Raw genomic sequence first — 115343 nt, forward strand, 5'->3', positions numbered from 1 at the left:
CACCTATTTTAATGTCTTCGCTCAAGGCATCCCAAGGATGTTTCTCCAATTGCTTAAGACCCAATTGGATTCTTGATTTGTTTTCATCAAAATCCAAGATAACAACATTCAATTTCTGATCTAGTTCAACAACCTCGTTCGGGTGGTTGATCCTACTCCATGAAAGGTCGGTAATATGTACAAGTCCATCAACACCTCCAAGGTCGATAAAGACACCGTAAGAAGTAATGTTCTTAACAACACCTTCAAGTACTTGACCTTTTTCAAGTTGACTGATGATTTCTTTTTTCTGTTCTTCAATATCAGCCTCGATAAGAGCTTTATGTGAAACAACAACGTTCTTGAATTCATGGTTGATCTTAACAACTTTGAATTCCATTGTTTTATTTACATACTGATCGTAATCCCTGATTGGCTTAACATCGATTTGAGAACCTGGTAAGAAAGCTTCGATTCCGAATACATCGACGATCATACCTCCTTTAGTTCTACATTTTACGAAACCACTAACGATTTCTTCCTTATCGTGAGCCGCATTGACCCTATCCCAGGCCATAATGGTTCTGGCCTTTCTGTGCGAAAGTACCAATTGACCACTTTTATCTTCACGGATATCGATCAATACCTCTACCTTATCCCCTACTTTCAAGTCTGGGTTATAACGAAATTCGTTCAAGGAGATAACGCCTTCTGATTTAGCGTTGATATCGATAATAGCTTCCCTATCGGTCAAGTACACTACGGTACCTTCAACAACCTCTTCATCTGCTGTATCGACAAAATTTTCGGCAACCAATGTTTCAAACTCTTGAAGTTTAGAGTCTTCTACACGTTCAATGCCTTGTTCGTACTTTTCCCAATCAAAGTTTTCTAAAAACTCTTTAGGGTCCTGTACAGGTGTTTCCACCTTTGTTTCTTGAGTAGCTTCAGTAGTTTCTTCTACTGGATTTGTTGCTTTTTCTTCAGCCATTTGCTGATTTAAATTTGTATTCCGTAGTGCCACAAGAGTTAAACAATTACTACAGAAGATGTTATATGAATTTTTGTTTTCTACCTCTTTCCTCTCGATTCTTTGTAAAAAAGGTGTGCAAAACTACGATTTTATTATGTATTAACAAACAATCAGAGCCCTTGGATTAGTGAAAATGGAGTATTTCATCCATTTTTTTCTAAAATATGGCATTAATTCTTATATTGTCCCTATAAATATTAACCGTAATTAAATTACAACTATGAGCGTTAAAGCAAAATATCAGCCAGTTTTAGATCTTGGCGAAGAATTATCCATCAAGGACGGAAACGTTACTGAAGAGAATGGCGTATTGAAAATTAAGGGCACGGCCAATACTCAATATGAAAAAAACCTTCTTTGGGATAAGATAAAGGAAATAGGAGGACAATCACCTTCTGATTTAAAAGCCAATATCACTGTTGCCGATGAATCCGTATTTCACAGACACACGGTCAAAAGTGGTGAATCTTTAAGTAAGATCGCAAAGCAATATTATGGCGACCCAATGAAATACAAACAAATATTCGAAGCAAACACCGGTATCTTAAAAAATCCGGATGTAATTCATCCTGATCAAGTATTGGTTATTCCAAACTTATAAGGCTAAGGTAACATATATTAAAAAAGACGTTCTAATGAACGTCTTTTTTTTGTTTGTTGATTACGCGATTCGCAAAATCCAAAACCCTAGAGAATTGGTCTTCTAACCCCATGTCACTATTATCGAACTCAATGGCATCATCCGCTTTTTTCAAGGGTGATATTTCCCGATGGGAATCAATATAATCCCTATGTTCCACATTCTTCAGGACCTCGCTGTACTTTACTTCCTCTCCCTTATCCAATAACTCCTTGTACCTTCGCGTGGCTCTTTTTTCAGGGGAAGCCGTCATAAAGATCTTTAGTTCGGCATCAGGAAAAACAACCGTACCGATATCCCTACCATCCATAACTATGCCTTTCTCCAATCCCATTCTTTGTTGTATGGCCACCAATTTTTCACGCACCTCCTCAACAGTCGCTACCTGGCTTACCAATCTTGAGACTTCCATAGTCCTGATTTCACGCTCAACATTCTCATCATTCAAGAACAATTCGGCAAAACCTAGGGTTTCATTATAAACAAAACGCAGGTCAATATTGTCCAAGGCAGCAATCAAGCCCTCCAAATCATTGGAAGTTTCACTAATAAAACCATTACGCATGGCATAAAGCGTTACACCCCTATACATGGCACCTGTGTCCACATAAATATAATTTAGGGCCTTAGCCAATTGCTTTGCAATAGTACTTTTACCCGTTGATGAATATCCATCGATCGCAATGGTGATTTTTTCCATACCTTAAAAATAAACAGAAAATCGGAAGCCTTAAAACATTAAAGCTTTTTTGCGTTTTTTACTTTTTGTTTTGTAATGGCCAGGTCTATAACCTCACTCATGTCAGTAACATAATGGAAGGTAAGTCCTTTTAGATAATCCTCTTTTATTTCCAAGATATCCTTTCTATTATCCTCACACAGGATGATCTCTTTGATCCTTGCCCTTTTTGCAGCTAAGATTTTTTCCTTGATACCCCCGACCGGAAGCACTTTTCCTCGTAAAGTAATCTCTCCCGTCATCGCCAAGCTTTTCTTTACCTTTCTTTGGGTAAACAAGGAAACCAAAGAAGTCAACATGGTTACACCCGCACTTGGACCATCTTTGGGCGTCGCCCCTTCAGGTACGTGAATATGCACATTGTATTTTGCGAAAACCGCAGGATCTATACCGAAATTTTCGGCGTTCGATTTTATATATTCCATCGCAATGGTGGCCGATTCCTTCATAACCTTACCTAAATTCCCGGTAATGTTCATCATCCCCTTCCCTTTTGATAAGATAGACTCTATGAAAAGAATATCCCCTCCTACACTGGTCCATGCGAGTCCTGTTACCACTCCCGCTACATCATTGTTCTCGTACTTATCCCTTTCGAGACGGGCTGGCCCCAATATTTTCTCAACATCATCATTACTGATCTTAATATTGTATTCTTCCTCTATGGCAATTGATTTAGCAGCATAACGCACCATTTTGGCAATCTGTTTTTCCAGTGAACGCACACCCGATTCCCTTGTATACCCCTCTACGATTTTCTCCAATTGGGGTTTTCCTATTTTCAGGTCTTTCGCAGTTAATCCATGCTCTTTTAACTGTTTCGGCAACAAATGCCTTTTCGCGATCTCTACCTTTTCCTCTATCGTATACCCGGTAACATTGATGATCTCCATACGATCCCTTAAGGCAGGTTGTATGGTAGACAAGGTATTGGCCGTAGCTATGAACATAACCTTGGATAGATCATACCCCATTTCAAGGAAATTATCATGAAACGCACTGTTTTGTTCTGGATCCAATACTTCTAGCATCGCCGAAGAGGGATCCCCTTGATGGCTGCTGGCCAGTTTATCGATTTCATCAAGGATAAACACCGGATTCGATGTTCCTGCTTTTTTGATACTCTGTATTATCCTACCTGGCATGGCACCGATATAGGTTTTACGGTGACCCCGAATCTCGGCCTCATCGCGTAATCCACCCAACGACATACGAACATATTCCCTACCCAAAGCTTCGGCAACGGACTTGCCCAAAGAAGTTTTACCCACCCCTGGAGGACCGTACAAACAAAGTATGGGCGATTTCATATCGTTACGCAATTTAAGGACTGCCAAATACTCGATAATCCTTTTCTTTACGTCCTCGAGACCATAATGATCACGGTCCAATATTTTCTGGGCCCTTTTTAAATCGAATTTATCCTCAGAAAACTCATTCCATGGCAACTCAATAAACAGATCTAAATAATTTCTTTGGATGGAATATTCCGCCACTTGTGGATTCATTCGCTGTAATTTCGCCAATTCTTTCTCAAAATGATCAGCCACCTTGGCATTCCATTTCTTATCCTTGGCCTTTTCACGCATTTCACTTATTTCCTCATCATAGGAAACCCCTCCCAATTCTTCTTGGATGGTCTTCATTTGCTGATGTAGGAAATACTCCCTTTGCTGTTGGTCCATATCGCTCCTTACCTTGGATTGGATAACATTCTTCAATTCCAATTTCTGAAGCTCTATGTTCATATATTTCAATGTGGCCAATGCCCGATCCTTCAGGTTCCCGATTTCCAACAACTCCTGTTTTTCTTTTACATCAAGGTTTAAGTTCGAAGAAACGAAATTGATCAAGAACGAATTACTCTGAATATTCTTAATGGCAAAGGAGGCCTCACTCGGAATATTAGGGTTGTCCTTTATGATTTTCAAGGCCAATTCCTTAACAGATTCAATAATGGCCAAAAATTCTTGACCGTCCTTATCTGGACGTTCCTCCAACGTTTCCCTAACCGTGGCCGTAATATAAGGCTCCTCGGTAAGTACTTCTGCAAGTTCGAACCGTTTTTTACCTTGTATAATAACCGTGGTATTCCCATCTGGCATTTGAAGCACCCTTAAAATACGGGCAACCGTACCAAGAGTGTGAATATCATTGATACCGGGATTCTCGGTTTGCTCATCTTTCTGTGCCACGACCCCGATTACCTTTGAACCGTTGTTGGCATCCTTTATCAATTTGATTGATTTATCCCTACCTGCGGTAATCGGAATCACCACCCCAGGAAACAAAACCGTATTTCGTAAAGGCAAGATAGGTAGGGTTTCCGGTAAACCTTCATTGTTCATTTCCTCTTCATCCTCAGGGGTCAATAACGGTATTAATTCGGCATCTTGGTCAATACCTTGCAAGGACATATTGTCAAAATTTAAAAAATTAGAATCTCCCATATTATATTTTCGGCCATTCTGTCATATATTCAACAGTAATAGGCATTTTTTGGTGTTTAAAAAAAATCTTATTTCGTCCAAAGCCATTGTTTTTAGGCTACAGCACGTTTCATTACTACCCTTAATGGGCAATTCCTGTGCCAACAGCCTTAAATATTTTCTTTAAACTGTAACATTGGGTAATTTAGGTCATCTTTAAAACAAATCGATCACTTTTTTGAGCCAAGTAAAAGAACATACTGATGATTTGATTCCATTGTGCCTAAAGGGAAACCAAAATGCGCAAATGGAAATTTACAATCGCTATTACAAAGCCATGTACAACACATCGGTGCGTATTGTAAAAGACAGTGCCGAAGCTGAAGATGTAATGCAAGAATCGTTTTTAAGCGCGTTTACGAAACTGCATACATTCAAAGGTGAAGTAACCTTTGGTTCTTGGTTAAAACGGATTGTCATCAACAACAGTATTTATCACTATCGAAAAAACCAAAAGAAAAATGAGGTTGCGTTAGATGATATATTGTACAAGGTCGAAGATAATGATGGAGTTGCTTCGGATCATGTGTTTACCGGACAGAAGGCTCAAAAAGTGATGGAAACCATGAAACGACTGAAAGATAATTACAGAATTTCTTTGACCTTATATTTAATAGAAGGGTATGATTATGAAGAAATAAGTGAAATAATGAATATAAGTTACGCCAATTGCCGAACAACGATTTCAAGGGCAAAGGAAAGTTTACGAAAAAAAATGATAAATGAGAATTAGATGGAAGACGATAAATTAAAAGAACTGTTCAAAGGTCTGGAAGGTACTTTCGACACCGAGGAACCCCAATATGGACATCGGGAACGGTTCCTTAAAAAACTGGAACATTCCGAGAAGACAATCACCCTTAACAATAAGAAGAAGAATTGGTGGAGAACCTTATCGATTGCCGCTTCAGTGGCCGTGCTTTGCCTTATCGCAATAGGCATATATTCAACAAAACCTTCTTTGGATGAACAAGTTGCGCAGATATCACCCGAAGTAAGTAATACCCATGTTTATTTTGCAAGCCTTATAGAAGACCAGATAAAACAACTTGAAAATGAAAGTTCCCCTGAAACGCAAAGGATTATCAGTGACACCATGGAACAATTGAAAAAGCTGGAAGCCAATTACAAACAATTGGAAACCGACCTGATCAATGGTGGTAATGACAAACTGATTCTAAGTGCAATGATAACCAACTTTCAAACACGGATAGACCTCCTGCAAGATGTCATCAATCAAATTGAAACAATTAAGAACTTAAAAAATCAGAACAATGCGAATATTACTATATAAATACGTAACGGTGCTTTTTTTCATAGCACCGATGATCCTTGCTGCCAACGATGGCAAACTTAGAGGAAAGTATTCCAAGGAAAAAACCATTAAAAAAGAGTACAATGTCAACTCGAATGCCCTTCTGAAAGTAAATAACAGCTATGGCAACCTAAATGTCATTTCTTGGGAAGAAAATCGAATTCTCATCGAGGTACATATCAAAACCAGTGGCAATAACGAAGAAAAGGTGCAAAAAAAATTAGACGATATAACCGTTGACTTTGAAGCCTCGAACGAAATGGTTTCCGCTAAGACCATCTTCAATAAAAACAAGAGTAGCTGGGGTTGGAACTGGGGCAATAGCAATGTGAACATGCAGATCAATTACACCATTAAATTACCTGTTAAAAACAGTGTTCACTTGGATAATGATTACGGTAATATTATTTTGGACCGCATTGACGGCCATGCCAAAATCAACTGTGATTATGGCCGATTGGAAATCGGGGAACTTCACGGAAGAAACAATTACCTGAATTTTGACTACACCTCCAAATCGAGTATAGGTTATATAAACAGTGGGGAGATCAAAGCCGATTATTCAGGTTTCACTATCGATAAAGCCGGCAACCTGAAAATCAACGCAGACTATACCAACTCTACCATACTTAGCATGGAGAACCTTCAATATTCCTGTGATTATGGGAATATAGAAGTCGGTGAAGCCCATAATGTAGATGGCAATGGGGATTATATCAATGTTAAACTAGGTACCGTTCACGGCAATGTGGATATTAATTCGGACTATGGTTCGTTACGGATAAACGATATGGCAGCAGATGCCGGCAACCTACATATAAGTTCTGACTATACCGGAATAAAAATTGGATACTCCCCACAATATTTCTTTGATTTTGAAATCCGGGCCGAGTACGCCGGGGTCAGTGGTAAGGATGATTTTGAAATTAACATTAGTACAGAAAAATCGAACAATCGCTATTATAAAGGTTATCACGGATCCCCGAACAGTGGAAATTCGGTCATGATCAATAGCGAATATGGGGGTATATCATTCAAAAGAAATTAATATCAAAAACAAACTCAAGATTTAAAACATAAGTAATGAAAAAAATAGCACTATTCGGGTTAATCGCAATGTTCACATTTTCATGTTCCGCACAATGGGGCAAAAGAGTAAAAGGAAACGGTAATGTCGTTACCATAGACCGATCTACTGGAGATTATGAAGGGATTGCCGTCTCAGGATGGTTTGACGTTGATCTCGTAGCGGGAAATGAAGGTGATATATCTTTAAGAGGAGAGGAAAACCTTTTGGAACATATTATCACAGAGGTGAAGGATGGCAAATTGGTCATTAAGGTAGAAAAAGGCATGAACTTAAAACCCTCATCTTGGAAAAACGGTATACTCATTACCGTACCTGTCGAAAGTATTAGTATGGTATCCCTTTCCGGTTCCGGTGATATAGTGGGTAAAACCACTATTGAAACCCGGGATTTTAAAACTTCAATGTCAGGTTCCGGGGATATTACCCTGGATATAGAGGCCAACAGCATTGATGCTTCAATGTCAGGTTCCGGCGACATCATGTTAAGTGGGTCTACGACCGATTTTGAAGCAACCATATCCGGTAGTGGTGATATAAAGGCATATGAATTGGAGGCCGACAATGTAGATGCAACGGTTTCTGGGTCTGCCGACATAAAAGTAACAGCAAATAAAAGTTTAAAAGCACGTGTATCGGGTTCTGGCGATATCCACTATAAAGGAAATCCCGAAAAAGTCAATACAAAATCCTCCGGTTCCGGGGATATTACAAAAGCATAACTGTTTTTGAACAGGCACATCAAAAAGCGAATAACAATCATGTAGGAAGCCTCTTTTACAAAGGGGCTTTTTCTTTTGGCACCCGAAACAACAAAACAATACCCACCAAGAAAAATATAAATAGGAATAAAATCGCGTATCTCATGGTACTTATATGATCAACCAATGCGAATATGACCATTCCGATAACAATACCTATTTTTTCAGCGACATCGTAAAAACTAAAATAAGAAGTGGTATCCTCAGTTTCGGGCAAAAACTTGGAATAAGTTGATCTTGCCAATGCCTGAATACCACCCATTACCAAACCTACCAACCCCGCAGCTATATAAAATTGCATGGGCGTGATCATAAAATACGCATAAAAACAAAGGCATAACCATATAGAGTTCACCGCGATCAAGGTCCTAATGTTACCGAATTTATCCGAAGCCCGTGAAGTGACCACGGCACCGACAACGGCCACAAGTTGTATTACCAATATGCTTATGATCAACCCTGTCGTTTTTTCAGAATCGGTGGCCCAAGCAATTTCCTTCTCCCCGAAATAAACCGCCATGAGCATAATGGTCTGTACCGCCATACTAAAAACGAAAAATGCCCCTAGATAACGTTTCAACCTCAAATTCTGCTTCAACTGCTTCCAAACGGATTGCAGTTCTCGAAAGCCATTGAGGAATACGTTTTTAGTAATCTTATGCCCACTGGACACCCCTTTTGGAAGCACATAAAAGGTATACTGACTAAATAATATCCACCATAGTCCCACGGTGATGAACGACACTTTCATGGCCTTAATCTTGGCCATTCCCAATTCTTGCTCTGTAGTCCCGATATCAAAGCCAAACCATTCCGGTTTCATTACCATTGCCAAATTAACCAACAATAAGAGCACACTACCTATATAACCTAATGAAAAACCTTTGGCGCTAATACGGTCTTGTTGGTCTTCAAAAGCAATATCGGGCAGATAAGAATTATAAAACACCAAACTCCCCCAGTACCCAATTAACCCCATAAAATAGAACAGCAGGCTCAGATGTATACTTTCAATACTGAACCAATATAATCCTATACAGCCCATACCACCCACATAACAGAAAAACTTCATAAAACTCTTCTTGTTACCCACATAATCGGCAATTCCTGATAAAATAGGTGATAGGATCGCGACCATTAAGAAAGTAAAAGCCGTAATGATCGAAATTAAAACGGTTTGCTTCATTTCAAATCCAAAAGCGGATACAAGCTGTTCTTTGGAAGAAAAAAGTGCAGAATAATAAATCGGAAATATCGAGGAGGCTATCGTTAAGGTATATACTGAATTTGCCCAATCATAAAAGGCCCATGCATTCAATAGCTTTTTGCTGCCCTTTTGGGCCAATGTTCTAGTCATATATAAAAATAAAAGCTGTCCCTTTTAAGAACAGCTTTCAATATACAATTATTACATAAAACCTTTAACGGATTATTCAAAAGAAGTAACCCCGAATTTAATCGCCTCTTGTTTGGCTGCGGGAGCCCATTCAGTTAAATTGGCAATCCTAGTATCGTTCGATGGGTGTGTACTTAGAAATTCCGGTGGGGCTTGGCCGCCACTATTGGCTTTCATTCTTTTCCAAAGTTCGGCAGCTTCTGATGGGTCATAACCGGCAATGGCCATGATCTGCAAGCCTATTCTATCGGCTTCTGTCTCATGACTTCTACTAAAGGGCAATATTAACCCTATAGAGGAACCTAGCCCATATGCCTGATTGAACATATTCCTTTTCTGCTCATCCTGGATAGCCACATTCCCTGCTACCGCACCTAATTGCTGCAAGGTCCCGGCGCTCATACGTTGGGCACCATGATCTGCCAATGCATGGGCTACTTCATGACCCATAACTACTGCAATTCCCGTTTCTGTCTGTGTAATAGGCAATATTCCGGTATAAAAAACAATTTTACCTCCTGGCATACACCAAGCGTTTACAGTTTCATCATTTACCAAGTTATATTCCCATTTATAATCACTTAAATAACCTGGATAACCGTTGGCCGTCAACCATCTTTCCGCAGCAGAAGAAATACGTTGTCCCACCTTTGTGATCATTCGGGCTTCCGGAGTATCCTCAACAACATTATTCTCGGTCAAAAATTGGTCATATTGGGCAAAAGCCGTTGGAAAAATTTGACTGTTCGGGTAAAAGTTCAATACTTTCTTACCCGTAAAGGGATTTACTTTGCAAGCTGCCACTCCCATAAAAATGGCAATAATCAATAGAAATTTTTTCATTTTATTATAGTGTTTAGTATAGTTAAAATACAAAAAATTATTATCCCTTAATGATCACTTGCGTAAAATCCTTACAAATCTCTATAACATCGTTACCGTTCGGCTTCACCTCATTCAATGGCACTTCTTCATTATCTACCTCTACCGATTCAATTGCAAAAGGCAAACCATGCAAGTTGATCCTAAAAGAATCATAGGAAGTCATGAAGGCTCCGTCTTTAAATTGCTGAATGACCAGACTATTCTCTTTGCCATTCATTTTAAAACTCCTTAGGCTAAAATCCCCTTTGTTATAGTCATACCCATCTTGAGCATCTTCATAAACTGTAGAACTCTCTGTTCCCAACTTAAAATACACCTCCAGATCCAACTTTTCTATAACCAGTTCCCCAACGTACTGCTGTACTGGGAATTTAGGAATTATCGCACCTTCCTTAATAAACAAGGGTATTACATCTATATCAGCTTCTACCCACTGCTCTTTTCCTCCTTTTACAATATTGTCATCCCAATAATTGTACCATTTTCCTCTCGGAATGTACATTCGCCTTCCTTGGGCATTTGGTTCTTGTACCGGGCATACCAAAATATGATCCCCAAAAATGAACTCATCGGTCCTAAAATGGGTCTGTGTGTCTTCTTGATCAAAATAGACCAAAGGCTTCAACATGGGCTCCCCGAATTTCGAATATTTCCAGAACATAGTGTACAGATAAGGAAGGAGTTGATATCTCAATTCAATATACTTCCTAACTATATCGGTAACATCAGTATCAAAAGACCAAGGCTCTTGGTCACCATGATCGCCACTTGAATGCACACGGCAAAAAGGGTGGAAAACACCTAATTGGATCCAGCGGGCAAAAAGTTCACCGTTCGGTTGTTCGGCAAACCCACCGATATCGGAACCAACGAATGACATGCCGCTCATACACATACGCTGTACCTGAACATTGGCCAACCATAAATGTTCCCACGTCGCCACATTATCACCTGTCCATGTAGAAGAATAACGTTGTGTCCCCGCATAGGCAGCCCTTGTAATCACGAACGGTCTTTTAGGATATACATACTTTTTAATACCTTCATAAGTGGCCCTCACCATTTGCATGCCATAGATATTATGCGCTTTTCGATGGGTACAAGGGTGACCGTCATAATTGTGCCGAGTATCCAAGGGCGCCGTTTTCGTAGGCACCTCCATCACGGCAGGTTCGTTCATATCGTTCCAAACGGCATGAACCCCTAATTCTGACATAAATTCTTTATATAATTCTGCCCACCATTCACGAACCTCAGGATTCGTAAAATCGGGAAAATGACATTCGCCCGGCCATACTTTCCCTTTCATATAAGGGCCATCACCACGCTTACAGAAGTAATCTTCTTCCATAGCTTCCTGATATACCCAGTAATCCTTATCTATTTTGATTCCCGGATCGATCATTACAACGGTTTTGAAACCATCCTCATTCAGTTCTGCCATCATCCGCTTTGGATCGGGAAACTTTTTCTTGTCCCATGTAAAACATCGGAATCCGTCCATATAATCAATATCCAAATACAAAGCATCACAAGGAATTCTCAATTCGCGAAACTTAGCGGCCAATGCCTTAACATTACTTTCCGGGAAATAACTCCATTTGGATTGGTGGTACCCCATAGCCCACATCGGTGGTAGTTCGGGTGTTCCGGTAAGGTTGGTATAGGCCTTTACTACCTTTGACATTTCGGGTCCATAGAAAAAGTAGTAGTTCATTTCGCCACCATCTGCCCAAAAGCTAGTCACATTCCTTCGTTCATGGGCGAAATCAAAATAAGATCTAAAGGTATTATCAAAGAAAATGCCGTAAGCCTGATTCTTATGTAATCCTATATAAAAAGGTATTGCCTTGTACAATGGGTCCTGGTCCTTGCCATAAGCATATTGATCCATACACCAATTATTTACCCTTTTACCTTTAAGGTTAGAGTGGGTAGCCTTGTCACCCATGCCAAAATAGCTTTCTGCATTTTGGGTGATCTTGCTCATTTTTACGGTATTGCCACCATACTCATAGTTTTCTTCCCAATGAAAACCAATTTCATCTTCATTGATGATATTGCCTTCATGATCGGAAATCTGAATACGCATGGTCAACTTATCTACCAACACCTTTAATTTGGTGGTAGTGATCAAATAATAGGATTCTTCCTCGGATACCTCCAAATCTCCATATCCCCTACTTGCATCTTCACTTATGGCGTATGAAAAATCGGGTTCAAAAACATTTTCAGTTGCATATCTAAAACGCAGTGCGCTATTTCGTAAAACCGTAATTTGTAAGATGACACCATTTTCAGAGGTGAAATTGAATTTATCAACATCTTGATTAAAGCTTATTATTTGGTTTGGATAAAGGTTTCCTTTATACTCAAGCTCTGTATTTGTAATCATAATATTCAAATTTAAAAGCGCGACAAAATACGCATATTACCATGTAATTGCGAAATGATATACGACCAATTGTCAACAATTGCGATATAATCGAAAAGAATTATTGAAAAATAACGATTCCCAAAGGCGGAATTGTTATTTCAATAGAATTATCATATCCGTGCCACGGTTCATTTTCTGTAGTTACCGACATTTTTTTAGAACCGGCACCACCATATTTTTTGGCGTCGCTATTGAAAAGCTGTTTTAAAGTACCTGTTTTGGGAACCCCAACTCTGTACTTTGTTCTTGGTACGGGGGTAAAATTGGCCGCAATGACCAGATCGTCCTCTTGGTTATGCCCCTTCCTGATATAAGTTAAAACGGAGTTTTCGGCATCTCCATAATCGACCCACTGAAAACCTTCCTGACTGAACTGCTTTTCATATAGGGCAGGACTTGATTTATATATTTTGTTCAGATCCTTGATCAATTCCTGAATGCCTGAATGTAATTCGTACTGGGTCAAATGCCAATCCAGACTTTGGTTGTAATTCCATTCGGATGACTGCCCGAACTCCCCGCCCATGAATATTAGATTAGCACCTGGGTGGGTGAACATATAACCGTACAATAATCGTAGATTGGCAAATCGTTGCCATTCATCACCGGGCATTTTATATAATAAGGAACGTTTGCCATAGACAACCTCATCGTGCGAAAACGGAAGCATAAAATTTTCTGTAAACGCATAGGTCATGCTAAAGGTAAGGTCGTTCTGATGATGCTTTCTATAAATGGGTTCTTTCTTAAAGTATTCCAAGGTATCGTGCATCCAACCCATCATCCATTTCATCCCAAAACCCAATCCGCCCATATGAACAGGTTTGGAGACCATTGAAAATGAGGTGGATTCCTCTGCGATGGTCTGTACCCCTGGGAAATTACCATAAACGGTCTCGTTCAATTCACGGATAAATGAAATAGCCTCTAGGTTTTCATTGTTACCATAGATATTCGGTTCCCATTCCCCTTCTTCCCTAGAATAATCTAAATAAAGCATTGATGCCACGGCATCTACCCGTAAACCATCAACATGGTATTGATCCAACCAGAACAATGCGTTACTGATCAAGAATGCCCTTACTTCATTTCTACCATAGTTGAAGATAAGACTTTTCCAATCTGGATGGTACCCTTTTCTACGATCGGGATGCTCATATAAATGAGACCCATCGAAAAACCCAAGTCCATGGGCATCTTCAGGAAAATGGGACGGTACCCAATCCAAAATAACCCCTATTCCTGCTTGATGCAATTTATCGACCAGTTGTTTAAATTCATCCGGAGTTCCAAAACGTGATGTTGGGGCAAAATAACCGGTAAGTTGATAACCCCATGAAGGATCAAAAGGGTATTCCATAATGGGCATGAACTCTACATGGGTAAAACCCATTTCATTCACATATTTTACCAATTCTTCCCCTAATTCGGTATAATTCAGAAAATCATTGTTCTCTTTTCTTTTCCATGAGCCCAAGTGTACTTCATAAACGGAATATGGTTTATCCAAGGCATTTTTATCTCCCCTTGTATCCATCCAATTCCCATCTTGCCATGAGTAATCACCTTCCCAAACCACTGATGCTGTTTTTGGAGGATGTTCACAAAGTCTTGCAAAAGGATCCGCCTTTTCCGTTGCAATTCCGAAATTATTGGATAATATATAATATTTATAAAGTGTTCCCGGGCCAAGTTCAGGAATAAAACCTTCCCAAATACCACTGCCATCCCAACGAACGTTCAATTCATGTGACTTGCCTTGCCATCCATTGAAGTCACCTACTACGGATACGGATTTGGCCGTAGGGGCCCAAACTGCGAAATAAGTTCCTTTTTCCCCATTTAGTTCCATAGGGTGTGAACCTAATTTCTCATACAGTCTAAAATGTTTGCCTGCTTTGAATAAATCGATATCAAATTCGGAAAAAAGAGAATGTACAATAACTTTCGACATAGTAAGGTTATATTTTAGGACAAAGCTAATCAACTTTGAATTAAGTGTTACGGATTAAAGGATTTACTTTATTCCTTCACAAATTAGTTATATAAAAATAAGGAGAAAATAAAAAGTGGAACGCTTTTTGAAACAATACCTATATCTATCTAGTTGAAACAAACAATTAAAACCATAATTATGAGAAAAATCAGTTTAATACTCGGAGCATTTTTATCCTTATTCATTATTTCCTGTGAAGGTCCTGAAGGCCCTCCTGGGTATGATGGTTACGATGGCAGAGATGGACAAGATGGTGAAGACGGAGTGAATATATTGGGAACCGTCATAGATATACAAGGTGATTTTGTAGCTGACGATTATAGCATTTTTTATGAATTCCCGCAGACCGTAGAGGTTTTTGAGAGTGATGTTGTACTCGTTTATATACTTTGGGACCAAACCGAGGATGGCAATGGTGACCCCGTAGATATATGGAGACTTTTACCCCAAACCCGATTATTGGACCAAGGTATTTTACAATACAATTATGATTATACCTTTTTTGATGTAAATATATTTCTAGAGGCTGATTTTGACCTAGGGACTTTACCTGCAGGAGATACCGATGACCAAGTTTTCAGGATCGCTGTTTTACCTGCCGACCTAGCTCAAGGCTCAAGACTTGATCGTTCAAATATCAATGCGGTTATGAGCCTAATGGGTGCTTCCGAATTAGACGTGCAAAAAATTGCTTTAGATTAATTTCTTAAAACTTTACCACCCCACAAACCCGCTTTTGTAAAGCGGGTTTTTTTTGCCCTACATTTAAAAGCGTAATTAACAAAACCTTAAAGCCTGAACAACGGCGATATTCTTATTTTTGAAAGGATGGTTGACATCTATCGACTAAAACCAAAAAGAATATGAAGAGATTATTTATCGGTCTAGTAATTCTACTCGTCGGCTGCAAAGGCAATTCACAGGAAAAACCGGTTTCGGAAGAGACAGCTTATTCAGTTAAGAAAACCGATACACAATGGCGAAAAGAGCTTTCCGATCTTCAGTATTATGTGTTACGAAAGGCGGGCACCGAACCTGCAGGCAGCAGTAAATTATTGGATAATAAAAAGAAAGGCGTTTATGTTTGTGCCGCCTGTGGCACTGAACTTTTTATGAGCGAACACAAATACGATTCCGGTTCGGGATGGCCAAGTTTTGACCGTGAGATCAAAGGCAATGTAGCCTTTGATGTGGATTATAAAATAGGATATAAACGTACCGAGGAACATTGTGCGGTCTGTGGAGGTCACTTAGGCCACGTTTTTAACGATGGCCCTCGAGAAACGACCGGACAAAGACATTGTATAAATGGGGCTGCATTAAAATTTATTCCATCTGAAAAGTAATAAAAATGATATTTGGTTTAAATGGACTTTCCTACGAATTATCTAGATAGTGCATTTTTCGAATTCCGTCGTTATAAGACCATGGGGGATAAAACCTTTGCCCAACTAGACGAAGCGGATATTCTTTGGAAATATCATAGGGATGACAATAGCATTTCACAAATCGTTAAGCACATTTCAGGGAACATGTTGAGTAGATGGACGAATTTCCTAACCGAGGACGGCGAAAAGCCTTGGCGAAACAGAGACACCGAATTCGAAGACCCGTTCATCACAAAAGCAGAAATGATCGCAGGATGGGAAAAAGGTTGGGACTGCCTTTTCAATGCCCTTGCAAGCATAAATCCCGATAATTTCAATAGCCTTATAAAAATACGTAATGAAGAACACACCATTGTAGAAGCCGTAAACCGTCAATTGGGCCATTACGCCAACCATGTGGGACAAATAGTACTTTTAGGCAAAATGATCAAAGGTGATCATTGGGTTTCATTGTCCATACCAAAAGGTAGATCTTCACTGTTTAATAAGGAAAAATTCAATTCTTAACTTCTTTAGTATATCGAATATACTACCAATCTATCATTGACATCCCAATTTGTTATTTTAAAATGCAATTTTGAAATACTACCATTAGGTTTTGTATTTTTGCACCTGCTTGTCAGTTCGCAAGCCTCGAATTTTAAAAAAATCAAAGACTAAAAATATGAGCAATTTTGATGTTATTGTTTTGGGAAGTGGCCCAGGAGGATATGTTACTGCGATACGTGCCTCACAACTTGGATTGAAAACAGCAGTTGTTGAAAAGGAAAAGTTAGGTGGTATTTGTCTAAATTGGGGCTGTATTCCCACAAAAGCATTGTTAAAATCGGCCCAAGTTTTTGAATACTTACAACATGCCGGAGATTATGGACTTATGGCCGAAGGCGTTGATAAGGATTTCGATGCCGTCGTCAAAAGAAGCCGGGGCGTTGCCGATGGAATGAGCAAAGGTGTTCAATTTTTGATGAAGAAAAACAAGATTGAAGTCATTAACGGATACGGAACCCTAAAACCGGGCAAAAAAGTATCTGTTAAGGATGCCGAAGGCAAAGAAACAGAATACAGTGCCGACCATATTGTCATTGCAACGGGAGCCCGCAGTAGGGAATTGCCAAGCTTACCGCAAGATGGCAAAAAAATAATTGGGTACAGAGAGGCTATGACCTTGGAAAAACAACCTAAAAAGATGATTGTCGTAGGTAGCGGCGCCATAGGTATCGAATTCGCTTATTTCTACAATGCGATGGGCACCGAAGTTACCGTAGTGGAATATTTACCTAAAATTGTACCTGTTGAAGATGAGGATGTTTCCAAACAATTGGAGCGTAGCTTCAAAAAAATAGGTGTCAAAATAAAAACCTCTGCTGAAGTTACCGGTGTTGATACTTCCGGTGAGGGAGTTAAAGCAACCGTTAAAACAGCAAAAGGCGAAGAAGTATTGGAGGCCGATATTGTTTTATCTGCCGTAGGTATAAAAACCAATATAGAGAACATTGGTCTTGAGAACGTAGGTATAGCTACCGATCGTGACAAGATATTGGTCAACGATTATTACCAAACCAATATCCCCGGATATTATGCCATTGGTGATGTAACCCCAGGACAGGCTCTGGCACATGTTGCTTCTGCAGAAGGTATTCTATGTGTTGAAAAAATTGCAGGAATGCATGTTGAACCATTGGATTATGGTAATATACCTGGTTGTACCTATTGTACACCCGAGGTTGCTTCCGTTGGTCTTACGGAACAGCAGGCAAAAGATGCAGGTTATGACATCAAAGTAGGTAAATTTCCTTTCTCAGCTAGTGGAAAAGCAAAGGCTGCCGGTAATTCAGACGGATTCGTAAAAGTGATCTTCGACGCCAAATACGGAGAATGGTTAGGTTGCCATATGATCGGTGCAGGTGTTACCGATATGATCGCCGAAGCAGTAGTGGCCCGTAAATTGGAAACCACGGGACACGAAATACTTAAGGCAGTGCACCCTCACCCAACGATGAGTGAAGCGGTTATGGAAGCTGTTGCCGATGCATATGATGAAGTAATACATCTATAAATAATAACCTTGTACTTATCCCGAATGATTTAATCACCTTCTTTTTCATTTATGATTAAAGAACAATTTGAATCATTCGGGGGAAGTCAGGTTAATTTTCCAAAAACCGTAACGGAACTATTGAACTCCCACTAAATAATGTTGAAAACCTTTAGACTTACGGCCATTCTCGAAGGCATTTCGTATTTATCCTTATTCGCTATCAGTATGCCATTGAAATACTTGGCCGGATTAGGGGAGCCCAACAAATATATTGGGTACGCCCATGGCTTCTTGTTCATTGCCTACATAGCACTTGCCGTATTATTGACCCTATCCAAAAAATGGGGCATTAAAAGATTGGCAATCCTGTTCGCAGCTTCACTCTTGCCCTTTGCAACATTTTATATAGACGAGAAGTATTTTAAAGGCCAATAGTCCTTACCTCAAAACGTTATTCTAACAAGTATTATTAAAATTCCCTATCCCAAAATCAAGAAATACCTTTGATTGGATTAATTTCCGTTTTAAGATTTTCTGTAAAAACAGAGTGGATTGCCCATTAATCATAAACCCCTGGACAACCCACTCCTAATCAACAACCACAATATTATTTTTCCTTTTCAAATGGCCAAGCGGTAATTCCGCCTTCCAGTACTTTTACATTGATATACCCATGGGCCTTTAATAAAACAGCCGCTTCATACCCCCGCAAAGAAATTTTACAATATGTAATAATTTCCTTGTTTTTGTCTTCGGGCATCTCACCGATCCTAGTCCTTAAAGCGCCTAATGGAATCAATGTTTCCCCCAGTCCCAAACGGGTCTGTTCATATTCATCTGCTCCACGTACATCCAACAAGAAAACATCTTCATTGTTATTAATCTTATCCATAACCTCCAACCCGGATACACCTTTAAAGATACCTTGCATTTTATTCTGTAAAATATGGGCAGAGGCAATACTGTGATCAATGGCCAATGAAAATGGCGGTGCATAAGGAAGATCGGCATTTACCATATCCTCGACTTTCAGATTCCCTTTTATGGCAGTGGCCCAAATAGCCAATTGTTTGCTTACATCCCCTGGGCCAATACATTGAGCACCTAAAATCTTCCCCGTATCTTTTTCGGCAACAAGTTTGGTGATGAGCATCTTACCATCCATAAACCCAGGTTTGTCAGGACTGGCATTTATCACCTTAACATAATCAATGCCGGCCTCTTTGGCCTTTGTTTCCGACAAACCGGTAATTCCGATACCGTAATCGAACAATTTGCATATTCCGGTCTGTATGGTACCCGGAAAAGTGGCCTTATTCCCTTTAATGACATTCTCACCAGCCACACGACCTTCAAGATTCGCCAAATCCCCATAAGGTGCAAGAACGTGCTTTCCTGTAATGATATTCTTTATTTCACAACAATCCCCCACAGCATAAATATCGGGATCGGAAGTCTGCATATACTCGTTCACGGTAATTCCCCCAAGGCTACCTATCTCAAGTAACGCTTCTTTGGCCAAGGCAACATTTGGGCGAACCCCAATGGCCACTACGGCCAATTCACATGGAATCTCTGTTCCGTTTTGAAGTTTAACACCGGTAAGTTTACCGTCTTTACCTTTAAACTCGGCCACTCCATTTTTGGTGATAACATTGGCTTTGGTTTTTAAGTAATTTTGGACCAGTTTTGCCATTTTCCAATCCAGAAATGTCAACAATTGTGGCAAAAGCTCTATCATGGTCAATTCGATTCCCGCTAAATGAAGGGCTTCCAAGGTTTCAATACCGATAAGTCCGCCACCAATTACAACGGCTTTTTTAATTTTACCATCGTCCCTGATCCTTCTTAAATAATCCGCATCCTGCATGGATTGCAGATTGGTGATACCATCTAAATCAGAACCAGGTATTGGAGGCATGTTTGCGGTTGCCCCTGTGGAAATTATCAATTTATCATAAGGTTGACTACCCTTTTCACCTGTTACCAGATCCGTAAATTCAACTTGTTTATTCTTCCTATCGATCCTAGTTATTTCGGTATTCACCTTTGCCACGATACCTTTCGCATTCCAATAGAATTTGGGATCCCGCACTACTCCTGTGGGCGTACATAAAAGTTTGTTGCGATCATCGAAAAAACCACCAACGAAATAAGGGAACCCGCATGATGCCATTGAGAGATCCGGACCTTTTTGAAACATGGTTATTTCGGCAAACTCATCCATACGTCGGGCTTTTGCCGCCGCTTTCGGCCCTGCTGCGGAACCTCCTATTACAATTATCTTTTTACTCATTATTTCAACCTATTATTATTTTTACTTTAATCTTAAGGTATTCCTTACCGTGTATTTACAGCATCAATACCATACCTGTTTTTAATTGGGAAATGGAAAACTCTTTGGAAAAGGAACATAATGCCGGGAGTTCGGTACAATGGGAAGGGAAGATCGTCTCAATATCCAACTCCTTAAAACATTGAATCGCCTTTCGGGTCTGTTCATTATCATGCTTAAGATGAAAACCTCCGATTACCGTTTTTACCTTTTTGATTCCCGTGACCTTAATGGCATAATTCACAATGTTACAAATGCCGGCATGCGAACATCCCGTTACCACATGCAAAATACCATCCTCAATAATCGCCAAAGCCGAATCATCTGGCACAAAATCCGGCTCTCCTTTCCCGTTAATATGTTGGGTGGTTTTGGCCTCAAAATCGGTTAAACGAGGTATTTCCCCAAGAAATATGATATGTTCATTGATCTTATGTGGTTTTTTTGAAGTAATGACCTTAAACCTTTTCGACACTTCTTCCTTTGAAAATCCCAATCCGATCCTGGAATGGTCCTTTTTTCGGTATCGTTTCATAAAGGAATCTGGATGGGTTATCAATGTCTTGCCACTGATGAACCGGAGTCCATCACCATGGTCCCAGTGCCCATGACTAAGTACGATTGTATTTACAACCTCAACTATAACTATACCCAGACGTTTACCATTTTCCAAAAAAACATCGCTACTCCCTGTATCGAATAAAATGGTTTCCCCTTTAACCTCGATCAGATAAGATAGTCCGTGTTCTGCGAGAAAACCGGGTCCTGCAACATTCTCTGTTAAAACGGTGAGTTTCATATTTACTATAAATTATATGGCCCCTTTACGGTATCCTTCTTCAATTTCTTTATTCAGCGGTCTTTAGATGATGTAGAAAATGGTTCATTCTCTCTTGTTTGGTAGTTAAATAATCCACATTGAATTTATTTTGCCTTATTTCCAATGGAATACGTTTTTTTACCTCGATACCAGCCAATTCCATTCCTAAAATCTTATCGGGATTATTGGTCATGAGCCTTACTTTCCGGATGTGCAATGCATCTAAAATTTGGGAAGCTATATTGTAATTTCTTTCATCGGCCCGAAACCCCAAATGCAAATTGGCATCAACCGTATCATAACCTTCTTCCTGTAGTTTATAGGCTTTGATTTTATTCATTAAACCAATTCCCCTACCTTCTTGTTGCAGATAGACCAAAAGCCCCTTACCCTCTTGTTCTATCAACTCCATGGCTTTTATTAACTGCTCGCCGCAATCACATCGCAACGAACCGAACAAATCTCCTGTGGCACAGGCTGAATGTATTCGGGTAAGAACAACATCTTCGGAACTGAATTCACCTTTCACCAATGCAATATGCTCCAGCTTATTTTCATTTTCCTGAAAAGGGATGATTTCGAAATGACCATATTTGGTAGGGAGACTCACCCTTTCACCTTGCTCTATATTCTTATCAACCTTCATTCGCTAACTAATTCTTCAAAATTCGATTATCAACTATGCTGGGGACAATCTATTATTACTTGTTTTTATTAGAATGTTTTTTAGTGAACCACAACATCTTGATCTTCTTTTACCTTATTCCAAATTCCATGTATTTGATTGGATATTATTGAAGCCGGGTTGTATTCAATAATGGTTTTACCCACGGTCATTGACTTTACCATTTCAACATCGAAAGGGATTTTAGCCAACAATGCAATATTCTTTGAGATAAGATATTGTTCAATTTTTTGGGTCATGGTCATATTGATATCAAATTTGTTGATTACCGCATATGTATGAATATTGAAGATCTTAATTAAATCTACCAAACGCTGAGCATCGTTCAGTCCAGACAATGTGGGCTCAATAATCACGATTACCGCATTACTGCCAGAAATGGAAGATATTGTTGCACAACCTATTCCCGGAGGCCCATCATTTATTATATATTCCGATTGGGTATTCTGTGCAATCTCCATCGCCTTTTTTCGTATCTGACTTACAAGTTTTCCGGAATTCTCTTCCCCTGGACCCATTTCCGCATGAACAAAATCACCAAACCGGGAGGTTGACACGAACCACTTATTGTTCTTACCCTTTACCGAACTTATGGCATTTTCAGGGCAAGTACGCTCACATAACCGGCATCCTTCACAATGATAGGGATCAATAACCAGATCACCTTCCTCATTATAGTCAATAGCATCAAAATGGCAATGATCAATGCAAATGCCACAGCTTGTACATTCCAATGTATTTATCGATGCTTTGAACCCACTACTAAAAGGATGAACTTCCTGTATTTCTGGTTGAAAAATCAAATGGAGGTCGGCTGCGTCCACATCATTATCACAAAAGACAGTTTTCTCGGCAACGGAAGCTATGGCAGCTGTAATCGAAGTCTTCCCTGTTCCCCCTTTACCACTTAAAATGGTGATTTCCTTCATGGTGCATCATTTTCAAATTCAACGTATCGAGTATTTCGGTATAGCTTTGGTGAATCGTTTCGGGGATTTCCCCTGTTATCTCCCCTTCCGCATAAAGACTTGCATATTCCTTACTAAAAGGTATTTCTCCCAACAATTCAATATGTTCATTTACCAAGTATTCATAAATATCATTATCTCCCAAACCAACCTTATTGATCACCACACCGAACTCCAAGCCTATTTCCCGGACCAAGGCAACCATTAATTTTAAATCGTGCAGACCGAACAATGTGGGCTCGGCCACTAAAATCAAATAATCGGAATCATGAATGGTTTCGACCACAGGACAACTGGTGCCAGGTGGGGCATCATAAATAATAATATCGTTTTGATCCGAAATCTTTTTCTTTAACTCACGAATCAACTTGGTCTGCATGGTAGAACCTATTTCCAATTTACCCTCTGCCAACCCATTGTTTTCCTTCGTTTTATAATAATGTATCGCACCTATGGGTTTATAATACTTTATAATGGCATCATCTTCACAGGCCACGGAACAGGCCCCGCATGAATGACATAATGTAGGGTTGATTTCAGCAAACGATACGGTTGGTAAAACCACAATGGCATTGAACTCACAATACTCTACGCACTTTCTGCAAAAAGTACATTTTTCACTATCTATCTCAGGGACTTTTTGCGATACTTCCTGAACATCGATGACCTCCGCGTCACAAAAGAAGATGATGTCATTGGGTTCTTCCACATCACAATCTACCAGTTGTACCTTTGTTCCCTGACGCTCATTCAATCTTTTAAACAGATTTACCGAAACGGTCGTTTTACCGGTACCACCTTTACCACTTGCTATGGCGATTTTATAGGACATATTGATGTTTTTTGTACAGCTTTAACCTTCCTTGACCTAAAGGTTCAGGTTCGTTTCATTCGAATTTAATGGCCAGTACAACCTTCTTCATGTTCATGATCGCAATAATTGGCGGTTAAGCTCAAAGAATCGCTCATGAAACCTTGTATTAGATCAAAGGATGAGGCCATGGGGGCACCAACAAAAGCATTTACACCCCTTTGATTGAATAGGTTCAATGCCATTTGTCCCATACCCCCAGTAATTACATCGGTAACACCTTCTTCAGAAAGCCATTTGGGCAAGACCCCAGGTTCGTGCGGTGGAGGAACAATTCTGTCTTGGGCAATTATTTGGCCATTTTCCTCTGTAAAGACCATAAAGAATCTGCAGTGCCCAAAATGGGCATCCAACATCCCTGTTTCATCAACTGGTATCGCTATTTTTTTCATTTTTTACGTATTAATCCCTGAATTGTTTTCGGGGGCTGATTTATAGATTTATTCTTTTGTGATGGATGCACCACATTGTTCAATTTCCAATATTCTTAACTGGATTCATCCTTCGTTATCAATGGGTTTTTCGTGTTGCGAACCACATCGTCTTCCCATTCCTTTTCTTCTTCCCAGCCCCCTTCCGGAACCTCTTAAACCATTTTCGGAATTGCATTTTCCCAATCCCCTGCCCGAGCGAGGACCTTGTCCTTCTGGGCCTTTTCTATTTAATCCAGGCATGATTATTATTTTACGCTTTGAGTTTTTCAATAATTTCCTGCACGGTAACATCATTGTCCTGGACAATGACCATTTGTACATTGAATTTATCCAAGAGATCTTTGGCCTTGGGACCAAAATCACCGGAAATGACCTTTTGGACGTTCATGTCAACAATTCTTTCAGCTGCCTTTGTTCCTGCACCATTATTTGCATTCGTATTTGTGTTCTTTACAAAAATCGACTCCTTCGTTTCTTCATCGAAAACACAAAACCAAGCGGCCCTACCGAAACGCTTATCAAATTGAGCTGAATTATTCTCACCTGATGATGTTATTACCGTTTTCATAATCTTTTACTAAGTGTTTAATAGTTCTATTCGTTCAGATTTGCACAAAGGACATTCATGCTCCTCTATGGTCTTGGGTATGGTAAACCTTGTTTGGCATTCTTCACACACATACCAATGCTTTTCCAATAAAGCATCTCCATAAACGGTTTTTATTTCAATGGTCTCTACGAACGCCTTTGCAATTTTTCTTCGTGCCGTTTCATATATCCTCGCAAACGTAGGTCTAGAAATACCCATTAGCTTAGATGCCTCCAAATGATTCATTAAATCATAATCAGCAAGCTTAATGGCCTCATATTCTTCATACAACAATTCTATGGAGTCAGTGGGTTCCACATTCGTTCCATAAGGTCTGTACCCTTTGAAATTTGGTGGCGCTACTACTTTGCGTAATGTTTTTGGTCTTGACATATGGTCAAATAAAATATTGATTAACTATATTGACACAACAAAAGTAATGAGAATATTCTCATAATAAAATAAAATGTAATTTATTTTTAACCCAACAGACCATAAAACTTTGTGATTTACAATTTACGATTGACCAAATGGGGGTATAAGTATTCTGGGGAATAAAATATTGGTGGTTGACCAAAATGGCTATTTGATTGAAGCCTAATAAAATTGGTGTTAGCCTTATTTACGTATAAAAGAACATGTATGCACCAGAAAAGAGCTGCACTTTGACGCAACTATTATTTACTGAACAACCTTTTGCCCCAATTACCTATTGGGCTTTTAAAATTAAGGATACAACCTACTTTTTATAAGGCTTCAATTCCTCAAAAAAGAAATCATCATTAGGTACATCAAAATCAAAACCGAGTACCTCTAAATTATTGTCGGTCCTTAATTTAATGGTTCCAAAACTGAACCAAGCTTGTGGGTGTTCCCAATGTATTTCCCACACATCATAATGCCAATGCGTGAGTGATGCGGATAACAATGGGTGGTTTTCAAAAATCAATTTAAATACTCCATTTACCTCTTGGATAGTTATCTTACCACATAGGTCAGAAGTATATTCCCCTGCCATTTTTTCAGGTATTATGGAAGGTTTGGTACCAAGAACCCTTTTCGCCTTGCGATCCGCAATACGGGTATCGGAGGCTGCATAATTATTGGTCCTTTTCAGCAAGTCGGTAGACCAATCCTTACCGTTTTCAATTCCTAAAAAGGTATCCAAGGCATAGTAACTTGCTGCCATGATCGGACTTTTTACTCCGTTGGTCAACACGACCACACCCAGATTCTCATCAGGAATCAAATTGATGGCAGTGATAAATCCGTCATATCCACCGGTATGGCCAACACGCATTCTACCATGGTAATCACTGAGTCCCCAACCTAGTCCGTAAGCACTAAAATGCCTATCAAAATCATCCTGGGTCGTATGGTCTACCTTAAAATTATTATGGGGTGTCCACACCATATTCCGCGTATCCTTGGTCAATAGGGTATCACTGTTATGAATACCATTGTTCAAATTGAAAATCATCCATTTAGAAATATCCTCAACACTTGAAACAAGTCCGCCCGTTGCACCGACATATTCCCAATCTACCCACGGGATTACATAGTTTTCATCATCTTTTCGGGCATGGGGCTGGGCGTAGTTACCCATACTGTCCAAATCTTTCAATGAATAGATACTACGATCCATACCCAACGGTCCTAAAATGCGTTCTTTTACATTTTGCCCCCAACTTTTACCGGTAATGGTCTTGATGATTTCACCTGCGGTAATGTACATAAGGTTAGAATACCCATAACCCGACCTAAATTCATAAGCCTGGGGCACGTATTGAATCCTCTCTATGATTTCTTTTGCCGTAAGGTTTGATTTATACCATATATTATCCCCACTAAATGTCCCCAAACCAACTCGATGACTTAAAATATCCCTAATCGTCATATGTTCGGCCACCCATTCATCATACATAGCGAAATATGGCAAATACTTTTTCACCTTATCGTTCCAATCCAATTTACCTTCCTGAACCAACATGCCCATAATGGCCGAAGTAAATGCTTTGGAATTTGAAGCGATGGCGTACAAGGTCTGGGCATTGGGCTTTCCTTTTTTCCCTTTTTCCAATACACCATAATTTCCCTTAAAAACCAGTTCACCATCCTTAACGACACCTATTGATGCACCCGGAACATCCCAATCTTTTACCATTTTAGCAAAATAGTTGTCCAACGCCTTTAGATCCACTTTCTTTTCAACTTGGGCATGAATACTTCCCGAAATGAACAGGAAAAAAACAAAGAGGTAAAAAAACTTTTTCATGCTTCAAAATTTAGGTATTGCCCAATCAAGGTAAGCAAACGGTTTACTTGATTATGCGAACATTTTACAAAGTTTTAAAGTTAACTTATTAGAATGAAACCGGAAACAGTACAATAAAATGTATAAATAGAATTGATTTATAGCGTTTCTAATCCGCATAGTTTTTACAAATACCTAGATAATCAATTATGATGACCTGAGTAACCAAGGTTACACATAATACTTAGGCATGGAAGTACTTTTACACTTATAAAACAAATACAAATGGAAACACTAGAAGTAACATCAGTAAAAACAGAAGATTATAACATTTCTATTTCAAAAGAACTAAATGCATTTTTATCCGATGTACAGATTTACAATATGAACCTAAGGGGATTGCATTGGAACATAAAAGGAAGAAACTTCTTCTTATTGCACGAAAAGTATGAGGAATTGTACAACGAGGCCGATGAAATGGTTGATGAAATTGCGGAACGCATCTTAGCCATTGGCTCCAGTCCCTTACATACATTTGAGGACTATTTAGCCAATAAAAACCTTGAAGTTGCTAAACAGGTCTCTAAGGGTGAAGAGGGTGTTGCCCTTGTTTTAGGGAATTTAAAGCACTTATTGCGCAAAGAGCGTGAGATTTTGGAAAAAGCAGGTGAAAATTCGGATGAAGCAACTGCCAACTTGGTGAGCGATTTCATATCTAACCAAGAAAAACACATTTGGATGCTCGAGTCATTCTTAAGCTAGGAAAGCGAACATTTTTCATAAAAAAAAGCAAGAACGGAACGCTCTTGCTTTTTTTATTGTTTGCCAGTTGATCCTTGAAAAAAGGGGCTTAATTCATTCTTCCTCTTCATAAACAATTTTCACGATTATCATTCTAAGCCCCCATATTCAAAACCGTTCTTCCTTTTAATTTTCCTGCAAGCATTAGGTCTATCTTTTCATTCAATTCATTTAACGTTATTTCAGTACAGGTATCCGCCAATGTTTCGGGTTTCCAATCCTTGGCCAGTTTTTTCCATACCTGTTCCCTATAGGCCATCGGATAATCCTGTGAATCTATCCCTATTAAGGTTACCCCTCTTAAAATAAAAGGGAATACCGTCAATTCCAATTTCGGCGATGCAACATTACCACAGGAAGTTACCACTCCCATTGGTTGGGTCGCTTTGATGATATTCTCTAGAATAACCCCACCAACTGTATCTATACCACCTGCAAATAATGGCTTTAATAATGGTTTCTTATCAAAATTTTCAATTTCACTACGCAATAGTATTTCTTTTGCCCCTAATTTATAGAGGTATTCACTTTCTGTTTCCTTTCCGGTTATCGCTACCACAGTATATCCCAATTTACTTAAGATGGATACACTTAAGGCACCAACCCCACCTGTAGCCCCTGAAACAACGATTTTACCATCTTCTGGTTTAACCAATTGCGAAAGTCTTAGAATCGACATTCCGGCCGTTAATCCTGCAGTACCAATGATCATTGCTTCTTTCATATCAAGGGTTTTCGGCAATTTAACCACCCACTCTTTAGGCACTCTAATACATTCACCAAAGCCACCATCGGTATTCATACCCAAATCATAACTGGTAACGATGACCTTATCATCCGGACTAAAAGTATCGCAGTTGGAATCGACCACCACACCTACCGCATCAATACCCGGTGTATGCGGATAATTTCTCGTTACCCCTTTATTACCACTGGCCGACAAGGCATCTTTATAATTAAGGGCAGAATAATGAACTTTAACCAATACATCCCCTTCCGGTAAATCACCTATTGTTCTTGTTTTTATATCGCGCATATAAACTCCATCTTTTTCTTCAACTACAAATGCTTTGAACATAGTGTTATTTAACTTCATCTTCATTATATTTAAAAACTCTTATATTTGGCAAATATCAACATAAAAGCATTAATTATCAATAACTTACAAATTATACCCTTACGAACATTTAGTTCCGAATTAAACCTTTTCAGCACATTAGAGACTAAAAAAAAATGAAAAAAAGTTATTGTCCGATCGATACGTTTATAAATGTGGTCAAGGGAAAACGAAAAGCCACTATTATACTACACCTTTTCCAAGGCGATAAGAGGTATAATGAATTGGCTAAATTATTGCCCGATATTAGTGAACGTATGCTTACCAAACAGCTCAAGGAATTGGAAGAGGATGGCATAATAGATCGCAAAGCATATCCTGAAGTTCCACCAAGGGTAGAATATAGCCTAACCGATCTTGGGAAAGAAATACACCCTTATCTAAAGGGAATGTTCAGGGGCGGAATCCTTTTTGAAAAAAGGATAGATGAGTCTTTGTAACGGTTTTACCTGTTCTTTTTTGAACGGTTCAAAATTAATGGATAATGTATAGCAACGAAAACGTTGAAATAAAAACCCATAGACATATCGCCAGAAGCATGGGTTTTATTCCCGTAGACCTTAAATCTTTAATTGAAATCGTTGAGCCTACCAAAAACAAGGTCAGGACCAATAACCTTTTGGAACAAAGTACAATCATATTTGTTGCCGATGTGGGCAAAATATGGTAACTATTAATAGCTATCGCCAGTATAAATAGGATTATGAAATACGGAATTTTAATCTTCTCTCCTTTGGTCTTAAATATAAACATTGAGAAAATAGATAAAGGAATAATCCATAATGTCCTTGACAATTTTACCGTTGTGGCTATGCTTAAGGCTTCCTCACCATATTCCAATGCAGCACCAACGACCGAGCTGGTATCATGTATGGCAACGGCACACCACAATCCAAACTGTTCTTGGGTCAAATGCAGTAAATGACCGATAGAAGGAAAAACCAGAAGGGCTATCGAATTCAATAAGAAAACCACTCCCAAAGCTATACTTATCGATTTACCGTTTGCCCTTATCACAGGTGATATAGCTGCTATGGCACTACCACCACAAATAGATGTTCCTGAGGTTATTAAGTGCCCCAACTTCAAATCTATCTTCAATGCTCTAGACAAAAGTAATCCTAAACTTATGGTAAGGAGAATGGAAAAAAACGTTAAGCTGAAACCCGCCTTACCAGCAGCCAACGTTTCTTTGATGAACATACCGAAACCCAGACCTACAACAGCAATTTTCAAAAAATATTGAATGGCCTTATGGCTATATACCTTAAACGGGTTACTAAAAACAAGCGTATATACGAATCCGAGCAATAGAGCTGTCGGACTATTGATTACCCCCGAAACCGCAGTAATGGCGATAATAATGTAAATTATTTTTGATGTAATGTCTTTCATATCGTAAAAACCAACGATACAAAAGTAAGCTCTTTAAATAACTATTCCGCAAGTTAAATTAGCATTCAACATAACTAAAAGTTATAGTTATCGAATATATACTTTTCAAAAAAGTCCATATGGCTCGACTGAAACCCTGTTCGGGAAACAAAATAGAACCACCGTTCAATGGCCAAATCCTTAACATCGATGATTTTAAGTTTGTTGTTCATTAATTCCTCAGTAATAGCATGGATTGATACAAAGGCATAATTATCAGAATGAAGCAGGTAATTCTTGATGGCTTCGGTACTGTTCAACGTAACTACGGTATTCAGCTTACCAATATTATGTTTCTTCAAATATTCGTGCAATATTTCTTTGGTGCCTGAACCCATTTCCCGCTCAATAATGGGTACTTGTTTTAGAACGTTTATATCAATTGTATCCTTTTTGCCCGTAATGTTCTTTGCATTGGTCACCAGTACAATTTCGTCTTTCACGAATTTTTTAAAATGCAATTTTGGATTTGTATTCTTGCCTTCCGTAATCCCGAAATTCAATTCTTGATTCAATATCAGTGCTTCAATTTCTTCTGAATTTCCGCTGGTGATCTTAAAATGTGTTTTCGGGAATTGTGTCCTGAACTTCGCAATTACCTTGGGAATAATATAATTGGCCAAGGTTGTGCTAACCCCCAAGTTTATCATATCCGGAAATTCCTCATTTTTATGTAGAAACTGATTTTCCATTTGGGAATATATTTCCAAAATTTTATTGACGTAAATCAAAAAAGCCTTACCGTCATTGGTCAACTCAATAGAATTTCTTTTCCTAATGAATAAAGTCACATGATACTCTTCCTCTAGATTCCGAATAGACTTGGATACCGCTGGTTGGGAAATGAACAACTGTTCAGCCGCCTTGGTAAAGCTCAGATGGTTGGCAACGACCTTAAATATGTGTAACTTGGTTTTCATTGGCTTTATTACAAAATTACATGAAAAAGAACCTTAATCAACAAGGCAACCATGCGGTTGACCCTAATGTTTCACCTCCTAAAACCCAAGAATTCGGTATAAAAGCCACTCACTCATTTGACCAACACTATGAATCCTTTTTCACCAATCTATATGCTCATCTATAAATTGAACAAGACTTTCTGACATATCTTCCTGCTCCGATATACTCGGGTGCCCAGGAGTACCTTTGTACGGAACAAAATGGGTGTACATTCTGGAATCATTCAATCTGGAAACAGCCTGCTCTATATATGAAGGCCATTTAGAGCATTCCTGAGTGGCATCCATATTACCAAGCATACAAATAATATGCGCTTTGGGGTACTTATTTCTAATCGATTTTACAAACTGTGAATATGTATTTATGATATAGTCTTCAGTAGGAGGTTGTGTGCCGAATTTAGCAATGAACTGCTCAAAATCCGGTTTTTCAACCAACCAGGAATCGTTCTGAAATAAATTGACCACAACAATATCGGGTGTATATAGTGAGAAATCCCATTTACTATCTGCATTTTCTGGATCTAGCCTATCATAAAGTTCCGGCATCGTCATAGGAAACCAACTGACCGTAATCCCAATTCCACTTTTACAGATACATCGATAATCGGCCTTGAAATGTTTTGCCGTTAAACGGGCATAACTGCGGTAATTGTTCGTGTACGTACTATCGGGACTGTCCGCTCCCGAAAAATCCTCTACTGCATAACCTGCAGTAATGGAATTGCCATAAAACTCCATTCTGCGATTATAGGATTCGGGTTTGGGCAGTATGTTCGCATGCCCAGCTATCTTAAAACCATGGAACATTGTTTTTCCCCTATCCCATTCCGTTCTTTTAAAAAGTTCAATGCTATGTTTCCCTTTTGATAAACCAGATGCCAAAAGATAGGTCTTTTTAATCGTATCGGGACGTAAAATAAAAGGTTCATCATGATCAACGATCACGTTAAAATAATTATCACCTTTTTCATCTTCCAATACTGCGGATATAGCTTTGCCCTTAAAATTCATTTTTATCGAGGTCCCCGACCAATACAACCCTACCGCCTTACTTTTTAAGGTATCGATCCTCCCGGAATAACCCAATTTAGGACTTGAATAATCAACGTATAAACTATTTTTTGTTGTTGAACATGCGGCTATCACCAGTAGTCCCAGTACTATGAAAAAACTTCTTTTACCTGCTAGCATCCTATTGTAAATTGGAAAGTAATTTTTATGATCAATCCTTAAAACCGGTTACGATCTTAATTACATAGCAAGTTACTCCAAAGAAGCCAAATGGTCAATTGCTTTTTGTAGTAATGTTTTCAATTTCGTAGGCTTTGTAACTTTCAGTTGAATGGTCTTACAATCATTGAAGTGCATAAAGCATTCCAACTCCTTACTAAAGGCCTCAACGAAAGCATCTATCTTCGTTAGTGATGGTTCCAAAAAAACCGAATGAACTTGTAAAATGGAAGTCTTCCTATCTGCTTTACAATCCATACGGGCGACCAATGTACCGTTCCATAACATCGGAAGTACAAAATACCCGAATTGCCGTTTTGCCTGAGGCACATAACATTCGAGCAAATAATCGAACCCAAACAGTTCTTTTGTCCGTTTGCGTTGTATAAGAAGATTATCGAATGGAGATAGTATTTTAAGTTTACTACGCCCCAATGATTTATTCAACAACTCTAATGATTCCGGTAAAACATAATACATAACCCCGTTGACCTCAACCTGTTTCAACTCGCCACTGAATAACATTTCCTTTAAGGAAACAGCTACTTGCTTTTTGGTGTTCTTAAGCAAATAAGTTATCTCAGAAGCCAACCCCAAACCGTTTGCCCTGAGATATTTTGCGATTAAATACCTCATGTATTCCCCTTCATTGGGCATGGTTGTGTCTACATGCTCGGGCAACACCCGCTCGGTAAGATCATAGACCTTATGAAAATTTTTACGGGACGAAACCATAAGCTCCCCTTGCATGTACAAATTTTCCAAAGCCTGTTTGGTAGTTTTTGTTTCCCAAGCCCCCAATTTCTTGCCTTTATGCCCAAAATCCTTGGCCATTAACGGCCCTTCCGATTCTATCCTTCGAAGTACCGACTTCATCAATTGCTTATCACGCGAATACCAATGGCTTTCCTTTCCAATAGCTATAGCTTGTTTTCGTGGCAAACTAAATCGATAATCCTTCATTGGTAAATACGCTGCCGCGTGGGACCAATATTCAAATATTCGTCTTTTACCCATCAAGGTTTCAAGGTGGACCTTTTTATAACGAGGGTTACGACTGTACAGTGTATGGTGGTGCGCTCGTTGAACGGCTGATATCGTGTCGATCTGTATATACCCAAGGTGTTCAATGGTCTGCAAAGTTGCATCCAGGGCACTCCCTTTATGTTTTATTGGCGGAACCCTTTGGGACAATAAAACCAATTTTTGTGCTTGCTGAATCGTTAGTGCTTCCAAACTCTTTGTCATTAATTACTTCTTGTAGTGGCAAGATAATAATTGTTTCTGCTACCCACTACGATTCCAGATGTTTAAACACTGTTCTAATCCAAGTCAAAAAAACATTGCCCCCCAGGTACAAGCTCAACGGTAGTCTCGTTTTTTTTGTTTTTCTTTCCTTTATTAAAGGTTAATGTAGCTTTTGAATCCCCCAGCAACCGCACTTCGAGTTTGTTCCCTTGTAAAGAAACAAAGAGGTCCGTTTCTGGGGTAGCACGAAGGGCAAACTGGTCACTTTTTACTTCCCTAATTCCAAAGAGGAAGGCTTCACCCCCTTTATGGATAACATTCGAACCTGATCCTTCTAATTGCCACTTACCCTCATTCACCAACCAATCATTGAGCAATACCTGCTGCTTGGTTTCATCAATACGATTGCTATACCCTTTGTATGGAAAAATTATGGTCAGGAAGTTGAAATCCCCATCCTTTACTTTGGAAACCACTGTCCAATTCTTACCACGGGCCCCTGAAGTCATTACGGTATCCACCTCGTTCAATTGAAGGATATCACACCCCGTTGCATCTGGAAAAGAGGCCCTTAAGATTTTTGGGGCCAATTCAGTAGTATAATGTCCTTGCCAAACTTGTTTGTATTCGTGGGTGTCTTTGGATTGGAATTTGTCCTTAACAATCCAGAATCCATCCTTAGAATAAATAACCTGCCTTGTATAGGCAACGTCCTCTGCCTCGAACCCATCATGACTCCCCACAAAGAAATCGAACTTATCATTATTTTCCCATGCGATTACTTTCGGATGAGGTAATTCCTTAAACTTACCAAATCCACTCCCTCCTTTATTGGAAGTCCATTCCTTGCCCTGTAATTCGTCGTCAACAAGGGCCACATTCTTCACCATAGAATTTTTGAACAGTTCAAAATCTTCAAGGGAATAACGTACTTGGTAGTTGGGTAAAACGGCCTGTCCGTATGCAATCGCCTGTATCCCCAACATATCGCCATGTTGGTGGTCCGGTTTATCGGCATCCAATCCGGCACTGACTACCATCATTTTATCATTAGGCTCCCACCCTTGCCTCATGATGTAATAGTGGGTGTCCGCTAAAGCAAGAGATCCGTAGGATGGTCGCTTCTTTCTAATATCCTTTAATTGTTCTACTTGCGGATTACTTAAAAACCAATACATTCCTTTATCCACCTTATCCGTCGCAAAATATCCAAATTCAGGGTCCTTAAACAAAATATATCCAAGTGTCATAGCTCCTGAGATGTCATTCTTTTCTGCCCATGGGATTTCAGTATCATCCTGGAGTACAGGAGCACTTTTGTCCGGATACGCAATTTTTACCAAGGTACTGAATAGGGATTTTAGTTTTTGTTTCCAGGCCTCAGCAACTGTAATCTTATTGATTTGGGCCAATTGGTACACATAGAAATAATTGCTGATATCGCTCATATGGTAATGTACCGACCTTTCGAACTGGAAGCCATCCGGATTGATTTCCTTATCCAAATGCTCGCTTAACCTCAACATTGCCCTATCGTACCATTTGTCGGCACCTCGAAAATCACGAAACAGGATCGATAAAACGGCTAAACCTGACATTCCCTTGGTTTGGTGATTACCTGGTACAAACCCTTCATTGCGTTCGTATAAATGTTGGCCATGTTGCAATAAGGTTGCAACCGTCTGTAACTGATCTGAATCTGTATAGGCCGGTTCACTCAAAAACATATTATGGATCCAAAGCCAATTGGATATCCGATACCCGGAACGAAAGGCCTCATATATACCATTTCCATCTTCGATTTTTTCATAATCGCCCGACCCCAACGCCTTATTCATTGACTTTATCTGATTTACAAAATACTTTATGTATTTGGGATCCCTACCCTCATTGAAATACGTTAATGCAATATCCACCATTTTGTGCTGCCTTGCCAAATGGCGTAGCGCATATGCATTTACCGGTCCACCATTCTGATAGTCAAAAGGTAATACCCACTTTGTGGTAGCTGGGTATTTGTTAAAGTGGTCCATGGCCCTGGCTTTATGCGCAGATTTATTTCCATAAAGCGTATTGTAGGTCTCCATACGACCATCGAACCCTTTATAATCATAAAAGAACCGTTCGGAAAAACGTTCCCGAAAATATGCGGCCAACGATTTCTCAGTTATTTCCCCGTTTGCCTGTAATAGCTCTTGTATATCTGGACTCAAATAATCGGCAAGTTCATCGATTGCCAACACACGTTGGTCAGGTAGTGCTTGTGCCTTGGCTTTTGAATGAACAAGGGTTAAAAAAAGAAGAAATAGGCCTAGTTGTTGATAGCGCTTCATATTAACTGTGTAAATTAAGTTTCATTTTTTTTACTGATATTTTTCCTGAATTTTTGATTTCATTGTTGGGATACGCATTGTACTTCGTCCCCCAAGTTGGACCACAAATTTAACCTTGCTCCCGACAAATGTATTTCCAGTAATATCCCAATTGACAATTCTGTAAATGTTCGATAAAATTCCATTCTTCCCCTCTGCCCCACAGTTTGAACACATGCTGTTTTCGACGATAAACCTTACAAGGTGCGTCTTTTTATATCGAGGGTTACGACTGTACAGGGTATAGTGGTGCGCTCGTTGAACGGCTGATATCGTGTCGGTCTGTATATACCCAAGATGTTCAATGGTCTGCAAAGTTGCATCCAGGGCACTCCCTTTATGTTTTATTGGCGGAACCCTTTGGGACAATAACACCAATTTTCGCGCTTGTTGAATCGTTAGTGCTTCCAAACTCTTTGTCATTGATTACTTCTTGTAGTGGCAAGATAATAATTGTTACTGCTACCTACTACGATTCTAGATGTTTAAACACAGTTCTAATCCAAGTCAAAAAAACATTGCTCCTCTGGCGCAAGCTAAACGGTAGTCTCGTTTTTTTGTTTTTCTTTATAGAGCCATTACCTTTTTCCAGATACTACTATTGACAGGGATTCCCTCTTTCAAATTCCTTAATCGGGTCATTGCACTCCGTTCTCCGGGGTAATACGTTTTATCCCCTGTATTCATAAGTTCAACATCATGGGTATATGCTATGATTTCTTCAAGGAGTTTTTCCTGTATGTTCCTATCACCAAAAACCGCTGGGTAAATACATAGGAACACTTGGGAAATTCCTGTTTCAAATTCCCTTGTTCCGATTTTACACGTAGAGTCACCGGCTGATAATAAAGTGGCCAACATATCTAAAATCATTGAAAGTGCGGAACCTTTCCAATAGCCAATGGGCAATCCACGTTCTTTTGTCAAAATCTTTTCAGGATCATTGGAAAGTTCATTATTGGCATCCCAACCTCCAGGAAAAGGCAATTTTTCACCCCTTAACCTATACTCGTTGATCTTTCCGAATGCAAATTGGGAAATTGACATGTCCAAAATCACATGCCCCTGTTCCCGTGGTATTGATATCACAAGGGGGTTATTGCCTATACGGCTGTCTTTACCTCCCCAAGGTGGCATGTTCGGTTGCGTATTCGTAAAAAGGATTGAAATGCAATCGGCATCTGCCGCCTGTTTTCCGTATGTACCACCCCTCATCCAGTGATTCGTGTTGCGCAAAGCCACCAATCCCATCCCGTGTGATTTTGCCAGCTCTATTGCCCTATTCGTACACTTTGTTGCATTGATAATGCCTGCGCCAAAATTGCCGTCCCATCTTTCCAAACTTCCAAAAGTTGCCACTTTTTCCGCTTCGGCCTCAATTTTAACCAACCCTTTTTCGACATATTCAACAAAAAGGGGCAACCGGTTGATACCATGGGAATTTACACCGACCAAAGTACTCTCTGTGAAGACCTTGGCCAATAATTCTGCTTTCCCTTCCGCGAATTTATATTTTACAAAAAGTTTGTAAAACACGTCTTGCATTTGTTCAGGCTTAATTCGCATGGCTTCCTCAATCATTTTTAAATAGTTTACACCGTATTGGTATAAAAATAGTTTGTCAATTGATCAAATGAATCAAATCGTAAATTATAATCCATCGTGTCCCCAAAGCCATAGCTTACAAAACCAAAGGGAATATCCAATAATTCACATTGCTTTCTGTCCGAATCGGTATCACCGATATATACCGGTGATTGTAAATTATATTTCCCGATCAGGTATTTTATATTTTCATGCTTTGGTCTATAATTCATACCATGGGCCAGGGTATCGGTAAAATATGCTCCGATATGGGCCCAATCCATAAAGTATTGGATCGTAAATTCCGGGCAATTACTTACTATGAACAGTTTGTACTTTTCCTCCAATTTTGATAAACCCTCCTTTACACCTTCGTATAATTCACCCCCATCAGTTTCAATACGTTTATATTGTAATTCGATTATTTCCCTGTAGACTGTTTTTCTTTCAACGGCCGTGAATTCTGGAAGGATCAATGCTAAAAAAGGCTCTTCTTCCATCCCCATATATTTGAACAAATCCTTTTTTGTAAAACTTCGTTTAATCCCATGGGCCTTGAAAAAATCATTGAATCCCTGGGCATAAGCATTTACCCCATCCCATAATGTACCATCCATATCGAACAGCAAAGCATCTGGTTTCAAAATTGTTGCCTGTTTATCCATTCCTTTTATTCATTACGAACACCCAACTAAGATTACGCACTGTGTATAATATCGGTACGGCTTTTATCCACTTTTCAAATAAAGTCGTAATACAAAGTACGCACAGTGCTTCGAATAAACAATATATCAGCAACAATTTTATCCGCTATTGTGGCCCGTGCAATTTTCATTTCATAGGTTGGGATTACAAATGCCCAATCAAACGATTCCATTTCCTTATTTAACACGAAAATCAGTTTATATATCCTCTTTTATGATGTTAAGGAGAAAGAAGAGAACGCTAACTATTCAGGAGCATTAAAAAATAAAGCCCCTTAATAAGAGGCTTTATACGAAACGATGATCAATTCATCAGTTATTTTGACCAGTGTGTTATTTAAACAAAGCTAATTCCATGTTTTCCACAAATTTCAGATACCTTTTCAAAATCCGGAGGACCGGCAGGTAGTTTTGCCAATTCGGCAAACATAAACTCTATTCCCGAAGGAAAAGCGGAAGTAATCAACTTGGCCTTTTCAGTCCCAACTACTTTCCAAGAGTGCGATAAGTTCCTAGGTGCATAAGCAATATCCCCTTCATTTAAAATAGTGGTTTCCCCATTTACCATAATTTCGACCTGCCCTTTGACAACCCTGAATATCTCATCTTCATTGGTGTGGATATGCGGGGGAATACCAACCCCTGGTTCTACATCAGAGACCCATTCAACAATTTGGTTCCCCGTTTCAGCGCCTATTAGCTTATGGGATTGTATATCCCCGATCACCTTGAATGTTTCCCCTTCACCATCCTTAACGATCTTAGGACCAATATTCACTGAAAGTTCGCTATTCCCGCCAGCATCTTGGCATTGTACCATAATAGGAAACAAAGTAAGTCCCAAACCTAATCCCGAAGTCTTTATAAAATTTTTCCTGTCCATAATACTATTAGTTTATGGCAAATTAGAAATTAGCCCTTTGGCAAGCAATGTGAAAACCACGGTAAAACAGTGGATTTTAGGAACTCTTACAACTTTCTCAATACCGAAGGTGTGATTCCGGTGTGTGATTTGAAAAAGTAGCTAAAATAATCCGGGGAAGAAAAACCCAATTCAAAGCTGATTTCTTTTATGCTTTTATCAGAAAACTTTAACTCATGTCTTGATCTCATAAGCAACTGCTCAACAATAACATGCTTTGAACTTACCGACAAAATCTCTTTGACACATTCATTCAAGTATTTCGGTGAAATATTAAGAAGGCGGGCATAATGGCCAACATCATGGTATTCCAATACAAGTTTGTCTACCAAGTTCTTGAACTTATAGACAATATTCGTTTTGGCATTTGTATCAGTGATCACCGTTTTTATATTGCATTGCCCATCGCAATAAATAAAAAAAGTATTCAGTAGGGAAAGAAGGGCGTCTTCCCTGTGGTTCAATTGGGAACCCAAGAGTTCATCGATCATTTCCAGTATCGATTGTGTTCTTTTTTCTATACCAGGACTTAATTTGAACAAAGGAATTTCACCTGAGTTGAACAACCTTACCGTATTAATATGTAAGTTGTTCAACAAGGGTTCATTAAGGATTTCCTTTGATAGGTATAAAATATATCCCGCTGCCGACACTCCATCCTTTTTTACGATTTTCCAAGAATATTTAGGATCAATAAAGAAAATTGAATTTGAGACATTCTTATATATTCTCTTATCTATTTCCAATATTTTGACCTTTTCCTTGATCCAACAAACGGCATAATGTTCGCCCTTTGGTTTCAAGGTTGTCCCTTTCAATATTTGTGATATGTTGATAGAATCAGCTTTCATTTTTTAGTATTTGCCCTGTATAATTTGTGACACAAAACGAAATCACTCTTAAGAACCAGAACAGGAACCTGCTTAAAGTTAATGATTTATAGATTACAAATCCGAACAACCTCCCAGATTACCATCATTCGGTAATGAAAGGCAACTACCTCTCTGACCAAACCGCCAATTCATTACCAGAAGGGTCCTTGAAATGAAATCTACGTCCGCCGGGAAAAGAAAAAACATCCTGTGTTATCTCGCCCCCAACCTCTACGATCTTCCTTTTTATGCTTTCTAAATCATGATGGTACAAAACAACCAATGCCCCGTTTATTATTTCATTTTCAGTTTTTTCAAATCCACCTTCAAGACCACTATCAGAAAAAGCGATATAAGTTTCCCCGTAATCTACAAATGTCCATTCAAACGAATCTTTATAAAACCTCTTTATTTCCTGTAGGTCCTTAGCTTTGAATTCAATATAATTTATTTGATTGTCCTTGGCTTCCATGTTCACAGATTTTACGTAATTCTTTTTACCAATTTGATTAAAAAACAGCTTTGACATGCAGATGCACATAAAACTATTTATAAATACCCTTAGTTCAATAAATTTTGTGATTAATTATATTTCAACGCCATTCCAGATAAGACTTTTGTATAAAAACACATTTTTATTAGGTTATTTTTGTATTTTTAAAAATTGGTTAACCAATTTAGTTTTTATTCTAAAAGATAAGGATAGTCGTGCCTATTCTTATTTTGACTATAAGTGTAGTGCACAGTAAAATTCTTAACAAAATGAGTATAATAGGTACATTAGATCTTGACCGGACCAAACAAAGTAGAAAAGATACGATCCAATATATAAATCTGCAATTATCGGCGCTTGGCCAACCGATTTACCAGGATGATGAGAACGCGGAAGAAAAGTTCTGCAATCCGAAATTCCAAGAATTGACGAACGGATTGATCCAGAATTTCCGCGAAAAATCAAGATTATTATCAACCCATCTTTCTCCTGCCGATTCCAGGATCCAACAATTCTTGAATGATTATTTAAAAGATGAATTGAAAGGCGACTCTATAAATTTACCAAACGATACATTGGTCTTGAACCAAAAAGGCCATGCCAGGGAAGTTAGCCTTCCGCCGAACGGTAATACCTTCATTAGTGACGATATTTCTTCTTATCGTATTAAACAAGGTATTCTAAACAATCCGATTCACGATAAGAGGACCACAAAAGGTACTTTTCATATTGTAGAAGGACAACTGCCTGTTCCCTTGGATAAAAAAGAAGTACCGAAAATAGCCTTCAAACATTTTTTACAGGCTGCCTTTAATCCGTCTGACAAATTAAAGGTATTACCCTTTACCGCAAACCAAGAAGAACAGGCCAAAATAATGGTATCTTTCTTAATGCGCCCAATGGTCTGCCCTGAGGTCAAGGGCGTTATTTCCAAAAAGAGTTTAGAGGTTCGTTTTTTTGCCCCAGGAAGCCTAGTAAGTAATTTGGATTTTGTGGAATCCATTTTCGGAAATGCGGGCGACCCTTATTTGGCAGAAAACGATGCCGCCTTGGATACCGAGCATTGGACGGGACATACAGGCTGCATCATTCTTGCGCCTCAACTGAAAACATTGACCAAAAAAGAAGTTGGGCTACCACATTTTGATGATGCCACAGAACGACAAAGAAATGACGGAATGTGTTGGAAAAATGAAAAAGAATTATACAATGAAGGTAGTGCCTTCAAAATTACATGCAGGGATGACAAAGGGGTAGTCGTAACCCTTATCGCAGACAATTATTTCGGTTATTCAAAAAAAGAAATAAAAACACAGATCAGTTATTCCGCTAATTTATTCGGTCTGGTCGAAGAAGAACACTCAGGTGGGGCCATAGCTTACCCGCGTGGTGTCATGGGCGATATTGTCGATGGTAGTGCCTTTTCCGCAAAATTCGGGAATAGGTTCACATTCGAAGATGTAAAAGAACTGCTGGGAGATAGGATAGAAATACAACCATCAAATTATGCCATAGATAAAAAGTACCCCAATTTGGTCTATATTCCTGAGGATGCTTACATTAACACGAACACCAACAGCATTACTTGGACGTACGATAATAAAACCCAAAAACTAATCTTATCCCCACTTAAAACCTACATACACCCAACAGGCAATAAGTTTAAATTGGAAAAACATAAAGCGATTTCCTTATGGCGAATCGTGAACACCTCTCCCGAGGGTGTTTTTTGCCACAAACCTTGTACGGTTTCCGGTGGAGGTAAATCAGAGATTTCAAAATCCATGTTGAACGCCATCACCTATAATTCGTTCAACGTAATAGATATAGATGAGGACTTTAAAAAGGCCGATGAGATTATTGAGTACAATTACTCAACACGTTGGAAAAATTACGACCCCTCCCTACCCCCTTCCCGTTCTTTTTTAGACAAAAGTAGAACTTTAGGGTCGGCCGTTAAATTACTGACACCATCGGATAAGAACAATGACGCGTACAATGAATTTATTTCGAATATTCCAGTGCATATCAGATCCTTGGTCCTTTTCGTAAAAAGGTTATACAGACAGGATCACGGAGAGTTGAACTGGAAAGACTGCATGTCCGTTCAAATCATTAACGGACAAAAAGGAACTGAATTATGGTATTTTGATAATCCGGTAGTCGGTAGTTACGTTCGTATTGGATTTAACCAAGAAGGAAGCTGGATGTTGAATAAACTACGATCTGACTTCTCCGCTTCGACAAAAATCCAAATGGAGGATGATATTTCGGCATCGATTACGATACCAAGAAATCAGCTTAAAAATTTAAATCCGTTATACCCCAACAAAAGTTTAAAGGTAGTGGCCAATTGTGAGTCCCATTTATTCCAAAGACCTGATGAAGCTATTGTTCGTGGATATGATGAAGGCGCGGAACGCGACTTGGTTTCTAACAATGTATTTTTGACCAATTACGAACTATTGACCAAGAAAGATGCCTTTGAAATCTATGAAGATACCATCAATTTTGATAAGTATACCCAACCGGTAAAAGACCTGATCTTAAGTGTGATCTCGAGTCCCAATGATGAAGAATACTTTGCTTTACCCTCACATACTAGGATCGTAGATGGTGAACCTACCAAAAACCCACGTTATTTAGAGCGTAATCTATTCATTAATGAGACCGAAGCAAGTTACCTCGGGGAAATAGGCGTTCGTTTATATAGAAAAGTTAAATCAGAAGACCCCGTAATCGATGTAGTAAATGCGGTATTGCCGGGAAGAAGGAACAATCCCGTGGATAAAAAAGCGGGCATACGGCCATTAGCCGTATATAACCCGATACATTATCAGGAAACACCGGAATTGTTCATGGATTTCATCTGTAGTCTTACCGGTAAATCCCCTTCTACTACTGGTGCAGGTTCCGAAGGTGCATTGACCAAAGGTCCTTTTAATATGTTGACCCCGACAACGGACTTGAACAATGCCTTGCTGTCCCATATTTTAACCGAATCCAATGCATTCAGTACGGCTGCGGGCTATGTTGGTGCCGATAATAAGGTAGACCATGATATTAGCCTTCTGATCCCTGAAATCTGGGCACGCATGGAATCTAAGGATAGAGACCCAAAAGCTTTGATAGCCAATGGTTCGTTGGAAAAAATCGATGATTTTGAGTATAATGGCAAAAAAATATTGGCCAGTAGGTTGGGTTACCGTATTACGAGTACCTTCTCTTTACGTTGTTTAAACCGTTTGTTCGATGAACCAAATGCCGTATTCAATGAAAAGATGTTGAAACCCGAATTACAAGGCATGGAAGATTATGTCGATGGTATCAACAACATCGTAGAAGCACAACAAAAGGTGGCCCTACGCTATTTTGAGGACGGCAGTATCGATGCTGCGATTCCTCCTTTGAAAATACTATTGCATATGATGGCTTATGGCCATTATGAAGGAAAGGAAATGAGCGACCCTGAATTACGCGGCTATTTTGAAAGGGAATATGTCGTAAACAGTGATTGGTACAAAGAAAGGTTGAAATTGAAACAACAGAAGGATATTCAATTCTATACCAAACAAAAAAACTACCTTGACGAATTTATCACTGATCCGAACAACGGATTATTGGTAGATAAAATGGACTTGAAAACCCGTTTAATGAATGTAGAAAATTCGCTTAAGGATGTTAGTTCCCCTGCCTATATTGATAGTTTGGAAGGCACTATTGGCGCCGACCCTTTATGTAGGAAATAGGTCTTTGACCATCAAGACCAACGTATAAAAATACCACCTCAAGATTTTCATGTTTTGAGGTGGTTTTTTTAGCTTTAACCCTGAATAATAAATTGTTAGAAGGGTGATCTCATTATTTTTAAAAGCCTTATAAAAATTGATTTTAAGAATGTTAATTAAAAAAACAGTTGTCTGTGGAGCAAGACCAAAAAATACATTCGACTTACCTTCGAACTTATGTAAATCATAAGTAATTCGAATCCGTACTTTGTTTTTTCAAAAATGAATTTTCGAAAATTGTCAGTTTCTCTTATTAGTTCTTAATATCCTTTACAACGGTAGGTTCGCATGTTTGGTTATTGATTCAAAGAATAGATATTATAGTTTGACTTGGGGAAATTTCAAGAAGGGATGGAATGTTCACCGCAAGAAAAAATACCCGAAGTTCACCCAAAAACGTTCGCAAAGAGTGGTAAACGAACCCACTTTGTCCGCATTTACAAAACTGGTCTTGACAGCCTTATTCGATAAAACAAGCTAAAGGAATACTTAAATCAGGTTTGGCTAATGATTGGCATTTTGGCTTTGCATTATGCCTATTTGTTTTTTAGCACAGTTTTTTTTGAAATTGATTTTATTTCGAAAACATAGAACAAACCTATGCTATCGATAACGTTGAATTATTCCAAAGGTTAAAGAAAAAGCATTCCCATTAAACAACTTAACTCAATTAAGATAAATTTTTCAAAGCCTCGATAATTTCATCGGGCTCTGAACGAGTCCTATAGTCAACATTGACATAGCGCCATGTAACCAAACCGTCCTGTCCTAATATAAAAGTTGCGGGTATAGGCAAAACATTACCGTTACCATTATTTATTTTATCCAAATCAAGCTTACGATCTACTCGCATATGTTCGGCCAAAAACTCTGGCACCTCCCATGCAACACCATATTGCATGGCAACTTTTGCATCTTGGTCAGACAAGACAATAAAGTCCATCTTACTAATCTCATCCTTTGTCAAAGACCCATCCGGTACTTGAGGACTAATAGCAACCAATGTAGCACCTAAAGCATGGATTTCATCTAATCTAGCTTGTAAGGCCCTAAGTTGTAAGTTACAGTATGGGCACCAATTACCTCTGTAAAAAGTAATGACCACCGGACCTTTCTTTAATAAAAAATCTAATGAAATTGATTTCCCTTCAGGATTAGGCAACTCAAAATCAGGAGCTTTCTGTCCTATTTTAATAGCATCTTTACCTTGTTCAAAAGCTTTTTCTTGTTTAATAATATCATCAACACCCCTCATGAACTCTGGATTAGCTTGTCGTCCTGATTCAATTTTAGCCTCTGTCAGTTCTTTTAATTTCTTCATTTAATTATTATAGTTGTAAATACGTTATTCAGTTATAATGCTTTGTCCTCTACCCCAACAAAAATCCAACCTTTTCTGTTTACCTGTAACTTATCCATATGACAATAAATCAATCCCTTATATCCGCGATGGGATTACAAAGGTTTATTGACAATACTTTTACATCTCACAAAAAACTCTGAATGGCAAGATCATAACTCTGTAGGCCAAACCCTAAAATGACCCCCTTGGCCGCCGGTGAAATATAGGATACATGACGAAATTCCTCTCGCCCGAAGGTATTGGAAATATGCACTTCGATCACCGGGGTGGTAACGCCCCGAATGGCATCACCAATACCTATCGAGGTATGTGTATAGGCCCCTGCATTCAAAATAATACCATCATATGAAAAACCTACTTCCTGGATCTTGTTAATAAGCTCCCCCTCGATATTAGATTGGTAATATCCCAATTCCACCGATTTAAACTTGGCCTGCAATTGACCAAAATATTCCTCAAAAGTGGTGCTCCCGTATACTTCAGGTTCCCTTTTACCCAAAAGATTCAGATTGGGCCCATTAATGATCATTATTTTCATTGTAAATTCTTTTTGCCTCGATACTACTACGGCACGTGTAACAGCACCCCCAGCACACCACTCGAAGTCCGTTCGTGGTTTTACAGCATAAATGTATCGATTTATGTGTAATAAAAAAAGGGGAGCTATCTAGCTTCCCCTTCCTCTATTTAATTTTATTCGGTTATAGCTTTTTTTATCTACTGCGTTTTGATTTGAACGTATAAAGAACCCCAAGGTTCAAAGTGTTCCACGTTGGGCCATCCAATTCTACCGTGGAATATGAAAAATTGACCTCGGTACTGGGGCCCATAAGATACCCGATAATGGGTCTATAAAACAACCCACCATCATTACCGTCATTGATACCTACGGCATACCCACCTTCAACCCCAAAGGAGAATGAATTTGAAGTCCATATGCGAACCGCGGCGGCTAATGGTAAAAATTGTACATCAGGATAATCGGCCTCAATGGCCTCTGAACTGAAACTTTCGGCGAACCCATGGATAAATCCCGTAGAAATCCCAACATCTATCGTTTCGTTCACGGCATACATATAACCGACATCCAACCCGAGGGTCAGGGTTACGGCATCATTAAAGTCGTTGATGGGCAAGCCCCCGTGGAATCCTAGTTTAAAGCCTTCTTGGGCGAAAATTCCGCTCCCCAATAAAAGGAACATCAGGGCAATTAGGTTTTTCTGCATTGGTCTGGTTTTTTTTTGGTTTTGGTTTTTTCTACCTACCAAAACGCTTTCAATTGCCTTTTGTTGCAGCTAACCACAGAAAATTCAACTAGAACAATAGACTTGGCAAACTGAACCGAAATTAATTGTACACAAAGTATTAGGACATACATAAAAAAACGACCCTTTCCGGGGTCGTTATATTAGGTTTCAATCCATTGTCATGATCCCTTCCATAGGGCAAACAATTGCATAAAGATCTTTTCTCAGAACATAAAGGCCACACCCACTTGCAATGCAGACCCCTTAATATCGAGCACTCCTCCTGCCGGTCCATTATATCTATCGGTAAGTTCAAAGGAATAACGCGCCTGGATCGTAAAATTTTCGGTAACATCGAAACCGGCACCCACGCCTAAATCTACCCCGACAGTACGTAGCACATCATCAACATCGCCATTGGTGCCCAAAAGTTCCTCGGCATCGCGAATGGTATTTTTAATATCGTCGAGATTAGAAGAAAAATTCAATTGCGGACCTGCTTGTATATGAAATTTGGGAGCTACATAATATTTGGCCATGATGGGCAAATAGACAAAAGAAAGGTCTTCGGACTTACCATAAGTCAATTCTGGCTGTACATGGAATTTATCAGTAGCTGCGATATCCAATAGCGCCCCAACATAAAAACCGGTATTGTTGATGTTCCCGTAATTTTCTACCCCGACAAGATTCAATAATGAATTGCCGGTCTTAAAATCAACATTGGTATTCAAAAGTCCACCCGTAACCCCGAATCGAATCGGTTCTTGGGCCTGGGTCGTAGAAAAGGCCAAAAAAGCAATAAACGAAAGAAAGAGTAATTTTTTCATAATATAGTGTTTAGTTCATAAAACATGAATAGTGTACACTATGGTATGCAAATACGATGCCTAAAATAATATAGGGTAAAAAAAAAGCGAAAACATTATATGTTTTCGCTTTTAAAATGGATGAAAATTTTATTTATAAACTGAAAAGTACGCCTAAGTTGATTGTAGACCAAGTACCACCATCTGCACTTATTCCTGTGTAAGAGGCATTGATTTCCACCCCTTCACTAACCGCATAGCCAACGGTAGGTCTGTAATAAAAACCACCATCGTTACCATCGTTGATACCTAAGGCATACCCTAAATCGGTACCGATAGACAACTCTTCGCTAGCTTTGTACCTGGCGACTCCTGCCAATGGCAAAAATTGCACATCATCGATTTCAAACGTAAATCCGCCTTCTTCAATTTCCTTACCAAAAGAATTGGTAAAACCGGTTGCGACCCCTAAATCGAAATCACCTGCAGTTTCGAACATGTATTGGACATCCAAACCAATACTGAAACCTGAAACATCGCCGGCATCACCAGTAGGCAAACCTAAATTGGCCCCTAGTCTAAAACCATCTTGGGCATTCATTGAAAATCCGATTAGCGCAAAGGCCAATACTGCTACTACTTTTTTCATAATTGATTGTTTTAATTTATGGAGCAAACTTATATCGACTTTAAATGCTCGACTAATATTCGTTGTGTAATAATCCAAATATGTTGTGTAATATTGTTTTTCTGCTTTTAAGATTATTTGATCTTATAATTAAAACATTTGCAGCATGAAATGGAAACAGGCTTTGGAAGATTATGAACACTACCTTAAGTTAGAGCGTGGTTTATCCGAAAATTCCATTAAAAACTATATTCTGGATGTAACCAAATTAATCGGATTTATTGAGTCAAACGAACTCAATTTAAACCCTTTACAAATAAATAAAGAAACCGTTCAACGTTTTGTCTATGAAATAGCCACAAGTGTGAACCCACGTTCCCAGGCCCGAATTATCTCCGGTTTAAAAAGTTTTTTCAACTATTTGAATTTTGAGGATTACCGTACCGACAACCCTATGGATCTGCTCGAATCGCCTAAAATCGGAAGAAAACTGCCAGACACGCTTTCTATAGATGAAATTAATGATATCATCGCTGCCGTAGATCTTTCAAAACCCGAAGGAGAACGTAACCGGGCCATGCTTGAGACCTTGTACGGTTGTGGACTTCGGGTTTCCGAACTCATAAACCTACGCATATCGGACCTTTTTTTCGAGGAGGATTTTATAAAGGTTACCGGGAAAGGGGACAAACAACGCTTTGTACCCATTAGTGATTTCAATAAAAAATACATCAATATTTATAGGAAAGAGGTACGGGTACACCAGAACACTCAAAAAGGTTTCGAAGATATCCTTTTCTTGAACCGAAGAGGTAAGCAACTTACACGTGCCATGGTATTTACGATCATTAAACAATTGGCCATCAAAATCGATTTGGGTAAAAGTATAAGTCCGCACACCTTTCGGCATTCCTTTGCCACGCATTTATTGAAAAATGGGGCCGACCTACGGGCCATTCAACAGATGTTGGGCCATGAAAGTATTACAACGACAGAGGTTTATGTGCATTTGGACCGGTCCCACTTAACCGAAGTCATGGATAAGTACCATCCGAGAAAATAGTTCGGTATTGTCAATTGGTCTTATTTTAGAATTTGTCCCTTGCATCTTGACTTAATTCTTACCTCTTGATTGGTATGATTTCATTATATTTAAACATCGTTTACCAACTCAAACGATAATGTAAAAAATCAAGCCACACTATTAAGAAAAACCAATAAAAAACAATAGTTTATTATGATTTCCGTATTCAAAAAACCAATCTCCCTAGTTGCTTTATACTTATTTACTTTAACGGCTTTGACCGCCCAGAAAAAAAGCGGGTATATATTAAAACAATTGGACCAAAAGAGTGAAGCTTATGGCGAAATAGCCCAAACCATTTGGGATTTGGCAGAAATGGGTTACCAAGAGGAAAAAAGTAGTGCCCTATTACAAAAAACGCTGAGTGATAGTGGTTTTACCATACAAAAGGGCGTAGCAGGTATTCCTACGGCTTTTATTGCGGAATACGGCAGCGGTTCACCCATTATAGCCATTATGGGCGAGTATGATGCCTTACCGGGACTATCACAAGAACGACTAGCTGAGAAAAAATCGGCCGGGAAAGCAGCGGGCCATGCTTGTGGCCATCATTTGTTCGGTACGGCCTCAACAGCAGCAGCTATTGCCGTAAAGGACTGGATGACCGCAACGGGAACAACAGGCACCATTCGTTTTTATGGTACTCCGGCCGAGGAAGGTGGTTCCGGGAAAGTGTACATGGTTCGCGAAGGACTTTTCAATGATGTTGATGTAGCGTTACATTGGCACCCCAGTTCACAGAACGCGGCCAGTGCTGGCGCTGCACTTGCTAATAAATCGGCTAAATTTCGTTTCTATGGTGTTTCTGCCCATGCCGCCGCATCCCCTGAAAAGGGTCGCTCTGCCTTAGACGGAGTTGAAGCCATGAATTATATGGTGAACATGATGCGTGAACATGTTCCGGAAAAAGCAAGAATACATTATGTAATAACCCAAGGTGGTAAGGCGCCCAATGTGGTTCCTGATTTTGCCGAGGTATATTATTATGCCCGTCATAATAACAGGGATGTGGTCATAGATATTTTTGACCGTATGGTAAAAGCGGCCGAAGGTGCCGCATTGGGAACAGGAACAACGATGGACTATGAGATGATCGGTGGTACGCACGAATTGCTACCCAACCTTACCCTACAAAAATTGATGCACGACAAACTTTCTATGGTCGGTGGTATGGAATATACTCCGGAAGAAAAGGAATTTGCCGATAAGATCGCAAAAACTTTGGGTTATAAAGAAGCTAATTTGGCCATGGCCAAAGACATACAACCTTATAAAACGGAAGCCAAGGCATTTGGTTCTACCGATGTTGGGGACGTTAGTTTTACCGTACCCACGGTGGGTATGGGTTCCGCAACCTGGGTACCGGGAACTCCTGCGCATAGTTGGCAAGCCGTTGCTGCAGGAGGCACAAGTATTGGCAACAAGGGCATGATGATAGCTGCAAAAACCATTACCTTAACAGCAATTGACCTTTTAAAGAACCCAAAAATCGTAGAAGCTGCCAAAAAAGAATTCCTGGAACGAAAAGGGCCAGACTTTAAATATATTCCGTTATTGGGAGACAGAGCCCCTGCCTTGGATTATAGGAAGTAATTTTGGCTATTGGTTTTTGGCCATTGGCCATTGGCTACTGGCTACTGGCTACTGGCTAATGGCTATTGGCTATTGGCTATTGGCTACTGGCTACTGGCTACTGGCTACTGGCTACTGGCTACTGGCTACTGGCTACTAAAATTATTTTTTTTAATTCCAAGTGTAACATTATCACAAAAACTACTACTTATTAGGTAACAACTACCAACCAAGCGTGAACAAAAAACTGGAGCATCAATTTGTGACCGAACTTGAGAACAATCAGAACATTGTTCATAAGGTCTGTACATTGTACACCAATGACAAACATTCGCACAATGACCTGTTCCAAGAAATAACGATACAGCTATGGAAGGCCTATCCAAAATTCAGGGGAGAATCGAAATTCAGTACATGGATGTACAGGGTTGCCCTGAACACGGCCATAACGCTATACCGAAAATCAAAAAAAAGAATACGTACACAGGATTATGACTCGGTCATTTACAAAATAACGGCCAATGAATATGATCCACGTGAAGAAGAGCAACTAAAGCTCATGTATGCCGCGGTAAAACAACTGGGAGATATTGAAAAAGCTTTAGTTTTCCTTTATCTGGAAGATAAGGATTATCGGGAAATTGCCGAAACACTGGGAATTTCCGAAGTAAATGCAAGAGTGAAGATGAACCGGATAAAAAAGAAATTAAGAACCATATTGAATCCTTGACGATATATGATTGACGAACTAGATTTATTAAAAAAAGATTGGCAGAAAAGGGACGAACACCTTCCTAAATTGTCATTTGATCAAATACATAGTATGATTTGGAAGAAATCTTCCTCAATCGTTCGTTGGATTTTGATCATCAGTATATTGGAATTTACACTGCCCCATTTACTATACCTGATACCATCGTTCAACAAGAATATGGAGATTTACGATAAATTGGGATTGCACAATTGGATCATTGGGATTACCATATTTTCCTATGGAGTGGCTTTTTATTTCCTTTTTCAATTCTATAGAAGGTACAAGGAAATATGTGTGTTGGACAGTGCGAAAAGTTTAATGAAAAAGATTATACGAACACGAAGAACCGTAAAACACTATATCATCTACTCTTTGTCCATGATAATGGTTATCGTTATTCTTATGATTATTGGTGTTTATTTAAATGACGACATATTTTCAACCTTCAGTGGATTAAAGGATAAGGCACAAAATGTATCCATAGAAAAAATAAAAATAAGCCTCATGATCGGAATGGGCATTATGGGAATTGTTCTAACAGCAGTGATGGGCGGAATCTACTTTTTACTCTACGGATTGTTATTACGCAAGCTCAAAAGGAATTATAACGAACTGAAACAATTGGAAGTTTAGATTTTCTTACTATTACGAAACCTACGAAGTTCATTCTCTTCTTCCAAGGCCAATAGGTCTTTTTGGGAAATCACTTTTAAGAATGAAGGATGTTGCTCTATGGCGTATTCCAGCTTCTCAATAATCGCATCGAACGACTCGTTTTCATAATCAATATCCAATGGTTCTTTGATAACCATATTCTGAAGAATACCTTTTTTCTTTACCCGAAGTCCTTTTTTATCAAAAGATCGCCTAAAACCATCAATGACAACAGGCACAACTACCGGTTTGTATTTTTTAATGATATGGGCCGTACCTTTTCGAAGCGGTTTCCAAGGTGTAGTAGTGCCTTGGGGAAAGGTAATTACCCAGCCATCGTTCAAAGCCTTACCTATATTTGAGATATCGCTCATCTTAACCTGGCGTTTCACATCTTTTCCTTCGGAACGCCAAGTACGCTCAACACTGATCGATCCCGCATAGGCGAAAATCTTGGTCAAAAGACTTTTCTTCATGGTCTCGGCAGCGGCCACATAATAAACGTTCAGTTTAGGGTTCCACAGATAACCAACATTTTTAAGGGTGTCTTCACGACCACTTAAACTCGCATTGAATACATGGAACATGGCAACCACATCGGCAAAATAGGTTTGATGGTTACTTACAAAAAGTACATTTTTATCCGGTAGATTTCGGATAATTTCAGAGCCTTCAATCTCTAAAGTATTAAAGCCCTTATAACGCTGATGGGTGAATACACCCAAGATACGTATCAACCATCTTTTTATAAAAAGGATGTGTCCAAATGGATTTTTTTTGAATAGACCCATAAAGGCAAAGCTACAAAATAAGCCTTATAAAACCTGCTTCAAAAGCTCCTTGATTTCATTCAGCATCATTGCCGTTGCCCCCCAAACCGTGTAACCATTTAATTTAAAGGCGGGTACCTCCATATTTTTCGCATAGGAAGTCGATAATTTTTGTGTAAAGACCTTGCCGTCATCCATGAAATCTACCAAAGGCACCTCTATCAATGCCTCAACTTCAGATTCCTGCATAACAAAAGGACTAGGATTTTCCATAAGTCCCATAAACGGTTTTACCTCAAAATTACTGGGTGGAATATAGATTTCACTCAACGATTTGATAATCGAGATCCTTTCTGGCGGCACCCCTACTTCTTCATAAGTTTCGCGCAACGCGGTATGTAAAATATCAGGGTCTTCTTTTTCCGACTTGCCCCCCGGGAATCCTATTTGATTCGAATGTACACCCTTATAGGTCTTTCGGAGTATCAACAATAAATTGGTAACACTTCTTGGATCTGGATAAAACAAAGCAAGGACAGCGGCCTTTCTTGCATTTTGTTTTTGGATATTACCGGTTTCCAATTCTTTCAATCGTATGGAAGGAGCCATTTTATAATGCGAAGCACTGCCCGGTAAGGGCAGATTTTTTATTTTTGAACTACGTAAGGCAAAATCATCAAAATTCATGGCTTTCAATAAATCCTATTACATTACAATATTACTACTTATATTTTTTTCTTCCTGTAAAGAGGAACCGAAGACCACTCCGAAAAGTGAACAACCGGTTTCAGAAGTGAAAGATTCCGTTTTGATAAATGAAAAAACAGAGATAGAAGAACAAGAAGAAGAAGAAGAAGAAGAACCTTTTAAACTCACGGAAGAGAATGCTATTGACTTCTTTTATAATTACAATAAGACATTGAAAGATGATAAGGTGAAAATAACCACTAGTTTGGGAAGTTTCACCGTTCAACTCTATGACAATGTTCCTTACCATAAGGCCAACTTTATTTACTTGACCAAAAAAGGTTATTTCAACAATACCCAGTTTCACCGGGTGGTCAAGAATTTCATTATTCAAGGTGGTAACTCGGACGATAAAGCCACGGCCGATAAACGAGGTGCTATCGGTAGGTACTTATTACCTCCGGATGCAAAAAAAGGATACAAACATCATCGTGGAACTATTTCCATGCCCAGCAGTGAAGTTGATAACCCACATATGTTGGCCTCTCCTTATGAATTCTTTATCGTGGTCACCAAACCGGGATCCTATCATTTAGATGGAGAATATACTCCGTTCGGGAAAGTCATCGAGGGTATGGATGTTGTTGACAAGATAAATGTGCAACGTGTTGGCAAAGGCGATTGGCCATTTCAGAACATTTATATTACCAAGGCGGAAGTCGTTAAGTAGGCTCTTGGCTCTTGGCTCTTGGCTCTTGGCTCTTGGCTCTTGGCTCTTGGCTCTTGGCTCTTGGCTCTTGGCTCTTGGCTCTTGGCTCTTGGCTCTTAAGAAATAACAAAAACTAGTACTTCCTCATTGATTTTTGGAATTTGTTTCTTCACAATTTATTGTTCACTGCCTACTGCTCACTGTCTACTTCTTCACCTTATAAATATTCGGCAAGGCAATATGGAACTTTACGGCCAATAGACGAAAAACGATTACTATCAAAATAGCAACGATATAGGAATAAGCCGAATTAATGGGCGTCATGGCCAATAAAAAATAGGACACTCCCCCTAAAATACAGGCAGTAGCGTAAATCTCCTTTTGGAATATTACGGGAATCTCATTACAAAGAATATCCCGGATCACCCCACCGAACGATGCGGTTATAGTACCAAGTACAATACATATAGGAGGAGCCAATTCCGCTTCAAGCCCCTTTTCTATGCCTACCATAGTAAAAAGCCCTATCCCGATGGTATCGAACAAAAAGAGTGTTTTCCTGAGATATTTCAATTGATTCACGAACAATATCGCTAAAATAACTGCCCCTAATATCGTAAAGAGATAAACGGGATTCAGCATCCAGAAAACCGGTTTATTCCCTATCAACACATCACGTAGGGTTCCTCCTCCGGTTGCCGTTACAAAGGCAATGATAAGTACCCCGAACAAATCGAGTTTCTTTTCCATGGCAACCAATACGCCGGAAATCGCGAAAGCTGCCGCTCCTAATATATCAATAATCAAATAAAGCATCGAAAAATTATTTGGTGCGCAAAAATATATAATTGCACCGAACTATTTTAAAAAATTTTCAGGTGTGAAAACGACAACTTTTTGAAGGAAAAACAAGGATTGATCAAATGCTCTTTTAACCCCTAAAGTCGCTGTGTATAATAACTATAATCCTTAATCACCTTGTCCACAAAATCAAATGGTTTTTCATCCGTGGTTATATGGGTGACTTTTTTGATCTGCTCACTTAAAGACAAGATAATCTGGTGATTACCATTACGACGAGCCTGTTCATACAAATCCTTAATGGTCTGCATTTCCCGGTCCTTGAAAACGGTTACCTGTGCATACTTGGGTATATAATCTTCTGGCAGTTCCCTTAACAAGGTATCCTTAATCCCAACGCGTATTTTCTCGCTTATTACGGTTGTGCCGGCAGCGATATCACCAATACGCTGGCCTTTTCCACGTATTAAAATCGTTAAGACCGCCAATCCGCCGGAAGTAAGTGCCACATCAATGATACGAAGTATCCAACGAATGAAATAACTTGAAAAACCAGGTTTGGACCCATCCGATTTTACAACACGAATCTTCATTAAACCCTTACCGATGGTCTTTCCGTCCATAAAGGTTTCCATCAATACATAGTATAAAAATGCCGGCAACCCCAAAAGCATATAAATGGCCCACATATCCTCGAGATCAATATCCATCGAAATCAATAACCAAATCATTAAGATGGTATACGCCAAGATCACAAAACTATCGATGAGGTAGGCCAACATACGATCACCTAAGTGAGCGGTATTTTGACTGATGCTTATATTTTGGGCAGTTTCTATTTGAAATTGTTCCATATTTTAGTTTCTTTGGGTAAAACCCGGTATAAATGCGCGAGGCCGCCTTTGTTAAGCAAAATAAAGATAAATGGGTAACTTTTGAAAATGCCCTTTCGAACAAAACGAAGATAGCACCCGATGTATTGTCCGATCTATATATTGAAATTACCGATCACCTGAGTTACGCCAAAACTTTTTATGCAGGAAGTAATACGGAGTTTTATCTAAACACCTTGGCATCACAGGCCCACCAAAAAATCTATAAAACAAAAAAAGAGCCTAAAAACCGAATTGTGGAATTTTGGAAGACCGAATTCCCTACCCTGTTCTATTACCACCAAAGAGAACTTCTGATCGCTTTCCTTGTCTTTACCTTCTTTTGTTTGGTCGGAGCTTTTTCCGCCGCCAATGAGGGCGATTTTGTACGTTCGATCCTCGGGGACAGTTATGTGAACATGACCCTCAATAATATTGACAAGGGCGACCCCATGGCCGTATACAAACAAATGGGGGAATTCAATATGTTCATGGGTATTACCATAAACAATATCAAAGTGGCCTTAATGGCATTTGTCTATGGCATTATGTTGGGCATAGGAACGTTATGGATCATGATGCAAAACGGGATAATGCTGGGTAGTTTTCAATATTTCTTTTATGAAAAAGGATTGCTTTGGGAATCTGCCCGTACCATTTGGATTCACGGAACCATTGAAATCTCGGTCATCATCATTGCCGGTTGTGCCGGATTGGTACTCGCCAACGGTATGCTTTTCCCTGGTACGTACACCCGATTGGAATCGTTTAAAAGAGGAGTGAAGAACGGACTTAAAATAATGCTCAGTACCATTCCCTTTTTTATCATCGCAGGATTTCTGGAAGGTTTCGTGACCCGCCATACCGAAATGCCCGATTGGTTGGCCATTATTATTATTACGGCTTCCTTAGCACTAATTTTATTTTATTACGTTATATACCCATATCAATTACATTCAAAACCAAACCAAAAATGAACCAATACATCCAATTTAAAAAACAACGTGAATTAGGAGAAATTTTATCCGATACCTTTGCTTTTCTTCGTACAGAGTTCAAGCCTTTTATGACAACTTATTTCAAGATTGTCGCACCTTATTTGATCATACTTTTGATAGCCTTGGGTTTTTATCTCTATTCGTTTTCATCCATATTGGATTTTAACTCCACAAGTTCCAATGAATTATTTAGTGGAATTAGCATGATGGTAAGTGCTCTCGTTTTTATCGTCGCCATGATTTTGGTATATGCCGTTTCCCAATCCACGGTATTGCACTATATAAAATCCTATACCGAACTTCAGGGACAAACTGACTTTGACAAAATAAAAAAAGAGGTATATGATACCCTCTGGAGCTTTATTGGCCTAGGAATTATAGTGGTATTATCGATAATGGTCGGATTCATATTCTGCTTTATACCCGGAATTTATCTGGCCGTACCACTTTCACTTTCATTCAGCATCATGATTTTCATGAACAAAAGTGTGGGAGAATCGTACAACTATGGTTTTACCCTAGTAAAGGATGAATGGTGGATCACCTTCGCTACCCTTTTCATAATTGGTATTATTGTCGGTATCGCAGGATATGCCTTTAATTTACCTGCGGTTATTTACCAATATGCAAGTATGGGGATATTTTCGGGTGAAATGGACGCTACCTCCCTATCCGGCAATTTTGTGGATCCGGTTTATCTTATCCTCAATATGATAGGTACATTGGCGCAGATGCTTTTGAATATTATTTCTATAGTCGCTGGGGCATTTATCTTTTTCAATCTGAACGAGAAGAAAAACTTTACCGGCACTTTTGAACGTATTCAAAACCTAGGAAAAACCACGGAAGAATAATTAAAAGGGGCAACCCGACACTATGATCTTTAAAAGGCTTTTCCTTTCATTACTTGCCATTCTAACGATATGCTCGCTCTACGCTCAGCAAGATTCGACCATGGTAAGGTACGATACGGAAAAGCTACAGGTACAACAAATTACCGATGAAGACCTTAAGACGTACAAGGACAATCCTGATTTTAATTATGAAGTCGTTGAGGCCGACCTAACCTGGTGGAACAATTTCACCTCATGGATCGGCAATCTTTTACTCCGTTTTTTCGAATGGTTGTTCGGGGCTGAAAAAGCGGTTGGTTTCTTCTCGATATTTCTGCGGTTATTACCCTATATTTTAATAGGCATCCTTCTTTTCCTTCTGATAAAATTCTTCCTGAACGTAAATACCAGGTCCTTGTTTTATTCAAAAAACAATGAGGCCACCGTTGCCCTATCCGAAGAGGAACATATCATCAAAAACGAGGACATTGACCAACTGATACAGAAGGCCTTGGAAGTGAAAAATTACCGCTTGGCCATTCGCTATTACTATTTACTCATTCTTAGACAGATGAGCGATAAGGAACTGATAGCCTGGGAGCCCCAAAAAACCAATGACGACTATATCAGTGAACTGAAGAAGAAAGAGTTACAACAACCCTTCGGCCATATCACATGGCTGTACGACTATATCTGGTATGGTGATTTTCCTATAGATAGGGACCAATACCTAAAGGCCGAGAATAAGTTCGTCTCGCTTAGAAAAACCTTGGATGCAAATGGGTAAGAAAGGAGCATCATATATTATCATCGCATTGGTCACTTTAGCCGTTCTCATGCTATTTCAATATAGCAAACCTAAAGAAATCAATTGGTACCCTTCCTATGTATCCCAACATAAGATACCATATGGCACTTACGTCCTGAATGATATTATGGAAAACCTTTATAAGAACAATCTAAAACACATCAGCAGGCCACCCTTCGAAATGCTTCAATCCTCAGATACCCTTCAAGGCACTTATTTCTTTGTGAACAATGATGTTTCTTTCGGAGAGGCCGAACTGAACGGTTTGTTGGATTGGACCTCCCGTGGCAATACCCTCTTTATAGCATCCAACAGCTTTGACGAACAATTAAAGGACACTTTGAATTTAAGCACCTCCGGATTGTATCCCGACTTGGATGACAATCGGGAACAAAGGCATAAATTATTAAATCCCTATCTAAAGAACCATACGACCTACACCTTTGAAAAGGATAATAGCGCGAGGTATTTCAGTCAATTGGACACCTTACGAACCACGGTACTGGGTGAAGTGGATTATGTTTTGGACAATGAATCGGAAAAGTCCAAACATTTCAATGTAATCAAACAAGATTTCGGTAAAGGGGAAATAATACTCAGTGCGTTCCCGAAGGCATTTACGAACTATTTCATCCTAAAAAACGAGAATAAAGATTATACGGCAGGACTCCTTTCTTATATCGAAGGAAACAGACCTGTTTATATCGATGAGCATCATAAATCGGGAAAATCATTCTACACTTCCCCCATGTACATATTCCTAAACAACAAAGCTCTAAAATGGGCCTATTACATTGTGTTGATAGGGGTCGTCATCTATATTATTTTTGAAGGAAAACGCAAACAAAGAGCCATTCCCGTTATAGAACCTTTAAAAAACCAGACTTTGGCGTTCACACGTACCATTGCCGATATGTATTATGAAAAAGGGGAACGGCAACCGATTATTCAACATAAGATCGCATATTTCTTGGAGTATATTCGCTCCCGTTTTTATTTGAATACCATTAAACAAGACGATGTGTTCTTTCGCAACCTTGCCGCCCGAAGTAACCATACCTTTGATGAAGTGAAAGACCTGTTTACCTTTATGCAAAAACTTAAGATACGCTCGGAAATCAACAATGCCGAACTCATAAAATTGAATGAACTAATTGAACAATTTAAATCGAAAGCCGATGGAAAATAACGAACAACCTACTAACGACCTTAATTTTGACAATAGGATTCCACTCGAGGATCTTAAAAAAGCCGTCAATGATATCAAAACCGAACTGGCGAAGGTCATCATCGGACAAGAAAATTTTATAGAGCTGTTGATCGTTTCCCTTTTGGTTGATGGGCATGTACTTATTGAAGGCGTTCCCGGTATAGCAAAGACCATTACGGCCAAACTTTTTGCCAAAACCCTGAAAACCGATTTTAGCCGTATACAGTTTACCCCGGATTTAATGCCCAGTGATATATTAGGCACTTCTATCTTCAATGTAAAATCATCGGAGTTCGAGTTTAAAAAAGGTCCTATTTTCTCTAACATCATTCTAATCGATGAGATCAACCGTGCCCCGGCCAAGACTCAGGCTGCTATGTTCGAAACCATGGAAGAACGCCAAGTAACCATGGATGGCACCACCTATGTTATGGAAACCCCTTTTATGGTGCTGGCCACCCAAAACCCCATTGAACAAGAAGGCACCTATGCCCTACCCGAAGCCCAATTAGATCGGTTTATTTTTAAGATAAAGGTAGATTACCCTTCGGTAGAAGAAGAAATAAAGATCATACAAACCCATCATGAACGCAAAGGACAAAAACCACAAGAACAGATATCCGGTATATTGACCCCTGAGCAATTGGCCGATTTTAAATCGAAGATCCAAGATGTTGTGGTTGAGGAAAAAATCATTAAATATATTGCCGATATCATAACCAAGACCAGAAATCATCCTCATTTATATTTAGGGGGATCCCCTAGGGCCTCCATCGCAACTTTAAATGCTGCCAAGGCATTCGCTGCCATTCAAGGTAGGGATTTTGTAATACCGGAAGATATTAAGAAAGCCCTCGTTCCCGTATTGAATCATAGGGTAATCCTGACCCCTGAACGCGAAATGGAAGGTATGACCACCGACAGCGTGGTGAACATGATCATGGAGTCTGTAGAAATTCCTAGATAATTCTATGCAGTTCCTTAAATCGTTCTACATTCACAATACCTTTTTTAGGTATATCGCAGTTCTGGCAGCTTGCTTTATGCTTAGTTTTTGGATACACGCCCTCTATCCTATTGCCTGGGTATTCACATGGGTGTTAATAGGACTGTTCTTATTCGACATATATCTGCTTTTCACATATGCCAAAGGGGTGGATGCCAAACGTCGGTTACCCCAAAAATTATCGAACAGCGATTTAAATCCTGTAAGCGTCATATTTCAATCGTTCTACCCATTTAAAGCCTATATTTCTTTGATAGATGAATTGCCACAGCAATTCCAGAAACGCGACTTTGAACATAAAACCTTTTTGTTGAAAAACGAAAAAAAAGAATTTGAGTATACCGTAAGACCGGTTGATCGTGGTGAGTATGTTTTTGGCAACCTCAACGTATACGTTTCTTCCCCCCTGAAAATCGTCAAAAGACGTTTTGTTTTTCAAAAAGACCAAATGGTACCCGTTTACCCAAGCATTATTCAAATGCAGCAGTACGACTTTTTGGCCATCAGCAATAACTTAACCCTGTTTGGACTCAAAAAAATAAGACGTATTGGGCATACCCAGGAATTTGAACAGATCAAAGAATATGTTACGGGAGATGACCTAAGAACCGTGAATTGGAAAGCAACGGCAAAGCAAAACCAATTAATGGTAAACCAATACCAGGATGAAAAATCACAACCCATATATTCGATTATTGACACGGGCAGGGTCATGAAAATGCCGTTTAACGGACTTAAATTATTGGATTATGCGATAAATTCAACCTTGGCCTTTTCGAATGTTGCCCTTAAACGAAATGACAAAACGGGTATGATCACCTTTTCAAAAAATGTTGAAACTTTTGTGCCTGCCGTTCAAAAAATAACGCATCTGAATACCATTCTAGAAAAACTGTACAATGTTTCCACTGCATTTACTGACTCTGACTATGGAATGCTTTATGCCCATGTGAAACGAAAGGTAACACATAGAAGTTTATTGCTTTTATACACCAATTTTGAACATATATCCGCCCTAAAAAGACAACTTCCGTTCTTATTGGCAATAGCCAAGAAACATGTACTGGTGGTCATCTTTTTTGAAAACACAGAATTGGAAGCGTTAATTGATACCCATGCTGAAGACCTACAGACCATTTACCATAAAACCATTGCCGAAAAATTCTCGCTGGAAAAAAGATTGATGCAAAAAGAATTACAACAGTATGGAATTCAGACTATTCTAACCAAACCGGAGCAATTGACCATCAATACCATAAACAAGTACCTTGAAATCAAGGCTCGCGGATTACTCTAATAGACTATTCACGGAAGTTGAAGAATACGCTCTGCTTGTAGTGCAGAGGTAATATCATGGGATTCGGAAAGGGTGATATCAAAAAAATCCAGGTTCATGTTTCCCTTGGGTTTGTATGATTCCGCATAACAATTACAAGGTCTGTATTTACGTCTTTTCTTACTCTTTTTCAGAAAAAGATCCAACACCACGGCCGAAGCGACCCCTCCAAGTACGGTATATACAATATCATTATTGTCCCATACCCCATAATCCGCCTTATCAATTGCTTCTTTGGTAACTCCCGCTGCCAAGCTACTACCCACGGCACCTGCCCACATCCAATAAGGATTTCCATCGAACATATGGTGAGCCGTATAGCCGCCAACAGACCCAATAACGAACCCCGCACCAAAATGTTTCGGTTTGTCTTCACTAATCGTTAGCTGGGCATTCATGGCCGTACTAAAACCGATGCACACTAAGATAAAAAGATACTTTTTCATAAGATAGTATTCAATCCGATAATGAATAAGTCCTATTCACTTCGGAAGTTCGCAAAATACCGGATTTAATATACAAACCCATATGGATTCCCAGTTATTCGATATAAGACCATTTTTTCATTACAACTGACTAATCCTCAATTTTTATATTGATTTTTTATTCCATTCTAAAAAAATCATACCAAGGCACGCTATTCAAGTTAGTGAAAACAACAAAATCAAATCAAATTTCTATCTTCAAAAACATTAAACATTCAAGCATATGAATTCATACATTAGAACACTCCCCTATTTATTATTGTTTTTATTTTCAATAAACCTAATTTCCGCACAGACCTATGCAAAAAATGGCATGGTGGTTTCCTCGAACATGGAATCTAGTAAGGTAGGCCGGGCCATTCTTCAAAAAGGAGGCAATGCCATTGATGCCGCGGTCGCTACTGCTTTCTCACTAGCGGTAACCCTTCCATCTGCCGGTAATATCGGTGGCGGTGGTTTTATTGTTTATATGGATTCAAAGGGAAAAGCAACCACAATAGATTTTCGGGAAAAAGCGCCATTGGCCGCAACTAATGACATGTATCTTGACAAAGAAGGGGAACTTATCAAGGGAATCAACCACAACACGGTAAAAGCGATCGGGGTTCCCGGCACGGTTGCCGGACTATACCTTGCCCACCGAAAATATGGTAAACTCCCTTGGAAGGATCTGGTACAACCCGCTATCGATCAAGCAACAAACGGATTTACCTTCAATTGGTCACTTTTCAAGGCTGCAGAGTATTTTACAAAAGAGGGTAATGACAATCGGTTTATGGATAACTATTTTAGAAATGAAAATGGCACCGTATTGCAACCTACCGAAAATTGGAAACAACCTCAACTGGCCAACACGTTGTCAATTATTCGGGAAAAAGGGAAAGATGGTTTCTATAAAGGGGAAGTTGCCAAGAAAATAGTACAATGGATGAAAGAGAACGAGGGTATCATTACAAAAAAGGACCTTAAAAAATATGAAGCCATAGAACGAAAGCCCATGGAAGGCAGCTATAAGGGATATAAAATATATTCAATGCCACCACCTAGCTCCGGTGGGGTAGCCTTAATCGAAATGATGAATTTAATGGAACAAGCCGATTTCAAGGAGATTGAATTCAACTCAACCGCCTACGTTCATTTGCTTACCGAAGCCATGCGACGTACTTTCGCAGATCGGGCAGAACATTTAGGAGACCCCGATTTTAACCTTGACATGCCCTTGGAAAAACTCATCTCAAAAGAATTCGCAAAACAACGTTTTAATGGTATCGATATGACAAAGGCCTCAGTTAGTGATTCCACTAAATTCGGTCAATTATATGATGGTGAAAGCACCACCCACCTTTCGGTTTTGGATAAACACGGAAATGCAGTTTCCTTAACGTACACCTTAGAATATAGCTACGGATCAAAAATGGGTTCCGAAGAGCTGGGCTTTATCTTCAACAATGAAATGGGTGATTTTAACCCCCAAGCCGGGATTACAAAAAGTAACGGTCAAATCGGTACGGCTCCAAATCTAGTAGCACCGGAAAAGAGAATGCTATCCAGTATGACCCCAACCATCGTAGCCAAAAACGACAAACCCTATTTGGTAATCGGTAGCCCCGGTGGGCGCACCATAATCAATACGGTTTTCCAAACCGTATTCAATGTGCTGGAGTACAATATGCCTGTAAACAAAGCCATTGAAGCCCTTAAAATACATCATCAGTGGTTGCCCGATGTTATCCGTTATGAAAAACACCTGCTTTCCCCCGATACCAAAAAGGCCCTTGAAAACATGGGACACACTTTAGAGCCCAGGGAAAATCTAGGAGCTTTAATGGGCATTACTTGGGACGATGAAAAAAAAGTGATGACCGGTGCCTCGGATTCTTCCCGCCCTGATGGTGGAGCTGCAGGATATTGACCTTAAAAACTGACAATATCCCTAATCGAAACTTATGTCCTACCAAAAAGGTAGAACATTCTAAAACGGAATATTACTTACCTTTAATACAAATTTTAACTTATGAGGAAAATTGGAATGATCGGGGGTATTAGTTGGGAGTCAACACAAGTCTATTACCAAATCATCAATACGAAAGTGAAAGAAGCCTTGGGGGGCTACCATTCTGCCAAGTGCCTACTGGAATCGGTGGATTTTGCTGAAATTGAAAAGCTTCAAATGGAAGATGATTGGGAAGCTTTGGATCAATATATGATCAATGCGGCCCAGAATCTGGAAAATGGCAAAGCTGAACTTATCCTCATTTGTGCCAATACCATGCATTTGTGTAGTGATGCCATCATAAAGAATACAGCCATTCCACTTTTACATATAGCAAGGGAAACTGGTAAAGCCATAAAGGCATCGGGCCAAAAAAAAGTGTTGTTATTGGGAACGAGGTTCACAATGGAAAAAGATTTTTTTAAAAACATACTAACCGATGAATTCGGAATCGAGGTAGTGATTCCCAGTAAAGAAGATATTACCACCGTACATTCCGTAATTTATAAAGAACTTGTACATGGCCTGCTGTTACCCGAATCCAAATCGGCTTACCAAAACATAATCAAAAAGGCAGCAAAAGAAGGTGCAGAAGGTGTTATTTTGGGCTGTACGGAAATTCCTTTATTAATCGGCCGCAATGATGTTGAAATCCCGGTTTTCGACACGACAAGCATACATGCCGAAGCTGCCGTGGCGTTTGCCTTAAAAGCTTAGGAAAAATTACAGCTTGTATTTACTTCAAAAAATAATTTGATGTTAGATTGATTTCGGATTACTGAACACTGAATACGTTTCATTATTCACTATCATTATTTAACCGGCTTAATTTTGCTGGCATTCAGCATCCAGCATCCTTCAACAACCTACTAACAATCTACTTCTGGTATCGATCATCATGATCTGATAATCAATTAGGAATATTCATTTGTGCTAAGCAAAAGCCAAAACCAAACACTAAAACCTATCAACCACTAAAAGTCTATGGAACTCTAAATCCAAAAACCCTTTAGTCTGATTTTGGCTTTGCCACAATTGATTTAAAATCATGCCTCATCATAAAGACAAACAAAATTGCGGATATTGCAAAAACAAATTTTCCTATGGTACAAAAAGTACATTCAAAATAGGTGGTTGTGCATCCTGCATAATTGCTTATACAACCAACGAGAATCATAATAAAGTAATCGACCATCACGAAAACCGATAATAAGAACAACGATTTTAAAGCTAAATCTTTCATGGCTATACTTTTTAAGTTTAATGCAACTCCTTTAATAAAGGTAGTACACAATAAACCAATGGAAAAGAGATCATAACCATCATATCTTCTGGCATTTAATGGTATTTTTAACACACAATGATGTAATTTTACATCATATGCCAAAAAAAATAAAAAGCTAGAATATCCAATTTATACCGATGCCAGATTTTTTAACCCAAAAAAGTAATCTTAACAATGAATTCCTAAATGCCCAAGAGTGTTTAAACGCTTTATCGGAGAACGAAAAACAAGAATTGATAAGTAGTAAGACCGATATTGATTTTGAAGCTGGAGAGCATATCGTTAAAAGAGGTCTTTTGGCCAATAACGTACTCTATTTAACAGAAGGCCTTGTAAAACTGGAACTCTTCAATGATTCCAAACCTTCTACCATAGCCATTTTAGAACCACATTCATTTATTGGGATCGTCTGTTGTTTCGCTTTTAAAAAAATAGATTTTACAGCGACGGCCCTAACAGATGCCAAAGTCAGTTTCATTGGTATGGATGTTTTTGAACGTTTCATTAAAAGTAATGGCGACTTTGCCTTGAACCTCATTAAACATATGTCGGGCATCAGCAATCAATTATTGCATCGCCTTACCATTTTATCCCAAAAAAATGTTGATGGCGCCCTTTCTTTCATTTTGTTGGATTTTAGGTCCATTTTCAGAAGCGATGAATTTGAACTGCCCATGTCTAGGATTGAATTGGCAAATATGCTGGATTATTCCAAGGAAAGTGTGATCAACACCCTTTCAAAATTTAACAAAGAAGGAATCGTCAAGGTAAATGGCAGAAAGGTCAAAATCATAAAACGAAAGAATTTAGCACAGATTTGCAAATTGGGATAAGCCCTTTTTAAAACTATCATCTCTAAAAACATCCCATTTTATCAATAACCTCTGTAACGTGACCAATGTTACAAAACAGTTCGGCTTTTGATTTTATCTTGCAGTATATTAATCATAGCTGCATATAAAAATCTAAAAAACCGAACTATGGAAGCACATTATTTTAATGTAGACGTAAATTGGAAGAAGGAACGTTTGGGAGAAATGTGTTCCCCAGAATTGAACCTTGAAACGAATAACTGTGTTGAAGTGGCCACCCCGCCCGAATTCCCTAAAGGTATACCGGGCAAATGGTCTCCGGAACATTTATTTACGGCAGCGGTGAACAGTTGTTTAATGACGACCTTTTTGGCCATCGCTGAAAATTCCAAATTAGAATTTTTAGATTTTAAGTGTAAGTCAAAAGGAAAATTGGACCGGATCGAAGGTAAGTTTTTAATGACCGAAATCATCTTGGAACCCACCGTGACCATCTCCGATGGAAAATATAAAGAAAAGGCTGAAAAAATCTTACTAAAATCGGAAGCGGCCTGTTTGATCTCCAATTCCATAAAATCAAAAATAACAATGGTTCCCACGATTCTGGTTCAGCAAAGCCATCCAATAGGATAAAGGGCTTCAAATGAAATAAAAAATCATAACAGGGTCGCGCAAAGACAAAACACCGACCCTACCGAACCATCACGCCAGAAAGTACATCTAGGATACTAAAAAGAGGTAATTAACCATAATTGTGGTTTTCTGCATATTCCAAAAATAGAGAGGTCGGCACCTTTAAATTTCCCCTCTTAAATTAGTTATTGATAACGTTGCCTTACGGTACCAAATTTCGTAACTTCCTGTTTAATTTTTACTGACTTAAACTAATCAATTTTAAACCCTTGGAATACCATGAAAAACAAGACAAAAAACTTGGCGATCGTATGTAGCGCAATCTTTCTGTTTTCAACAACTTTTGGATGTAAAGACAAAGAAACCAAACCAACTGAGGCGAACGCCACTGAAGTGCAGGCCGAACCCGAGCCCGACTTTAAAATTTCCTTGGCCCAATGGTCATTGCACAGAACTTTTTTTGGAACTGAAAATATTGACTGGAAAAATTTCACTAAAACCTTGATGGAATCACCAGATGATTTATTGAAAGGTAAAGACCCAATGGAATTTCCTGCTATAGCAGCAAGTTATGGTATAAATTCGATTGAATTGGTCAACACCTTTTATTTTAGCAAGGTAGATGACATGGCTTATTGGACAGAGTTTAAGAAAAAATGTGATGAAGCCGGTGTAAGTGTTGGGTTGATTATGTGTGATGCCTTGGGTAATCTGGGAGATGACGATCCCGAAAAGCTATTGGCAGCTGTTGAAAAGCACTATAAATGGATAGATATCGCCAAGTTCTTGGGAGCACATTCCATCCGGGTTAATGCAGCTGGTGAGGGTACCCCCGAAGAAGTGGCAAAAAGTGCTGTGAACGGATTAACGGCTTTGGCTAAATATGCCGCTACCAAAGACATCAATGTTATTGTAGAAAACCATGGTGGCCATTCTTCCAATGGGGCATGGTTAAGTGGTATCATGAAAACAATAAATATGGATAATGTGGGTACTTTACCCGATTTCGGTAATTTCTGTATTGAACGTGGCCCAGAAGGTTGTGCTAAAGAATATGACCGTTATGTAGGTATCAAAGAACTTATGCCATACGCCAAAGGTGTAAGCGCAAAATCGCATGAATTTGATGAGGATGGCAATGAAATTCATTCCGATTTTCTTAAAATCATGAAAATCGTAAAAGAATCAGGATTCAAAGGCTACGTAGGCATAGAATATGAAGGATCTGAACTTTCAGAAGATGAAGGAATAAAAGCCACAAAAGCCCTTCTCGAAAAAGTTTTTGCACAATTGTAAAATTGCTTCGGACAACACGACATTTTTGGCATTCATTTCTAAGTGAAGGCTATGGATTACAAAAAAGGAGGACATAAAAATGTCCTCATTTTTTTTACCCCTGACAATATCTGTCACAATCACCTCTATCTTTACGCCATAGACAACCTTTAAAATCACAAAAAATGAAAAATGCAATCAATTGGTTTGAGATTCCCGTAACAGATTATGACAGGGCCAAAAAATTCTACACTACAGTACTCGCAATCGACATTACCGACATGCACATGCCAGAGGTAAAATATGGTATGTTTCCGTACGATAATGACAATAATGGTGTGGGCGGAGGCCTTGTTCAAATGGCAGGGGCAACCCCTTCAGCTAACGGTATCACCATTTATCTAAATGGCGGTGACGATTTAAGCGATCCTTTGTCTCGTGTAGAAGCGGCTGGTGGCAAAGTGATCATGCCCAAGACCGATATCGGCGAAAACGGATATATGGCGCAATTGCTGGATACCGAAGGGAATAGAGTGGCCTTCCACTCGTGGAATTAACCAGTAAAAAGTGGATAGTGGATTTTATACAGGTTCACTATCTTTACTTTTGTGACCCAACTATCAAGACTTATCAGTATTCTCACCCTATTAAAATCCAGAAGGGTTCTAACAGCTACCGAATTGTCCAAAAAGTTCGATATTAGCGTAAGAACCGTCTATAGGGACATTCAAAAACTAATAGCTGCGGGTATTCCGGTAATAACTTTAGAAGGCAGGGGATATACCCTTATGGAGGGTTATACGATAGCACCCGTACAATTCACCGAAAAACAGGCCAATGCCCTCATAACGGCCCAACATCTGGTTAAAAACAGTAACGACTCTTCGTTTATCAACGAATTTGAAGAAGCGTTGACCAAAATCAAATCGGTTTTTAGGTCTTCGGTCTTAGAGAAGAGTGAATTACTCCACAATAAAATCCATGTATTCAATAATCAACATGAAAATGTATCGAGTAATGCATTGTCTGAAATTCAATTGGCAATTACCCACCTTAATTATATTGAAATCAATTATCGGAAAGCCGATGACCCCACTATTACTTTTAGAAAAATTGAACCTTACGCTCTTTTTTCTACTTACCAAAAATGGATATTGATCGCTTGGTGTCATCTACGAAAAGATTTTAGGGCCTTTCGGGTAGACCGTATTCAACACTTCAAAATACTTCATGGGCAATTTGAAGACCGTAAGTTCAGTATTCAAGATTATTTTGCTTCTTGCCCTTATGATATGTGATTTTTTTTAATTGACATCGTATCTTTATATTTAAAATTGACATATGAACAAACCGTTAGAATATTTTAAATCGAACCTTGGCAAAGACTCCTCACAATCCCCTTCTCCCTTAATGCAATGGTTGAATCCTACTTTGATAAGTGCTGATGCCGGAGAGCTTGAGTTTTCATATAAGGTACGAAAGGAAATGACCAACCCAATAGGAATAATCCATGGTGGCACTACGGCGGCCATCATTGATGATGCCATAGGTGCTGCTGTTTTCTCTTTAGGGGTTACCCATGTGTATACGACCGTAAGCCTATCAGTAGATTATTTTAGTCGGGCCAAAGCAGGTGATACGATTATATCCAAAACCAAGATCATTAAAAAAGGCCAACAGATCATAAATGCGGAATGTGAAGTTTGGAATGCAGATAAAACCAGAATGATCGCTAAGGGTCATTCAAACCTGATAAAAACCAAAATAGAGATATAAATATACCGTACCTAACATTGACATGACCCGTTTCTAACTCCTTCCCTCATTTATAGCTTTTCATAAAGCCGAAAAAACACCCATTATTTAATAAATTTCAAACAAAAGACACCTTTTCCTATCGTTCGCCTAGCAAAAAAGTCCTGTTTGTGATTTTTTTGTAATTTTAAGTGCTATTATTTAAGTATTTACAAATACTATATAGCGAAAAAGAACGTTTATCCCAGAAGTAAGCTTATTCTTACGTTGAAAAGTATACATCATAATAACATACCGATCCCCCAATGATACAACCAGAAGACCATTCCAAAGAAAAAGAACGATTGGCCTCCCTAGAATCTTATTCCATTTTGGATACCTTACCTGAAGAGGATTATGATAACTTAACGGCAATTGCCGCAGAAATTTGTGGCACTCCCATTAGTTTGGTTAGTTTATTGGACAACAAAAGGCAATGGTTTAAATCGCATCATGGTATTGATGCATCTGAGACCCCAAAAGAATATGCTTTCTGCGCACATGCCATAAATTCGGAAGAAGATATTCTCATAGTCCAAGATTCAAGAACCGATGAGCGTTTTCATGACAATCCTTTGGTTACCGGAGATCCTAGGGTGATTTTTTATGCAGGCATACCCCTTTCTACCGAAAATGGACTTCCTTTGGGAACCCTCTGTGTTATAGATCACAAACCAAAATTACTGAGTCAAAGTCAAATCACCTCGCTCAAAGCACTTGCAAAACAAGTGATGAACCTCCTTAAATTAAGGAAAAGTAAAATACAATTGAACAAGACCATTGCCTCGCTCGAAGAAAAGAATATCGAATTGGAACGTTTTGCCTATATCGCGGCCCATGATTTAAAATCCCCATTAAATGCCATAAACTCCACCGCTGAAATCTTCTCGGAATACTACCATTCGAGTTTTGATGAAGATGGCAAAAAAATGTTGGGATTCATTAAATCGTCAACAAAAAAACTGAAAGGTCTTATAGATGGACTATTGGATTACAGTAAAAGTGATTCGGTCCTCAAAGAAGAACAGACAACTTTTGAAATCGAGGCACTACAGGAAGATATCAGCGGACTTTTTTCTTTTGACAATTCGCTAAAATTAAAAATAGAAACCCCTCTAGAACGTATTAATACCAATAGAACAGCTTTGAACCAGATTCTGATAAATCTTGTTTCCAATGCCATCAAATACAATGATAAAAACGAGGTAGAAATCAATATTAAAATTGATAAGAATCAAGATTTTTATGAATTTTCAGTAAAGGACAATGGCCCAGGAATTCCAATAAAAAACCAAGAGAAGGTATTTGAAATATATAAAATATTGACCCCAACAGATAAATTCGGTGAAAAGGGAAATGGCATAGGACTGGCAACCGTGAAAAAAATCGTTGAGAAAATGGGCGGATCCATATATCTTGAATCGGACCCGGGAACAGGTGCAACCTTTCATTTTAAACTTAAAAGTGTGGAAAACGAAGCAGGGAAATTAAAAATGGCCTAGTTTACAAAAACCTAAAAATCAATAAAAACCATAACGAAACCGTTATGGTTTTTTGTTTCCAAAATTGCTTTATTCTCTTTTTTCCCCAGTGACTCCCTCTTTTACTATTTACGTAAAAGAATTGAAAAAGATAGAAATTAGTGGTATCTTCAAAGTACTTAATGCCATAACCATGAAAACAAATTATAAAAAAATTTACACCGGGGAATCCTTTGTTGCACAGCAAATTGTAAGTCAATTACACGGTATGGGAATAGAGGCCATCTTAAAAGACGAAGCTGAATCTGCAAGGTTGGCCGGTTTTGCATCCTCTATGTTGGGGCAAGTGGATGTCTATGTGCATAAGGAGGAAGTTGAAAAAGCAAATGCAGTTGTTCAAACAACATAATATAACTACCAAAACATTATTTAAATAGAATTGCTCTTTTAAATCATAATCGTATTGAATGTTAAAGGGGATAGAAATATTATTGTTTCATATTCTATTCATTTAAACATTAAATAACATCTATTTATAAGAGAACTGTACCACTCTTGCTTTCTCTATTATTCCTATAAAGTACATAAAAACCTAGAATAATTGATACGTATCAATATTTAGGTAGTTCCGATTCTTCAATTCTATAAATCATCATGAATTATTTCAATGAAATTGAATAAATGGCAAGAAAAGAGAGAACTAATTTCTTTATTTGCCACTTACCATTCACACAGAAAATATTACGATTCAAATTAGGTTTAATCCAAACTACACATATTAACAGTCATCAAAAAACCAGAGTGTTAAATTAGTCTCTATGCTAATTATTTCCGCAATCCCGTGCTTTCACGACTTATTCGAATCCAATCACCAACTTATAAATGGAGAAAAGTAAAAATTCAAGAGTGTTTTACTTCAAAAGTCAAGTTGGACAATTGTTACTTCTACTCCTTTTTACGATTAGTAGTATTACGGATGTAATATCACAGGATAAACAAATCTCCAAATCAAAATTCACACCAAATCAAATCTGGGAGGAGGGCCTACCATATATAAAAAACTATACCTCAGATGACTACAAAAGCAGTCCCCAAAATTGGGGTTTTACAGAAGGTAGCAACGGTTTCATTTATGCGGGAAACACATCAGGCATACTCCAGTTTGATGGGAGCACTTGGGATAGCTATAAGTTGAAAAACGGAAGTCTTGTAAGGTCGCTGGCACAAGGAGAAAAAGAAAAGATATATTATGGTGGGGTTCATGAACTTGGTTATTTACAACCCAATGACATTGGAGAAATGCAAGTACATTCACTCGTGGAAAACATCCCCCAAGAATATCAAAACTTTGAGGATGTTTGGACCACCTTGGTGTTTAACGGTAATACATATTTCACAAGCGATAAGTATCTTTTCAGATGGAATGGTGAAAAGTTTAAAATTTGGGAATCTAAAGAAAAATTCGGGTTTGCCTTTAATATTAACAACACATTATATATAGAAAGTAAAGGAGTTGGAATTCATAAGATTAATGGGGAATCACTGGAATTGATTTCAAACGGGGATATCCTTAAAAATAATACATCCAAAATTGATGTAATGCTACCAAATGACGCTAACAATATTCTTTTTGCTACCGCTAGTGATGGTCTTCTTTTATTTAATGGGAATAATTTAATTCCATTTAACAAAGAAAGCAATGAAGTCTTTTCTAAACATAGAATTTATAAGGCGTTTACCTTATCTAACGGAGATTACGCCTTTGCTACCACAACTTCGGGACTGTATATAGTTGATAAAAACGATGGAGTAATCAAGAAAAGATTAGGAAAAAAAGAAGGATTAATCAGTGATGTTTTATTCTCGGTATTTCAAGATAGTTCTGGAGCTATTTGGGTTGGAAGTGACAACGGGTTATCTAGAATTGATTGGTCTTCTCCTTTTCGAAGTTTCAACTCATTTAACGGATTGAATGAAAGAGTTAGATCGGTAAGCTACCATAACAACAAGTTTTTAGTCGATAGTAAGGGGCTCCATCAATTGGTGCTGACTGGAAATAACAATGAACCTCATTTTAAAAAAATCGATGGGTTTAAGAGGAGCATTAAGTATATCGTTCCCTATAATAATGAATTACTGGCTTTTGATTCAGAACATATATATACCATAGACGGTAAAGGTAAGGCGCATCTCTTAAAATTGCAGGACTGGGCCCTAACCTCATTAGTTCTTTCCCAGGTTGACCCAACAAAGATGTATGCAGGTACGCTTCAAGGTAAACTATTTGAATGTTCTTTTTTGAATAAGAAATGGTCAGTAAAACCAATTCTTGAAATTGACGGCGGAATAGAAGGAATTGTTGAAGAAAAAAATGGCAACCTTTGGCTACAAACCTATTTTAAAGGCCTTTATCATGCAAAGTTAAAGCACGAAGATAGTGTTACGGAATTCTATTTAAAAAAATATGATACCCTCTCCGGTCTTCCAACTTTGACCTATAACTTTCCATATCAATTCAATGATAAAACTTTTGTTACAACACAGGAGGGAATGTATTTTTTCAATAAAGAAAATCAATCTTTTGAAATGGATTCTTTGCTAACCAAACAATATCATAGTAGTGTTGATGCCTTTGGTTTTATGGGGTTAGACAAAAGAGGTGCTATTTGGCAGACCGTTAGGGCCGGATTTGAAAATAAAATATATAAACTTTCTGAAAACCAGTTAACAGAATTAAATGAGTACAAAATATTCAAGGACTTTTCAACTTACAGTATGGAGTTTTTGGAAGATATTGTGCTTTTTACGGGGCCAAAAGGAGTTCTGCTCTATAACCAAAATAAAGAAAGAACATACAAAAAAAACCTAAGTACCAAATTGCGAAAGATATGGATAAACAACGATTCTTTGATTTACGCCGGTACAAACCTCAATAAAAACAAAGAAATTGAAATTCCTTTTAAAACCAACAACCTTAAGTTTGAATACGCCCTTCCTTTCTTTGTTAAATCTGAAACCAATTCCTATCAAACAATTCTTGAAGGTTTCGATAATGAGTGGTCAGCTTGGACCTCACAAACCAAAAAAGATTACACCAATTTACCTGAAGGAAACTTCACCTTTAGAGTAAGGTCAAAAAACATATTTGATAAAATAGGTAATGAAGACACCTATTCATTTACCGTTTTACCTCCTTGGCACCGAAGCTGGTGGGCTTATTTAATCTATGGTCTTGGGGCAATTGCATTGGTATCGTTGCTTATAAATTGGCGATCTAAGGAATTGCAGCGGCAAAATGAAAATCTGGAAAATTTGGTCGCAGCACGTACTACCGAGATACGACATAAAAATGAGCTTTTAAATCAACAAACAGAACAATTAGTTGAACTTAATGAATCAAAAACCAAGTTATATTCTAATATCACGCATGAATTCCGAACACCTTTAACCGTAATTCTTGGAATGGCCGAAACCCTCAAAACCAATGTACAGCACAAGAGTTTTGATGGTGCGGACACCGCCTTGGAAATGATCCGTCGCAATGGTAAGAACTTGCTACAGTTAGTGAATGAACTATTGGATTTGGCCAAGGTAGAGAGTGGTTCTATGGAATTAAAATTGGTACAGACCGATGTTGTTCCTTTTGTAAAATATTTAAGTGAAAGTTTCCATTCCTTAGCTGAATCAAAGAAAATAAACTTGACCGTTTATTCCGAAATCGAAACTCTGGAGATGGATATTGATGTGAACAAAGTCGCTTCCATTATTGCCAATTTACTTTCCAATGCTATAAAATTCACCTCTACCAACGGTAAAATAATAGTTCATTTAAATAGAGTTACCGAGGCAGATAAAATCCTATTCTCAATAAAAGTACAGGACAATGGTCTAGGTCTTGCGAAAGAGGATATTGCACATCTTTTTGATCGTTTTTATCAAGTTGACAATGAGTCGTCTACAAAACAACCAGGCACAGGGATAGGTCTTTCACTGGCAAAGGAATTTGTTGAATTGATGAATGGTACCATAGCAGTTGAGAGTACCTTGGGAAAAGGAAGCACCTTTATAGTGCAATTGCCCGTTACCAATAAAGCAGTGAAAACTGCTGACTCCAAAGTTACGGTTGAACCGCCGACCAAAGCCGTTACCCCAATCTTGAAAAAAGAACAAATACCACTTCAGAAAGAAGCGACCAACTTACCATTGGTTTTGATTATTGAGGACAATGTGGATGTGGCCCATTATTTGGAAACCTGTCTCAAGGAAAAGTACCAAACCAAACACGCTTTAAATGGTGAAGAGGGTATAAAGATGGCCTTTGAGCATATGCCAGATATTATAATTTCCGATGTAATGATGCCGGGTAAAGACGGGCTAGAAGTCTGTGCAACATTGAAATCCGATGAACGTACAGACCATATCCCCATCATACTGCTTACCGCTAAGGTCACCACAAAAGATAGACTTACGGGCCTTACCCATGGAGCAGATGCATATTTGGCAAAACCCTTTATTAAAGAGGAGTTATTCACTCGCTTGGATCAATTGATTCTGGTACGTAAAAAATTGATCGGCAAACTGGAGAAAAATGGATTGGCTTCTTTGTTAAAAGAAAAAGTTGAAAACCCACAGACCAAATTTTTAAAGGAGGCCATCAAAGTAATTCACAATAATTTGGACGATGGCCAATTTGGCCCAACACAATTGGCCAAAGAACTGCATTTTAGTGAATCTCAAATCTACAGGAAACTAAAATCGATTACGGATAAATCCACCGCGATATTCATTCGTTCTGTTCGTCTACAGAAAGCGAAAGAGCTCATCCAAACTACACAAAAAACAATCTCTGAAATTGCTTATGAAGTAGGTTTTAACGATCCTTCCTGGTTTAGCAGGGCTTTTAAGGAAGAATTTGGCTCCTCTCCTAGCGACATACATAAATAACTGATTATAAGCTTATTATAATCCAACAATGTATTGTTATGCAATAATGGTACAAGGTTATTCTTCCCGATTCATAATTACTACATGTGATTGAAAAAATGGTTCAAGCCTTATAAACCATACCACAATACATTAGCCCTAACATTAAAACTGGGGTTATGAAAACAATCATTTTATTTTGGAAACGTACGTACAAAACCAACGTATTCATTTATTGTTTATTGGTACTTTTAATGGCTGGCTGCAGTAAAGATGATGCGCCTGCAACTCAAGAAATTATAAAAAGTGCAGAGAATGAACTCATAAGCTTTACATTTTTAGCCAGTCAAAATACCGATATAGAAACCGATGTTAGTGCCAACATCAATATAACATCTAACACCATTACGGTTAACTTACCTAGTGATACTCCGGTAACCGCTTTGACACCGTCTATTATAGTTTCTCCAAAAGCAACTATCAATCCAAAAGGAATACAGGATTTTACAGATGCCGTTACTTATACGGTTACGGCTGAAGACGGTACAACAAGAAGTTATTCCATCAGCACTAGCAGTAAGAGTAGTGCGAAACAGATAACCAGCTTTGTATTTCTCTTGACCAATAACCCAATTGACGTGAATGTAGTGGCCACCATAGATGAAGAAAACAAGACCATCACCGCAGCAATGCCACCGAGCACCGACCTCTCTGGCCTCTTACCCGAAGTGCAACTATCAGAGCTGGCAACCATAGACCTTACCGCTGCACAAAATTTCACTGGGCCTCTTGAATACACAGTAACTGCTGAAGATGGTAGTACCACGGTATACAATGTAACCATAACCGCACTTTTAACCCAACGACAAATATTACAGGCCATTTTAGATACCAACCCTGGCAATACATTGTCCTGGAATCTACAAAACACGGCAGATTTAGATGCTTTGAATGGTGTTACCACAAATACGGAAGGGAAAATTATAAAACTCAGATTGGACGCTAACCTAATTTCAATACCCCCAGAAATAGGGCAATTGATAGATTTAGAAGATTTGAATATAGCAGAAAACCAACTTACTTCAATTCCAAAAGAAATAGGACAATTGACCAATTTAACACGCCTTCATTTAGGTGATAATCTACTTACGGCAATACCTGCAGAAATCGGGCAATTGATAGATTTATCATCTTTGGTTTTAAATCAAAACGAACTTACTGAACTGCCTCCTGAACTGGCACAATTGACCAACTTAAAAGACCTGGGATTAGGTGATAACCAATTTACTTCGGTACCTCCAGAAATATGGAAATTAATAGGATTAGTAAGTTTAGATTTATCGAAAAATCAACTTACTTCTCTGCCTAAGGAGATTGGGCTACTGACCAATTTAGCATGGTTAACTTTAAGAGATAACCAGCTTTCAGAACTGCCACCTGAGATCGGCTTTCTTATTAATTTGGAAATTTTAAATATTGTAAGAAACAACTTAAGGACAATTCCAATTGCAATACTCAATTTATTGACCTGGAACAATACCAGTATGGAGCTTTCACTTGATGCCGGTATTGAACTGGGAAATTCCCAAAAAGACGCCCTTATCAGTATATATAGCGCTAACCCTGGTAATACTTTAGGTTGGGGGGTAGATAATTTTCCTGAAGTCTCGTTCCATTCTAATGGCGATATAAAGGGTATTACCATGAATAATAAAAAACTTACTAGAATACCAGAAAATATTTCGGCTTTATCAAGATTAGAAAACTTTAATGTAAATAGTAACAATTTAGACAATCTACCTGCTGAACTAGGCGCTATAAGTTCCTTAGTAGTTATAACTGCTGCCAGTAACCAACTTAATACAGTTGCGCCAGAGTTAGGACAGCTAAACAATTTAGCCTTACTAAGTATAACCAACAACCCCATGACAAGTATACCACAAGAGGTTTGTGATCTGCAAATATCTAATGGTGGTATACTAACCATTTTAACAGATACAGGAGAGGGTTGTAACTAAAATAGTCTATTCAATAATACTCCTAGGTTTTGCAAGAATAGTTCAAGAGATACACGGAGTATGTTCTTATAATTGTTTCACAACTTAAACGGCAACAATAATGAAACCAAGAAACACCATTAAATACGCTTTGACCACCCTTATGATAATTGTTCAAACCTTCCTAATACAGGCCCAAGCAAAACGTGATAAAAAGTTGATTCATAAGGCGGTGGATAAAACTCAAACCTTATTTTTTGATGAAGCAGATGCCATCTTCGGAAAAAGAACTGAGGTTGAAAAGGCATACCCCAAATTCAAGATTACAGGTAAGTTAAAAACAATTAACATATCTAAAAAGTTGAATGAAGGTGATAATTTAATTTATAAATTAAAATCTGGGCATACCTTAAATGCAACTGTAAAAAAAGGAAGGATAATTAAATTTAGTAAGGTTGTTGACGGAACATCAACAACCCTATTTTCTACCAGAAAAAACAATACACAGACTTGTTTTAATTGTACAGAACTTTGTCTTAATCCTGTAGATAGTGATTCACAGGATTGTTGGACTATTTGCGAAATGGTTGATTGTTCAAAAGACTTCAATGCTCAAATTAAAGGTAAGCTTGCCCCAACATTAAAATCAGCCCCATCACCTGCAGGGCCAATTCCCATACCCTATCCAAATAGCTCAAAGTTGGATCGTTCGAACCCGTTTTAACCCCAAATAAATGCTTGCACACCAACAATCAACATCTATACGAGGGTAGTCATAATTCATATAATTCTTGAACAAATACATCTAAAACCATGAAAACTACAACGATATTAAAGTTAAAAAGAAACCTAATCGGTTTGTCCATAGGCATTCTGGCATTAGCATTCAGTTCTCCACTACAATCCCAAGTTGTACGGGACCACAGAACAAAAAAAGAGACCGACCCCTATACCAGACTAAAAAACGAAGCTAAAAAAACGGCTGTACAAAAATCCCGAATGTCCCCGATTGAGATTTCCCAAAACGACCCTAATTGGAAAGGAAAGACAAAGGCCGCAATTAAGTTCGTTCCCTTTAAACTCGAAGATAAAAAAGGCAATCCCATTCCACCCAATAGAAAGGTTACCCTAAAAAACGGCAAAGTAATCACTGCGCTACAGTTATTGAATGAAACCAATGCCCTTGAAAAAAAGCTGAACAGCAAAGGGTATAGCCTTAGAATCAATGATGAAAAGGTCGTTTCCAGAACAGTAACGGACACCAAGTTTTTAGATGGCAGAAGGTCTTTGGCCCCTAAATCCATAGGTGCCTTCAAAAAAGAAGCGGAAGTCAAAAAATTCATGAGTTTAGAACGACAGGTGCAAGTGGCTGGCCCATCATTCAATGGAAGGTCACAAATGCTTACGCTAAAACCATATAGCAGCTATACCCAAAGTGAGCGGGACCAAATAAATAAGTATGATTTTTCCAAGGTATCCGGAAAGGTCATCGCTCAAAAAACCACAAAAAGGCGACCTTTTAAAGATTTTAGGACCAAAAGAATAGGCAACCTGGCAAAACTCTATGAAATCAACAAAACGAACAATAAAAATTGGGGCTTTGGCAATCCCGATACCTTTAGAGCCAATCTAGAAGGTTCAATAACCCGTTTTGCGAAAATTTATCCATTTGACCCACAAAACACGGCCAATAACAAGTCTGAGTTTAGGGTAAAGGCTACAAGCAAGGCAACAGGCTCACTTTTAGGGAAATCCATAGACATCCTTAATGCAAGTTGTCAATTCCATGCCCCCTCAAACGTGTCTAAAAAAATGAGTGCCACAATTTCGGTAAAAGCATTGGAGATGAACCTTTTTCCTCCAAAATCTACCACTTTTTCACAGCAAAAATCATTTTCTAAAACCTATGGTAGATCTTTTGATAAATCTTTTCCTTTAAGAGTACCAATTTTGCCAGGACTAGATTTTGTGGGCCTTATAGGTGTAAAAGGCGAAGTAGGATTTGAATATGAAGCAAAAATTGAAAGAACTGTAGCCTCCGTTCATGCCAAGCCATTAATTGATCTAAAAGTCTACGGCGAAGGCGGTCTTAGTCTTATAGGGGTCTTCGAAGGCGGTGTAGAGGCAGAATTAACCTTTATTAAAGGTGAATTAGACTTAAATGCATTCGCAGGCATATTCAGTCAAAATTCTGAAAACATCGTAGTAGGTGTTAATCATTATTTTGGATATGACATTGAAATTTTAAGTGGCACAATAAGCGCTTATGGTGAAGCCTGTTCCCCAATAGATATTCCTTTTATCGATGACTGTTATCGCAAAGAACATGAATTGTTTAAATGGGATGGTTTTAAAGATTCGGGAACTATTACTGAAGGAGGTTTTGAGCCATTTACATTAAAAAATATTGCAAAATATGATGAAACCCCAGTTTTCACCCAAGAATAGAAAACCATGAAAATCATTAGGAATTTAAGTATCATACTTCTTTTATGTCCATTTATTTATGGATGTAAAGGGAGTAGAAGTATGTCCATTTCAAAACAATCCCATTATAAATACAGTGCAGAAAACTTTGGATATAGCAATATAGAAAAGCTCTATAATCCTGATTCCGTAAATGTAAAAACAACCTTTTTCAATAGTGAATCACTACAGTATTTAGAAATGACCCTTCAGAGCGACTTAGAAAAATCAATACTAAAAAAAACTAAGGACAGTATGTTGATCTGTTATCAATTACAAAACCTGAAACTGGATTTAAAAAACGAAGGAATTTCAATTGATCTACATCCGATTCTTAAAGAGTTGATAAAACCGGTATTCGTCTACACAGATGTTCATGGAAAAATCGGTGCTATAAAATTTGATGCTGGGGTATCTCAAATAGCAAGAGGTTTATACAAAGATATATTAAGTAGAATGCAATTTGTAAAACCATTAAAACAATCGAAAGATTGGAAAACTACCGAAGAAAACACCTTAGGAACCTATATCGCCGAATACCAAAATGTAGATTCCGATAGTTCAAATAGATTGTACAAGAAAAATGTACTGGACTATTTAACCTACAAATCGAAAAATGAAAATCAAAAAATAAAAACCGATAATAATTCGACTATAGAAACTGATGCATCTGGGACTATTAAAAAAATCAATATTTCAGAAGCCCAAATAATTGTTCGAAATAATGACACCTTAAGCATCTTAGGTTCTAAAGTTTCGGTCTGTATGAGTTCCGAAAAACAGGTGAAAAGCGTTGATATTGCCCATCTTTTAGTATTAGAAAACTCTAAAAATTACAGGCAAAAAACAACCTTAAGTGAGGCGTTGTCACATGAGAAAATAAAAGGTACAGCATATAAAGGAACTTTAGGCTCGGATAATTGGGAGACCTTAATTCAAAAATTATCAAAAACCGAAAACTTAACTAACGCTTTAAAGGAAGATCTAATATTAAAGTTTAGAGCACTTTTTTATCTGCAGCCTGAGTATTGCAGTAAGGCTGTTTCTTTCCTTGATAATCAATTAGCTACTTCTAATGAGTTTGTTCTGCTCAGCAAAGCTTTATCAATTACTGAAACCCCTGGTGCTACAAATGCTTTAGCGATACTCATAGATAAGCGTAAAAGTAACGAAGAACTTATGGGAGCATTGATTCCTGTACTAACAACCACTAAATATCCAACAAGCAAGGCTATTGAAGTTTTAAAAAAAATAGGCTTTAGTGAAAGTAAAACACTTGGTTATTTTACAAAATCAATTGCGCAACTCGCATTAGGCGGCATGGCTAAAAATTTAGAACATTCCGATACTTTTAAATCCGAGACTCTGACAAATTATCTTATAGAAAAAATGACATTGGAAAAAGACCCCCTTCAATATCTGTTTGTGCTTGGCAATACAGGTTCTCCTTTAGTATTTCCATATGTAAAATCATTGCTTGAAAACAAACATTCGTCTGAGGAAATAAAACTTGAGGCAGTTTCCGCTCTTAGTCTCATTGATGATGAAAAAGTGTCATCCTACTTAAAACAATTGATGCAAAATAAGAATGTAGCTCTGAAAAACAAGGCAAAAGAAGTTCTTGAATTTCAGGGTAATAATTAGAAATAGGTTAAAAGGAAAGTAACAGAATTTTCGAAAACAATGAAAAAGCTATTTATAATAATGATCGGCGTTTCTTCGATAGGTATAGTTACAGCACAAAAAGGAATAAGTATAAGTAATTTCATTGCTGAAAAGATATCCAGTTCAGAGCTCTTAATTTCAGTTGATTATAGTCTTACTAAAGAAACGGATTCAAAGGATATATTTATTCAGGCAAATCCAGTCATGAAAGATGGTAGATTTATTTATAAAGAGGTTATTATTGATCGTCAACCTTTAGAAGCTAATAATCATCAGGTGAGTTTTAAAATCACCAAAAAACCCGGAGGGAAAGATTTTAGTAGCGAAAGCATTAGGGTATGTGTGACAACAAATAGAAGTATCCTTTTGTGCGAAGTGTTTCCATTTTCATTTATATGGAATGAGTTGGATGTTTCTACTGTAAAGATCGATTCATTTACCTCAAGTGAAACTCAAGTAGAAAAAGGAGAAACCGTGATACTTTCTTGGGAAACAGAGAATGCTTCAAAAGTAATGCTGGGGAAGTTTGGTGCAACAGATTTTCAAGAAGTACCGGCCAGTGGATCGAAAACTCTAGTTATAGATAAAACCTCTGCGTATGTGCTTATGGCAAGTCCTAAATCATCAAAAGGGCCAGCACAAGTAGAAAGCAGCAAACTTCAAATTGAAGTTACTAATAACGAACTTGACATTGGGAGTTTTTATGCAAGTCAACCTACTATTCGAAGAGGTATTGAAACTAAGCTTTTATGGAATGTTTATAATGCCGATAAAGTCACGCTTAACGGTAAAGCAGTCGAGGTTTATGGAGATCTAATCGTATCACCAACAAGTACTACGAGGTATACATTAAAAGCTCAAAAGGGCGATATTATTTTGGAAGAATTGCTAAGCATATATGTAACACCATTTGCTGTACCAAAGCTGTCCGACCCAATATATAGTTTAGAGATTTGTAAAAGAATTGAAACCAAAAATGGATATTCGAAATGTATTTCATCAGATGGTCCTTTTGCAACAGGAGATGAAATTTATATCATGGCGCGATTTAAAAATCTTCCTAAAGGAAATTATTCAGTGAAACGAATAACGTATAGAGGCCTTTATTTTAAAGATAAATGGACTAAAGCACATGAAGAAGAAGGCAGCTTCGACAATCCTGATAGCGGAGAACGCCTATTAACTTTTCTCATTGCCAATCTTGGTGAAGGGGCAAAAAAACTTAAAATAATCTTTAACGATAATAAGGAAACAAGTAGTGAGATTATTTATTGTATCGATTGTTCTCGCATGTGGGAATAAATTAAACTGATGGTGAGAACCAATACAAACGGGACTTAAAAAAATTATAAATTAAACCAGATCTTGACCATTCACGAATACTGCTAGAGATTGCATGAATAGTGAAAACCCTTCTGATTTGTAATGGTTAACCTTGCAACACTTCCCCCATAGATATTTTTCAATTCTAAAAAGTACGGCTGATCATGAAAGATGAATCTTCATACTTAATTAAAAAATTGGTGCGTCAAATTACCATATGCTGTAGTTTGATCGTATTGATCGCCACTATTGCTCTATTATTCTTTTTTGATGTGTTTTCGAAAGAACCGGCACCCTTAGAAGAAACCATGCTCATACCGATAGCATCAAAATATGATATTTCATTATTGGACGATTCCAAAGAAAATACGGCCATTAAATATGGGTATCAACTTTTTGTGAATTCCCCCAAATACATTGGCCCGGATAATGAAGAACCGGATAAGGCATACTCTGGCAATCGTTTGGCATGTAACAACTGTCATTTAAAGGCTGGTACAAAACCCTTTTCCGCACCGCTAATCGGTATCATCAACCGATTTCCACAGTATAGGGGAAGGGAAAACAAAATCGGCACGATCCAGGAACGCATCAATGGCTGTATGGAGAGAAGTATGAACGGTAGTACTTTACCACCTAACGGAAAGGAAATGCAGGCCTTTGTAAAATATTTGACATGGCTCAGCAGATTTACACCTGAGGACGGTAAAATCTTCGGTCAGGGCTTCGTCAAAATCCAAATTCCGGAACGAAAGGTAAACCTAGCTCAAGGAAAAGATGTTTTTGATAAGAATTGTGTTGTATGTCACGGCAAAAACGGACAAGGGGTTAAAATGCCAGATAGTTTCACCTATCAATATCCTCCGCTTTGGGGCAATGATTCCTACAATAACGGGGCGGGAATGACCAGGGTAATTACCGCTGCCCAATTCATTAAGGCCAATATGCCCTTCGGAACCACCTATGACTCGCCCCTATTGAGCGATGAAGAGGCCTATGACGTCGCCGGTTATATTAATCAGCAGATTAGACCCATAAAACAAAATCGGGAATATGATTTTCCTGATTTGAAGAGAAAACCGGTATCTACCCCATATCCACCTTATGCAGATTCCTTTTCAATGGAGCAACACCAAATGGGACCGTTTCAACCTATTATGGCTTTTTATAAAGAAGAATATAAAATGAATAAATCTAAATGAATGATTATGAAAACAAAGAAAAATTCGAGAAGAAACTTTATGGGTGCCCTAATGCTCGGTGCCACCGCAAGTACGCTTTCAGTATTAGGGAATTCTGCCTTTGCTGGTATGACCGACTTTGATGAACATCAAATGAACGAGGCCGATGATTGGTTCAAGAATATCAAAGGAAAACACAGAATAGTATATGATGGGTCTTATCCCCACAAGGGTTTTCCAATAATTTGGAACTGGGCTTTCTACCTTTCAAATAATGAGACGGGATCTAAAGACAATGATATTACTGCCATGACCGTATTTCGACATGATGGGATTCCTTTTGCCTTTAATTCTTCGCTTTGGAAAAAATACCCATTAGGAGAAATGTTCCATGTAAAAAAAGCCGACGGCACCAGTTACGACAGAAATCCTTATTACGAACCACAAGAAGGGGATTTCCCCCTTCCGATCATTCAAGGAATAAAAGACATGCAAGCCCGTGGGGCCATGTTCTGCGTATGCAATTTGGCGATTTCTGTGTACAGTGGTGCCTTGGCCCAACAAATAGGAGCCGACCCAAAGGCAATGTACGACGAATGGATCGCGGCTGTATTACCAGAAGTTCAATTAGTCCCCTCCGGGGTTTGGGCACTCGGTCGTGCACAGGAGAATGGGTGTGGGTACATCTTTGCAGGTGAATAGGTAAAATTGAAAATCTATAAAAATACACGTATGAAAACAATAGTAAATTTAATAATGGTGTGCGTATTAAGCACAATGGTTTTTGCACAGGAAAAACCCGTCAAAATCGTATTTGATGTTACAAGTAGTAATACCAGTGTGCATGAATCCGCAATGCGGCATGTAAAAATGATGGCAAAGGCATACCCTGATTCAAAATTCGAGATGGTCATGTATAGCGGTGCCTACGGAATGGTCGTAAAGGGTGAATCAACAGTTTCCGATGAAATGGAAGCACTTGCCGAAAATGAAAATGTAGACTTTGTGGTTTGTCAGGCCTCCTTGAATCGACATAAAATCGATGCTTCCCAACTCGTTGCCGGAGTTAGGGCAGTTCCTGATGGAATATTGGAAATCATTCAAAAACAGGGACAAGGCTGGGGCTATATTAAGGAAGGACAATAATCAACTATTTACCCGGCTATATAGGGTTTGGGTCAGATTCACCAAAGTTAGAACCAAGGAATATTGAATAGTATAAAATGGAAACCATAGAGATTTTTGGTTATTTAGGGGCCTTGTTGGTCGGGCTTGTTTTGGGTCTTATGGGAAGTGGGGGTTCATTGATCGCAATCCCCATTTTCACCTACTTATTCCATATCAGTCCGATAACAACAACGGCATATTCGCTCTTCGTAGTGGGTACTTCCTCTACAATTGGGGCACTAAGAAATTGGGAGAAAGGATTGGTTGATTTTAAAATAGCCTTTGTATTTGCTATCCCAGCGTTTATCGCTGTTTACGTTGTCCGTAAATATATACTTCCGATAATCCCGATGGAGATAGTCACAATATACGATATCGCGGTTACGAAGGATATGGCGATTATGGTGTTTTTGGCACTAATCATGCTGCTTTGTTCTCTTTCAATGATACGAACAAAGAAGTCGCTGCTTGAACACAAACAACTAAATCGTTACAATTACCCTTTAATAGTATTACAAGGTATCCTTATCGGCTTATTTACCGGTTTTGTTGGCATTGGAGGTGGTTTTTTGATCATTCCCACATTGGTCTTATTGGTAAAACTACCCATGAAGAAAGCAGTGGCAACTTCATTGTTCATTATCGCATTAAAATCATTGATCGGCTTTTTGGGTGATTTGGGGAATTTGGAAATAAATTGGGACTTTCTCTTAAGGTTTACAGCAATCTCGACCTTAGGTATTTTCCTGGGTATTTACTTTTCTTCCTTTATTAAGGGTGAAAAGCTTAAAACCTATTTTGGGTGGTTGTTATTGATTTTATCCATCGGTATTTTTTACAAGGAAGTTTTTACTTAAAGACCTATTGTACAAATGTTGGATGTCAAAATTAAAACAGTAAAGAAATGATTCGGCCAGAAGATTTAACAGAAGAACAAGATTTGTATGTTATTGAAAGAGAGATTCCGAGAGCAGGTAATCTGACTTAGGAACAATTAAAAGGTATTTCACAAACATCATGTAGGGTATTAAGAATTATGGAACCACAGATTCAGTGGGTACATGGCTATATAACCGCGGACAAGGTTTATTGTGTTTATAATGCACCTAACAGGGAAATGGTTCGTCAGAATACCATTCGACCTAAAGGAAATACTGCTACAGCATTGAAACCATCTTTTTGCCCGCCTCAAATTCCCTGACCAACTCAGCAATGATTTCAGCAGCAGGTTTTATATCATGGATTAATGCAGAAACCTGACCTATTTCAAGTTCGCCATCTTCCATATCACCTTCGAACATACCTTTTTTAGCACGGGCCCTTCCCAAAAGTTCTTTCAACCCTTCTTTAGTTGCCCCATCTTCATATGCTTTGACAACATCATGATAAAATTTATTCTTGATCAATCGTACCGGTGTCAATTCCTTAAGGGTGAGCTGGGTATCCCCTTCTCCTGCCTCAACTACTTTTTGTTTGAACAAATCATGGGACGAAGCTTCTTTACTGGCCACAAAACGACTTCCTATCTGCACACCTTCAGCTCCCAACACCATGCTAGCCAACATCGCTTTACCCGTAGCTATCCCGCCTGCGGCTATTAATGGAATATCGATTTTTTCCTTTACCGCCGGAATCAGTACAAGTGTGGTAGTTTCATCCCTACCATTATGTCCTCCGGCTTCAAAACCTTCAGCTACAATAGCATCTACCCCGGCCTCTTGTGCCTTTAATGCAAATTTGACACTGCTCACAACATGTACCACGGTTATGCCATGGTCCTTTAAATGTCCTGTCCATATCTTTGGGTTTCCTGCAGCGGTAAAAACAATCTTGACCCCCATCTCAATGATGAGTGCCATAAGCTTATCAATATCGGGATACAACATGGGAATATTTACTCCAAACGGACGATCGGTAGCTGCTTGGCATTTTTGAATATGCTCACGCAAAACATCGGGGTACATACTACCAGCTCCGATAAGGCCCAAGCCACCCGCATTGGAAACGGCTGAAGCCAATCGCCATCCACTGGCCCAAACCATTCCGGCCTGAATAATCGGATACTCTATCCCAAAAAGTTCGGTAATTCTATTTTTCATGCTAATACAGTAAATTATAACTCTTAAAATAAACTAGATAGGATATTTTCATTTAAGAAATAACACCTGAGCCTAATAATTCATCATCATTGTACCAAGCTACAAATTGCCCTTCGGTGATGGCGGATTGTTTTTCTTCAAAATCAACATAAAGTCCATCCGCGACCTTATACAAAATGGCCTTTTGCAAGGGTTGGCGATATCTTATTCTCGCCATTACATTCATGGACTCCCCTTCTTTCATGGTTAAATCAGTGCGTATCCAATGTAACTCATCGTTTGAAACGAATAAGGTTTTACGGTACAATCCCGGATGAGATTTTCCCTGACCGGTATAAATGACATTTTCATTGACATCGGTCTCAATGACATATAAAGGTTCTTTGGTGCCTCCTACATCCAAACCTTTTCGTTGGCCTTTAGTAAAATAATGTGCTCCTTGATGTTGGCCTACAGTCTTTCCATCTTCAATGGAATAAACGGGCTTTTTTGAAAAATAAAGGAGTTCTTCTTCCTTGGTATCGAAATCAGGTATCTTTTCATTATATACCCCAAGGCCTTCAGGTACTTCAACAATTACACCTTTTTTAGGTCTTAACTTTTGCTGGAGGAAATCGGGCAAGCGAACTTTACCAATAAAACAAAGTCCTTGGGAATCTTTCTTATCCGCTGTGATCAAATCATTTTCTGCAGCAATTTTACGTACTTCAGGTTTTATGATTTCACCTATAGGAAAAAGTGTTTTTGATAATTGTTCTTGGGATAGTTGGCATAAAAAATAGGATTGATCCTTATTACCATCCTTACCGGATAATAGACGAAACGTTTCTTCTCCCTTTTCGTTAATAAATGAATCTTTTCGACAATAGTGCCCGGTTGCCACATAATCGGCCCCCAATTTCATTGCTATTTTCATGAAAACGTCGAATTTGATTTCACGGTTACATAGAACATCGGGATTAGGCGTCCTTCCTTTTTCGTATTCATCGAACATATAATCTACAATACGTTCCTTGTATTCAACACTTAAATCAACTGTTTGAAAAGGAATGCCCAACTTTTCGGCAACTATCAATGCATCATTACTATCCTCTAACCATGGACATTCTTCTGAAATGGTAACGGAATCATCATGCCAATTTTTCATAAACAGGCCAATAACCTCATACCCTTGTTCTTTTAAAAGATAGGCAGCTACACTTGAATCCACTCCTCCAGAAAGTCCTATTACAACCTTTTCCATAACATTAAAAAAAGAGTACAAAAATACGAAATTAGGTCTTTCACTCCCAAAATCATGTAATAAGACAGCCTCTTCTAAAAATTATTTTGTTAAACTTTTTACAATTTTAGTTAAACAAAACGCAACCTTTTGTATTATTGTTCATCTTTTATTCAAATAACTTAAACAATTTTAATCGTAACCTTTAAAATCTTCTAGAGATGAAATCAAAAACAAAATTTTTAAACAGCTTTATCTTGTTGCTTATGGCAACGTTCGTACTTTCCTGCTCCGATGACGATGACAATGGTCCGGATCAAATGGAAGCCGATCCCGACATGATAGAATTGAACATCGTTGAAACAGCCCAAGCCACCGCGAGTGTTAGTAGCCTCGTTGCCGCATTGGCCAAAGCGGACGAAAGTGCCTCCAATAACCTAATCACCACATTAAGTGATGAAACAACAAGTTTTACCGTTTTGGCACCTACCAATGATGCTTTCTCGGATTTATTATCCAAATTGGATGGTTTTGATTCCCTGGACGATTTCAATACTGAACAATTGCAGAATCTGTTGGCGACCATATTAACTTACCACGTGGTTGGTGGAGCTTCGGTAACTTCAGGAGATCTTACCGAAGGACAAGTGGTTACCACGGTTCAAGGAGAAGAACTTACTGTAAGTTTGACCGGAGGTGTATATTTTATGGATGCAGCCGGTGAATCAGCCCAAGTTTCCTTGGCCGATGTTGAAACAAATAATGGTGTAATCCACCTTATAGATAAGGTTCTTATTCCTCAGGCAGCTCTTGACGCTTTGGCCGATGTCTTATTGGTTTCCATCACCGATCTGGCGATTGGCACACCAACTTTAAGTAATTTAGTTGCTGCCTTACAAGCTGCGGATGGGGATTTACCTACCGTATTGGCCGGAGAAGGTCCGTTTACGGTTTTTGCTCCTACCGATGATGCCTTTGCAACTTTCTTGTCCGATAACGGATTCGCAAGTTTAGATGACGTTCCAGTAGACGTACTGACCCAAGTATTATTGAATCATGTAGTAAGTGGCGCAAATTTTTCAACTGATTTAACTGCAGGATATATTTCTACCTTTTCCACTGCAGGGGTAGGAGGCAATAATCTGAGTATGTTGGTAGACCTAAGCAGCGGTGTGACCCTTAATGGCGTTTCGTCGGTCTCAGCTGCCGATGTTAAAGCCTTGAACGGAGTGGTACATATCGTAGATGCGGTTATTGGTCTTCCGAATATCGTGGACCATGCGGTAGCCAATTCCGATTTAAGCGAATTAGTAGGTGCCTTGACCGCTGATGGCAATACTACCTTTACAACCTTGCTATCCGATACAGAAACCGATTTTACCGTTTTTGCTCCCGTCAACGCTGCTTTTTCAGCCTGGATGAATCCAGATGCGAATGATTTGAACGCCATATTATCCAACCATGTTATCGCAGGAGCAGCCGCTTTCTCCAGTGGGTTAACCAATTCTTATGTAACCACGGCTGCAATGAATGCGGATGGAGACAACCTAAGCATGTATATCAATACGGATGATGGCGTTACGATTAATGGCACTAGCAATGTTGCAGCTGCCGATATTGTGGCCACCAACGGTGTAATACATGCCGTGGATGCAGTAATTGACCTACCTACCGTAGTTACGTTTGCCGTTGCCGATCCTAATTTCTCTACCTTAGTGAGTGCTTTGACAGAATTGACCCCTGCAACTGATTTTGCTGGTATCTTATCTAGATCTGAAGGAGGAAACACAGACGGTATAGACCCCGATTTTACGGTATTCGCACCAACAAATGAGGCTTTTGCCGCATTGGCCGCCATTCCAGAGGAAGATGTATTGACACAAGTTTTATTACATCACGTAGTTGCCGGTGCCAATGTTCGCTCTACCGATTTAACTCCGGATGGAAACACTATGACCACAACATTGGAAGGTGACAGTATGACGATTACCCTACCAGGTACAGGAGAGAATATCGCTGATGTAACCGATGGTGCCGGAAACATGGGTATCGGAATAATTGCAGTAGATGTACAGGCCAAAAACGGCGTAATACATGTATTGAACCAAGTAATGATTCCTGATACTACTAATTAAACATTCTTAGATAAGTAAAAGCTACTAAATGTGGCTTTTACTTATTTAATAACAAAAATCTGTCAATTTAGGGGTTAGAACGAATAATTCTGTATTCAACGATTATAATGAAGATAAAAGTGATGAATTCAAAATGATAACCTCCCCCTACAGATTTTAACCCTTTTAGGCCATTAGTCAGGTATTTAGGTTTGTGATTGATTATTGGTTATTTAAAACTTCCTCGTTTCAAGTTTGAAAAATGCTCAAACTTGGACTTGGGAGTTTTTTATTTAATGTTTACCTCGTTAATGGACATACAAATTACCAAACATCATTACAAGATCCTTTAACATACAAAACTCGGCCCTTTACAACTAATAATTTCCCAGACTGTTAATATGTCACATATTTGTAATCCCAAATCTTACCAAACTAAACCATGGTAATGCCAAAAGCCCCGACTCAATGTCAGGGCTTTTATTCTTATAATTATTTTGGATTTACCCCTTATCTGCATTTAGTAACAGAGAGCAAATTTCAGAAATCTATCTTTTACCTGTTTTCTTTTGTTCTTCGGCCTGCTCCATCATTTCACGCATCTTACGCTGAAATTTATTTTCCTTTTTGGGCTTCTGTTTATTCTCTTGGATCTGGGCATGGATCTTATCATCATCCAATATAAAGTTTTTGATGACCAACATAATACCGATGGTAATCAAGTTCGAAACAAAATAGTACAAACTCAAACCACTGGCATAGTTATTAAAGAAGAACAACATCATAAACGGCATTAGGTACATGATGAATTTCATATTGGGCATACCAGGTTGTTGTGGCATATTTTGCCCTGTGGTCATCATCATATAAAAGAAAATAGCTACGGATGCCAAAATGGGGAATAAACTTATATGGTCCCCATAAAAAGGAATAGAGAAACCTTCCGGAAATTGATAAATAGTATCGAATGAAGAAAGGTCATCTGCCCATAAGAATGATTTTTGACGCAAAGCAAATGACGTTGGGAAGAACATGAACAACGCATAGAATATGGGCATTTGCAAGAATGCCGGCACACAACCACTCATAGGACTCACCCCGGCCTTGTTATAAAGCTTCATGGTTTCCTGTTGTTTTTTCATGGCATTATCCTTGTACTTTTCACCGAGTTCAGTAATCTCAGGTTTAAGCACCTTCATTTTAGCCTGGGATAAATAAGATTTATACGTTACAGGAGACATGGCCAAACGAACCAATATGGTCATTATAACAATGGCTATCCCATAAGGTAAATAAGAACTTAAGAAAGTGTAGAATGGAGTGAAGACATATCTATTGATCCATCCGAAAATACCCCACCCAAAAGGAATGGAATCCTCAAGACCCAGTTCCTCATAATGTTTTAACACATCTACATCGGTAGGGCCATAGTACCAATGCATGTTTTGGGAAAGTTCTCCCCCGTTCATCTCTAAGGGTACCTTGGAATCATAAACTTTGGTGTAACCGAAGGTTCTGCTTTCTTCCTCGACCAAGTTCTGAGATGACAATTCGGCTTTTTTAAAATGTTCCTCAGTAGCTAGGATAGAGCTGAAGAAATGTTGACGGTATGATAACCATTTCACATCCTCTTCTGTTTCTTCATCATCCTTCCCTTCGGAGAGCTTACTTATTTTTCCGTCTTCATGATTGTACGTCAGCCTAGTATATCGGTTTTCATATTGAATACTTTTGGAATGTCGGATTCCTTTCAATTTCCATTCCAATTGAACAGGCTTACTACTGTTGATAACCCCATTCAAACCTTGTGAGCGTATAGTAAAATCAACCAAATAATCATTCGGTTTCATTTCATATCGATACTCCAAAAATTTATCGGCTGCGACCTTAGCTTTCATGGAGAGCACCTGATTGTCCCCATTTTTACTCATGGTCGGTTCAAAATACAGGTCTCTAGTATTGAGTACACGATTATCAGATGTAGTAAAATTCAAACCAAAAGAAGCATTCCCATCCTTGACCAAATAAACCGGAACAGAATCAAATGTTACGAAATTTCGCATTTTGGCCTCTACAATCTCTCCACCTTTATTATCTATCTTCAGGGTAACCAGTTCATTCTCCAGCGTAGTAATCCCGTCATTAGGCGTTGTATAACCAAAAGCCCCGATAGCACCTTTATAATTGGCAATAGCGGTAGAGTCTTGAAGGTCTATAGCTATAGGAGCTTCCTCTTCGGACAATAGCGGTGTTTCTTCTTTTTCAGCTTGGGCCTCTACTTGTTCCTGTTTTGCTTTTTGGGCTTCAAGTTCTTCGGGAGTTGGTCTGTTTTGGTAAAACATGAAAATAAGTATCCCAAAAATCAGTACAAAACCTATTATAGAATTAATATCTAACTTCTTTTCTTCCATTTAATTTATTATCAAAATTATAATCCATAAATAAGGTCATCACGTTTTAAAAAAAGTTGAAACCCCTATATACTACAGATTTAATCAGTCAGCAAATATATGCCCAAAAGCGCAGATTATGCCATACTGGCATTACTTTGTTCTTTTTTGTGAATTAATGCAGCCTTAACCAACCCTACAAACAAAGGGTGCGGATTTGCCACTGTACTTTTGTATTCCGGGTGGTATTGAACACCTATAAACCAAGGATGATCGCCTAATTCCACAATTTCTACCAACCCGGTATCCTTGTTTATACCCGAAGTTTTAAGTCCGGCTTTTTCCAGCTGTTCCTTATATTTATTATTGAACTCGTAACGATGGCGATGACGTTCGGAAATATCAGTGGCCCCTTGATATACTTCCTGCACCAAGGTTCCCTCTTTTAAATGACAGTCCCAAGCACCCAATCGCATGGTCCCCCCTTTATTGGTAATTGTTTTCTGCTCTTCCATTAAACTGATAACGGGATCGGGCGTACTACCATCCATTTCAGTAGAACTGGCTTTTTCAAGTCCCAGAACATTGCGGGCAAACTCTATAACGGCCATTTGCATACCCAAACAGATTCCCAAGAACGGAATTTTATTTTCCCGGGCGTAACGAACGGCTTCTATCTTGCCCTCTACACCTCGCTCGCCAAATCCTGGGGCAACCAAGATACCATCAAGGCCGCCTAATGTTTTCACGATGGTTTTTTGGGTAATATGCTCTGAATGGATAAAACGTACATTGACCCGAACTTCGTTTACAGCCCCCGCATGGATAAAAGATTCTAAAATTGATTTATAGGAATCCTGTAATTCAACATACTTACCTACCAAACCAATGGTGACTTCATGTTTAGGGTTTTTATGTCGATGCAAGAACTCATCCCACTGTTTTAAATCTGGGGTTGTTGAATCTGACAAGGCCAGTTTTTTCAAGGTCACGGTATCCAAACCTTCTTCCTGCATTAGTTTTGGCACGTCATATATAGTGGAAGCATCTATGGATTGAATTACAGCTTCGCGCCTAACATTACAGAACAACGCCAGTTTATTCTTTATTTCGTCGGATATCTCATGCTCGGTTCTACAAACTAGAATATCTGCCTTAATTCCACTTTCCATCAATGTTTTGACCGAATGCTGGGTTGGCTTGGTCTTTAATTCTCCTGCAGCTGAGAGATAAGGCACCAACGTTAAATGGATAACTATGGCATTATTGTCGCCCAGTTCCCATAATAACTGACGTACGGCTTCGATATAGGGCAATGACTCAATATCACCAACAGTACCTCCTATCTCTGTAATTACAATATCATATTCCCCACTTTTACCGAGTATTTGGACCCGTTCTTTAATTTCATTGGTAATATGGGGTACCACCTGGACCGTTTTTCCCAAGAACTCTCCCCGCCTTTCTTTTTCTATAACGCTTTGATAGATTCTACCTGTTGTCACATTATTGGCCTGGGATGTCTTAACATTAAGAAAACGCTCATAATGCCCAAGATCCAAATCGGTCTCGGCACCATCATCGGTTACATAACATTCCCCATGTTCATATGGGTTCAAGGTTCCTGGATCAACATTGATATAAGGATCTAATTTCTGGATGGTCGTTTTGTAACCCCGTGCTTGAAGTAATTTTGCCAAGGAAGCGGCAATAATCCCTTTTCCTAAAGAAGAAGAAACCCCACCGGTTACAAAAATATATTTGGTTTGTGACATGAAGCGTTCGATTGTGTTCGTAACGCAGGCAAAAATACAAATTGCATTAAGAAATCGCAGGTATTACTTAGGAAATTCTTTTTGAATTTTACGTATAAGAGGTTCTAAACCATTGATTTTAATTTCTAACATGGATTGCAGTAAGGTTCCCAGCTTTCCTTCAGGAAAACCTTTTTGTTTAAACCACACCAAATAAGGCTCCGGCAAATCTACCAAATAGCGATTCTTGAATTTACCTATGGGCATCCTATAATGGGCAAGCTCTATAAGTTTCTCGTAATCGGGTCTAACCTCCATAATACAAATTATACTAAAAGAATTTGGCAAAAGATGCCACTATTGCTACACAAGCTCAATGGCGTAAAGCATCCTTAATTTTATTGTTCCAAAGCGATTGTTGTACGCTATCCCTGGAGAAATTGGTTTGCTGATCATAAAGGTCTTGGTAAACCTCGAGTTCCTCAAGTATTTCCCGATAAATCAATTTCACCTCTTCTTTTACATTTTCGGTAAAACTGCTCTTTGCCAAACGATCTCTCATCTTCTGTGCATACAATTCGGAAATATCAAAATGTAATTGTTCATGACCTAAGATGAAGGTATCACATAAATGGGACTGGTACCATGATTTGTTGGGATAAAAATAGGTTGTGACCTTAAAATCGACCTTTAATTCCCCATTTTTATACAGAGTTGAGAAGCGATATGTAATACCACTGGCCGTAACGGCCGCTGCCCGATCACTTTCTGGCACCCTACCCTTAAAATCGGCCCAAGTCAACTTGCGATCCGCACTCCATTCAATGGTCTCATACTCTTGTGAATGACCCATGAAAATGCCGACAAAGCATATCAAAATGTATTTTACAAAACCCAATTGAAGGTAATAACTTTTTCTATATCTGGATGTAGGCTATACAAAACGGGACAGGTTCTTGCCGTATTCTCTAAAATTTTACGATGCTTATCCGTAATATCGGTCGGTAGTTTTAAATCAACTTCGATTTTAGAGATCCTACGGGGGTCAGCGGCCATATGTTTGGTAACCTGAGCGGTGGTATCAACCATATTTATTTCCAAGTCCCTTGCCTTTATTCCCATCATGGTCATCATACAACTGGCCAAACCCGTCGCGACGGTATCGGTTGGGGAAAAAGCTTCCCCCAAGCCATTGTTATCTATAGGAGCATCGGTAATAAAGGTGTCCCCAGAACGTACATGCTCGCATGTTGTTCGTAAATTTCCCGTATAGATAACTTTTGAAGTCATAATCAATTTTTTGCCTCTACCACTCTAAGACTATCAATTGTCATGATATAGGACGCCTGATTAAAGTACCCCGAATGTAAGTCCTTCTCATATGAAAATTTATTCCCGGTATATTCGGTTTCACCTATGATCTTAGAAACATCCATCAAATTGTTCTTATATGCCAATTTTAAAAGCAAGTCATATGTTAGATCGAAACCACGAACCGCATAACGATCGGGCACATCACCAAAACGTTTCGAATATGCCTTAACAAAGGCACTATTAGCCACTTCTCGATAAACTGAAGGATAAGTAAAGTTAAGATTCGACAAATGACTTCCGGAAATGATCTCATTATCGAATGCCTTGTTCTTATCGGTAGTGAACATACGTACCTTTATCTTTTCCTTACTTGACTCCGCATTTAACAAAGAAGCCTCAAAAGCATTTAAAATGGAGACAACACTCGCTATCAATTTAAAATTCCCTGTTTCAACAAAAACCCAATTCTCAACTTTTTCTGACAACATCGTTCCCAACTTATCCCTATTGATCCCAATGTTCTTTTTCTCCTCTTTCACCTCAAGAACCTTAGCAGTAGGGAATTTTTGTAAAATCATGGCTTTGGCCGCCTGGCTTTTTTCATCAGCAATGATTATTATATTCTCATCGGTAATCTTTTCTTCTACGAATTCTAACATTTTGGTTCGTAAAACCTCATCGGAAGTATACGAAAAATAAACATTGCCCAAACTTAGGTCACTCTGTGCCGGGATAGGGGCAATAACCGGAACGTCATATTGGGAAGCCCTTACCGCTACCTCTTTCAACGAAGGAAGATCTAATGGACCTACAATTGCGCTTACATCAGCTAAATTTTCCTTTAAAAGTATTTCTTTGGTCTTTGCCAGATCCAATTGATTGTCAAAGGTCTTAACATCTACGGACACTCCCAATTTTGAAATGGAATCAATTGCCATTAAAGCTCCGGAGTAAAGTCCTAGGCTATATTTTAGGCTATTCCTGTTCTCTATGGTTTCCATAACATCTTCCTTGTCTTTTAGATCCAGACGGTCCAATCTAAAAGGCAACAAAAACATTATTTTTGGATGGTTCATGGGATTTATACTATCCAATAGATCTATTTTATCCAACACCAAGGAATTACGCACTTCAAAATTTCCTTTCTGGTCTTTAGGTAATTTCAATACCATTCCTGCCTTTAGCCCATCTTTTAAGTCAGGGTTCAATTCTAAAAGCTCTTTATAGGTAACACCGAATTTACGGGTTAATGAAAATTCGGTCTGCTTTGGTTTTACCTCATAAAAATTGAAGTTATCGGTATTCACCTCTCCTGGATCGGCCTTTTTCTCTGGAATACGAATGACCATTCCTTCTTTTAATCCACCACGTTCCGCTATTTCTGGATTCAACCTTACGATTTCATCCGATTTTACATTGAATTGTTTTTCCAACCGGTAAAAATTCATTTTCGGCGGAACGGTATAGGAAAGGTACAATTGCGTTTCTTGACCCTTAATGGTACTTCCCGGCAATTTCGGCATCTTAATCTCTTGACCTTCTGCCAAATAGTCCGTAGTCTTTGAAAGACCAGGATTCAAAACCAACATGCTATCTATGGTAATACCATATTTATGGGCGATACTCCATCGGGTTTCCTTTGGGGCAACGGTATACATTTCAAAGTCTTCCTCATTAATAGCTGCAACATCTTCAGATTTAACCCTTTTATACTTAGGGATTTTAAGTCTCATTCCCTTTTTCAACTGGGAAGAATACAATTCCGAATTATATCTTTTTATGTCGTCCTCGGTTATATGATATCGCTGTGAGATACCATATAGGGTTTCCCTTTTCCGAACTTTATGTTCAGTAAAACCAATAGGTTCTTCCTGTTCCGGCTTCTCATTTACAACAACGGGAACTGATTGTTTTTCTTTGGCCTGTTCGGTAACCTCAGAAACTTTTGCCCCAATAGGAATCACCAAAATAGTATTCTCCTTTATGGCTTTACCCTGTTGAATCTCCTTATTGTATGAAAGGATCGTGCTAGGAGCAACTTTATATTGCTTGGAAATGCTTTCCAACGTTTCTCCTTTTTTAACTGCGTGGGTGGTAAATTTTTGGGCCATTGCAGTACTTCCTATAAAAATAAAAAGAAGCAATACAATACTATTCTTGAAAAACTGATTCATATCTATTCCCATTCTATCGTGGCCGGGGGCTTAGAACTAATATCATAAACCACTCTATTAACACCCGGTACCTTGTTTATTATCTCATTTGATGTTTTCTGCAAAAACTCATAAGGCAGATCTACCCAATCGGCAGTCATACCATCTGTACTTTCTACGGCCCGTAAAGCTACACATTTTTCATATGTTCTTTCATCGCCCATTACCCCTACACTATTTACGGGTAAAAGCATGGCTCCGGCCTGCCAAACTTTATCATAAAGCCCCCATTCTCTTAATCCATTGATGAAAATCGCATCAACTTCTTGCAATATGGCCACTTTTTCAGGGGTTATATCGCCCAATATCCTAATGGCCAACCCTGGACCTGGAAATGGATGACGACCTAATCGATCACCACTGATCTTCATACTGGCACCAACCCTTCTAACCTCATCTTTAAATAACATTTTTAGTGGCTCTACCACTTTCAATTTCATATAATCTGGCAATCCCCCAACATTATGATGGCTTTTGATGGTAGCCGAAGGCCCTCCCGTTACAGAAACAGATTCAATGACATCAGGATAAATGGTACCCTGTGCCAGCCATTTCGCATCTTTGACCAAATGTGCCTCATCATCAAAAACATCGATAAAGACCTTACCTATGATCTTTCTTTTCTTTTCGGGATCACTTTCCCCTTTCAATGCACCCAAAAAGCGTGCCGAAGCATCTACCCCTTTTACATTCAATCCCATATTCTGATACTGATCCAGTACCTCTTGGAATTCATTTTTACGCAACAATCCGTTATCAACGAAAATACAATGAAGTTGTTTCCCAACAGCTTTGTTCAACAAAACCGCTGCCACTGTTGAATCAACGCCTCCAGACAATCCTAGGATAACCTTATCTCGTCCTATTTTTTCCTTTAATTCCGAAACGGTCTTTTCAACAAAGGCATCTGGGGTCCATGTTTGCTCCAATCCTGCAATATGAACAAGAAAGTTCTGTAATATAATTTTACCTTGGCTAGTGTGATAGACCTCAGGATGAAATTGTATGGCATAGGTATCTTCCCCTTCAATGCGGAACGCTGCATTTTGAACGTCTACGGTATTGGCCAGTACAACAGCATTTTCAGGTAATTCCTGAATGGTATCACTATGGCTCATCCACACTTGGGAACCACCGATAATACCATAGAAGAATGGCTCATCGCCTTTAATATTGGTCAGCCTTGCCCTCCCATATTCCCTTGTATTGGATGGCTCTACCTTGCCCCCGTTGAAATGGGCCAAATATTGGGCCCCATAACATACCCCCAACAACGGCAACTTTCCTTTGATCCCGGAAAGATCAGGATGGGGTGCATCTTCAGAACGTACTGAAAATGGGGAACCCGAAAGAATGACAGCTTTATAGCTAGACAAGTCTTTAGGCACTTTATTATACGGTTTTATTTCACAGAAAATGTTGAGCTCCCTCACCCTTCTAGCGATGAGTTGTGTATACTGGGAACCAAAATCGAGTATTAGGACGTTATTTTGCATGGGCAAAAATAGTAAAATGGAAATTTTGTGAAAGTATATGGAACGTATATTTATTCAAGAATTAAAAAACTTATAAACAGATTCGGCCTAACAAGTCAAAAAAACCAAGGATAAAAGCAACCTTTACCAAACAAACCGGATAAATATTGGATTTTGTACACATTACTTCGGTATTTCGATGACCAACACCCCCAATTTGGAAAGAAAATTCCTTATCTTTATGTAACAACAAACCTTTTGGCGATACTGCCTTACAAGAGCATATTCTTATGATTTTGAATTGAAATTGCGCGCCGTCCCAGATGCTCTAAAAGGAATTCTGCCAAGTCGAGATGTACATTGATTATTTATAAACATAAACCTAAATAATATGCAGACAGAAGCAGTATATTCAAGCGACCTTAAATTTAATTTAGAGATTTGGAAACGGGAATTGAAATTTCATATGTCCGAATTGGAAATGTTTCAGGAAAAACTGGATGAAATAGCAGGAAGGGAAGATATTGACAAATCGTCATTGGAACTCGAAGGCTTTCAGAACAGGATTTTGATCGAGCGTGATGCAATTGGTAAATTATTGCATCGATGCAGGGCTAAATTAGGAAACCTACATAGTGCCGACCATTATAAGAACATCGACGGTCAACTACAGTATGAAAAACGCTCTTTATATGACGACCTTAAACATTATATAAAGTTACATTACGATTTCAAGGAAGAAATCATGGACTTCTTTTCAAAGTGGCTTTAAGCTAAAACTTCATTTAACGACCTTTCTTTGAAAATGAAAAAGCCTCGACCCTACATCGAGGCTTTTTTAATCAAAATCAAAAACCAACCTAAACACATGAACGAATTGATTGTTAAATTAAATTTTCCAATTCATAGCAATTACATCTATAACAACCATCATTTGAAATACCCTACTTTTTTCCGGAAAAATAAATTTCAACTGAAACAAAATTGCCTTAAAACGTTCAAAAACACTCTTTAAACCCCAAGTATCCAATATTTATAGAGCTATTTACATGCTCTTTTTTTATCTTTATAAGGTCATTATAACCATTAACCATGCAGAGCATTTTTGAAGAAATACTATCGGAACTACAGAATGGCGCCAAGGACCGGGAACATCCCTATCATTATTTCACTATCGCCACCCTAGGGGTAGATAAATTTGCCCGACTCAGATTAGTGGCCCTTAGAAATGTCTCCAACGATTTAAAATTGACTTTTTTTACCGATAAACGCTCTAAAAAAGTCTTGCACATTAAAGAAAACCCAAGAGTCAGCTTGTTGTTTTACCACCCGGAAAAACTTCTTCAATTACGTATCGAGGGGATGGCCACGATTAATTCCGACCAGTTCCAAATTCAAAAAACCTGGGAAACCATCGGTAATGAAGCTAGAAAAGATTATCTGACCACAGAAGCTCCGGGAACTACCATCACCAACCCTGAATCCGTAGAATATTTAAAGGACGGGGATTATTTTTCCATAGTAGATATTGAACCCTTTCGTATTGAGCGATTAAAACTTAATACCGAAGGGCACAGAAAAACCAAATTCAACAAAAAAGGTGATAAATGGACTAGTGAACATTTGGTTCCTTAACCCATCTTCACTCCATCGATTGCAAAATCGCGACAATGTCCTCAATAGTAGTATCTGGATTAATAAAACAAAACCTTGCAACTGTTTCCGGGATTCCATTTATTTTCCATGTGGTAGGTGTCACCAAGGCAAAACCTTCTTTATGGTTCTTATACGTCCATGTTCTATAATCTTCCGGGGACCAACCTTTACGTCTAAACAGTACACAGGATAGACTGGGCTCACGTACCAACTCCAATTCATTATGATCCGTTATAAGTTCCCCGGCCAAGTTTGCCAATTTCATACCTTCTTCCACCGCCCATCTATATTTATCTGTACCATGCATCGCCAAAGAAAACCACAGAGGCAATCCCCTTACGCGTCTTGTTAACTGTATTTGGTAATCTGCAGGATTGAAACCTCTCGCCCCTTCATCCTTGAAAATCTCTAGGTAAGAGCCTTCTTGTGCATGTGCCTCTTTGGCCAATTCGGGATTCTTATAAATTACGGCCCCACAATCATAGGGTGAAAAAAGCCATTTGTGCGGATCTATCGTAATACTATCCGCTTTTTCAATTCCACGGAACAAGTGCCTTACAGAATCTGCAGCTAAAGCACCACCACCATAAGCAGCATCTACATGAAACCATAAATTCTCCTTTGCACAAACTTCTGCCACGCCTTCTAAATCGTCAATAATACCGGCATTTGTAGTACCTCCCGTGGCCACAACCGAAAATAATCGTTTGCGCTGATCTGGATCCAGACCAGCAATTTTTTCTTTTAACATGTCTGCCGTCATTAAATCCTCTGTCTCAACAAGAAGAACATCGGCATCAATGACTTTTGCCATTGCCTTAATAGATGAATGGGCGCCTTCAGAAGTAATGACCAATGCTTTCACATTACGGTTCTCAGGATTTTTTCGCCAATTTTCCCTGGCCGTGACCATTGCGGATAAATTGGCCGCCGTACCACCGCTGGTAAAAACCCCAAATGCCCCTTTTGGTAGTCCAGTAAGGGAAACCAGCCATTTCATGGCCTCATTTTCACAGAAGATACCTCCTGCACCTTCCATCCAATAAGCACCATGGATACTTGAAGCCGAAGTTACCAGGTCGAACATGATAGCCGCCCTGGTAGGAGCTGCCGGCACAAACGCCAAATGCCTTGGGTGATCAATAGGTACGGTAGCTTTCACCAATACATCCTTAAAAAGGCCAAAGGCATTCTCCCCTCCTATACCATCAGCAGTTATGGTCTCACCTACCAATTCACGGAGTTCTTTTTCACTCTTTGGTTTACCCAATTCCGGTGAAGTATGCGTCATTCTATTAATGGCGTATTTCATGACATCCAATGTCATTTCAACCACTTCAATATCTATATTATGCATTAATCTAGTTTTAAATCAACTTATTCAGGGAGTATACAAGTTCCCATCAAACTTTACAATAAACAAGGTATCCCTTTCTTTTCCAAAATTCAGGATACTGTCGAGCACCTTTTCATTACCCGTTACATCCCTTTTTAACATCACTTCTACCCCTTCTACATTCAAAAGCTTTGATATGGGCAAAGAAAAATCATCTTTGGCAAAGACTTCCTTCTCGGGGTTGAGTAATTTGACATTTCCTGCGTAGGTGACATCTGGCAGCATCCATATTCTATCATCGTACTTCTTTTCGAGTACATCATTCAAGGGCTCAAAACCAAAATGTACCGAAGACGGAATCCCCATTACCTTTTCTACCGGTGTCCGCAATACTTGGAAACCGATCACAATAAGAAAAAGGACGAATCCATAAGAAGACCATTTAATGACCGATTTAAATTCTACCGAACGCATAAGCAATACCATAAACGGCAACACCAATGGCAACAACCATCTTTCTTCTACCTTTTGCACGTTTAAAACAACAAAAAAGAGTACTAAAACAGCCAATTGGGTAAGGGCCATTTTAGCCAACCAGTCTAGTTCGGGTCTTCTGAATCGAATCTTTTTCAAAGAAAATGTCAAAATAAAAACCGCCATTAAAGGGGCTATCAATCTTAACAAATTCAAAAGTAAGGAAAACAACGGACCTATTATGAATATGCCTTCACCACTTTCATTCTGTGTTTTTATACTCACACTTTCCCCCAGCTCGGACGCATAACCCCAAGGTCCTAAAAGCCAATAAAAATGAGGTAATGTAAGCGCCAAAACAATGAGAAAGGCCAAAACCATCTTTTTGTTGCTTACCACTTTTCGTAGGGACTCATCAAAAAACAATGTTGCCCCAAGTGCTGCCAAAAAAAGCACATAATTGTACTTGGATAAGATTCCGATACCCACCACCAAACCTAAAAGCGCATAATTTTTCCATGTTTTGTAATGCACCAATTGTTGTAGGACTAAATAAGATACGACCACAGCTCCACATAACAAGGAAGTATGGGAAAGTCTTCTAAAAGTAAAATCAATAAATACAGGAATCAAAACCAACCCAAACACCACCAACTCGCTCTTTTTACTGTCTTTGATAACCTTACGAGCAAATTGCCAGACCAACAATAATATACATGCGAAAATTACCCCTCTAAGTAGTGAAAATGATATTTTATGACTACCGAATATTTGATTTACACCATATTGCAACCAAGTGTACAAGGGCGGTTGATCATCATAGCCCCACCGCAACCATTGTGAATAATAAGCCTGTTCCGCATCTTCGAGCTCCAATGCGGATTTAAAAAAAGTAATACCGGTAATGGCGAAAAACGATAAAAAGGAAAGTATTTCTATTCGATTTATTGAATTCTTTCCCAAGGCCATAAATCTATTCTGCGATTAGTATCACGAATTCCAATTTAAGTGGGTCCAGTGCCTTGAACAACATGGGTATCAACCTTTGGCCAAATTCTAGATACAATTCGGAAAAATTGAGGTTACGTTCTTGTAACGATTGCCCCGGGAACAATTCGTCCTGAAGTTGGGTCATTCGTTCTACATGATCCTTAAGTTTGCGTTTTTGCGCTTTGAGCAAGCGATTTTCCAATACATCCAAACCCTTTAATTGCTTAACTTCCTGTGCTTTAACCGCTCCTAAAAAAGACGCGTCGGTTTTTGAGGCAATATCGTACATAGACTTGAATTGATCCTTCAGAAATTTCTTCTGAGGAGAGAAATCAATATCTATATTTGAGATTTTCCTTATTTTCTTATTGATGAAATGGTTTCGTTTTAAAAACAGGTCGGCAACCGATAAGTTCATCTTATCCAATTTCTGCCGTTGTTTTTCAGTTATGACAATAGCTGAATTTCTGGGCAATAAAATGGGAAAGGTAACTCCCATGGCATCGAATGAAGCCTTTAACTCCAACCAATAGGCCAATTCCCCTCCTCCTCCAATATAACAGAGGTTCGGCAGAATGATTTCCTGGTATAACGGACGTGCAATTACATTGGGCGAAAATCTTTCGGGATATGCTTCCAATTCTTGTAACAACCCTTCCTTACTGAACTTAATATCAGTACTTTTTATATGGAATTCATCCTTTACAGCAACAATACGCTCTCGAATACCATCCTTTATATAAAAATAATTTATTTCCCTTGGATTGACTTGAATACGGTACGAATCTGAAAGCTTTTCCAATTTTGGAATAGTCTCTATCACCTTATGGAAGGAGATATTATCAAAAATGTCCTTTTCAACATAGGGGACCAGTAACCTTTTTAAGCTCTTATCATCCCCATCAACGATTACAAGACCCTGAGAACCAAAAAGTTCATTGGCAAGATATCTTGTGGCCCCTGCAAGGGTGCTATGTCCCAGATAGGCCTTTTTGAAAAGATCTTTCAACTCCTCCGCATTTGTACCACCCCCCAATTCATTGGCGAAGGTATCGTAAATACCCTCAAGTCCTTTGGTATTGAATCGCCCTACAGGTCCGGAAGCATCCCTGTTCCATTGAATTTTTTTATTCCTGAAATTAAAGTAATTGATCTCGTCAAAATCATGGTCCTCGGTAGCCATCCAATAAACCGGCACAAAGTTGAACCTAGGATATTGCTTTTTTAGTGCAATAGTCAAATTAATGGTAGAAATAATCTTATACAGAAAATAAAGTGGCCCGGAAAATAAATTCAATTGGTGCCCGGTCGTAATCGTAAAAGTAATGGGCTCTTTTAACTGTATTAAATTATCCTTGGTTTTCTGGGAAATCGCGACCCCTTCATATTGCCTTTGAAGCGCTTCGAAAAGCACGGTTCGATTTTCCTCTGGATAGTTTCTGGATTTTTCCTCTAATTGGTCCTTGAAATTCCCAACATTCGGATAGCGGTTGAAAAAAGACCTTAGACCTTCCTTGTCCTCAATGTAATCACAAATTAAATCGGAAAAATATCCCGTATCCTTAAAGGGCAAACAATCAATATCCATATAAACATTAAAAAATAGAGGTAAAGATAAAACACTTGTTTTTTCTTGTTCCTAAAAATACGTTAATTACTTCGCCCCTTAAACTACAAAAGCAAGCACATCATAGAATGTTGGGCCTATGTATCGTTTTTATCATTAAATTAAACCCGAACAAACCTTAATACCGAACATGAAGCGACTTCTACTTCTATTAACTACCGCCCTTACCCTAAGTTTATCAGCCCAAGATATAAAATCCCCTTCCGAGTTTTTGGGATATGAACTGGGCACCCATTTCACTCGGCACCACGAGGTTGTTGATTATTATCAATATCTGGCAAAGAATGCTCCAGACCAGGTTTTACTTCAAGAATATGGCAAAACCAATGAGCGCAGGCCTTTATTAATAGCTACGGTCTCCACACCTTCAAATATCAGGAACATTGAAGCGATACGAACCGAACACCTTAAAAGCACAACCGAAGCAGGTAATTCACCCATAGCTATTGTTTGGCTAAGCTATAATGTGCATGGTAATGAGAGCGTAAGTACAGAGGCTTCTATGCAAACCATATATGATTTATTGACCCAAAAAAAAGAGTACCTTGAGAACACTGTAGTATTGATCGATCCTTGTATTAATCCGGATGGTCGGGATCGTTATGTAAACTGGTACAACCAGTATAAAAACACCCCGAACAATATTGACCCCAATAGCAAGGAACACCATGAAGGTTGGTGGAGCGGTCGTAGCAACCATTATATGTTCGACCTTAATAGGGATTGGGCCTGGCTTACCCAAGTTGAAAGCCAATATCGAATAAAAGTTTACAATGAATGGCTGCCCCACGTTCATGTAGATTTTCACGAACAGGGCGTTGATAGCCCGTACTATTTTGCTCCGGCCGCAGAACCGTATCATGAAGTTATCACACCATTTCAGAGAGCATTCCAAGCCACCATCGGTAAAAACCATGCAAAATATTTTGATACCAACGGCTGGTTCTATTTTACAAAGGAAGTTTTTGATCTACTTTATCCCAGTTATGGGGACACCTACCCTATGTACACCGGAAGTATAGGAATGACTTATGAACAAGGAGGTAGCGGAAGGGCCGGATTAGGGATAGTAACCGGAATCGGCGACACCCTTACCTTGAAAGATAGAATTGCACACCATAAGGTCACCGGCTTATCAACGGTTGAAGTCGCTTCAAAAAACGCAATAGAATTGAACAAAGAGTTCGAGAAGTTTTATGCTAACAAAAATTACACCTACAAAAGCTATGTTTTAGACGGCGACCCTGATCGCATTTTTGCACTTACGAAATTGTTGGATATGCATGAAATAGCATATGGCCAGGTTAAACCAACCAGCCTTAAAGGGTTTAAATACAGTACCGGTAAAACCGGAACTATAAAATTATCGAAAACCAATCTGGTAATCAATATTGACCAGCCAAAGAGTACCTTGGTAAAAGTTCTCTTTGAACCTATGACAAAACTCAGCGATTCGGTCACTTATGACATTACCGCATGGTCCTTACCTTATGCATATGGTTTAGATGCCATAGCTTCCCAAAACTTGATAACCAAAGAGCCATATGTTAGGGAAAAAGTTACAAAACCAAGCCTACCTCCTAGTGCTTATGCTTATTTGACCGAATGGAACAGCTTTAAAGATGCTAAATTTTTAGCTGGGCTATTAAAGAACAAAATCAAAGTAAGGTATTCTACCAAGCCATTTTCCATTGAAGGAAAAACCTACCCAAGAGGAAGTTTGATCATAACCAAAGGTGATAACCAAAACCTTAAGTCATTTTTAAAGAACTTAAAGAAAATCTCCGACAAACACGAAATTTCACTACACCCTGTTGCATCAGGCTTGGTAGATTCAGGTAAGGATTTCGGTTCTAATCACGTACAAATGATCAAAGAGCCCAAGATTGCCATGCTATCGGGAAAACCAACATCAACCCTTAAATTCGGTGAAATCTGGTATTTCTTTGAACAACAACTAAACTACCCTCTAACCGTCATAGATTCGGATTATCTTAATCGAATTGACCTTTCGTCTTACGATATTTTAATTCTACCAAGTGGATCTGGTTATATTGATTTTATGGATATCGCCTTTAAAGAAGAGCTGAATGATTGGGTACTCAATGGAGGGAAACTGATTGCAATGGGCGGTGCGATCAAAGGACTTTTGGGTGAAAATGGTTTTGCCATCGAATCCAAGGCAGTTCCTATAGATTCCACACTAAACCTAGAGGTATTTGACGAAACACAAAGGGAATCCATTAAAAACAATATTACAGGAGCTATATTCAAAACGAAAGTCGACAATACCCATCCACTGGCTTATGGATATAAGGATACCTACTTCACTTTAAAAAACGGATCGGACGCTTATGAATATTTAAGTAAAGGTTCAGTTGTTTATCTTGAAGACGGACAAAATATACCTGTTGCGGGTTTTGCAGGAAGTGAAGCCCAAAAGAAAATAGCCAATACTTTAATATTCGGGGTTGAATCCCATGGATCGGGCCAAGTCATTTATATGGTAGACGACCCCTTGTTCAGAGGCTTCTGGGAAAATGGAAAACTTTTATTCGCGAACGCCTTGTTTATGGTGAATTAATCCACGAATAAAGTGATACAATAAATAACACAAATTGCCGAAACCCCAAGAATCAATGTTCCTAAGGTCAATGTTTTATTGCCTTCTTTAACATCCATACCGGTCAATTGTGTAAAGACCCAAAAGAAGCTGTCATTGGCATGGGACACTACCAAAGAACCGGCCCCAATTGCCAAAACAGTCATGGTTGTCATCATTGTACTTTCCAAACCTAAAGCGGGCATTATAGGAGCAATAATCGAAGCTGTGGTAATTAAAGCAACCGTGGAAGAACCCTGGGTGGTTTTTAAACAAGCGGCCAACAAAAAGGGTAAAAATATACCGATACTCAAATCGGAGAAATTTTCAGTGATCAATTCGGCAATGCCCGAACTTTGTAACATATTTCCAAAAATTCCGCCAGCGCCGGTTATTAAAAGTATTGGGGCGGCCGATTTTACGGCATCCCCGAACCAACCACTTGCTGCATATACTTTTTCATCAAGTTTTTTAGGCAACAGCAAGGAAAGGCCTACCCCAATCAAAAGGGCAATAACAGGGGTTCCCAGAAAAGAAATCGCAGTATAAAATATATTCGTTGCCAAACGAGTTCCCGGATATTCAAAGACCGATTTCAAGATAATCAAAACTATAGGTACCAGAATCGACAACAACGATACCCAAAGCTTAGGACGGTAATCTCTTTCTTTAACAGCTTCCAATACAATCGGGATTTTCGTCTTAGAGGCCATCTTGGTTGCAAAAAAATAGCTAGGTACAAGCGAAATAGAACTTACTATGATTCCCCACAAAATAACATTGCCCAAATCGGCCTTTAAAATTCCTGCTGCAGCAATAGGTCCTGGAGTCGGAGGCACCATTACATGGGTCGCGAAAAGCCCCAGACCCAAAGCAACTGAGGTTCCGGCATATGATGTTTTTGCTTGGTCGGACAATGCTTTGTTCAAGGAATTCAACATAATAAATGCACTATCGGCAAAAACGGGAATTGATACCAAATAACCTGTTAACAACATCGCCAAGTGAATCGATTTTTCCCCAATGACCTTAATCATCTTCACGGCAATCACCATAGCACCCCCGGATTTTTCCAAAACCGTTCCTATGACCACACCAAAAAATATGATCAAGCCTATTTTACCCATTAAGCCCCCAAAACCATCATTGATGGCACTTAATATTTGGGGGATTTCCATTCCGGTGATAAAACCATATGATATGGCAGCAATAAGGAGCACAAAAAATGGATGGATTTTCCATTTTACGATTCCCAATACAATAAATACCAAGGAAAGTAATAAGGCGAAGATATACAACATGGAATGCGGCCGGGCTTTGGTTATATGTATTCCTAAAAATAAGGAATATATTGCCTTTACCCTAAATCCTTATCAATTTAAGACAGGACCAACCTATATATTCCGTAATCTTTAATTATGAAACCGGCTCGCCGTAAAGGTCAAAATCAGCAGCTTCTATAATCTTTATAGTTGCAAATTCCCCTTGCTTCAAATAAAATTTGGATGCATCGATAAGCACTTCATTATCTACATCGGGCGAATCGAATTCCGTTCTGCCCACAAAATAATTGCCTTCTTTTCGATCTATGATACATGGGAAGGTATTCCCTATTTTTTCTTGGTTCAGCTCCCAAGAAATCTGCGATTGTATTTCCATGATCTCATTGGCACGCTCCTGCTTAACTTCTTCAGGAACGTTATCCTCCAAGTTATAAGCATGGGTGTTTTCCTCATGACTATAGGTAAAACAACCCAAACGTTCAAAACGCATGGCCTTTACCCAATTTTTCAATGTTTGGAAATCTTCTTCCGTTTCACCTGGATAACCAACGATCAATGTAGTTCTAATGGCCATATTCGGTACATATTGCCTAAAATCAGCAATCAACTTTGTGGTTTTTTCCTGATTGGTACCGCGACGCATACTCTTCAAAATACTATCAGAGATATGTTGCAGGGGTATATCTAAATAATTGCAGACCTTCGGCTCTTTGTTCATGACATCCAACACATCCATCGGAAAACCGGTAGGAAATGCATAATGTAATCGAATCCATTCTATGCCTTCGATTTTTACCAATTCTTGGAGTAATTCGGCCAAATTTCTTTTTTTATAGATATCCAACCCATAATAGGTTAGGTCCTGGGCAATCAGAATCAATTCTTTAACACCCTTGGCTGCCAATTTACCCGCTTCAATGATCAAATCCTCAATGGGCTTACTTTTGTGTTTTCCACGCATTAACGGAATGGCACAAAACGAACATGGCCTGTCACAACCTTCGGCAATTTTAAGATAAGCGTAATTCTTTGGGGTCGTTGTTAACCTTTCACCAATCAACTCATGCTTGTAATCCGCACCAAGGGCCTTTAACAAATTCGGCAATTCACTAGTACCGAAATAGGCGTCAACATCAGGAATCTCTTTCTGTAGATCTGGCTTATAACGTTCACTTAAACAACCGGTCACAAAGACCTTATCAACTTCACCAGCCTCTTTCTTTTGAACATAATCCAAAATGGTATTCACACTTTCTTCCTTGGCATTATCAATAAAACCACAGGTATTTATAACGACCACATTGCCTTCCTCTTCGTGAACGACCTCTTTATCATTGGCCTTCAATTGCCCCATGAGTATTTCGGAATCGTACACGTTTTTAGAGCAACCTAAAGTTACCACGTTGATTTTGTTCTTCTTAAGTGATTTTGTTCGCATAGCTTTTTAATGGGCTGCAAAAATACAACTTGACATAGGAACTATTACGATTAAAGACGATTTCTTGATTTTTTTCGTTAAACCTTAGACGGATTTTGTCATCAAACCTAATATCATAAGACCAATGAAACAACTTTCATTTACTTTTCTCACCATCTTCATCACCCTGATCATGGGATGTAGCAATGATTCGGATAAAACCGACACTGAAATCATCGAAGAGGAACCTATCGGAATGTATTTTCCCCCATTAGAGGGTATCACTTGGGAAACGGTAACATCTTCCCAATTAGATTGGAATACAGAAAATGAGGATGCATTGAATGCCTATCTGGAAGAAACCAACACCAAAGGGTTCATTGTTTTAAAAAACGGCCGAATAGTTTTTGAAAAGTATTTTAACGGTCATGATCAAAATGCAGAATGGACATGGTATTCAGCCGCCAAAAGCTTAACGGCAACGTTTGTCGGTATTGCCCAAGACGAGGGAATATTGGACATCAACAACAAAACATCAGATTATTTGGGCGATAACTGGAGCCAATTAAGTATTGATAAGCAAGATTTGATAACCGTGAAGCATCATCTTACGATGACAACGGGACTTACCCCACACTTAGGGGACTACGTTCCTTGGGTATGTAAACTGCCTACCTGTTTGGAATATACAGCAGATGCTGGTACGATTTGGGCCTATCACCAAGGAGCTTATATGCTTCTACAAGATATGATATCGCAAAGTACCGGAGTCTCATTTCAAGAATATTGTAAAACCAAAATCTCGGATAAAATCGGAATGGAAGGTAATTGGACAAGTAGCTTAGGACTGAACATTTATAACAGTAACACCCGTAGCATGGCTAGATTTGGACTCCTTATGCTGAACGAAGGAATTTGGGATAGTACAGCGATAGTAAGTAAATCCTATTTTGATGCGATGACGAACACTTCACAGGACATTAATAAATCTTACGGTTATCTATGGTGGCTAAATGGAAAAGAAAATTATGTAGGCACCACATCTACAACCAGTAACTCAGGCCCTCTTGTACCCAACGCGCCAGATGACATGTTTGCCGCCCTAGGAGCCAATGACCAGAAAATCTATGTTGTTCCCAGCAAGGACCTGGTAATCGTAAGATGCGGGGAAAGCGCAGGAGAAATGCAATTGGGTCCGTCTAGTTTTGACAATACCTTATGGGAAAAAATAAATGCAGTCATCAACTAGATCTGTCCCTTCAAAAAGGGGCTAAATGAACAGGAGATACACCGCAAAAATCAATATAGGCAATATTACCAATAAGGAAATCGTAACAACATTTATCCTGAATTTCCTTATTGTCGCTTTATCAAAACTTTTAAGGTTTATGGGATTGGGATATTTGGTTAAATAATATTTTTTCAAATACATACTGATTCCCAATACAATGACCAGAAACCCTATTATCAAATACCACCTGTAAGGCCAAAGACTAAAACTCATTTTGAAACTGAAAAGCGAGTAAAATAAATACAAGGACAAATTGACCAAATAAAAAAAGAAAACCGTGAAACATGATACCAATTTGTAAATAGCGGTACCTATATGTTTTTTATGAACAATGGATTTTTTCTGTAACCCTTCGAGTACGTAAAAACTTAAAAATAAATTATCCATGATTATTTGTTTTTCGAATTTGGCTGATTCTTGATCAAACGGGCCTTCCATTTTGCAATATTGTCTTCATTCATTCGAACAAATTCATCCTTACCCTGAAGATTAGCAAGTTCCAATGATTTTTGGGCCGAGGAAATTGCAGAACTATAATCTTCCATGGCCGCCTCCACCAATGATTTAACCCTATTGAAATAATATGTATCACCTCCTATTTCGATGGCTTTATCTAAATACTCCAATGCCTCCTTATACCTTATCCCCTGTTCTTGGTAATACCGGGCAGCTTCATAATATGTTTGTGCTGAAGGATTGGCTTTCAATTCGCTTTCAATTTGCCCTTGCATAAAACTATGGGTATCTACCTGAATGGGAATCCGTATTTGGGTATGGGCCCAATGCCAGGTCATTT

Annotated in this window: 104 protein-coding genes and 1 pseudogene (2 of these 105 only partly in view); 51 read left to right on the forward strand and 54 right to left on the reverse strand. The window is 38.8% G+C overall.

The features are described from left to right. Window positions 1-970 carry the 5' portion of a 30S ribosomal protein S1 gene (gene rpsA / locus GJ691_RS15060; protein ID WP_154368315.1) on the reverse strand. It extends 866 nt beyond the left edge of the window, so the window shows 970 of its 1836 coding nt (coding positions 1-970); its start codon is at window positions 968-970; the stop codon falls past the left edge of the window. A gap of 262 nt (window positions 971-1232) precedes the next feature. On the opposite strand from rpsA, the gene GJ691_RS15065 reads away from it, so the two are divergent. After that, window positions 1233-1613 (forward strand): LysM peptidoglycan-binding domain-containing protein, encoded by a 381-nt coding sequence (locus GJ691_RS15065; RefSeq protein WP_154368317.1) that lies wholly within the window; start codon window positions 1233-1235, stop codon window positions 1611-1613. Window positions 1614-1644: 31 nt separating this feature from the next. On the opposite strand, the gene cmk is transcribed toward GJ691_RS15065, so the two are convergent. Continuing rightward, window positions 1645-2352, reverse strand: a complete 708-nt coding sequence (gene cmk / locus GJ691_RS15070; RefSeq protein WP_154368320.1) for a (d)CMP kinase — start codon at window positions 2350-2352, stop codon at window positions 1645-1647. Between the two features lie 38 nt (window positions 2353-2390). Beyond that, window positions 2391-4841 carry an endopeptidase La gene (lon, locus tag GJ691_RS15075; RefSeq protein ID WP_154368322.1) on the reverse strand — a complete coding sequence of 817 codons (2451 nt, stop codon included), beginning with the start codon at window positions 4839-4841 and terminating at the stop codon, window positions 2391-2393. A 217-nt stretch (window positions 4842-5058) separates the two neighbouring features. On the opposite strand from lon, the gene GJ691_RS15080 reads away from it, so the two are divergent. Genes GJ691_RS15080 through GJ691_RS15095 form a run of 4 tightly spaced genes read left to right on the forward strand, consistent with a single transcriptional unit; the run spans window position 5059 to window position 8004 of the window. After that, window positions 5059-5613 carry an RNA polymerase sigma factor gene (locus tag GJ691_RS15080; protein WP_154368324.1) on the forward strand — a complete coding sequence of 185 codons (555 nt, stop codon included), beginning with the start codon at window positions 5059-5061 and terminating at the stop codon, window positions 5611-5613. After that, entirely contained in the window at window positions 5614-6174 is a 561-nt protein-coding gene (locus tag GJ691_RS15085; RefSeq protein WP_154368327.1) for a hypothetical protein, read from the forward strand. It begins immediately after the preceding gene. Then, the gene (locus GJ691_RS15090; protein WP_154368329.1) at window positions 6155-7243 is read left to right on the forward strand and encodes a hypothetical protein; all 1089 of its coding nucleotides are present in this window, start codon (window positions 6155-6157) and stop codon (window positions 7241-7243) included. Before GJ691_RS15085 ends, GJ691_RS15090 begins: the two co-directional genes overlap by 20 nt. A gap of 35 nt (window positions 7244-7278) precedes the next feature. After that, a complete protein-coding gene (locus GJ691_RS15095; protein ID WP_154368331.1) occupies window positions 7279-8004 on the forward strand; it encodes a head GIN domain-containing protein in 726 nt (241 codons plus the stop codon). A gap of 55 nt (window positions 8005-8059) precedes the next feature. On the opposite strand, the gene GJ691_RS15100 is transcribed toward GJ691_RS15095, so the two are convergent. The 4 genes from GJ691_RS15100 to glgB all read right to left on the reverse strand — a co-directional run bounded on the left by GJ691_RS15100 (window position 8060) and on the right by glgB (window position 14715). Further along, window positions 8060-9400, reverse strand: coding sequence for an MFS transporter (locus tag GJ691_RS15100; protein WP_154368333.1), 1341 nt, complete (start codon window positions 9398-9400; stop codon window positions 8060-8062). 72 nt (window positions 9401-9472) lie between these two features. Further along, window positions 9473-10282, reverse strand: coding sequence for a M48 family metallopeptidase (locus tag GJ691_RS15105; RefSeq protein WP_154368335.1), 810 nt, complete (start codon window positions 10280-10282; stop codon window positions 9473-9475). 40 nt (window positions 10283-10322) lie between these two features. Further along, complete coding sequence (locus GJ691_RS15110) at window positions 10323-12719, reverse strand: glycoside hydrolase family 31 protein (RefSeq protein ID WP_154368338.1); 2397 nt, start codon at window positions 12717-12719, stop codon at window positions 10323-10325. A gap of 100 nt (window positions 12720-12819) precedes the next feature. Next, a complete protein-coding gene (glgB, locus tag GJ691_RS15115) occupies window positions 12820-14715 on the reverse strand; it encodes a 1,4-alpha-glucan branching protein GlgB (protein ID WP_154368340.1) in 1896 nt (631 codons plus the stop codon). A 180-nt stretch (window positions 14716-14895) separates the two neighbouring features. Between glgB and GJ691_RS15120 the strand changes: the two genes are divergently transcribed. From GJ691_RS15120 to GJ691_RS15140, 5 genes are all read left to right on the forward strand, one after another. Next, entirely contained in the window at window positions 14896-15459 is a 564-nt protein-coding gene (locus tag GJ691_RS15120) for a collagen-like protein (RefSeq protein WP_154368342.1), read from the forward strand. A gap of 161 nt (window positions 15460-15620) precedes the next feature. Further along, window positions 15621-16103 carry a peptide-methionine (R)-S-oxide reductase MsrB gene (gene msrB / locus GJ691_RS15125; RefSeq protein WP_154368344.1) on the forward strand — a complete coding sequence of 161 codons (483 nt, stop codon included), beginning with the start codon at window positions 15621-15623 and terminating at the stop codon, window positions 16101-16103. Window positions 16104-16124: 21 nt separating this feature from the next. After that, window positions 16125-16652, forward strand: a complete 528-nt coding sequence (locus tag GJ691_RS15130; RefSeq protein ID WP_154368346.1) for a DUF1572 domain-containing protein — start codon at window positions 16125-16127, stop codon at window positions 16650-16652. 157 nt (window positions 16653-16809) lie between these two features. Further along, complete coding sequence (lpdA, locus tag GJ691_RS15135; protein ID WP_154368348.1) at window positions 16810-18201, forward strand: dihydrolipoyl dehydrogenase; 1392 nt, start codon at window positions 16810-16812, stop codon at window positions 18199-18201. Window positions 18202-18339: 138 nt separating this feature from the next. Further along, a complete protein-coding gene (locus GJ691_RS15140) occupies window positions 18340-18618 on the forward strand; it encodes a DUF3817 domain-containing protein (protein WP_154368350.1) in 279 nt (92 codons plus the stop codon). A gap of 172 nt (window positions 18619-18790) precedes the next feature. Here the strand turns inward: GJ691_RS15140 and GJ691_RS15145 are convergent, their stop codons facing one another. The 10 genes from GJ691_RS15145 to GJ691_RS15185 all read right to left on the reverse strand — a co-directional run bounded on the left by GJ691_RS15145 (window position 18791) and on the right by GJ691_RS15185 (window position 27160). Continuing rightward, complete coding sequence (locus tag GJ691_RS15145; protein WP_154368352.1) at window positions 18791-20479, reverse strand: FAD-dependent oxidoreductase; 1689 nt, start codon at window positions 20477-20479, stop codon at window positions 18791-18793. 55 nt (window positions 20480-20534) lie between these two features. Next, on the reverse strand, window positions 20535-21317 hold the full coding sequence (locus GJ691_RS15150) for an MBL fold metallo-hydrolase (RefSeq protein ID WP_154368353.1): 783 nt from the start codon (window positions 21315-21317) through the stop codon (window positions 20535-20537). A 49-nt stretch (window positions 21318-21366) separates the two neighbouring features. Beyond that, the gene (gene ribA, locus GJ691_RS15155; RefSeq protein ID WP_154368355.1) at window positions 21367-21984 is read right to left on the reverse strand and encodes a GTP cyclohydrolase II; all 618 of its coding nucleotides are present in this window, start codon (window positions 21982-21984) and stop codon (window positions 21367-21369) included. 80 nt (window positions 21985-22064) lie between these two features. After that, window positions 22065-22952 (reverse strand): ATP-binding protein, encoded by an 888-nt coding sequence (locus GJ691_RS15160; protein WP_154368358.1) that lies wholly within the window; start codon window positions 22950-22952, stop codon window positions 22065-22067. Beyond that, window positions 22924-23823, reverse strand: a complete 900-nt coding sequence (locus GJ691_RS15165) for a nucleotide-binding protein (protein WP_154368359.1) — start codon at window positions 23821-23823, stop codon at window positions 22924-22926. The genes GJ691_RS15160 and GJ691_RS15165 overlap by 29 nt, the downstream gene beginning before the upstream one ends. A gap of 65 nt (window positions 23824-23888) precedes the next feature. Continuing rightward, the gene (locus GJ691_RS15170) at window positions 23889-24254 is read right to left on the reverse strand and encodes a NifB/NifX family molybdenum-iron cluster-binding protein (protein WP_154368360.1); all 366 of its coding nucleotides are present in this window, start codon (window positions 24252-24254) and stop codon (window positions 23889-23891) included. A gap of 105 nt (window positions 24255-24359) precedes the next feature. Continuing rightward, a complete protein-coding gene (locus tag GJ691_RS19575; RefSeq protein WP_179955137.1) occupies window positions 24360-24536 on the reverse strand; it encodes a DUF5320 domain-containing protein in 177 nt (58 codons plus the stop codon). Window positions 24537-24546: 10 nt separating this feature from the next. Next, window positions 24547-24864 carry a NifB/NifX family molybdenum-iron cluster-binding protein gene (locus GJ691_RS15175; protein ID WP_154368361.1) on the reverse strand — a complete coding sequence of 106 codons (318 nt, stop codon included), beginning with the start codon at window positions 24862-24864 and terminating at the stop codon, window positions 24547-24549. Window positions 24865-24873: 9 nt separating this feature from the next. Beyond that, window positions 24874-25278: a DUF134 domain-containing protein gene (locus GJ691_RS15180; protein ID WP_154368362.1), complete on the reverse strand. Its 405-nt coding sequence runs from the start codon at window positions 25276-25278 to the stop codon at window positions 24874-24876. Between the two features lie 346 nt (window positions 25279-25624). Continuing rightward, window positions 25625-27160 carry a serine hydrolase gene (locus tag GJ691_RS15185; RefSeq protein ID WP_154368363.1) on the reverse strand — a complete coding sequence of 512 codons (1536 nt, stop codon included), beginning with the start codon at window positions 27158-27160 and terminating at the stop codon, window positions 25625-25627. A 264-nt stretch (window positions 27161-27424) separates the two neighbouring features. On the opposite strand from GJ691_RS15185, the gene GJ691_RS15190 reads away from it, so the two are divergent. Next, window positions 27425-27901, forward strand: a complete 477-nt coding sequence (locus tag GJ691_RS15190; RefSeq protein WP_154368364.1) for a Dps family protein — start codon at window positions 27425-27427, stop codon at window positions 27899-27901. 133 nt (window positions 27902-28034) lie between these two features. Here the strand turns inward: GJ691_RS15190 and GJ691_RS15195 are convergent, their stop codons facing one another. After that, window positions 28035-29036, reverse strand: a complete 1002-nt coding sequence (locus GJ691_RS15195) for a YhdH/YhfP family quinone oxidoreductase (protein WP_154368365.1) — start codon at window positions 29034-29036, stop codon at window positions 28035-28037. Window positions 29037-29173: 137 nt separating this feature from the next. Here GJ691_RS15195 and GJ691_RS15200 point away from each other — a divergent pair, with 137 nt between their 5' ends. Further along, complete coding sequence (locus tag GJ691_RS15200) at window positions 29174-29497, forward strand: winged helix-turn-helix transcriptional regulator (RefSeq protein WP_154368367.1); 324 nt, start codon at window positions 29174-29176, stop codon at window positions 29495-29497. Window positions 29498-29531: 34 nt separating this feature from the next. Here GJ691_RS15200 and GJ691_RS15205 read toward each other — a convergent pair whose 3' ends face one another. The 11 genes from GJ691_RS15205 to GJ691_RS15255 all read right to left on the reverse strand — a co-directional run bounded on the left by GJ691_RS15205 (window position 29532) and on the right by GJ691_RS15255 (window position 40860). Continuing rightward, complete coding sequence (locus GJ691_RS15205; RefSeq protein WP_154368369.1) at window positions 29532-30452, reverse strand: YeiH family protein; 921 nt, start codon at window positions 30450-30452, stop codon at window positions 29532-29534. A 74-nt stretch (window positions 30453-30526) separates the two neighbouring features. Further along, window positions 30527-31411 (reverse strand): LysR substrate-binding domain-containing protein, encoded by an 885-nt coding sequence (locus GJ691_RS15210; RefSeq protein ID WP_154368371.1) that lies wholly within the window; start codon window positions 31409-31411, stop codon window positions 30527-30529. A gap of 141 nt (window positions 31412-31552) precedes the next feature. Beyond that, window positions 31553-32647, reverse strand: coding sequence for an SGNH/GDSL hydrolase family protein (locus tag GJ691_RS15215; protein ID WP_154368373.1), 1095 nt, complete (start codon window positions 32645-32647; stop codon window positions 31553-31555). 72 nt (window positions 32648-32719) lie between these two features. Continuing rightward, the gene (locus GJ691_RS15220; protein WP_154368375.1) at window positions 32720-33934 is read right to left on the reverse strand and encodes a winged helix-turn-helix domain-containing protein; all 1215 of its coding nucleotides are present in this window, start codon (window positions 33932-33934) and stop codon (window positions 32720-32722) included. Window positions 33935-34008: 74 nt separating this feature from the next. Then, complete coding sequence (locus GJ691_RS15225) at window positions 34009-36267, reverse strand: heparinase II/III family protein (protein ID WP_154368377.1); 2259 nt, start codon at window positions 36265-36267, stop codon at window positions 34009-34011. A 30-nt stretch (window positions 36268-36297) separates the two neighbouring features. Continuing rightward, window positions 36298-36729 carry a hypothetical protein gene (locus GJ691_RS15230; protein ID WP_154368379.1) on the reverse strand — a complete coding sequence of 144 codons (432 nt, stop codon included), beginning with the start codon at window positions 36727-36729 and terminating at the stop codon, window positions 36298-36300. A 144-nt stretch (window positions 36730-36873) separates the two neighbouring features. Next, window positions 36874-37887: a 3-dehydro-L-gulonate 2-dehydrogenase gene (yiaK, locus tag GJ691_RS15235; RefSeq protein WP_218944462.1), complete on the reverse strand. Its 1014-nt coding sequence runs from the start codon at window positions 37885-37887 to the stop codon at window positions 36874-36876. Between the two features lie 11 nt (window positions 37888-37898). Continuing rightward, the gene (locus GJ691_RS15240; RefSeq protein WP_154368382.1) at window positions 37899-38555 is read right to left on the reverse strand and encodes an HAD family hydrolase; all 657 of its coding nucleotides are present in this window, start codon (window positions 38553-38555) and stop codon (window positions 37899-37901) included. Window positions 38556-38931: 376 nt separating this feature from the next. Further along, on the reverse strand, window positions 38932-39477 hold the full coding sequence (locus GJ691_RS15245) for a cupin domain-containing protein (protein WP_154368384.1): 546 nt from the start codon (window positions 39475-39477) through the stop codon (window positions 38932-38934). A gap of 86 nt (window positions 39478-39563) precedes the next feature. Next, the gene (locus GJ691_RS15250; protein ID WP_154368386.1) at window positions 39564-40367 is read right to left on the reverse strand and encodes a helix-turn-helix domain-containing protein; all 804 of its coding nucleotides are present in this window, start codon (window positions 40365-40367) and stop codon (window positions 39564-39566) included. Between the two features lie 145 nt (window positions 40368-40512). After that, window positions 40513-40860, reverse strand: a complete 348-nt coding sequence (locus GJ691_RS15255; RefSeq protein WP_154368388.1) for a VOC family protein — start codon at window positions 40858-40860, stop codon at window positions 40513-40515. A 290-nt stretch (window positions 40861-41150) separates the two neighbouring features. On the opposite strand from GJ691_RS15255, the gene GJ691_RS15260 reads away from it, so the two are divergent. Continuing rightward, entirely contained in the window at window positions 41151-44630 is a 3480-nt protein-coding gene (locus tag GJ691_RS15260) for a PPi-type phosphoenolpyruvate carboxykinase family protein (protein WP_154368390.1), read from the forward strand. 709 nt (window positions 44631-45339) lie between these two features. Here the strand turns inward: GJ691_RS15260 and GJ691_RS15265 are convergent. The 5 genes from GJ691_RS15265 to GJ691_RS15285 all read right to left on the reverse strand — a co-directional run bounded on the left by GJ691_RS15265 (window position 45340) and on the right by GJ691_RS15285 (window position 48737). Beyond that, window positions 45340-45990, reverse strand: a complete 651-nt coding sequence (locus tag GJ691_RS15265; protein WP_154368392.1) for a peroxiredoxin-like family protein — start codon at window positions 45988-45990, stop codon at window positions 45340-45342. A 166-nt stretch (window positions 45991-46156) separates the two neighbouring features. Further along, window positions 46157-46570 carry a type II 3-dehydroquinate dehydratase gene (aroQ, locus tag GJ691_RS15270; RefSeq protein ID WP_154368394.1) on the reverse strand — a complete coding sequence of 138 codons (414 nt, stop codon included), beginning with the start codon at window positions 46568-46570 and terminating at the stop codon, window positions 46157-46159. A gap of 175 nt (window positions 46571-46745) precedes the next feature. Then, window positions 46746-47258 (reverse strand): outer membrane beta-barrel protein, encoded by a 513-nt coding sequence (locus tag GJ691_RS15275; protein WP_154368396.1) that lies wholly within the window; start codon window positions 47256-47258, stop codon window positions 46746-46748. A gap of 245 nt (window positions 47259-47503) precedes the next feature. After that, entirely contained in the window at window positions 47504-48109 is a 606-nt protein-coding gene (locus GJ691_RS15280) for a porin family protein (protein ID WP_154368398.1), read from the reverse strand. Between the two features lie 133 nt (window positions 48110-48242). Next, complete coding sequence (locus GJ691_RS15285; RefSeq protein WP_179955138.1) at window positions 48243-48737, reverse strand: outer membrane beta-barrel protein; 495 nt, start codon at window positions 48735-48737, stop codon at window positions 48243-48245. 145 nt (window positions 48738-48882) lie between these two features. Here GJ691_RS15285 and GJ691_RS15290 point away from each other — a divergent pair, with 145 nt between their 5' ends. From GJ691_RS15290 to GJ691_RS15305, 4 genes are all read left to right on the forward strand, one after another. Beyond that, on the forward strand, window positions 48883-49779 hold the full coding sequence (locus tag GJ691_RS15290; protein ID WP_154368400.1) for a site-specific tyrosine recombinase: 897 nt from the start codon (window positions 48883-48885) through the stop codon (window positions 49777-49779). Window positions 49780-49953: 174 nt separating this feature from the next. Then, window positions 49954-51393, forward strand: a complete 1440-nt coding sequence (locus GJ691_RS15295) for an amidohydrolase (protein WP_154368402.1) — start codon at window positions 49954-49956, stop codon at window positions 51391-51393. A 214-nt stretch (window positions 51394-51607) separates the two neighbouring features. Further along, a complete protein-coding gene (locus GJ691_RS15300) occupies window positions 51608-52102 on the forward strand; it encodes an RNA polymerase sigma factor (protein ID WP_179955139.1) in 495 nt (164 codons plus the stop codon). A 6-nt stretch (window positions 52103-52108) separates the two neighbouring features. Beyond that, on the forward strand, window positions 52109-52759 hold the full coding sequence (locus tag GJ691_RS15305; RefSeq protein ID WP_154368404.1) for a hypothetical protein: 651 nt from the start codon (window positions 52109-52111) through the stop codon (window positions 52757-52759). On the opposite strand, the gene GJ691_RS15310 is transcribed toward GJ691_RS15305, so the two are convergent. Next, window positions 52756-53571: a lysophospholipid acyltransferase family protein gene (locus GJ691_RS15310; protein WP_154368406.1), complete on the reverse strand. Its 816-nt coding sequence runs from the start codon at window positions 53569-53571 to the stop codon at window positions 52756-52758. The genes GJ691_RS15305 and GJ691_RS15310 overlap by 4 nt on opposite strands. Window positions 53572-53595: 24 nt before the next feature. Beyond that, complete coding sequence (locus GJ691_RS15315; RefSeq protein ID WP_154368408.1) at window positions 53596-54237, reverse strand: NUDIX hydrolase; 642 nt, start codon at window positions 54235-54237, stop codon at window positions 53596-53598. Here GJ691_RS15315 and GJ691_RS15320 point away from each other — a divergent pair. Next, on the forward strand, window positions 54236-54967 hold the full coding sequence (locus tag GJ691_RS15320; RefSeq protein ID WP_154368411.1) for a peptidylprolyl isomerase: 732 nt from the start codon (window positions 54236-54238) through the stop codon (window positions 54965-54967). The genes GJ691_RS15315 and GJ691_RS15320 overlap by 2 nt on opposite strands. Before the next feature lie 183 nt (window positions 54968-55150). Here the strand turns inward: GJ691_RS15320 and GJ691_RS15325 are convergent, their stop codons facing one another. Further along, on the reverse strand, window positions 55151-55762 hold the full coding sequence (locus tag GJ691_RS15325; protein WP_154368413.1) for a trimeric intracellular cation channel family protein: 612 nt from the start codon (window positions 55760-55762) through the stop codon (window positions 55151-55153). Between the two features lie 122 nt (window positions 55763-55884). Then, window positions 55885-56601: an RDD family protein gene (locus GJ691_RS15330; RefSeq protein WP_154368415.1), complete on the reverse strand. Its 717-nt coding sequence runs from the start codon at window positions 56599-56601 to the stop codon at window positions 55885-55887. 32 nt (window positions 56602-56633) lie between these two features. Between GJ691_RS15330 and GJ691_RS15335 the strand changes: the two genes are divergently transcribed. The 6 genes from GJ691_RS15335 to GJ691_RS15360 are packed head-to-tail and all read left to right on the forward strand — an operon-like array spanning window position 56634 to window position 62771. Beyond that, window positions 56634-57596, forward strand: coding sequence for a stage II sporulation protein M (locus GJ691_RS15335; RefSeq protein WP_154368417.1), 963 nt, complete (start codon window positions 56634-56636; stop codon window positions 57594-57596). Further along, window positions 57593-58471: a hypothetical protein gene (locus tag GJ691_RS15340; RefSeq protein ID WP_154368419.1), complete on the forward strand. Its 879-nt coding sequence runs from the start codon at window positions 57593-57595 to the stop codon at window positions 58469-58471. Before GJ691_RS15335 ends, GJ691_RS15340 begins: the two co-directional genes overlap by 4 nt. Window positions 58472-58493: 22 nt before the next feature. Then, window positions 58494-59237, forward strand: a complete 744-nt coding sequence (locus GJ691_RS15345) for a DUF4129 domain-containing protein (RefSeq protein ID WP_154368421.1) — start codon at window positions 58494-58496, stop codon at window positions 59235-59237. After that, window positions 59230-60447 (forward strand): DUF4350 domain-containing protein, encoded by a 1218-nt coding sequence (locus GJ691_RS15350; protein WP_154368423.1) that lies wholly within the window; start codon window positions 59230-59232, stop codon window positions 60445-60447. The genes GJ691_RS15345 and GJ691_RS15350 overlap by 8 nt, the downstream gene beginning before the upstream one ends. Continuing rightward, window positions 60437-61435, forward strand: coding sequence for an AAA family ATPase (locus tag GJ691_RS15355; RefSeq protein WP_154368424.1), 999 nt, complete (start codon window positions 60437-60439; stop codon window positions 61433-61435). The genes GJ691_RS15350 and GJ691_RS15355 overlap by 11 nt, the downstream gene beginning before the upstream one ends. Before the next feature lie 4 nt (window positions 61436-61439). After that, window positions 61440-62771, forward strand: a complete 1332-nt coding sequence (locus tag GJ691_RS15360; protein WP_154368426.1) for a DUF58 domain-containing protein — start codon at window positions 61440-61442, stop codon at window positions 62769-62771. An 8-nt stretch (window positions 62772-62779) separates the two neighbouring features. On the opposite strand, the gene GJ691_RS15365 is transcribed toward GJ691_RS15360, so the two are convergent. After that, window positions 62780-63256, reverse strand: a complete 477-nt coding sequence (locus GJ691_RS15365) for a hypothetical protein (protein WP_154368428.1) — start codon at window positions 63254-63256, stop codon at window positions 62780-62782. 262 nt (window positions 63257-63518) lie between these two features. Between GJ691_RS15365 and ggt the strand changes: the two genes are divergently transcribed. From ggt to GJ691_RS19915, 21 genes and pseudogenes are all read left to right on the forward strand, one after another. Beyond that, window positions 63519-65207, forward strand: coding sequence for a gamma-glutamyltransferase (gene ggt, locus GJ691_RS15370; RefSeq protein ID WP_154368430.1), 1689 nt, complete (start codon window positions 63519-63521; stop codon window positions 65205-65207). Between the two features lie 102 nt (window positions 65208-65309). Then, complete coding sequence (locus GJ691_RS15375; protein ID WP_154368432.1) at window positions 65310-66005, forward strand: aspartate/glutamate racemase family protein; 696 nt, start codon at window positions 65310-65312, stop codon at window positions 66003-66005. A 705-nt stretch (window positions 66006-66710) separates the two neighbouring features. Then, window positions 66711-67406, forward strand: coding sequence for a Crp/Fnr family transcriptional regulator (locus tag GJ691_RS15380; protein ID WP_154368434.1), 696 nt, complete (start codon window positions 66711-66713; stop codon window positions 67404-67406). A gap of 147 nt (window positions 67407-67553) precedes the next feature. Then, complete coding sequence (locus GJ691_RS15385) at window positions 67554-68018, forward strand: OsmC family protein (RefSeq protein WP_154368436.1); 465 nt, start codon at window positions 67554-67556, stop codon at window positions 68016-68018. A gap of 279 nt (window positions 68019-68297) precedes the next feature. Continuing rightward, the gene (locus GJ691_RS15390) at window positions 68298-69314 is read left to right on the forward strand and encodes a sugar phosphate isomerase/epimerase family protein (protein ID WP_154368438.1); all 1017 of its coding nucleotides are present in this window, start codon (window positions 68298-68300) and stop codon (window positions 69312-69314) included. A gap of 164 nt (window positions 69315-69478) precedes the next feature. Beyond that, a complete protein-coding gene (locus GJ691_RS15395; protein ID WP_154368440.1) occupies window positions 69479-69850 on the forward strand; it encodes a VOC family protein in 372 nt (123 codons plus the stop codon). 51 nt (window positions 69851-69901) lie between these two features. Continuing rightward, window positions 69902-70591 carry a helix-turn-helix transcriptional regulator gene (locus GJ691_RS15400; protein ID WP_154368442.1) on the forward strand — a complete coding sequence of 230 codons (690 nt, stop codon included), beginning with the start codon at window positions 69902-69904 and terminating at the stop codon, window positions 70589-70591. A 43-nt stretch (window positions 70592-70634) separates the two neighbouring features. Further along, window positions 70635-71069: a PaaI family thioesterase gene (locus GJ691_RS15405; protein ID WP_154368444.1), complete on the forward strand. Its 435-nt coding sequence runs from the start codon at window positions 70635-70637 to the stop codon at window positions 71067-71069. A 284-nt stretch (window positions 71070-71353) separates the two neighbouring features. Then, the gene (locus GJ691_RS15410) at window positions 71354-72589 is read left to right on the forward strand and encodes a sensor histidine kinase (protein ID WP_154368446.1); all 1236 of its coding nucleotides are present in this window, start codon (window positions 71354-71356) and stop codon (window positions 72587-72589) included. A gap of 121 nt (window positions 72590-72710) precedes the next feature. Beyond that, the gene (locus GJ691_RS15415) at window positions 72711-72977 is read left to right on the forward strand and encodes a putative signal transducing protein (protein WP_246200199.1); all 267 of its coding nucleotides are present in this window, start codon (window positions 72711-72713) and stop codon (window positions 72975-72977) included. Between the two features lie 473 nt (window positions 72978-73450). Then, window positions 73451-77512: a hybrid sensor histidine kinase/response regulator transcription factor gene (locus GJ691_RS15420; protein ID WP_154368448.1), complete on the forward strand. Its 4062-nt coding sequence runs from the start codon at window positions 73451-73453 to the stop codon at window positions 77510-77512. 158 nt (window positions 77513-77670) lie between these two features. Then, window positions 77671-79509: a hypothetical protein gene (locus GJ691_RS15425; RefSeq protein ID WP_154368450.1), complete on the forward strand. Its 1839-nt coding sequence runs from the start codon at window positions 77671-77673 to the stop codon at window positions 79507-79509. Between the two features lie 142 nt (window positions 79510-79651). Further along, window positions 79652-80212, forward strand: coding sequence for a hypothetical protein (locus GJ691_RS15430; protein WP_154368452.1), 561 nt, complete (start codon window positions 79652-79654; stop codon window positions 80210-80212). Window positions 80213-80301: 89 nt separating this feature from the next. After that, window positions 80302-81936 carry a hypothetical protein gene (locus GJ691_RS15435; RefSeq protein WP_154368454.1) on the forward strand — a complete coding sequence of 545 codons (1635 nt, stop codon included), beginning with the start codon at window positions 80302-80304 and terminating at the stop codon, window positions 81934-81936. Window positions 81937-82017: 81 nt separating this feature from the next. Then, window positions 82018-83598 (forward strand): hypothetical protein, encoded by a 1581-nt coding sequence (locus GJ691_RS15440; RefSeq protein WP_154368457.1) that lies wholly within the window; start codon window positions 82018-82020, stop codon window positions 83596-83598. Between the two features lie 39 nt (window positions 83599-83637). Then, window positions 83638-84921, forward strand: a complete 1284-nt coding sequence (locus tag GJ691_RS15445) for a hypothetical protein (RefSeq protein WP_154368459.1) — start codon at window positions 83638-83640, stop codon at window positions 84919-84921. Window positions 84922-85106: 185 nt separating this feature from the next. Then, window positions 85107-86144, forward strand: a complete 1038-nt coding sequence (locus GJ691_RS15450) for a c-type cytochrome (RefSeq protein WP_154368460.1) — start codon at window positions 85107-85109, stop codon at window positions 86142-86144. A gap of 6 nt (window positions 86145-86150) precedes the next feature. Beyond that, window positions 86151-86825, forward strand: coding sequence for a Tat (twin-arginine translocation) pathway signal sequence containing protein (locus tag GJ691_RS15455; RefSeq protein WP_154368463.1), 675 nt, complete (start codon window positions 86151-86153; stop codon window positions 86823-86825). Window positions 86826-86855: 30 nt separating this feature from the next. Next, window positions 86856-87269, forward strand: a complete 414-nt coding sequence (locus tag GJ691_RS15460; protein WP_154368464.1) for a DsrE family protein — start codon at window positions 86856-86858, stop codon at window positions 87267-87269. 77 nt (window positions 87270-87346) lie between these two features. Next, the gene (locus tag GJ691_RS15465; RefSeq protein ID WP_154368466.1) at window positions 87347-88147 is read left to right on the forward strand and encodes a sulfite exporter TauE/SafE family protein; all 801 of its coding nucleotides are present in this window, start codon (window positions 87347-87349) and stop codon (window positions 88145-88147) included. 143 nt (window positions 88148-88290) lie between these two features. After that, window positions 88291-88491, forward strand: a pseudogene (locus GJ691_RS19915) (nickel-binding protein); the annotation flags it as partial. Here the strand turns inward: GJ691_RS19915 and GJ691_RS15475 are convergent. Next, window positions 88448-89389 carry an NAD(P)H-dependent flavin oxidoreductase gene (locus tag GJ691_RS15475; RefSeq protein ID WP_154368468.1) on the reverse strand — a complete coding sequence of 314 codons (942 nt, stop codon included), beginning with the start codon at window positions 89387-89389 and terminating at the stop codon, window positions 88448-88450. The pseudogene GJ691_RS19915 and the gene GJ691_RS15475 sit on opposite strands and share 44 nt — an antisense overlap. A 52-nt stretch (window positions 89390-89441) precedes the next feature. Beyond that, window positions 89442-90632 (reverse strand): tRNA 2-thiouridine(34) synthase MnmA, encoded by a 1191-nt coding sequence (gene mnmA, locus GJ691_RS15480; protein ID WP_154368470.1) that lies wholly within the window; start codon window positions 90630-90632, stop codon window positions 89442-89444. 200 nt (window positions 90633-90832) lie between these two features. Between mnmA and GJ691_RS15485 the strand changes: the two genes are divergently transcribed. Then, on the forward strand, window positions 90833-92746 hold the full coding sequence (locus GJ691_RS15485) for a fasciclin domain-containing protein (protein ID WP_154368472.1): 1914 nt from the start codon (window positions 90833-90835) through the stop codon (window positions 92744-92746). A 527-nt stretch (window positions 92747-93273) separates the two neighbouring features. Here GJ691_RS15485 and yidC read toward each other — a convergent pair. The 7 genes from yidC to guaA all read right to left on the reverse strand — a co-directional run bounded on the left by yidC (window position 93274) and on the right by guaA (window position 101892). Continuing rightward, complete coding sequence (gene yidC / locus GJ691_RS15490; RefSeq protein WP_154368474.1) at window positions 93274-95136, reverse strand: membrane protein insertase YidC; 1863 nt, start codon at window positions 95134-95136, stop codon at window positions 93274-93276. Window positions 95137-95252: 116 nt separating this feature from the next. Continuing rightward, entirely contained in the window at window positions 95253-96890 is a 1638-nt protein-coding gene (gene pyrG / locus GJ691_RS15495; protein ID WP_154368476.1) for a CTP synthase, read from the reverse strand. Window positions 96891-96953: 63 nt separating this feature from the next. Then, window positions 96954-97187, reverse strand: a complete 234-nt coding sequence (locus GJ691_RS15500; RefSeq protein WP_154368478.1) for a DUF3820 family protein — start codon at window positions 97185-97187, stop codon at window positions 96954-96956. Between the two features lie 55 nt (window positions 97188-97242). After that, on the reverse strand, window positions 97243-97722 hold the full coding sequence (locus tag GJ691_RS15505; protein ID WP_154368480.1) for a DUF922 domain-containing protein: 480 nt from the start codon (window positions 97720-97722) through the stop codon (window positions 97243-97245). Between the two features lie 32 nt (window positions 97723-97754). Continuing rightward, window positions 97755-98159: an OsmC family protein gene (locus tag GJ691_RS15510; protein WP_154368482.1), complete on the reverse strand. Its 405-nt coding sequence runs from the start codon at window positions 98157-98159 to the stop codon at window positions 97755-97757. Between the two features lie 2 nt (window positions 98160-98161). Beyond that, on the reverse strand, window positions 98162-100357 hold the full coding sequence (locus GJ691_RS15515) for a LysM peptidoglycan-binding domain-containing protein (protein WP_246200200.1): 2196 nt from the start codon (window positions 100355-100357) through the stop codon (window positions 98162-98164). Between the two features lie 2 nt (window positions 100358-100359). Further along, entirely contained in the window at window positions 100360-101892 is a 1533-nt protein-coding gene (guaA, locus tag GJ691_RS15520; protein ID WP_154368486.1) for a glutamine-hydrolyzing GMP synthase, read from the reverse strand. Between the two features lie 370 nt (window positions 101893-102262). Here guaA and GJ691_RS15525 point away from each other — a divergent pair, with 370 nt between their 5' ends. Both GJ691_RS15525 and GJ691_RS15530 read left to right on the forward strand, forming a co-directional pair. Beyond that, complete coding sequence (locus tag GJ691_RS15525; RefSeq protein ID WP_154368488.1) at window positions 102263-102643, forward strand: hypothetical protein; 381 nt, start codon at window positions 102263-102265, stop codon at window positions 102641-102643. A 320-nt stretch (window positions 102644-102963) separates the two neighbouring features. Further along, on the forward strand, window positions 102964-103506 hold the full coding sequence (locus tag GJ691_RS15530) for a pyridoxamine 5'-phosphate oxidase family protein (RefSeq protein ID WP_154368490.1): 543 nt from the start codon (window positions 102964-102966) through the stop codon (window positions 103504-103506). A gap of 7 nt (window positions 103507-103513) precedes the next feature. On the opposite strand, the gene GJ691_RS15535 is transcribed toward GJ691_RS15530, so the two are convergent. From GJ691_RS15535 to bshC, 3 genes are read right to left on the reverse strand one after another with little or no spacing between them, the layout of a single operon-like run. Continuing rightward, window positions 103514-104884 (reverse strand): pyridoxal phosphate-dependent decarboxylase family protein, encoded by a 1371-nt coding sequence (locus tag GJ691_RS15535; RefSeq protein WP_154368492.1) that lies wholly within the window; start codon window positions 104882-104884, stop codon window positions 103514-103516. Window positions 104885-104908: 24 nt separating this feature from the next. Then, on the reverse strand, window positions 104909-106306 hold the full coding sequence (locus tag GJ691_RS15540; protein ID WP_154368494.1) for an ArnT family glycosyltransferase: 1398 nt from the start codon (window positions 106304-106306) through the stop codon (window positions 104909-104911). A 4-nt stretch (window positions 106307-106310) separates the two neighbouring features. Beyond that, entirely contained in the window at window positions 106311-107915 is a 1605-nt protein-coding gene (gene bshC, locus GJ691_RS15545) for a bacillithiol biosynthesis cysteine-adding enzyme BshC (protein ID WP_154368496.1), read from the reverse strand. Window positions 107916-108084: 169 nt separating this feature from the next. On the opposite strand from bshC, the gene GJ691_RS15550 reads away from it, so the two are divergent. Beyond that, complete coding sequence (locus GJ691_RS15550) at window positions 108085-110538, forward strand: M14 family metallopeptidase (protein ID WP_154368498.1); 2454 nt, start codon at window positions 108085-108087, stop codon at window positions 110536-110538. Here the strand turns inward: GJ691_RS15550 and GJ691_RS15555 are convergent. Then, the gene (locus GJ691_RS15555) at window positions 110535-111857 is read right to left on the reverse strand and encodes a GntP family permease (RefSeq protein ID WP_154368500.1); all 1323 of its coding nucleotides are present in this window, start codon (window positions 111855-111857) and stop codon (window positions 110535-110537) included. The genes GJ691_RS15550 and GJ691_RS15555 overlap by 4 nt on opposite strands. Before the next feature lie 115 nt (window positions 111858-111972). Further along, complete coding sequence (gene rimO / locus GJ691_RS15560; RefSeq protein WP_154368502.1) at window positions 111973-113277, reverse strand: 30S ribosomal protein S12 methylthiotransferase RimO; 1305 nt, start codon at window positions 113275-113277, stop codon at window positions 111973-111975. Between the two features lie 124 nt (window positions 113278-113401). Here rimO and GJ691_RS15565 point away from each other — a divergent pair, with 124 nt between their 5' ends. Both GJ691_RS15565 and GJ691_RS19580 read left to right on the forward strand, forming a co-directional pair. Continuing rightward, complete coding sequence (locus GJ691_RS15565; protein ID WP_154368504.1) at window positions 113402-114505, forward strand: serine hydrolase domain-containing protein; 1104 nt, start codon at window positions 113402-113404, stop codon at window positions 114503-114505. Between the two features lie 25 nt (window positions 114506-114530). After that, window positions 114531-114671 (forward strand): hypothetical protein, encoded by a 141-nt coding sequence (locus GJ691_RS19580; protein WP_179955140.1) that lies wholly within the window; start codon window positions 114531-114533, stop codon window positions 114669-114671. A 265-nt stretch (window positions 114672-114936) separates the two neighbouring features. On the opposite strand, the gene GJ691_RS15575 is transcribed toward GJ691_RS19580, so the two are convergent. Further along, window positions 114937-115343, reverse strand: the end of a protein-coding gene (locus GJ691_RS15575; protein ID WP_154368508.1) for a DUF2911 domain-containing protein. 475 nt of this gene lie beyond the right edge of the window; the window shows 407 of its 882 coding nt (coding positions 476-882); the start codon falls outside the window, past its right edge — the gene reads right to left on this strand; its stop codon occupies window positions 114937-114939.

The organism is Maribacter luteus, assembly GCF_009674825.1.
In the GTDB taxonomy this organism is placed as follows: Bacteria; Bacteroidota; Bacteroidia; order Flavobacteriales; family Flavobacteriaceae; genus Maribacter_A; species Maribacter_A luteus.

Bases quoted from the DNA above. Each gene is read 5' to 3' on its own strand.
- GJ691_RS15165 (WP_154368359.1), bottom strand. From the start codon at position 23,823: ATGTCCTATAAAATCGCCATAGCAAGTGGTAAAGGTGGTACCGGTAAA.
- GJ691_RS15355 (WP_154368424.1), top strand. From the start codon at position 60,437: ATGGAAAATAACGAACAACCTACTAACGACCTTAATTTTGACAATAGG.
- GJ691_RS15360 (WP_154368426.1), top strand. From the start codon at position 61,440: ATGCAGTTCCTTAAATCGTTCTACATTCACAATACCTTTTTTAGGTAT.
- GJ691_RS15345 (WP_154368421.1), top strand. From the start codon at position 58,494: ATGATCTTTAAAAGGCTTTTCCTTTCATTACTTGCCATTCTAACGATA.
- aroQ (WP_154368394.1), bottom strand. From the start codon at position 46,570: ATGAAAATAATGATCATTAATGGGCCCAATCTGAATCTTTTGGGTAAA.
- GJ691_RS15350 (WP_154368423.1), top strand. From the start codon at position 59,230: ATGGGTAAGAAAGGAGCATCATATATTATCATCGCATTGGTCACTTTA.
- GJ691_RS15310 (WP_154368406.1), bottom strand. From the start codon at position 53,571: ATGGGTCTATTCAAAAAAAATCCATTTGGACACATCCTTTTTATAAAA.
- GJ691_RS19575 (WP_179955137.1), bottom strand. From the start codon at position 24,536: ATGCCTGGATTAAATAGAAAAGGCCCAGAAGGACAAGGTCCTCGCTCG.
- GJ691_RS15260 (WP_154368390.1), top strand. From the start codon at position 41,151: ATGAGTATAATAGGTACATTAGATCTTGACCGGACCAAACAAAGTAGA.
- GJ691_RS15095 (WP_154368331.1), top strand. From the start codon at position 7,279: ATGAAAAAAATAGCACTATTCGGGTTAATCGCAATGTTCACATTTTCA.
- ggt (WP_154368430.1), top strand. From the start codon at position 63,519: ATGAATTCATACATTAGAACACTCCCCTATTTATTATTGTTTTTATTT.
- GJ691_RS15565 (WP_154368504.1), top strand. From the start codon at position 113,402: ATGAAACAACTTTCATTTACTTTTCTCACCATCTTCATCACCCTGATC.
- GJ691_RS15535 (WP_154368492.1), bottom strand. From the start codon at position 104,884: ATGCATAATATAGATATTGAAGTGGTTGAAATGACATTGGATGTCATG.
- GJ691_RS15220 (WP_154368375.1), bottom strand. From the start codon at position 33,934: ATGACAAAGAGTTTGGAAGCACTAACGATTCAGCAAGCACAAAAATTG.
- GJ691_RS15395 (WP_154368440.1), top strand. From the start codon at position 69,479: ATGAAAAATGCAATCAATTGGTTTGAGATTCCCGTAACAGATTATGAC.
- GJ691_RS15325 (WP_154368413.1), bottom strand. From the start codon at position 55,762: ATGCTTTATTTGATTATTGATATATTAGGAGCGGCAGCTTTCGCGATT.
- GJ691_RS15285 (WP_179955138.1), bottom strand. From the start codon at position 48,737: ATGAAAAAAGTAGTAGCAGTATTGGCCTTTGCGCTAATCGGATTTTCA.
- GJ691_RS15100 (WP_154368333.1), bottom strand. From the start codon at position 9,400: ATGACTAGAACATTGGCCCAAAAGGGCAGCAAAAAGCTATTGAATGCA.
- GJ691_RS15425 (WP_154368450.1), top strand. From the start codon at position 77,671: ATGAAAACAATCATTTTATTTTGGAAACGTACGTACAAAACCAACGTA.
- GJ691_RS15505 (WP_154368480.1), bottom strand. From the start codon at position 97,722: ATGGGTCATTCACAAGAGTATGAGACCATTGAATGGAGTGCGGATCGC.
- GJ691_RS15090 (WP_154368329.1), top strand. From the start codon at position 6,155: ATGCGAATATTACTATATAAATACGTAACGGTGCTTTTTTTCATAGCA.
- mnmA (WP_154368470.1), bottom strand. From the start codon at position 90,632: ATGGAAAAGGTTGTAATAGGACTTTCTGGAGGAGTGGATTCAAGTGTA.
- GJ691_RS15455 (WP_154368463.1), top strand. From the start codon at position 86,151: ATGAAAACAAAGAAAAATTCGAGAAGAAACTTTATGGGTGCCCTAATG.
- GJ691_RS15385 (WP_154368436.1), top strand. From the start codon at position 67,554: ATGGAAGCACATTATTTTAATGTAGACGTAAATTGGAAGAAGGAACGT.
- GJ691_RS15550 (WP_154368498.1), top strand. From the start codon at position 108,085: ATGAAGCGACTTCTACTTCTATTAACTACCGCCCTTACCCTAAGTTTA.
- GJ691_RS15240 (WP_154368382.1), bottom strand. From the start codon at position 38,555: ATGGATAAACAGGCAACAATTTTGAAACCAGATGCTTTGCTGTTCGAT.
- GJ691_RS15210 (WP_154368371.1), bottom strand. From the start codon at position 31,411: ATGAAAACCAAGTTACACATATTTAAGGTCGTTGCCAACCATCTGAGC.
- GJ691_RS15290 (WP_154368400.1), top strand. From the start codon at position 48,883: ATGAAATGGAAACAGGCTTTGGAAGATTATGAACACTACCTTAAGTTA.
- GJ691_RS15205 (WP_154368369.1), bottom strand. From the start codon at position 30,452: ATGAAAGACATTACATCAAAAATAATTTACATTATTATCGCCATTACT.
- GJ691_RS15230 (WP_154368379.1), bottom strand. From the start codon at position 36,729: ATGACAAAGAGTTTGGAAGCACTAACGATTCAACAAGCGCGAAAATTG.
- rimO (WP_154368502.1), bottom strand. From the start codon at position 113,277: ATGCGAACAAAATCACTTAAGAAGAACAAAATCAACGTGGTAACTTTA.
- GJ691_RS15180 (WP_154368362.1), bottom strand. From the start codon at position 25,278: ATGTCAAGACCAAAAACATTACGCAAAGTAGTAGCGCCACCAAATTTC.
- GJ691_RS15430 (WP_154368452.1), top strand. From the start codon at position 79,652: ATGATAATTGTTCAAACCTTCCTAATACAGGCCCAAGCAAAACGTGAT.
- GJ691_RS15420 (WP_154368448.1), top strand. From the start codon at position 73,451: ATGGAGAAAAGTAAAAATTCAAGAGTGTTTTACTTCAAAAGTCAAGTT.
- GJ691_RS15435 (WP_154368454.1), top strand. From the start codon at position 80,302: ATGAAAACTACAACGATATTAAAGTTAAAAAGAAACCTAATCGGTTTG.
- GJ691_RS15475 (WP_154368468.1), bottom strand. From the start codon at position 89,389: ATGAAAAATAGAATTACCGAACTTTTTGGGATAGAGTATCCGATTATT.
- GJ691_RS15085 (WP_154368327.1), top strand. From the start codon at position 5,614: ATGGAAGACGATAAATTAAAAGAACTGTTCAAAGGTCTGGAAGGTACT.
- bshC (WP_154368496.1), bottom strand. From the start codon at position 107,915: ATGGATATTGATTGTTTGCCCTTTAAGGATACGGGATATTTTTCCGAT.
- GJ691_RS15225 (WP_154368377.1), bottom strand. From the start codon at position 36,267: ATGAAGCGCTATCAACAACTAGGCCTATTTCTTCTTTTTTTAACCCTT.
- GJ691_RS15390 (WP_154368438.1), top strand. From the start codon at position 68,298: ATGAAAAACAAGACAAAAAACTTGGCGATCGTATGTAGCGCAATCTTT.
- GJ691_RS15405 (WP_154368444.1), top strand. From the start codon at position 70,635: ATGAACAAACCGTTAGAATATTTTAAATCGAACCTTGGCAAAGACTCC.
- GJ691_RS15335 (WP_154368417.1), top strand. From the start codon at position 56,634: ATGCGCGAGGCCGCCTTTGTTAAGCAAAATAAAGATAAATGGGTAACT.
- GJ691_RS15510 (WP_154368482.1), bottom strand. From the start codon at position 98,159: ATGACTTCAAAAGTTATCTATACGGGAAATTTACGAACAACATGCGAG.
- GJ691_RS15215 (WP_154368373.1), bottom strand. From the start codon at position 32,647: ATGCTAGCAGGTAAAAGAAGTTTTTTCATAGTACTGGGACTACTGGTG.
- GJ691_RS15555 (WP_154368500.1), bottom strand. From the start codon at position 111,857: ATGTTGTATATCTTCGCCTTATTACTTTCCTTGGTATTTATTGTATTG.
- GJ691_RS15305 (WP_154368404.1), top strand. From the start codon at position 52,109: ATGATTGACGAACTAGATTTATTAAAAAAAGATTGGCAGAAAAGGGAC.
- GJ691_RS15330 (WP_154368415.1), bottom strand. From the start codon at position 56,601: ATGGAACAATTTCAAATAGAAACTGCCCAAAATATAAGCATCAGTCAA.
- GJ691_RS15110 (WP_154368338.1), bottom strand. From the start codon at position 12,719: ATGATTACAAATACAGAGCTTGAGTATAAAGGAAACCTTTATCCAAAC.
- GJ691_RS15275 (WP_154368396.1), bottom strand. From the start codon at position 47,258: ATGCAGAAAAACCTAATTGCCCTGATGTTCCTTTTATTGGGGAGCGGA.
- lon (WP_154368322.1), bottom strand. From the start codon at position 4,841: ATGGGAGATTCTAATTTTTTAAATTTTGACAATATGTCCTTGCAAGGT.
- cmk (WP_154368320.1), bottom strand. From the start codon at position 2,352: ATGGAAAAAATCACCATTGCGATCGATGGATATTCATCAACGGGTAAA.
- GJ691_RS15160 (WP_154368358.1), bottom strand. From the start codon at position 22,952: ATGAAGGAAATCACCATTTTAAGTGGTAAAGGGGGAACAGGGAAGACT.
- GJ691_RS15145 (WP_154368352.1), bottom strand. From the start codon at position 20,479: ATGAGTAAAAAGATAATTGTAATAGGAGGTTCCGCAGCAGGGCCGAAA.
- GJ691_RS15525 (WP_154368488.1), top strand. From the start codon at position 102,263: ATGCAGACAGAAGCAGTATATTCAAGCGACCTTAAATTTAATTTAGAG.
- GJ691_RS15140 (WP_154368350.1), top strand. From the start codon at position 18,340: ATGTTGAAAACCTTTAGACTTACGGCCATTCTCGAAGGCATTTCGTAT.
- GJ691_RS15410 (WP_154368446.1), top strand. From the start codon at position 71,354: ATGATACAACCAGAAGACCATTCCAAAGAAAAAGAACGATTGGCCTCC.
- GJ691_RS15130 (WP_154368346.1), top strand. From the start codon at position 16,125: ATGGACTTTCCTACGAATTATCTAGATAGTGCATTTTTCGAATTCCGT.
- yiaK (WP_218944462.1), bottom strand. From the start codon at position 37,887: ATGATTGAGGAAGCCATGCGAATTAAGCCTGAACAAATGCAAGACGTG.
- GJ691_RS15340 (WP_154368419.1), top strand. From the start codon at position 57,593: ATGAACCAATACATCCAATTTAAAAAACAACGTGAATTAGGAGAAATT.
- GJ691_RS15265 (WP_154368392.1), bottom strand. From the start codon at position 45,990: ATGAAGAAATTAAAAGAACTGACAGAGGCTAAAATTGAATCAGGACGA.
- GJ691_RS15375 (WP_154368432.1), top strand. From the start codon at position 65,310: ATGAGGAAAATTGGAATGATCGGGGGTATTAGTTGGGAGTCAACACAA.
- GJ691_RS15245 (WP_154368384.1), bottom strand. From the start codon at position 39,477: ATGGACAGGAAAAATTTTATAAAGACTTCGGGATTAGGTTTGGGACTT.
- GJ691_RS15515 (WP_246200200.1), bottom strand. From the start codon at position 100,357: ATGAATCAGTTTTTCAAGAATAGTATTGTATTGCTTCTTTTTATTTTT.
- glgB (WP_154368340.1), bottom strand. From the start codon at position 14,715: ATGTCGAAAGTTATTGTACATTCTCTTTTTTCCGAATTTGATATCGAT.
- GJ691_RS15255 (WP_154368388.1), bottom strand. From the start codon at position 40,860: ATGGAAGCCAAGGACAATCAAATAAATTATATTGAATTCAAAGCTAAG.
- guaA (WP_154368486.1), bottom strand. From the start codon at position 101,892: ATGCAAAATAACGTCCTAATACTCGATTTTGGTTCCCAGTATACACAA.
- GJ691_RS15440 (WP_154368457.1), top strand. From the start codon at position 82,018: ATGTCCATTTCAAAACAATCCCATTATAAATACAGTGCAGAAAACTTT.
- GJ691_RS15120 (WP_154368342.1), top strand. From the start codon at position 14,896: ATGAGAAAAATCAGTTTAATACTCGGAGCATTTTTATCCTTATTCATT.
- GJ691_RS15190 (WP_154368364.1), top strand. From the start codon at position 27,425: ATGGAAACACTAGAAGTAACATCAGTAAAAACAGAAGATTATAACATT.
- GJ691_RS15280 (WP_154368398.1), bottom strand. From the start codon at position 48,109: ATGAAAAAATTACTCTTTCTTTCGTTTATTGCTTTTTTGGCCTTTTCT.
- ribA (WP_154368355.1), bottom strand. From the start codon at position 21,984: ATGAAGGTTGATAAGAATATAGAGCAAGGTGAAAGGGTGAGTCTCCCT.
- GJ691_RS15460 (WP_154368464.1), top strand. From the start codon at position 86,856: ATGAAAACAATAGTAAATTTAATAATGGTGTGCGTATTAAGCACAATG.
- GJ691_RS15185 (WP_154368363.1), bottom strand. From the start codon at position 27,160: ATGAAAAAGTTTTTTTACCTCTTTGTTTTTTTCCTGTTCATTTCGGGA.
- GJ691_RS15295 (WP_154368402.1), top strand. From the start codon at position 49,954: ATGATTTCCGTATTCAAAAAACCAATCTCCCTAGTTGCTTTATACTTA.
- GJ691_RS15150 (WP_154368353.1), bottom strand. From the start codon at position 21,317: ATGAAACTCACCGTTTTAACAGAGAATGTTGCAGGACCCGGTTTTCTC.
- GJ691_RS15105 (WP_154368335.1), bottom strand. From the start codon at position 10,282: ATGAAAAAATTTCTATTGATTATTGCCATTTTTATGGGAGTGGCAGCT.
- GJ691_RS15485 (WP_154368472.1), top strand. From the start codon at position 90,833: ATGAAATCAAAAACAAAATTTTTAAACAGCTTTATCTTGTTGCTTATG.
- GJ691_RS19580 (WP_179955140.1), top strand. From the start codon at position 114,531: ATGAACAGGAGATACACCGCAAAAATCAATATAGGCAATATTACCAAT.
- GJ691_RS15200 (WP_154368367.1), top strand. From the start codon at position 29,174: ATGAAAAAAAGTTATTGTCCGATCGATACGTTTATAAATGTGGTCAAG.
- GJ691_RS15380 (WP_154368434.1), top strand. From the start codon at position 66,711: ATGCCAGATTTTTTAACCCAAAAAAGTAATCTTAACAATGAATTCCTA.
- GJ691_RS15065 (WP_154368317.1), top strand. From the start codon at position 1,233: ATGAGCGTTAAAGCAAAATATCAGCCAGTTTTAGATCTTGGCGAAGAA.
- lpdA (WP_154368348.1), top strand. From the start codon at position 16,810: ATGAGCAATTTTGATGTTATTGTTTTGGGAAGTGGCCCAGGAGGATAT.
- GJ691_RS15315 (WP_154368408.1), bottom strand. From the start codon at position 54,237: ATGAATTTTGATGATTTTGCCTTACGTAGTTCAAAAATAAAAAATCTG.
- GJ691_RS15500 (WP_154368478.1), bottom strand. From the start codon at position 97,187: ATGGAGGTTAGACCCGATTACGAGAAACTTATAGAGCTTGCCCATTAT.
- GJ691_RS15250 (WP_154368386.1), bottom strand. From the start codon at position 40,367: ATGAAAGCTGATTCTATCAACATATCACAAATATTGAAAGGGACAACC.
- pyrG (WP_154368476.1), bottom strand. From the start codon at position 96,890: ATGTCACAAACCAAATATATTTTTGTAACCGGTGGGGTTTCTTCTTCT.
- msrB (WP_154368344.1), top strand. From the start codon at position 15,621: ATGAAGAGATTATTTATCGGTCTAGTAATTCTACTCGTCGGCTGCAAA.
- GJ691_RS15445 (WP_154368459.1), top strand. From the start codon at position 83,638: ATGAAAAAGCTATTTATAATAATGATCGGCGTTTCTTCGATAGGTATA.
- GJ691_RS15195 (WP_154368365.1), bottom strand. From the start codon at position 29,036: ATGAAGTTAAATAACACTATGTTCAAAGCATTTGTAGTTGAAGAAAAA.
- GJ691_RS15530 (WP_154368490.1), top strand. From the start codon at position 102,964: ATGCAGAGCATTTTTGAAGAAATACTATCGGAACTACAGAATGGCGCC.
- GJ691_RS15175 (WP_154368361.1), bottom strand. From the start codon at position 24,864: ATGAAAACGGTAATAACATCATCAGGTGAGAATAATTCAGCTCAATTT.
- GJ691_RS15365 (WP_154368428.1), bottom strand. From the start codon at position 63,256: ATGAAAAAGTATCTTTTTATCTTAGTGTGCATCGGTTTTAGTACGGCC.
- GJ691_RS15540 (WP_154368494.1), bottom strand. From the start codon at position 106,306: ATGGCCTTGGGAAAGAATTCAATAAATCGAATAGAAATACTTTCCTTT.
- GJ691_RS15450 (WP_154368460.1), top strand. From the start codon at position 85,107: ATGAAAGATGAATCTTCATACTTAATTAAAAAATTGGTGCGTCAAATT.
- GJ691_RS15465 (WP_154368466.1), top strand. From the start codon at position 87,347: ATGGAAACCATAGAGATTTTTGGTTATTTAGGGGCCTTGTTGGTCGGG.
- GJ691_RS15320 (WP_154368411.1), top strand. From the start codon at position 54,236: ATGGCTTTCAATAAATCCTATTACATTACAATATTACTACTTATATTT.
- GJ691_RS15170 (WP_154368360.1), bottom strand. From the start codon at position 24,254: ATGAAAAAAATAGCGATACCAGTTGATGAAACAGGGATGTTGGATGCC.
- yidC (WP_154368474.1), bottom strand. From the start codon at position 95,136: ATGGAAGAAAAGAAGTTAGATATTAATTCTATAATAGGTTTTGTACTG.